Below are 114,709 nucleotides of genomic sequence, written 5' to 3'. Positions count from 1 at the left end.
TTCCTGAGCTTTTTTCAGCTCACGTCGTAGCCCAACGCGAGGAAAACCCAGTGTGTGATTCAAAATTGCCATCGTCATATTCCCCATTTAGCCGTCCAGATGTTTACACATCCATAATCAGCAGGTACTGTATTAACCACAAGCGCAATTTATTCACTGTCAATGTGAAGGACTCTCATGATCGAACTGAAACATTTACGGACGCTGCAGGCCCTGCGCAACAGCGGTTCGCTGGCGGGGGCGGCGGCCCAACTTCACCAGACGCAGTCTGCCCTGTCGCACCAGTTCAGCGATCTTGAGCAACGTCTGGGCTTCAAGCTGTTCGTGCGCAAGAGCCAGCCCTTGCGCTTCACCGCCCAGGGCGAGATCCTGCTGCAGCTGGCGGAGCAGGTCCTCCCGCAGATCCAACAGGCGCTGCAGGCCTGCCACGAGCCGCATCAGACCACGCTGCGCATCGCCATCGAATGCCACAGCTGCATTCAGTGGCTGACGCCGGCGCTGGACAACTTCCGCCAGCGTTTCCCGCAGGTGGTGATGGACTTCACCTCCGGCGTCACTTTCGATCCGCAGCCGGCCCTGCAACAGGGCGAGCTGGATCTGGTGATGACGTCGGATATTCTGCCGCGCAGCGGCCTGCACTATTCGCCGATGTTCGATTTCGAGGTGCGTCTGGTGCTGGCGCCGGATCATCCGCTCGCCGGCAAGCCGCACATCGAGCCGGAAGACTTGAGCGATGAAACACTGTTGATTTACCCGGTGCAGCGCCAACGGCTGGATATCTGGCGGCATTTCCTGCAGCCGGCGGGCGTCAACCCGGCATTGAAGAACGTCGATAACACGCTGCTGCTGATCCAGATGGTATCGGCGCGGATGGGGATTGCGGCGCTGCCGCACTGGGTGGTGGAGAGTTTCGAACGGCAGGGGCTGGTGGTGACCAAAACCCTGGGTGACGGCCTGTGGAGCCGCCTGTACGCCGCCGTGCGCGACGGTGAACAGCGCCAGGCGGTGACCGAAGCCTTTATCCGCTCGGCCCGCCAGCACGCCTGCGATCATCTGCCGTTCGTGCGCGACGCCGCACGCCCTGGCGCGACCGGCGCCAAAGCGTTGGCGGCCGGCGTATAAACTGCCGGCCCCCGTTTAGCCGAGCTGCTTCGGCGCCACCCAGCGTCGATGCACCCACAGTGAAGCGACGATCACCGCCCCGCCGATGATAAAGCTCGGCCAGTGCGGCTGCTGCTGCCAGATGGCCAGATTGACCAGCAGCCCGGCCGGCACATGCATGTTGTTCATGATGCCGAGCGTGCCGGCATCGACCTGCGTCGCGCCATAGTTCCACATGAAGTAACCCAGTCCAGACGCCACCACGCCCAGCCAGATCAGCACGCCCCACTGCAGGTTGGTGGTTGGCAGCTGCTGCGGGTTACCCCACAGGAACCAGGCCACCACCGCCACCACCGCCGCCCCCAGGTAGAACCAGGAAAAGGCGGTGTGCTGCGGCAAGGGGTGCACTTCCATCAGGCGCTTATAGCCGACCATGCCGATGGCGAAGCTGATATTCGCCGCCTGCACCAACAGCAGCCCCCACCAGAAGTGTTCACTCAGTTGGTGATAGCGAATGATCGCCGCGCCCAGCACCGCCAGCAGCGCGCTGAAGACGTAGCCCCAACGCAGGCGTCGGCCGCTCAGCAAGTCGTAGATCAGCGTGATGTACAGCGGCGTCAGCACGGTGAACAGCAGGAATTCCGGCACCGTCAGGTAGAGATAGGCGCGGAAGCTGAACAGGTACATGATGCCCAGTTGGAAGGCCCCCACCAGCATATACAGCAGGATCACCTTGAGTTTGATGTTGCGCCAACGCAGAAACGGCAGAAACACCAGCGCCGCCAGCCCGATGCGCACCAGCGCCGAGAATCCGCTGTCGACGTGGCCCGCCAGGTACTCGCCAATCAGGCTGAAAGAAAATGCCCACAGAATGGTGGTTATAACCAAAAGCAGCACGATGGGTTCACCCTAAAAAGACCGAAAGGGCGATTGTAACGGAAGATGGACGCCTAAGGGGATGAAAGGCAGTTTACATCTGAACAAAAGACAAACTACCGGCAAAATTTCACCGCTGGGTTAGGCTTAATAAAAAGGCGAGGTAACCATCATGAAAACGTCTCACATTCTGTTCGCTCTGCTGTTGCTGCCTGGGTTGGCGGCGGCGGCCAACGGCGTAACCGACCTGCGCTCACAGCAGCAGTTACTCAACCAAAACAACCAGCAAGCGCAGCAACAGCGCTTGTTGAACAACCGGCAGATGGATCAACGCCGCCTGCAGCAGCAGCGACAGTTCGACAATCAGCGGCAACAGCTGATGCAAACCACGCCGAACGGCGGGCAACTGCTGCCTAACGGCAACCAGCCGCGCGATCCGTTCAATCGCACCGCACCGGCGGTGCCGCAGGCGCCGATGCCGGCTACGCCCGCACGCCCATAACGGTGAGGATCAGCGGCGTGGTGATCGCCGCCAGCACGGTGGACATCACCAGGCTGGTGGCGGCCGGGCCGGTGAGCGTATTGAACTGGCGCGACATCAGGTAGACGTTCACCCCCACCGCCATCGATCCAAGTAGCACAACAACGCGGGTTTCCATCGGCGGCAGATCCATCATCCAGGCCAGCAGCCAAATCACTAGCGGCTGCACCAGCAACTTCAGCACGCAGATGGCGCTGCTCAGCTGCCAGCCTTCGCTGATGCGGTACTCGGCAAGCCCCATGCCAAGCACCACCAGCGACAGCGGCGCCGCCACCTGGCCGAGCATGCTGACCGGTCGATCGACGAAGTCCGGCAGCGGCAAGCCGGTCAGGCTAAACAGCGTGCCGGACAAAATGCCGACGATCAGCGGGTTGGTCAGCACGCTGCGCGCGGTTTTAGCGAAACCGCTCAACGTCGGCGAGCCGTTGCGCGCCCATTCGATCGACACCGTCACCAGCGTCCACAGGATCAGGCCGTTGAACACCAGCACCAGCGCTACCGACGGGATCGCCGCCTGCCCCAGCATCACGCTGGCGATAGGTAAACCGAGCATCACGTTATTGGAGAAAATACCGCCCAGCGCAAACACCGAACCAGCGACCCCATCCAACCGGAAGAGGTGCCGGGCGACCAGGCGGCCAAGCACAAATACGATCAGGCAGCTGCCAAAGAACGCGATCAGCAGCCGGGCGTCGACCGCCGGGCGCTGCGAGAAGTCGCACATCATGCGAAACAGCATGGCGGGCAAGGCGAGGGAAAACACGAAGCGCGTCAGGCCATCGGTGATGCTGGAGGGCCATTTCCCCCAGCGAATCAGCCCATAACCCAATGCGATCAGGACGAACAGCGGTAAAGACAGCACGATCTGGTGCCACAGTGACAGGATAAAGCCAGGCATCGCATTCCTTCCGGTGGTGCGGCGGCAAGGCTTGTCGTCGCGGGATTCATCGGCGCCGGATTAAAAAGCCGGGCCAATCAAATCTATCCGGTCGGTGCAAATGCAGTCAACGCCCCAGTCGAGCAGCAGGCGCGCGCGATCCGGTTGGTTGACGGTATACACCAAAATACGCAGCCCGGCGTCTTTCAACGCTTTCACCCGCTCGGCGGTCAGCGCTTTGTGGTCGATATGCAGCGAGACGCAGTCCAAGCGTTCGGTCAGCTCGCGCCAGTTGTCGTCCCAGGCCTCCAGCAGCAAGCCGCGCGGCAAATCCGGCACGGTGCGCTGCGCCGCCGCCAGCGCTTCTACCGAGAAGGAAGAAAGCAGCGGATCGGTCTGCCCTTGCCACAGCAACCGCGCCGCCAGCGCCACCACCCGGCCGGTTTCATCGTCGCTGCCGGTGGTCGGTTTGATCTCGATATTGGCCATCAGGCCGTGTTCCCGGCAGCGTTCCGCCACCTCCGACAGCAGCGGCAACCGCTCGCCCTTGAAGGCCGAGCTGTACCAGTTGCCGGCGTCCAGCTGCACCAGTTTGTCCCACGGCAGCTCGCCCGCCACGCCCCAACCGTTGCTGGTGCGATCCAGCGTGTCGTCGTGCAGCAGGAAAATTTGCCCGTCCTGCGCCAGCTTGGCGTCGAACTCGATCATCTTGTGGCCGTGGCGCGCGCCGACGTCGATCGCCGCCAGGGTGTTTTCCGGCGCCAGAGAACCGCCGCCGCGGTGGGCAACGATATGAGGGTAAGGCCAGGGTCTCGTCATCAATCCATCCGTAATCCGCTATGGGTGTCAAAGAAGTGCAGCGCCTGAGCAGGCAGCTGCAAATATAGCGTACTGCCCGCCGTCGGCAAGGTTTCATGCGACAGCCGCGCGATCACCCCGTGACCGCCCCACTGGCCGTGCGCCAGATTGTCGGCTCCCAGCAGTTCCAGCGTCTGCAGCTGCAGCGGCACGCCCTGGCCTTGCGCCACCAATTGAATATGCTCCGGCCGAATGCCCAGCGTCAACGGCCGCCCCGCCCACTGCGGCTTGGCCGCCGGCAACGGCAGCGTCATGCCGTCCGCCAACAGCAGCTGGCCGCCGTCGGCGCTCAGGGTGCCGGGCAGCAGGTTCATCGCCGGCGAGCCGATAAAGCCGGCGACGAACAGCGAAGCCGGCCGTTGGTACACTTCACTCGGGGTGCCGATCTGCTCCGCCACGCCCTTATTCATCACGATCACCCGCTGCGCCAGCGTCATCGCCTCCACCTGGTCGTGAGTCACGTACAGGCTGGTGGTTTTCAGACGGCGGTGCAGCTGTTGCAGCTCCAGGCGCATCTGCACCCGCAGCTTGGCGTCCAGGTTGGACAGCGGCTCATCGAACAGGAATACCGCCGGTTCGCGCACGATGGCGCGCCCCATCGCCACCCGCTGGCGCTGGCCGCCGGAAAGTTCGCGCGGTTTGCGCTTGAGCAGCGGCTCCAGCTCCAGGATGCGCGCCGCTTCCTCCACCCGCTGGCGGATATGCTCCTTGCCGAAACCGCGGATCTTGAGGCCGTAAGCCATGTTGTCGTACACGCTCATGTGCGGATAGAGCGCGTAGTTCTGGAACACCATCGCGATGCCGCGATCCTTGGGCTCCAGATCGGTCACGCGCCGGGTATCGATATAGATATCGCCGCTGGTAGTGCGCTCCAGCCCGGCCACCATACGCAGCAGCGTAGATTTCCCGCAGCCGGACGGGCCGACCATCACGATGAATTCACCGTCCGCCACGTCGAGGTCGATCTGTTTGATCACCGGCGTTTTACCGTCGTAAGACTTGGTGACCGCCTGTAGTTTTAATCCTGCCATCGTCGTTATTTCTCGCTATCAACCAGACCGCGCACAAACCAGCGCTGCATCAGAAGCACCACCGCCAGCGGTGGCAATAAAGTTAGAATCATCGCCGCCATCACCTGGTTCCACTGGGTCGGCGCGCCGGAGGTGGAGATCATGCTCTTGATGCCCGCCACCGCGGTGCCCATCGAAGCGTCGCTGGTGATCAGGATCGGCCACAGATATTGGTTCCAACCGTAGATAAAGGTGATGACAAACAGCGCCGCCAGATTGGTTTTCGACAGCGGCAGCACGATGTCCCAGAAGAAACGCATCGGCCCGGCGCCGTCGATGCGCGCCGCCTCCAGCAGCTCATCCGGCAGCGTCATGAAGAACTGGCGCAGCAGGAAGGTAGCGGTGGCCGAGGCCATCAGCGGCAGCGTCAGGCCGGTATAGCTGTCCAGCAGGTTGAGGTTAGAGATCACCTCCACCGTCGGGAAAATGCGCACTTCCACCGGCAACATCAGGGTGAGGAAAATCAGCCAGAAAAACAGGCTGCGCAGCGGGAAACGGAAATACACGATGGCGTAAGCCGACAGTACCGACACCGCGATTTTGCCGCAGGTGATCGCCAACGCCATGATCACGCTGTTGAGCAGCAGCAGCGAGAACGGCACCTTGAGGTTGCCCACGCCGCCCTGCCAGATATTGCGAATGTTCTCCCACAGGTGGCCGCCGGGCACCAGCGTCATCGGCACCTGAAACACCTGTTTGTCATCCAGCGTGGCGGCGACAAAGGCCACGTACAGCGGGAACAGCACCACCAGCACGCCGATAACCAGCATCACATGGCTGAAGATGTCCAGCCCGCGTCGATTCTCAATCATTGATAGCGCACCTTACGTTCAACGAAGCGGAACTGGATCACCGTCAGGCCGATCACCAGCAGCATCAGGATCACCGACTGTGCGGCGGAGCTGGAGAGATCCAATCCGGCGAAGCCTTCGCGGTAGATCTTGTAGATCAACGTGGTGGTGGACTGCACCGGCCCGCCGCCGGTGGCAGCGTCGATCACCGGGAAGGTATCGAAGAAGGCGTACACCAGATTGACCACCAGCAGGAAGAAGCTCACCGGCGCGATCAGCGGCAGCACCAGATGGAAGAAGCGCCGCACCGGGCCGGCGCCATCGATGGCTGCCGCTTCCACCAGCGAACGCGGGATAGACTGCAGCGCCGCGAGGAAAAACAGGAAGTTATAGCTTATCTGCTGCCATACCGAGGCCAGCACCACCAGGAACATCGCCTGGCCGCTGTTTTGCGCATGGTTCCAGTTATAGCCCAGCCCGTTGAGGAAATGGGTGATCAACCCCAGGCCGGGGTTGAACAGAAAGATCCACAGCACCGCCGCCACCGCCGGCGCCACCGCGTAGGGCAGGATCATCAGCGTGCGATAGAGGCGGCTGCCGCGCAGCACGTAGTCCACCAGCGCGGCGAAGAACAGCGAAACCGCCAGCCCGATGCCCGCCACCAGGAAGCTGAAGATCAGCGTGGTGTAGAACGAGTCGAGGTAGTAAGGATCCTGGAACAGCTGTTTAAAGTTATCCAGCCCGACAAACTGGCTGGAGAGGCCGAACGGATCGAGGCTCTGCACCGAATACCACAGCGCTTCGCCGGCGGGCCATAAAAAGAAGACGGCGGTAATCAGCAGCTGCGGCAGCACCAACGCATAGGGCAACCAGCTGCAGCCGAAACCGGGACGGGAAGATGACATAGCAGTTAAACCATTGATCGGGTAAGGAAGGATCGGCGTGAAGATGCGAGCCCGGTCTGTCGGGCTCGCGACGCAGGGTTACTTGGTCGATGCTTCGAAGCGGCGCAGCAGCACGTCACCGCGCTGTACGGCGGCGTCCAACGCCTGCTGTGGCGTTTTCTTGCCGGTCCACACGCCTTCCAGCTCCTCATCCACCACGCTGCGGATCTGTGGCATGTTGCCCAGGCGCAGGCCCTTGGTGAACGGCAACGGCGGCTTGTTTAGCATCTGGCGAGTGGCGACGTCGGCACCCGGGTTCTTGTCGTAGAAGCCCTGCTGCTTGGTCAGATCGTAAGCCGCGGTGGTGATCGGCAGATAGCCGGTCTTCTGGTGCCATTCGGCCGCGATTTCCGGCTGCGCCAGGTACTGCAAGAACTCGGCCACGCCCTTGTAGGTGGCGGCGTCTTTGCCGTTCATCACCCACAGACTGGCCCCGCCGATGATGGCGTTCTGCGGCGCGTTTTTCGCGTCGGCGTCGTACGGCATCATGCCGACGCCGTAGTTGAATTTGGCGTAGTGCTTGATGTCCGCCAGCGAACCGGAAGAGGCGGTGGTGATGGCGCAGTCGCCGTTATAGAACTTCTCGGTGGATTCGTCTTTGCGGCCGAAGTAGGTAAAGTCGCCCTTCTTGTTCATCGCCTCCAGCAGCGCGATGTGCTTGACCTGCAGCGGCTTGTTGAACTCCAGCTTGGCGTTGGTGCCGCCGAAACCGTTGTTTTCACTGGCGAACGGCACGCCGTGCCAGGCGCTGAAGTTCTCCAGCTGGATCCAACCCTGCCAGCCGCTGGCGTAGCCGCACTTCATGCCGGCCTCACGCAGCTTGGCGGTATCCGCCGCCAGCTCCTGCCAGGTTTTCGGCGGCTGGTCCGGGTTTAGGCCGGCCTTTTTGAAGGCATCTTTGTTGTAGTACAGCACCGGCGTGGAGCTGTTGAACGGCTGCGACAGCAGATGTCCGCTCTTGTTGTCGGTGTAATAGCCGGCCACCGTCGGCACGAACACCGACTCGTCGAAGTTGATGCCGGCCTCTTTAAACACTTCATAGACCGGTTTGATGGCTTTGCTGGCCATCATGGTGGCGGTGCCCACCTCGTAAACCTGCAGGATCGCCGGCGCCTTGCCGGAGCGGTAAGCAGCGATGCCCGCCGCCAGGCTCTGTTCGTAGTTGCCTTTATAAACCGGCACAATCTTGACGTCGCTGTGCGACTGATTGAAGCGATCCGCCAGGGAATCCACTTCCTTACCCAGTTCACCTTCCATTGAATGCCAGAACGGGATTTCTGTCGCCGCCAGCGCCTGAGTGCTGACCGCCAGGGTCAACGCGACGCACAGCGTGGTTTTGCGAATAGCGTAGGTGAGCATGCCTAACTCCTGAAAAAGCTGGTGTAAAAGCGCGTGAGCGAAAAGAATCAGTTTTTTGTTCGGAAGCTAACATGCCATGCGCGGATGACAGAAAAATAACCGTTATATGACAGCCACATGACGGCAAGGTGAAGTGAAGATGGCGGTTTGATGTCGGCGGCGGGCATGGGCTCCGCCGCCGCGAGGATTACAGCGAACGGCGCAGGCGCGCCACCGCTTCTTGCATCTGCTGCTCGGTGGCGGTGGCGAACGACAGGCGGAAGGTTGAACGATCCGGGTTGTCGGAGAAGAAGTATTCCCCCGGCACGAACACCACACCCTGCTGCAAGGTCGTGTTCAGCCATTCGGTGGCGTTGAACGGCTGGCGGAAGCGCGCCCACAGGAACATGCCGCCCTTCGGCTTATCGAAGGTGATGTAGTCGCCCAGCTCCTGCTCCACCAAACCTGCCAGGATCTCGCCCTTTTGCTTGTAAGCGGCGCGGATCTTGTCGATCTGCGCCGGCAGGCGATCCAGGCCGAGATAGCATTCGACGATGCTCTGCGACAACGCGCTGGCGTGCAGATCCGCCGCCTGTTTGATGATCGCCACTTTGTGCAGCAGGAACGGCGGCAGGATCGCCCAGCCCAAGCGCAGGCCCGGCGCCAGGATCTTGGAGAAGGTCGAGGTATAGATGATGTGGTCAGTGTTGCCCAGCACCTGCTGTGACACCTGATGCAGCGTCGGGTGGCGCTCTTCGGTGAAACGCAATTCGCCGTACGGATCGTCTTCGATGATCAGGAAGTTATGTTCAGCAGCCAGCTTCACCAGCAGTTCACGGCGCGCGGCGCTGAGGGTGATGCCGCTGGGGTTGCCGAAGTTCGGCACCACGTACACGCCCTTGATGCGCTGGGTTTTCAGCAGCTCGGCCAGCTCTTCCACCACCATGCCGTCGCTGTCGGACGAGACCGACATGATGTTGGCCTCCGCCAGCTCCAGCGTTTGCAGCGCCGCCAGGTAGGTCGGGCGCTCCACCACGAACACGTCGCCGGGATTGACGATGGCGCGCATCACCAAATCCAGTGCCTGCTGTGAGCCGGCGGTGACCATTACCTCCTCCGCGCCAGCGGTGACGCCGCGCTCGGCGCACAGCGCGCAAATGCGCTCACGCAGCAGCGGGCTGCCCTCGGTCAGGCCATACTGGAATGCGCTTTTCGGCTGTTCGGTGATCGCCTGCTGGGTGGCGATGCTCAATCCTTCGAAATCGAACAGCGCATCAGAGGGGATGCCGCCCGCCAGCGAAATGACGTGTTCCATCTTGCTGTGCTTAAGCAATTCACGGATGGCCGAACTTTTTACGTTAACGATGCGCTGCGCGAGTAACCCTTCTGTCTTCATTTCTTCTTCTCGTACCTGATTATTTTAATTCGTAGGGGGGCGGATTAACCGCCCAGATACGCCGACCTCACTGCTTCGTTGGCTAACAATGCAGCCCCCGTATCTTCCAACACCACGCGGCCGTTTTCCAGCACATAACCGCGGTCCGCCAATTTCAGCGCCTGATTGGCGTTTTGCTCCACCAGGAAGATGGTCATGCCCTCTTCCCGCAGTTGCTGAATGATGTCGAAAATCTGCTGGATAATGATCGGCGCCAGCCCCAGCGAGGGCTCGTCGAGCAGCAGCAGCTTCGGCTGACTCATCAGCGCGCGGCCGATGGCCAACATCTGCTGTTCGCCGCCGGACATGGTGCCGGCACGCTGGCTTCGGCGCTCCAGCAGGCGTGGGAACAACGTGAACACCCGTTCAATGCGCTGTTGATACTGCTGGCGATCGGCGAAGAAGCCGCCCATCGCCAGGTTTTCTTCCACCGTCATGCGCGAGAAGACGCGCCGCCCTTCCGGCACGATCGCCACCGCTTCGCGCATGATGCGCGAGGTTTGCCACTGGGTGATGTCCTGGTCCTGAAAGACGATGCTGCCTTCGCTGGCGCGCGGTTCGCCGCACAAGGTGCCGAGCAGCGTGGTTTTACCGGCGCCGTTGGCGCCGATTAACGTCACAATTTCGCCCTGACTTATCGTGAGACTGACCTGATGCAGCGCCTGAATTTTGCCGTAATGGGCGGATACCTGATTGAATGACAACATATTATTCTTCGCCCAAATAAGCCCGGATCACGTCCGGGTTGTTGCGGATCTCCGCCGGTGTGCCCTGCGCCAGCGGCGTGCCCTGGTTCACCACGTAAATGCGGTCGGAAATGCCCATCACCAGCTTCATGTCGTGCTCGATCAGCAACACCGAGACCTTATGCCGATCGCGCAGCTCTACGATCAGGTGATCCAGCTCGTCGGTCTCTTTCGGGTTGAGGCCGGCGGCCGGTTCGTCCAGCATCAGCAGCTCCGGCCGGGTCACCATGCAGCGGGCGATCTCCAGCCGCCGCTGCTGCCCGTAGGCCAGGTTGCCCGCCGAACGGTTGGCCATCTCCAGCAGGCCGACGCGCTCCAGCCACTCCGCCGCACGCGCCAGCGCCTCGGCTTCGGCGCGGCGGAAGGCCGGGGTTTTCAGCAGCCCGGCGAACACGCCGCTTTTCAGGTGCTGATGCTGCGCCACCAGCAGGTTCTCAATCACCGTCATTTCACGGAACAGCCGCACATGCTGGAAGGTGCGCACCACGCCCATGCGGGCGATGGCCTGCCCCGCCAACCCTTCCAGGTGGCGATCGCGCAATTTGATGGTGCCGCCGGTCGGGCGGTAAAAACCGGTCAGGCAGTTGAACACCGTGGTCTTACCGGCGCCGTTGGGGCCGATCAGCGACACGATTTCGCCTTCGTTCAGCGTCAGCGCCACATTGTTGACCGCCAGTAGCCCGCCGAAACGCATCGACAGGCCCTCTACCTGCAGTAAAGGTTGAACGCTCATGCCTGTTCCCCCTTGCCCGCGTGAATGTCCGCCGCCTGCAGCTTCAACTGCGGCCGTTTCATCGGCAACAGCCCCTGCGGCCGCCAAATCATCATCAGCACCATCAGCGCACCCAGCAGCAACATGCTGTACTCATTCAGATCGCGCATCAGCTCGCGCGACACCACCAGCAGGATTGCCGCCAGAATGACCGCGAACTGCGAGCCCATGCCCCCCAGTACGACGATCGCCAACACGAAGGCCGACTCGACGAAGGTGAAGGATTCCGGGCTGACGAACCCCTGGCGCGCGGCAAACAGCGTGCCGGCAAACCCGGCGAAAGCGGCGCTGATGGTAAAGGCGGTCAGCTTGATGCGCGTCGGGCTGAGGCCCAACGAGCGGCAGGCGATCTCGTCTTCGCGCAGCGCTTCCCAGGCGCGCCCGAGCGGCATGCGCAGCAGGCGGTTGATGACGAACAGCGTCAGCACCACCAGCAGCAGCGCCACCAGGTACAGGAATACGATGCGATCGCTCGGATCGTATTTCAGGCCGAAGAAGTTATGGAAGGTATCCCAGCCGCCGTCGCGCAGGCTGCGGTTGAACTCCAGGCCGAAGAAGGTCGGTTTCGGGATCTGGCTGATGCCGTTCGGCCCGCCGGTGATCTCGGTATTGTTCAGCAGCAGGATGCGCACGATCTCACCGAAGCCGAGCGTCACGATTGCCAGATAGTCGCCGCGCAGCCGCAGCACCGGGAAACCGAGCAGGAAGCCGAAGGCGGCGGTGACGATACCCGCCAGCGGCAGGCTCTCCCAAAAGCCGAGGCCGTAATAGTGATTCAGCAGCGCATAGGTGTAGGCGCCGATGGCGTAGAAACCGCCGTAGCCGAGCACCAGCAGACCGGACAAGCCCACCACCACGTTGAGGCCGAGGCCCAGCATCACGTAGATCAGCGTCAGGGTGGCGATATCCACCGTGCCGCGCGACACCAGGAACGGCCAGGCGACCGCCGCGACGATGAGCAGAGCCGCCAGCAGCTTTTGCCGCGGCGTGGTGCCGTCGAAGCTCGGCAGCACGAACGCCGGGCCGGAGACTTTTTTCAATCCCTGTTGCAGCAGCGGGCGCAACAGCTGGAAGAAAAAGACGATGACGCAGCCGATGCCAATCCACATCCAGCGCACTTCCGCCGCGCCGTGCACCACCAGCTTGGTGCCGTCCAGGCTGAGCTGCATGCCCATCAGGAACGACGCCATCACGAACAGCACCGCCGTGGCGATCAGCGCATTAAGCAGATTGAGTTTCATACTTTCTCAACCTCCGGACGCCCGAGGATGCCGGTCGGCATGATCAGCAGCACCACGATCAGCAGCGCGAACGACACCACGTCTTTGTATTCGGTGCTCAGGTAGGCAGAGGTCAGCGCTTCCGCCACGCCCAGTACCAGGCCGCCAATCATCGCGCCGGGAATGCTGCCAATGCCGCCCAGAACCGCGGCGGTGAAGGCTTTCATACCGGCCATAAACCCGATGTAAGGGTTGATGACGCCGTAGAACTGGCCGAGCAACACCCCGGCCACCGCCGCCATCACCGCACCGATAACGAAGGTCAGCGAGATCACCCGGTCGGTGTTGATGCCCAGCAGGCTGGCCATCTTCAGATCTTCCGCACAGGCGCGGCAGGCGCGGCCCATGCGTGAATAGCGGATAAACAGCGTCAGCGCCAGCATCGCCAGGAAGGTCACGAGCCAGATGGTCAGCTGCATGGTGCTGATGGTGGCGGCGAAGCCGTTGCTTTCTCCCAGCACCCACTGGCCGGTCACTAGGCTAGGCAGCGCCAGATCGCGTGAGCCCTGCGTCAGGCTGACGTAGTTTTGCAGGAATATCGACATGCCGATGGCCGAGATCAGCGCAATCAGGCGCTTGGAGTTGCGCACCGGCTTGTAGGCCACCCGTTCGATGCTCCAGCCGTAGGCACTGGCGATAACGATCGAGACCAGGAACGCGGCGCCGATCAGCAGCCAACCGACGTCGATGCCGAGCATCATCAGGGCGGCGATAACGATAAAGGAGACATAGCTGCCGATCATGTACACCTCGCCGTGGGCGAAGTTGATCATGCCGATGATGCCGTAAACCATGGTGTAACCGATGGCGATCAATGCATAGGTGCTGCCCAACGTTAAACCGTTGAACATCTGCTGCAGAAAATAGAGGAGTTGCTCTGACATACTCTGAACCCTTGGCTGCGAAACCCGCCGGCGCAGAACCGGCGGGTAAAGGGAGACGGGGCCGGCAAGCCGACCCGCCGGGCGCAGCGGGCTGCGCCCCACCCTAATCATTATGGCTTATTTGATCGGTGTGGACGTGCCGTTGGCATGCCATTCGAACACGCCGAACTCGAAGCCTTTCAGATCGCCCTTGTCATCCCAGGTCAGCGGCCCCATCACGGTCTCCACCGGCTTGCCGGTTTTCAGATCCTTGACGATGTCCGCCGGCTCCTGGCTGCCGCTGCGCTCCATGCCGGTGGTCAGCGACTGCAGCGCAGCATAGGTGGTCCAGACGAACGGGCCAGTCGGATCCAGCTTCTTGGCTTTCAGCGCATCGACGATCGGCTGGTTGGCAGGCACCTGATCGTAGCGTTTCGGCAGCGTCACCAGCATGCCTTCCGAGGCGGCGCCGGCGATGTTGGACAGCGAGGAGTTGCCCACGCCTTCCGGCCCCATGAAGCGAGTGGTCAACCCGGCCTGCTTGGCCTGACGCAGGATCTGCCCCATTTCCGGGTAGTAACCGCCGAAGTACACGAAGTCGATATTTTCTTTCTTCAGGCGCGCCACCAAGGTGGAGAAGTCTTTGTCGCCGGCGGTGATGCCTTCGAACATCGCCACTTCGGTGCCCTGTTTTTTCAGGCTGTCGCGCACCGAGCGCGCCAGGCCTTCGCCGTATTGCTGCTTGTCGTGCACCACGGCGATGCGCTTCGGCTTGATGTCGCTGAGGATGTATTTGGCGGCGGTCGGGCCCTGATCCGAATCCAGGCCGGTGGTGCGCAGGATCATCTTGTAGCCGCGGGTAGTCAGATCCGCGTTGGTGGCCGCCGGGGTAATCATGATCACGCCTTCGTCTTCATAGATATCGGACGCCGGCTGGGTGGATGAGGAGCACAGGTGGCCGATCACGTAGCGAATGCCGTCGTTGATCACCTTGTTGGCGACCGCAACTGCCTGTTTCGGGTCGCAGGCGTCGTCGTATTCCACGCCGACCAGCTTGTCGCCCTTGATGCCGCCCTTGGCGTTAATGTCGGCAATCGCCTGGCGCGCGCCGGTAAACTCCATGTCGCCATACTGCGCGACCGGGCCGGACATTGCCCCGACGATCGCCACCTTGATGTCTTTCGCCATGGCCGCCTGGCTCATGGCCATCGCAATACAACCCGCCAGCAGTGCCTTACCTGTTGTTAATTTCATCCGCAAATCCCCATCTGTCGTTGTGAACGTACCTGTTGTGTTTGCCTGCGCCCGATCGTTATTGACCGCTTTTGTTATAAGTAATAATGATTTAGGCGTTTTGTCGGCATTATTTTCTAATAAGACTTTATTTTTCATGCCATTAAACAGGAATTTTCTTCTGCAAATCAACTTCATCTGGCAGAAACAAGCGGTGTAAACAGGATAAAATTCGAATTAAATCTGCGCTCTTTACCTTTAGGCGTAGTGCGTTGTGCTGGTTAACAATCCGTTTACTAACTATTTACTCGGAAAATGCCCCGTGCAAAAAACATATTGCACAGTAATCGTACAGAAAAACTTACACAACGCTCTGCACAAGATCTATTACACTGTCGACATCATTTAGCTGCGCGGAAATTCTGCATGAAACTGACCATCGAGCGCCTGACCGCGCTGTCCCCGCAAGATCTCATCGACCTCGGTAAAATTTGGCCGCACCAGCAGCCGGAACAGTGGCAAGGCTGGCTGAGCGACGGCAAGGCGCTGTTCGCCGCCCGCTTCAACGAGCGTCTGCTGGGTGCGGTAAAAATTGCGCTGCAGGACGACCGCGCCGAGCTGCAGGACCTGCTGGTGCGCGAAGTGACGCGCCGCCGCGGCGTCGGTCTTTACCTGGTACAGGATGCGCAGCGTCAGCTGCCGCAGGTCGCCCATTGGCAGCTGTCGACCGCCGGTCTGGCGCCGCGCGAACGTGGGGAAGTCGATAACTTCATGCGCGCCTGCGGCTTCGCGCCGCAGGGCGATCTCTGGCAAAAATGAAGCGCCGGCTGGCGGCGCTGGTCTTGATTGCGCTGGGGTTGGCGGCCTGGTTCGCCGGGCGCCAGCAGGCGCAGCGCCTGGCCTCAGGCTGGGATCAGCAGGTTTATGTCTGGCAGCGAGTTTGGACGCCGCAGCACGCCGATGCGCTGGCGAGCAGCCGCGATCTGTTCGCCAAGCTGCGGGTGCTGGCGTTGCAGGTGCATCCGCGTGAAGGCTGGCGGGAAATCCCGGCCGATCTCAGCCTGCTGAAGCAGGACGGCCGCCCACTCTGGCTGGTAGCCCGCCTCGACGGCCAACTGCCGCAGCTGGATCAAGAGGCCATTATCCAGCGCCTGCTGGCGCTCACCCAGCGCTGGCAGGCGGCCGGGCTGCCCGTCACCGGCATCGAGATCGATCATGACGCCGCCACCGCCCGCCTGCCGGACTACCAACGCTTTCTGCAGCGGCTGCGCCAACGGCTGCCCGCCGCTTTGCAACTCGGCATCACCGCCCTGCCGGCCTGGATCGGCTCACCCAACCTGCCCGGCGTACTGCAACAGGCCGACAGTTCCGTCCTGCAGGTGCACGCGGTGCTCTCGCCACAGCAGGGGCTGTTTGACGGCCCGCTGGCGCTGCGCTGGGTGCGGCAGTACGCTGCCGTCACACCGAAGCCGTTTCGCGTCGCGCTGCCGGCCTACGGCATGGCGTTGTTGGGTTTTGATGCGCAAGGCGCGCAGGTGGAGAGCGAATCTTCGCTGCGCGTGGCGGGCAACGGCCGTGAGCTGACGGTCGCGCCGCAGCAGATCGCCGATTTTCTGCAGACGTTGGCGCAGCAAACGCCGCCCCGGCTACGCGGCATTCTCTGGTTCCGCTTGCCGCTGACGGACGATCGGCGCGCCTGGTCGCTCGCCACGCTGCGAGCGGTGATCGAGCGCCGGCCGCTGAACGTCGACTGGCAGGTAAAATTTAGGCCTCAGCCACAGCAAAACGGGCTGTATGACCTGATAATTCATAACAACGGGCCGGTAGATGCCCCGCTGCCGCAAGAGGTGGTCATCCGCGCCGACGACTGCCTGGCGGCGGACGCGGTCGGCCACTACCGGCTGGAATCCGCACCGCAACAGCAACGCTTTATTCGCATCAGCAGCGACCAACTGCGCGCCGGGCAATCCCGGCCGTTGGGTTGGCTGCGCTGCCAACAACTGACGCCAGGAGGCACCCTTGTCACACCTTGATTCGCGCGCGGCACGGAACACCCGCCGCCTTCTTCCGCTGGCCATGCTGATCGGCGCCGCACTGCCGCTGAGCGGCTATGCCTGCGGCCCGGATTTTCCTAACCGGCTGCTGATCGACCGCAACGGTACCCTACTGTATATGCCGGAGGGCAATTTCGCCTTCGAAGCCGGCCGGCTGGTGCCGATGGATAAACAGTTGCCGCACTGGCAAGCTCCGCCGCCGCCGATGCCGCCGAAACCGATGCCGCAATCGCCGGAAACGATCGCGATCGGTAAAATGCGCGCCGCCAAAACGGTGGAAGAGGCTGACGCCGTCAATACGCAGGGGTTGTCCAACGCCGCGCGTCTCTATCAACTGGGCGCCGTCGCTTTCGCCAGCCACGATCCGCGCGCCACAGACTATTTCCAGCAGGTGCTGAAGCTACCGGCCGCCGAGCAGGGCGACTGGGGACTGCGGGCGCAGTATTCGCTTGGCCGCGTCCTGATGGCTGACCACGGTACACCGGTGAATGAATCCGGTGAAGCGGTTCCCGCCGCCGAGCATCCGCCTAAAGCCGAACTTGAACAGGCGCTGACGGCATTCCAGCAGGTGATCGACCGGGTGAAAAGCGGCGCCGCCGATCCCGATCAGTTGGCGCTGAGCAGCCTTGGGCAGCAGGCGCGCATCCACCTGTGGCTGGGTGACGTCGCCCTCGCCGCCCACCTCTATGCGCAACAGGCGGCGCAGGGCGATCCGAGCGGCGGGCAGTCGCTGCAGTACGTCTCCAGCCTCCTGGTCAACCCCGACCATTTGGACACGCTGAAACAGATTATCGGCGATCCGTTGATCCAGCAGTTGGTGACCATTGAGCTGTTCGCGCGCAGCGGCAACCTGCAAATGGCGGATACCGACGGCAACGGCCGCTCCGCCCAGATCATCAGCCAGATCCTGACGCTGCTGGACGGCTCAGTGAAAAGCGGCTTCGCCGGCAGCGATCGGCTGGCGGCGTTGGCTTACCGTTCGGGGCAGTACCCGATGGCGGCGAGCCTGCTGAAAAACGCCGGCGACAGCGGCCTGGCGTGGTGGCTGCGCGCGAAAATGGCGCTGCGCGACGGCGACGTGAAAGCCGCCACTGCCGCCTACGCCAAGGCGGCAAGCGCGTTCCCCACCGACGAAAGCTGGGGTGAACAACGCAACGCCGACTTCGTCGCAGAAACCATCGTGCCCGAGTGCCGGGTGGCCGGCGAACAGGCCATCCTGGCGCTGAACCGCGGCGACTATCTGCAGGCGATGGACCTGCTGTATCGCGGCAAAGCGCTCTACTGGGCCGACGTGGCCGACGTGGCGGAGCGGGTGCTGACCGTCGATGAGTTGAAAGGTTTTGTCGATAAGCACGCCCCGGCGCCGACGACGCCGCTCAAGCCGGTTAATCCGGACGACTACGGCGGCCAGCAGATCACGCCGGAAGTGCAGCTGCGCGAACTGCTGGCGCGGCGGCTGATGCGCGCCGGACGAGCGCCGGAAGCGCTGGCCTATTTCGATATCCCCAACTACCGGCAAGCGGCGCAGCAGTTCGCCGACGAACTGAAGGCCGCCAAGGACAAATCCGCCGCGCCGCTGACGCGCGCGCAGGCTTACTATCGCGCCGCCAACCTGCTGCGCGCCCAGGGGCTGGAGTTTACCGGGTATGAGATGACGCCGGATTACGCCATCTATGGCGCCGGCTATTCCTATCTGGGGGATGCGTTCGATACTCGCGAGCTAAAGCATAAAAGCTGGATCGACAGCGCAGAAGCGGCGCGCGCCAAGGCGGCGCTACCGGAGGAAGACAACCGTTTCCTGCACTATCGCTGGCAGGCGGTGGGGCTGGCGCAACAGGCGGCCGATCTGCTGCCGCCGAAGAGCCAGGCCTATGCCGCCGTGTTGTGTAACGCTGCCAGCTGGGTTATCAAGCGTGATGCCAAAACCGGCCGTGCGCTTTATCAGCGCTATATCAACACCGGCACCCGTTATCCGTGGGCGGCGAAATTCGGCTACGGCTGCCCGGCGCCGGACTTCACCGCCGTGGCGCCATAACGCCGAATTTCAGGCACTAAAAAGCCCGGCTTGCCGGGCTTTTTTTATCGAATCTCGCATCGACTCAGGCTTCGATCGCCATTTTGAGTTTCTTCATGGCGTTCTTTTCCAGCTGACGCACGCGTTCGGCGGAAACGCCGTACTGATCGGCCAGCTCCTGCAGCGTCGATTTGTTGTCATCATCCAGCCAACGGGCGCGGATGATATGCTGGCTGCGCTCGTCCAGACCTTCCAGCGCATAGGCCAGTTTGTCTGCGGCGTTGCTTTCCCAGTTATCTTCCTCGATGCCTTCGGCGAAGTCCGAGCTTTTGTCCTGCAGGTACAGCACCGGCGCCATCGACTGGCCATCGCGGGCCTCGTCGTCCGGAGTCGGATCGAACGTCATGTCCTGCGCCGCCATGCGAGATTCCATCTCGCGCACGTCTTTGCTGGTTACGCCCAGCTCGCGGGCCACCAGTTCCACTTCGTCCTGGTTGAACCAGCCCAAACGCTGTTTGGTTTTGCGCAGGTTAAAGAACAGCTTGCGCTGCGCTTTGGTGGTCGCCACTTTCACGATGCGCCAGTTGCGCAATACGTACTCGTGGATTTCCGCCTTAATCCAATGCACCGCAAAGGAAACCAGACGCACGCCGACTTCAGGGTTGAAGCGGCGAACGGCTTTCATCAGGCCGATGTTGCCTTCCTGAATCAGATCCGCCTGCGGCAGACCATAGCCTGAATAGTTGCGGGCAATATGAGCGACAAAGCGCAGGTGAGACAGGATGAGCTGCTTAGCGGCATCCAGATCGCCCTGATAATGCAGCCGTTCAGCCAGCTCCCGCTCTTCCTCTGCCGTCAGCATCGGATAGGCGTTGGCTGCCCGGATATAGGCTTCCAAGCTACCTTGGGGTACTAAGGCTAAAGTTTGCATTTCTTTGGTCATTCAAACCCTCTCTATGAGAATACAAAATCATGCAGGTGATTATTACAGCGGGGAAATGATTGATTCTACGGCAGTTGCTGAAGCAAAAGCGGTTCCACACGCCGGGCACCTTAACATTTGCTGCAATTTTTGACCGTACTCCGCCCTAAAAGTTCACCCTTTTTTGCAAGCATTGTCGCTGACAATACGTGACGAGGGTGAAGGCCGATAGGGAATTTGTGCGCTAAGAAGAGAGGGGTGGTGCTGACTTCGCTTGAGGTCACTCTTCTCCCGCAACGCGATCAAAAGCAGCAGGAGAAGAGTATACCAAAAAAATCTTACTGTGGTGTAAATCGGCGTAAATGTTGCACCGTCGCCAGCCAGGCGGCGATCCAGCCGATCATCGCGGAGATGATCAGCAGCAACAGCGCCTCATCCCAGCCCAGCCCGTGCAGGGTGAAGGTGGTGCCGAATACCTTGGCGACCCCGACGACCACCGACTCCAGCTGCCACACCAGCGCGCCGGAGAGCACCAGCGACAGCAGCGCACCGGCAAAGCCCAGCATCGCCCCGCCGTTGAGGAACGGCCGCAGAATAAAGCCGTCGGTGGCGCCGATCAGCTTCATCACGTTGATGGTGTCGCGACGGCTGAAGATGCTCAGACGCACGCTGTTGCCGATCACCAGGAACACCGCCACGATCATCAGCACGCCGATGATCGCCGCGATCTGGCCCGCCAGCCCGGTCAGCGCCGCCAGGCGGGCAAACCAGCTGTCATCCATGCGCACTTCTTCCACGCCCTGCACCGCCGCTACGCGATCGCGCAGGGTGTTGAGGGTGTCCGAACTCTGGAAGCTCATCTTCGGCGTGACGATCGCCACCGCCGGCAACGGGTTCTCTTCCAGCATGTCCAGCGCGCCGCCAAAGCCCGACCAGTTACGGAACTCGCCGCGCGCTTCTTCACGCGACAGGTAGTTCACCTTCTCCACGCCGGCTTCCGCCTTGATGGCGTCGAGCACTTTCAGCGCCGCGTCGTCATCGAGCGATTTATCCAGGTAGACCGTCAGTTGCGGCGTCGGATACCACTGGCTGGCCGCGGTGCTGACGTTTTTCCACACGATGTAGCACACGCTCGGCAGCGTCAGGGAAATGGCGATCACCATCACCGTCAGCAGCGTCGCCAACGGCTGGCGCAGCATGTCTTTGATGGCGTTCATCCAGGCATAACGCCACTGTTCGCGCCAGCCGCCGCGCAGCGCCTTGCTCTTGGCGGTTTTTGCGTTATTGGCCATGGTGAGCGCCCCCCTGCATGCGGCCCTGGCTCAGCGTCAGGATGCGGTAATTGCGACGGGCGATAAGCCCGGTGTCGTGCGTCGCCATCAGTACGGTCACGCCGACGCGGTTGAATTCTTCAAACAGGCGCAGAATGCCTTCCGACAGCGCATCATCCAGGTTACCGGTCGGTTCATCCGCCAGCAGCACCGCCGGCTTGTTCACCACCGCACGGGCGATGCCCACGCGCTGCTGCTCACCGCCGGACAGCTGAATCGGGAAGTTTTTCGCTTTATCCAGCAAACCGACTTTGTCCAACGCGGCGGAAACGCGGCGGCGGATATCTTCGGTGCTGGCGCCGGCGATGATAAGCGGCATCGCCACGTTGTCATACACCGTGCGATCCAGCAGCAGGTGGTGATCCTGGAAGATCATGCCGATCTGCCGACGCAGGAACGGCACCTCGCGGTTTTTCAAACGGCTGATGTCGTGCCCGCCAAACCAGATGTGGCCGGCGCTGGGCCGTTCGATACCGCAAATCAGTTTCAGCAGGGTACTTTTCCCCGCGCCGGAATGGCCGGTCAGAAACGCCATTTCCGCCGGGCGCAGATGGAAATCAACCCCCTGCAGCGCTTGCCGTCCGCCCAGATAAGCTTTACTGACCTGTTCAAAGCGAATCATCCGTATTAATCCTCTCGGGCAAAAAGTGCCTCAATAAAATCGTCAGCCTTAAACGGCCGCAAATCTTCGATGCCTTCCCCGACGCCGATATAGCGGATCGGGATACCGAACTGATCGGCGATGGCGAAGATCACCCCGCCCTTGGCGGTACCGTCCAGTTTAGTCAGCGTGATGCCGGTTAAGCCCACGGCCTCATTAAATAATTTCGCCTGACTGACCGCATTCTGGCCGGTGCTGGCATCGAGCGTCAGCATAACCTCATGGGGGGCCTGGTCGTCCAGTTTTTTCATGACGCGGACGATCTTCTTCAGCTCTTCCATCAGGTGCGATTTATTCTGCAGACGGCCGGCGGTATCGGCGATCAACACATCGATGCCGCGCGCCTTGGCGGCCTGCACCGCATCGAAGATCACCGAAGCGGAATCCGCGCCGGTATGCTGCGCCACCACCGGAATGCGGTTGCGTTCGCCCCACACCTGCAGCTGCTCCACCGCGGCGGCGCGGAAGGTATCCCCCGCCGCCAGCATCACCGACTTGCCTTCCGCCTGGAACTGACGCGCCAGCTTGCCGATGGTGGTGGTTTTACCCACGCCGTTCACGCCGACCATCAGGATGACATACGGGGTTTTACCGCTGACATCCAGCGGCTGATCGACCTTGGCCAGAATTTCGGACATTTCCTCCTTCAGCTTGCCGTACAGCGCTTCAGCGTCTTTCAGCTGCTTGCGGCTGGCGTGCTGAGTCAGGGAGGTGATGATCTTGCGCGTGGTCTCCACGCCGACGTCGGCGATCAGTAGCTGTTCTTCCAGCTCGTCGAACAGGTCGTCGTCGATCTTTTTACCGCGGAACAGCCCCATAAAGCCGGAACCGAGGTTTTGCTTAGTCTTCAGCAGGCTGCGTTTCAGGCGAGCGAAGAAGCCTTCTTTGGTCGGGCGTTCCTGCTCTTGCGCAGCGGCCGGCACCACAGGTTCAAGCGGCGCTTCTTCCGGCTCCGGTTCAGGTTCGACGATTGGCTCGGGTTCAACCACCGGCTCGGGCTCAACCACTGGCTCGGGTTCAACGACCGGCTCAGGTTCGACCACCGGCTCGGGTTCAACCACCGGCTCAGGCTCGACCACCGGCTCAGGTTCAACCACCGGTTGCTGCTGCGCCACCACTTGCTCGGTGACGCTGACGATCTCTTCAGCCAACGCTTGCGGCGCCGCCGGATGTTCAGCCGCCGCCGGCAGGTTTTCCGCGATTTGCTCGCCGGCCTGACCGTTATCCCACTCCCCCGGGGTGTCGACGGAGGCGGCAGGTTCAGATTCCTGGGCGGGGAGCTTGTCATCCAGCTTGGCGGCGGCCGGTTCAGCCGGCGTCTCCGCGGCCTGAGGTTCCGCCTGCTCTACCGGCTGCTCAGGTTGCTGTTGCTCTTCTTCCTTTTCCTTCTGGCCAAAGCCCAGCCAGGAGAAAAACCCACGTTTCTTATCTTTTGCCATGTTATGACTCTACTCCGTACCGAAGGCTCGCTTACCCTACATACCTGAAGGATATATGCTGACAATAATCCGCCGAGTCTATCACTTTCCCTCGCGCAGCAACACGCATCCGGCATGCTTTCCGGTGTGAAATCAGACAACAACGTTTTACCGTTCCCCCCGACGCCCGTCACCGGTAGAATAGGGACAACTTTTCGTTAACCTCTGCGGCCCCGCGCCGCAAAAGAAATCAAACAACGCTTATGACAAGACTCTCGCCACGGGCCGCGGCCAAAAAGCCGCCCCAGGCCGCAGCCGGACAGATCCGCATCATCGGCGGCCAATGGCGCGGCCGTAAGCTCCCGGTGCCGAACAGCCCGGGGCTGCGCCCCACCACCGATCGGGTACGCGAAACCCTGTTCAACTGGCTGGCGCCGGTGATTCAGGGCGCGCGCTGCCTGGACTGCTTCGCCGGCAGCGGCGCATTAGGGCTGGAAGCGCTGTCGCGCTATGCCGGCAGCGCCACGCTGTTAGAATTCGAGCGGCCGGTGGCGCAGCAACTGGAAAAAAATCTGGCGCTGCTGCAGGGCAAAGGGGTAGTTATCAACACCAACGCGCTGAGCTGGCTGGCGGGCGACGGTCAACCGTTCGACGTGGTGTTCCTCGATCCGCCGTTTCGCAAAGGCCTGCTGGCGGAGACCGTCTTGTTGCTGGAGCAGCGTGGCTGGCTGGCCGACGAGGCATGGATCTATGTAGAAGCCGAGGCGGAAAGCGCCGCGGCGGACGTGCCTGCCAGCTGGCAGTTGCACCGGGAGAAGGTCGCCGGTCAGGTGGCTTATCGCCTTTATCTTCGTTCGAAAGAGAAAACCGACCATGCTGATTAATCTGGGCCGCCTGCTGATGCTGTGCGTATGGGGCTTCCTGCTCTCTAACCTGTTCCATCCGTTTCCCAAGCCGCTGAAGTATTTCATCGACGTGGCGCTGTTTTTTATGGTGGTGATGCACGGCCTGCAGCTGGTGCTGTTGAAATCCACCCAGCCGAAGGATCAGCCGATCAGCTACTGGCAAGAGGCCAAGATCTTTATCTTTGGCGTGTTTGAGCTGCTGGCCTGGCAAAAGAAACAGCCGCCCATCAAGAAAAAGTGACCGCTACGGCTGAACGGTGAACGAGACGAAGCGCGTGCCCTGCATGTTTAACGTGCCGTGCGCGCCTTTTTCTATCGGGTTGTACTGCCATTGCTTCAGCCGCAGCGTAATGTCTTCACCGCCCTGGTTCGGGCTGAACACCACCTCGTAATACATCGGCTCGTTGACCAACGGCTCGCGCTGCGGCGCACGGGTCTTGGCGACCGAGAAGCTCCGCTTGTCGCTCACCGTCACCTGCAGACTGCGCATCGGCGCACGGTCGTTTTCCGCCTCCTGCTGGCGCTGTTTGAAGTAGCGTTGCGTGGCCAGCACGGCGATCAACGCAATGACGGCGACAAAAAATAACGGTGGCTTACTCATCGGTTTCCCATTTCCTTCACGGCCAAATCGGCGTAAACATAGCATTCTCAAGAAAGCATTGTCGATCGTCGGCAGGCTACCTACACTGAAATAAGAAGTGACATGGGTGACAGTTTGGAGCCGGTGGTTGCGGCTCCCTCCTACATAAGGATGACATCAATGAGTTGGCCGTTCCTTGCCGTATTCTTTTCCGGTTGGCTGTTCGTCGACGCCTCTTACCGCGGGCCGCGCTGGCAGCGTTGGGTGTTCAAACCCGTCACGCTGTTGCTGCTGTTGCTGCTTGCCTGGCAGGCGCCGGTGCTCAGCGCGGCGGGTTATCTGATCGTACTCGGCCTGCTGGCGACGCTGATCGGCGATGCGCTGCTCCTGCTGCCGCGCGAGCGGGTGCTGTACGCCATCGGCGCCTTTTTCCTGTCCCACTTGCTGTACACCCTGAGTTTCGCCAGCCAGATGACGTTCAGTCTGTTCTGGCCGCTGCCGCTGGCGCTGCTGGCGATCGGTGCATTGCTGCTAGCCACCCTTTGGACCCGGCTGGAAGAGATGCGCTGGCCAATCGTCACCTACGTGGCGATGACGCTGCTGATGGTCTGGCTGGCAGGCGAGCAATATTTCCTGCGCAGCACCGATTTCGGCTTCTCGCTGCTGGCCGGCACCTCGCTGCTGCTGCTGGCCAACGTGGTTTGGCTGCTCAACCGTTACCGCTTCACCTTCCGCGCGGCGGACGCCATCGTGGCTTTCTGTTACTTTTCCGGCCACTTCCTGATCGTGCGTTCGCTCTACCTGTAGAGACCTGCCGCGGGTTCGGCGCGCCGAACCCGTTTCTTCATCAAGCCAGCGCTTTCAACGTCAGGGCATCACCCGCACCCAGCTGATTGCGGTACAGATCGCCGTCGCGCGAGAAGAACGCCAGCGTGCTGCCATCCGCCTGCAGCAGGGCGATGCCGTCCGGCGCCGGGCGCCAGCCCACCACCTCGGCCGCAAATACGCTTTGCAGACAACGCTGCCGATCCACCAGCTGGTAGCCGTTGGTCTCGCTTTGTTCATTGGCCAGAAACTCGATTTGGCATTGCCTTTCGCTGTCGGCTACCTGCCATTGCCCCGCCAGCGACTGCGCGGTCGGCAGCGCCAGACTGCCGGCCATCACCGCACTCGTCACCATCATGCCTCCCGCCGCCAGGGCGGCGCGCGTTAAAGTACCTTTCATACCGGCTCCCACATCACGCCCGGCCGAGACTGCGCCGGGCGCTCCGTTGCTGCGTTACACGATAAAGTCAGTGGCGACGTCTACCTGACCGACGATTTTCACCAGGAAGTCCGGCGCCTGATGACCCCCGATGTTCACCGACAAATCGGTCACGTTGTTGGACGCGTTGTAGCTCAGCAGCGCTTCACCGGCCGCGCCGCTGAAGTGATCGACGAAGTGAATGAAGTCGCTGCTCTGCGCCTCTTTGTTGAAGAACGACAGATCAATCTTGTCGATCCCTTTCTGGAAGTCGCGGATCCAGTCTGAAGCGCCCGGTGCGGAATCGCTGGCGGCAGAGAACACGAAGATGTCTTTACCGGCACCGCCCCACAGCTCATCCGCCCCGCCGCCGCCGAACAGTACGTCGTTACCCGCGCCGCCTTTCAGCACGTTATTGGCCGCGTTGCCGACGATCACGTCGTTGCCGGAACCGCCAATGGCGTTCTCAATGGTCACACCGGCGGCGATCGACACGTTGCCCTTCAGGCCGCCCACGTCGGAGAACGACTTCTCGTTCAGGTTGATGCGTTGGTTAGCGGTGTAACCGGAGAAGTCGAAGGTATCGTTGCCGCCCGCATCCCAGGCCGCAAAGATCACTTTTTGCGAGTTGCTGGTGGTGCTGAGGAAGTCACGACCAGTGTTGGAGTTAAAGCCGTACACGGTGTCGCCGGTGCGGGTCGACAGGTTGGCGCCATACAGGTGCTGAATGGCGGCAATGTCATCCAGCAGCGGAGCCGCGGCGTAATGACCGCCGTTGTCGCCACCGGTATTGGTTTCACTCCAGTAGCTCATCAGGCTGAACTGACGAGTATCTTCCGCGTAAGTGACGTCGCGGTAGGTCGGGTTGCCTTCACCGGCGTTGTAATCGCCCGGATGGCTCAGACCCAGTGCATGGCCAATTTCATGGGTGAACGTCTGGCGGCCGTAGTCTTCGGTCGCCGGATGCTTGACGTTGGACTGATTGACGTTGTACCAGGTCTGGCCCCCCAGATCCTGGCCCTGCCAAATGGTGTTCGGCAGGAAGGCGTAGGCCTGGGTGCCGTAATCATAGTGGCCGGGGCGATCCTGGCTGTAGTTGCCGAAGGTGATATTGGCCTTTTGTCCGGCCGCCACTTCGGTGAAGGTGATATTGGCGACGTCGGCCCAGGACTGCAGCGACAGCTTAGCCTGCTGCTGCTGTTCCGCGCTGAACTTGCTCAGCCCGGTGTCGCCGGCGACGTTAGTGGAAGAGAACTTATAATCCGGGAAGGAGAAGGTTAATTTGATCGGCTGGCCAAATACCTTGTAACCGTTCCAGGTTTGGTTCTCGCGGGTAATAAACAGCCCAGCTTGCTCGTTAGAAAATGAATCCTTGCCATTAATCTGAATCCCGTTACCCCGCTCATGATAATGCAGCAGGTCGTCTACAGCATCGTAACCGGTTGTCGCGGCCGCGAGGCTGGATTCAGTAATTTCAATTGCCTTTTTAGTAGATTGCATTGGTTCGATTCCACTCATTACCTGATTGATATCAATCAGACAGATAGACATAACCTCCCCGTAAGCCACGGTTAATGAACCTCAAGCTTGCTGGAAGGGGCTTATGCGCCGTTACCGGCAGTGTGTTAGGTAGAATTAATGCATATATATCAGCAAATAAGATCACCATTAAAAATGGTAATCGATTCCAATTATAGGCAGGACCGTAAAACTGCACATAAAATAATCAACCATTTATTATCGCAACGAAAGTTTGTTATGCTGCTTTTTAGGCTTCTTTACAAAGCAAACGAAACTTGATGAGGATAAGTTGGCACCAAACTTCAATAGCAACGCGGCCTGCAGAGTCAAGCGAATCATGCTGGCTTTACTCAGGGGAAAAGGTAAATTTTGCTAAAGCGTTATAGATTAATAACTCTTTATTATTAGGTCGGGCGATTTTTTAGTTTCTATAGGAATATTATTTTCTTATTTAAACTAACGGCAGCGAGCCTTTTCGCCCAAATAGGGGATAAGAAAAGCCGATATATTTAAATTCGCATTATTCATTATTGAATGAATCCCCCTTTTCTACGCCCGAACGCCGTTAGCAATAATTCTCATCCGGCGCTTGACTCTGGAGTGGACTCCAGGGTGTAGAGTCAGCTGAGCAAACCCGTTTAACAGCCCGAAGGGGGACGTTATGCACAATCAGCAAAACCATAATCATCAGGAACATCACCACGCCGAAGGCGGGTGCGGCTGCAACCACAGCCACAGCAAAACGCAGCATGGCTGCAGCAGCGAGCCGAAAAGCGCAGCCGTACAGGCCGAACACGCCCACCATCATCACGATCATGGCGATAGCGGCTGCTGCGCCACCGCGCCCGACGATCCGGACGAGGAAAGCGACAGGCTGGCCGCCGCTCCCCCTTCCGGCAGCCAACGTTTCAGCTGGAAAGTCACCGGTATGGACTGCCCCAGCTGCGCCAAGAAAATCGAAAATGCCGTCACCGCGCTCCCCGGCGTTGACAGCGCACGCGTATTGTTCGCCACTGAAAAACTGGTGGTCGACGCACAGTCCGATCTCAGCCTGCGGATCCAGGACGCGGTCGCCCAGGCCGGTTTTACCCTGCTCGGCACTCAGACCGCCAAAGATGCCGCGCCAAAAGCCTCGCGCTTCGGCGAATTTGCGCCGCTGCTGTTGTTAACCACCCTGATGGTGGTCAGCTGGGTGCTGGATCGGATTAACCCGGAGCTGGGTCGCATCGCCTTTATCGCCACCACGCTGGTCGGGTTGGCGCCGGTCGCCGTCAAGGCGCTGCGTCTGATTCGCTCCGGCACGCCGTTCGCCATCGAAACACTGATGAGCGTGGCGGCCATCGGCGCGCTGTTTATTGGCGCCACCGCCGAGGCGGCGATGGTGCTGCTGCTGTTTATGGTCGGCGAGCTGCTGGAATCCTACGCCGCCAACCGTGCGCGTCGCGGGGTGAAGGCGCTGATGGAGCTGGTGCCGGAAGATGCGCTGCTGCTGCAAGGCACGGAACGCAAACGCGTGCCGGTCGCCAGCCTGCGCCCTGGCGATGTGATTGAAATCGCGCCCGGCGGGCGCCTGCCGGCCGACGCCGAGCTGCTCAATCCGTTCGCCAGCTTTGACGAAAGCGCCCTGACCGGCGAATCGGTGCCGGTCGAGCGTCAACAAGGGGAAAAAGTGGCCGCCGGCAGCCTGTCCGTCGATCAGGCGGCACAGATGAAGGTGATTTCCGAGCCCGGCAAAAATGCCATCGACCGCATTTTGCAGCTTATTGAAGAGGCCGAAGAACGCCGCGCGCCGATCGAACGCTTCCTCGATCGCTTCAGCCGCTATTACACCCCAGCCATCATGCTGCTGGCCGTCGCGGTGATCCTGGTACCGCCACTGCTGTTCTCGCAGCCGTGGGAGACCTGGATCTATCGCGGCCTGACGCTGCTGCTGATCGGCTGTCCATGCGCGCTGGTGATCTCGACGCCGGCGGCCATCACATCCGGGCTGGCGGCCGCCACGCGGCGCGGCGCGCTGATTAAAGGCGGCGCGGCGCTGGAGCAACTGGGCCAGATTCAAACCATCGCCTTCGATAAAACCGGCACCCTGACCGAAGGCAAGCCGACGGTCACCGACGTGCTGCCCATCGGCGCGCTGACCGAACAACGGCTGTTGCAGCTTGCCGCCGCGGTAGAGGCCGGTTCACATCACCCGCTGGCGCAAGCGATCATCAACCGCGCCGCCGCAAGCGGGGCTGAGCTGCCGCTGGCGCAGGCGCGCCGCGCGCTGGCCGGCGTCGGTGTGGAAGGGATCGTGGACGGCAAGACCGTGCTGATCAGTGCGCCGGGCAAGCTGGCGCCGGGCCTGCTCGCCACACAATGGCAGAGCCAGGTAGACAAGCTGGAAAACGCCGGTAAAACGGCGGTGGTGGTGCTGGAAGACGGCGCGCCCATCGGCTTGCTGGCGCTGCGTGATACGCTACGCAGCGACGCCAAACAGGCGATAGCCGAACTGAACGCGCTGGGTATTCGCGGCGTGATGCTGACCGGGGATAACCCGCGCGCCGCCGCGGCGATCGCCGGCGAGCTGGGCCTCGACTATCGTGCCGGTCTGTTGCCGGAAGATAAGGTCAGCGCGGTCACCGAACTGAGCGAACTGCGCCCGACGGCGATGATCGGCGACGGCATCAACGACGCCCCGGCGATGAAGGCCTCCAACATCGGCATCGCCATGGGCAGCGGCACCGACGTGGCGCTGGAGACCGCCGACGCCGCCCTGACCCACAACCGACTGGTGGGCGTCGCGGAAATGATCCGCATCTCGCGCGCCACCCACGCCAATATCCGGCAAAACATCACCATCGCGCTGGGGTTGAAAGGGGTCTTCCTGATCACCAGCCTGCTGGGGTTAACCGGGCTGTGGCTGGCGGTGCTGGCCGACTCCGGCGCCACCGCGCTGGTCACCGCCAACGCGCTGCGGCTGTTGAGAAAGCGCAGCTAAGCTCTGAAACAAACACGGGCGCGGCATACCGCGCCCGTTGTCATTTGGGGGAAGGAACTTTTAACTCGGCCGCGCCGCCGTTATACGCCTTTACGCAGCAGATAACGGTATGGCGCCTGCTCGGTCTCCTGCGCCACCAGCGTATGCTCCATAAAGCGGCAGAACCCCGGGATATCGCGGGTGGTAGCCGGATCGTCGGCAATAATCAGCAGCGTTTCGCCGTTGTCCATATGGCGCACGGTTTTACGCACCATCATCACCGGTTCTGGGCAACGCAGCCCCAGCGCGTCGAGCGTCTGGTCTGCCTGGGCAAATAAGTCAGTCATGCAATTTTTCTCGTTCAAAACGATCGGCGAACGCTCGCCGCATCTCATTAGCGCCTAGTTTACGCCGGTAGTTTTTCTGCGCAAGATGCGTTAACGTTTGCGTTAAATTTAACCATTGCATTGGTTGCGCAAACGCGTATCATGCCGCCGCGCAGCGTTTTTTGCTGTTTTGACAAGACACACTGGGTTCCCTCACCCCACTGCTAAAAAGGCTACAACATGTATTCGTTTACCGCACAGCAGCGCTTCACGGCGTTGGTCTGGCTTTCGCTGTTTCATATCGCCATCATTACCTCCAGCAACTACCTGGTGCAGCTGCCGATCACCGTTTTAGGCTTCCATACCACCTGGGGCGCCTTTACCTTCCCGTTTATCTTCCTGGCGACCGATCTGACCGTGCGCATCTTCGGCGCGCCGCTGGCGCGACGTATTATCCTGGCGGTGATGGTGCCGGCGCTGTTCATCTCTTATGTGATCTCCACCGTCACCTATCAGGGAGAATGGCAGGGCTTCGCGGCGCTGAGCAGTTTTAACCTGTTCGTGGCGCGCATCGCCGTGGCCAGCTTTATGGCCTATGTGCTCGGCCAGATCCTCGACGTACACGTCTTTAACCGTCTGCGCCAACGCAGCGCCTGGTGGGTGGCGCCGGCGGCGGCGATGTTCCTCGGCAACATCAGCGATACGCTGGCGTTCTTCTTCATCGCCTTCTATAAGAGCAGCGATCCCTTCATGGCCAACAACTGGGTGGAGATCGCGCTGGTGGATTACAGCTTCAAGGTGATGATCTGCCTGCTGTTCTTCTTGCCGATGTACGGCGTGTTGCTGAACATGCTGCTCAAACGCATCGCGGCGCGCAGCGGCAGCCTGCAGCTGAGCTGAGTCATGCTATTCTGGGCGGCCTTATCCTTGGAGGCCGCTCATGACCCCAATCGTCCGCACCGCCACGCTCGAAGAAATCCACCGCCTTTATCAACGCATCCCCGAATTCGGTGGCCTGCATAGCCTGGCCGATCTGCAGCAGCGTATCGGCACCGCCCCCGCCAGCCTGTTGATCGCCGAGATAGACGGGCAGCCGGCCGGTTTCAAACTCGGTTATCAACGGCAGGAAACGGTGTTTTACAGCTGGCTGGGTGGCGTGCTGCCGGCATTCCGTCGCCACGGCGTGGCGCAGGTCTTGTTAGCCGAACAGGAACGCTGGGCGCGGGCGCAGGGCTATCGCCAACTGACGGTCAAAACCCGTAACCGGTTCCGCGCCATGCTGACGATGCTGCTCACCCACCACTATCAGATTGTTCAGCTGGAAAAGAAAGGCGAAGTGGCTGATTATCGGCTATTACTGGAAAAAAACTTGTGACAACATCTGCCTTGCATTTCAACCTGGAATAGGTTGCGATACGACAGTGAATCCCTACCGGAAAGGAAGAAGGAAGCCCGATGCGTAAAGTAGCGAAATTGATGGGTATCAGCCTGCTGGCGCTTGGCCTCGCGGCCTGCGACGGCAACACCAAAGACACCAAGGCAGCGCCAGACGGCGCGGCAGCCAGCGCGCCGGCCGGGCAGCAGGTGAGCCTGCTGGACGGTAAACTGGCGTTCACCCTGCCGGTCGGCATGGCGGATCAGAGCGGCAAGCTGGGCAACCAGGCCAACAACATGCATGTTTACGCAGACAGCACCGGCCAGCGCGCGGTGATCGTCATCTTGGGCGACAAGACCGCCGACAGCCTGGAGACCCTGGCCAAGCGCCTGGAGAATACCCAGCGCGCGCGTGACGCCAACCTGCAGGTGATCACCAACAAGGCGCTCGACGTCAACGGCGTGCCGCTGCGTCAGCTGGACAGCATCATCACCAGCGGCGGTGAAAAGGCTTATTCTTCCGTCCTGATCGGTTCGCTGAACAACAACATGCTGACCATCCAGGTAACGCTGCCGGCGGACAATCAGCAGCAGGCGCAGACCGAAGCCGAAGGCATCATCTCCACCCTGAAGCTGAAGCAGTAATCCCACAGAGGGCCGGTTTGCCGGCCCTTTCGTTTTTATACCAGCGCCTGCGCCAGCAGGGTGATCGGATGTTCGCAGCGCTTGCTGGTGGACATTTCTATCTGCCATTTGCAGGTTTCGCAGTCGGTCACCACCAGATCCACCTCGCTCTCTTCTATCTGCCGGAACAGCGGCGCGCCAATGCCTTGCGACGTGGCGTAGTTCTCCGATTTGAACCCGTAGGTGCCGGCGATGCCGCAGCACTGCGAATCCAGTACCACCAGCTCCAGCCCCGGTATCTGCCGCAGCAGCTCCAGGGTGTAGGCGGTCCAGCCCATCTTCTCCATATGGCAAGGCGTGTGATAAGCCACCCGCAGCGGCGTGCGCTTGAGCGGCAGGCTGCGCCCCTGATTGATCAGGCGATAGAGATAGCGCGTCGCCAGCTCCACCCGATCGCGCACCGCAGTGGTGTCTACGTCCAGCAGATGAGGGTATTCGTCACGCAGGGTGAAGGTGCAGCTCGATGAGGTCGCCACCACCGGAATGCCGCGCTCCAGCACCGTTTCCTGCAGCGATTCGGCATTGACCCTGGCCTGCTTTTTAGCCTGCTCGATAAACCCGTTGGCGATCAGCGGCACGCCGCAGCATTTCTCGCGTTTCAGCAGCTGCACGCCGATATCCAGCGCGTTGAACACCCGGACCAAATCCTTGCCCAGCTGCGGGTGGTTATAGTTGACGAAGCAACCGTGGAAGAATGCCACCTGCTCAGCGTAACGCTGCTGAGCCTGCGCCTGTTGCCGGTACCAGCGGCGGAAGGTGCCGAAGGAATATTTCGGCAGCTCACGACGGTGATCAATCTTCAGCGCCTTGTCCAGCAGCTTGCGCACCGGTTTCAACCCGGTGGCGGCGTTGACGATCGGCGCAAACGGCGTCGACAGCGATCCCATGATATCGGTATGGCTGAGTACGGCATCGCGCAGCGTCGGCTTGCTCTGGGCGAAGTCGGCGCGGGCGCGTTGAATAATGTCGCCGATTTTGACGTCGGACGGGCAGGCCACTTCACAACGTTTGCAGTTGGTGCAGTATTTCAGCGCTTCGTCGTACAGCGCCGGGTCTTTCAGCCGCAGCCGCTCGCCGTCCGGCCCCGCCTGTTTCGGCCCCGGGTAGAGCGGGTTCACTTTGGCGACCGGGCAGTAAGTGGTGCAGACGGTGCATTTGATGCAGCTTTCAAAGCTGTGGTCCCGATGCAGGCTCATACGTTCTCCTCCGCGGCGATCTGCTGCGCGACGTGCAGCGCGCCGATCAATGACACGCCGGCGCCGCAGCCCTGCTGCAGCGGATCGTAGCCACCGGCGACCGCGCCGATGGCGTACAGGTTGTCGAACGGCACTCCCTGCTTCATCGCCCGCAGCCTGCCGTCGGTACGCACGCCGAACTGCAGGTAAGGCTGCGGCGCGAACAGCTCGCGTCGGCTCCAGTCGGCGCGATCCGCCCGGCTGTGTACGTCCAGCCCAAAGATCGGCTCACGCACCCGGTCGAAATCGGCCACCAGCCCATTGCTGAAGAAGCTGCCGCTGGCCAGTACCACCTGCTGCGCTCGCAGCGGAATATCGCCGTGGTTGCGGGTGTACAAACCGGTGATGCGGCCGGCCTCGCTCTCGGCGCGCAGCACGCTGTCGCCGGGCATGAAAATGCCGCCCAGCTGCTGAAAACGCCGCCGCAGCGCCTGATGCAAGCGCATGCCGGGCACCGAAGGCGGCAACGTCGGCAGCAGTCGGATCGGTTTGCCGACCGCATCCTGCAACACCGCCAGCGACGCATCGTCCTCCAGGCCCAGACAGGCCGGCAGGAAGAGCGCCTCGGCCTCGCCCGCCAGCCGCCGCAGCTCTTCGGCCATCGGCGGCAGGCTTTCCATCAAATCCAGTACCCGGGCGATGTTCACCGCGCGGAACTCACTGGGGTTATTGCGCAATCTGTCCAGCGCCGGCATGTGCAGATAGGCCACGTCCGTCTGCACGCCGAGCTCGCGGCTCAGGGAATCGGCGGCCATCTGCGGCTGGAAGTCGAGGAACCCTTCGATGCCGATCACCGCGATGCGCCGCCACGGCAGTTGGCCGGTCAGCGGCAGCGTCGGGATCGCCTGCGGGCTGAGCCAGGTGGCGCGGCGCGTGCCCAGCGGCGTAATGCGCAGATGGTTATTGGTTCCCTCCCCCTGCAGGTTCAACCCGCAGCGCTCCAGCAGCCGCTGTGCGGCAGCGGACAGCGCCGCCACCCGGCCGGGCCCGATCAGGGCATACGGATGCTGCGGCGCCTGCTGCGCCAGCTGCGGCAACGCCGCCAGCGGCATCTCGACCGGCGTGCCGTCCGGCAATCTCGCCAACAGGTCGAGCGAGCCGGAGGAGAAGTAGAGCGCGCTCTGGCCAGAACTGACCACCGCGCAGCGCTTGCCCTGTTCGGCCACGGCAATGGCGCAGCTCAGGCCCGCCAGACCGCCGCCAATCACCACGACGTCAAATCGCATCATCTGCCTCCTGCTCCTGGCCGGCCTGGGCTTCAAGCCCGCATAATCCCTGGTAAACCCAGCTGGTAAATTCGCTCTCGCGCAGCGCATCGCCCCAGGCGATCGGCCGTACGCCTTTCCAGCGTTCGTTGAGGAACTGCGACAGCTGCGCGATGGATTGCTGCGGCGTGCTGACGTTAAAGCGCGTCAGCAGCCCGGCGGCGCGGCAGGCGCAGAGTTCGCCCTGGCAGGTGCCCATGCCGACGCGGGTGCGGCGGCGCAGATCCACCAGGTTATTGACGGTCAGCGAATTGACCGCATAACGCACTTCCCCGGCGGTCACCGCCTCGCATTCGCACACCAGGCTGGTGTCGAGCCGATCGGCCGCCGGCACCTGGCTGGCGCGATCGCCGTGGCGGTAAATCGCCGAACCACGGATGCTGGCGGGCAGTGAAACCACGCTGCGCACCGTTTCCTCCACCGACTGGCGGGATCCGGGCAACGCGTCCTGCGCGGTGGTGCACGGACGGTTTACGCCAAGCTTTTCGCACACCTTGTCGGTGGCCCACTCCGCCATCAGGCGGTAGGTCATCAGCTTGCCGCCGGTGATGGTGATAAACCCTTCCAGCCCGTCGCGGGCGGCGTGATCGAGCAGCACGATGCCGCGGCTGACGTTGCGCCCGCTGGGATCGTCGTCGCTGGCGACCAGCGGCCGCACCCCGGCATAGGCGCGCAGAATACGGGTCTGCGCCAGGGTGGGCGCCAACAGCGCCCCCTCGCGGATCAGAATGTCCACCTCCTGCGGGGTCACCAGCATGTTGTCAATTTGGTCGTAGTCGATATGGGTCGAGGTGGTGCCGATCAGCGAGATGGTGTCGCCCGGCACCAGGATGTCGGCGTCCGCCGGTTTGCGGCAGCGGTTGATCACCATGTTGTTGATGCGATGGCCGAGGATCAGCAGCGCTCCCTTGGCCGGGAACATGCGAATGCGTAAATCGGCATATTCGGCAATCTGCTGGCCCCAGATACCGGCGGCGTTGACCACCACCGACGCGTGCAGTTCATAGCGCCGCTGATTCTGATGGTCGTAAACGCGCACGCCCGTTACCCGATCGCCGCTGCGCAACAATCCCACCACCTGGTGGTAGGTCAGGATCTGCGCACCGTGCTCGCGCGCGTCCAACATGTTGGCGGCGGTCAGCCGGAAGGGATCGATGGTGCCGTCAGGTACGCGCACCGCGCCGATCAGCGCCGGGTTAGCCGCCGGCTCCAACCGCAGCGCCAGCTGCGGGTCGATCGCTTCGGCGTCGATGTCGGCCTGGCGACAGGCCGCGATAAACTGCTGCTGATAGTCCAGCGAGTCTTGCGGCAAGGTGATGAACAGCCCGTCGGTGCGCTCGATACAGTGATGCGCGATGCGTTTCAGGATGCGGTTTTCTTCGATGCACTCGCGCGCCGACTCGCCGTCGGTCACCGCATAGCGCGCGCCGCTGTGCAATAAACCGTGGTTGCGGCCGGTGGCGCCGGTAGCGATGTCGTGGCGCTCCAGCAAAATGCATCGCAGGCCGCGCCGCGCACAGTCGCGGGCAATGCCTGCGCCGGTGGCGCCGCCGCCGATGATGATCACATCCGTTTCGCCGCCGTCAAAATAGCTGCTCATGTCGCTCCCTCAGGATCGGTAGTTATGAGCCTATTGAGCCACGGTTATTGGGGTCTTTGTTTGATAAGGAACAATAACGAACATAAAACGAAATAAAAATGACCACAAAAAACCATCAATGTGATCATAATCACGATTTTTGGACGTTTTTCTATTTCATAACGTTAACGAATCGCTCAAAATCCGCCGTGGTTTCATGAAAGTGTAACAATTGCGCCATTCGTCACAGCGACACCAGGCGTATTTGATGACAATGGCGCTCGTTATGGAACACAAAAACACCACATTCGATATCCGCTCAATCATCAAATGAACGTAAAAGGTCATATTGATGTGATAACAGATAAAGCCATCGGAGGCGCTCATGTTGAGTATTTTTAAGCCAGCCGCACACATCGCCCGTGTGCCGAGCGATAAGGTAGATCCGCTCTACCGTAAGCTGCGCTGGCAAATTTTCCTGGGGATCTTCTTCGGTTACGCCGCCTACTATCTGGTGCGTAAGAACTTCACCCTGGCCATGCCTTACCTGATCGAACAAGGCTTCAGCCGCGGCGACCTCGGCTTCGCGCTGTCGGGCATCTCTATCGCCTACGGCTTCTCCAAATTCATCATGGGTTCGGTTTCCGACCGTTCCAACCCGCGAGTATTCCTGCCTGCCGGCCTGATCCTGGCGGCGGCGGTGATGTTGTTCATGGGCTTCGTACCGTGGGCAACTTCCAGCATCGCGGTGATGTTCGTTCTGCTGTTCCTGTGCGGCTGGTTCCAGGGCATGGGTTGGCCGCCGTGCGGCCGCACCATGGTGCACTGGTGGTCGCAGAAAGAACGCGGCGGCATCGTCTCCATCTGGAACTGCGCCCACAACGTGGGTGGCGGCCTGCCGCCGCTGCTGTTCCTGCTGGGCATGGCCTGGTTCAACGACTGGCACGCGGCGCTGTACATGCCGGCCTTCGGCGCCATCCTGGTGGCCCTGATCGCCTTCGCCCTGATGCGCGATACCCCGCAATCCTGCGGCCTGCCGCCGATTGAAGAGTACAAAAACGACTACCCGGACGACTACAGCGAAAAAGACGAAGAAGAGCTGACCGCCAAGCAGATCTTCATGCAGTACATCCTGCCGAACAAGCTGTTGTGGTACATCGCGGTCGCCAACGTGTTCGTCTACCTGCTGCGTTACGGCATTCTGGACTGGTCACCGACCTACCTGAAAGAAGTGAAGCACTTCGCGCTGGACAAGTCTTCCTGGGCCTACTTCCTGTATGAATACGCCGGTATCCCGGGCACCCTGCTGTGCGGCTGGATGTCGGACAAAGTGTTCAAAGGCAACCGCGGCGCCACCGGCGTGTTCTTCATGACGCTGGTGACCATCGCCACCGTGGTGTTCTGGATGAACCCGGCCGGTAACCCGACCGTGGACATGATCTGTATGCTGGTCATCGGCTTCCTGATCTACGGCCCGGTGATGCTGATCGGCCTGCACGCGCTGGAGCTGGCGCCGAAGAAAGCCGCCGGCACCGCCGCGGGCTTCACCGGCCTGTTCGGCTACCTGGGCGGCTCGGTTGCGGCCAGCGCCATCGTCGGTTACACCGTAGACTTCTTCGGTTGGGACGGCGGCTTCATGGTGATGATCGGCGGCGGCGTGCTGGCGGTTATCCTGCTGCTGCTGACCATGCTGAACGAGAAGAAACACCACGCGGAAATCGCTGCCGGCAAGCGCGGCTAACCGTCACACGACTTTTGCATGATTTAAAGGCCGCCCTGCGGCCTTTTTACTACCCTGCCCCCAACAACACGGAGAAAACGGAATGCGGACTCAAGTCAAAGCCCTGCTGACAGGGATCATTCTCGCCACCTCAATGGTCAGCACCGCCCAGGCGGCGGACAAAGTGGTGATCGCCCACCGCGGCGCCAGCGGCTACCTGCCGGAACACACTCTGCCGGCGAAGGCAATGGCCTACGCGCAGGGCGCCGATTACCTCGAACAAGATCTGGTGATGACCAAGGACAACGAGCTGGTGGTGCTGCACGACCATTACCTCGATCGCGTCACCGACGTCGCCGAACGTTTCCCGAACCGCGCACGCAAAGACGGCCGTTATTACGCCATCGACTTTACGCTGGCGGAGATCAAATCGCTGAAGTTCACCGAAGGCTTTGACATCGAAAACGGCAAGAAGGTACAGGGCTACCCTGGCCGCTTCCCGATGGGCAAATCCGACTTCCGCGTCCACACCTTCCAGGAAGAGATCGAGTTCGTACAGGGTCTGAACCATTCGACCGGCAAAAACATCGGCATCTATCCTGAAATCAAAGCGCCTTGGTTCCACAAGCAGGAAGGCAAAGACATCTCCAGCAAAGTGCTGGCGGTGCTCAAGCAGTACGGTTACACCGGCAAGAACGACAACGTCTACCTGCAGTGCTTCGACGCCAACGAACTCAAACGCATCAAGAACGAGCTGGAGCCGAAGCTGGGCATGGATCTGAAGCTGGTTCAGCTGATCGCCTACAACGACTGGCAGGAAACCTACGAGCAGAAAGCCGACGGCAAGTGGGTGGAATACGACTATGACTGGATGTTCAAACCGGGCGCGATGAAGAAAATCGCTCAGTATGCCGACGGCATCGGGCCGGACTACCACATGCTGGTGGTGGCGGATAAATCCAAGCCGGGCCACATCGTGCTGACCGACATGGTGAAAGAAGCGCACGCCAGCAAGCTGGCGGTGCATCCGTTCACCATCCGCGCCGATGCGCTGCCGAAGTACGTGACCGACGTGAACCAACTGTATGACGTGATTTACAACCAGGCCGGCGTCGACGGCGTGTTCACCGACTTCCCGGACAAGGGCGTGCAGTTCCTGCAGAAGCAGGGCCAGCACAAGTAATGCCAAGGGCGCCGCAAGGCGCCCTTGTTATTTCAGAGAAACGGCCTGGTTATTTCAGAGGAACATCTTGCGCAGGTAGTGCGGCACCGCGTTATCGACATTGGAGCCGATCACTTCCAGCTCCGGCAGCATATCCTTCAGGCGCTGATGCGCGTCGCGCATGATGCAGCCCTTGCCGGCCATCGACAGCATCTCCAGATCGTTCATACCGTCGCCGAAGGCGATGCACTCTTGCAGCGTATAGCCGATGATCTTGGCCACTTCTTCCAGCGCATGCCCTTTCGACACGCCGCCCGCCATCACTTCCAGACAGGTCGGGAACGAGAAGCTGACGTTGACCCGATCGCCCCAGCGCGCGTTGATGGCGTCTTCCACCTGCAGCAACCGCTCATGATCTTCACAGGTAAAGTAAACCTTGCAGACGCCGTCGGTTTCCAGCAGGCCCGGCTCAAACAGCTGATATTTGAATACCGACTCCTGGAAGAACTCTTCCTGCTCCGGGCTTTCGCGGTTGATGAACCAGTCATCGTTACGGTAGACGTTGGTGGTTATCTCCGGATCGTCGTGCAGCATGCCGTACAGATCGCGGGCGATATCCTCGTCCAGGTTGTGGCTGAAGATCAGCTCGCCGGCCGTGTTGTGCACCCGCGCGCCGTTGGAGGTGATCATAAAGGCGCTGATCTCCAGACTGTCGCGGATCTGCGCCACGTCGATGTGGTGGCGGCCGGTGGCGAACACGAAATGCACGCCGCGCTGGGTCAGCAACTTCAGCGTTTCTTTGGCGTACGGCGACAGGGTATGGTCGGGAGACAGCAGCGTGCCATCTAAATCGGAAGCGACGACGTGATACATAGCGTTATGTTCTAACCTCTGATGGAGTTGTCGGCGGCAGCGCGCCACCTAAGTGTTGAGCAAAGAAGCGCAGGATTGCGTTCAGTGCTTCGGCGCGCATCGCGTCCCGCTCGAACAGGATCTCATGGCGTGCGCCGTTGATAACCCACGGAAGCCCCCCTTCGCAAGGGCGCCCCGCGTCTGACAGAGCCTGACAAAAAGCCTGGTGCGAACGGTTGTCAACCACCCGTTCCTCACCGGCTTGCAAAAGCAACAGCGGCGTTGTTATCTCCCCGGCCTGCGCGATAATCTGCCGGCCGGCGCGGATGCTCTCCCGCACCCAATGGTAGGTCGGTCCGCCCACCTGCAGCTCGGGGTAATCGGCGTAATAGCGCAGGCTACGCCGGTAGCGTTCGCGGCTGTGGGTCAACACGTTGACCACATAAGGCAGCGGCCGCCACTGGCCGGTGCCCACCGCGTAGTAGTCGCGGATCGCCGGACGGGTCTCCGCCCAGTCGAGGATGCGGTCGGCCAGCCAGCCCGGCATCGGCAACTGGATGCCGAACATCGGCGCGCAAAACGCCGCCGCATCGAACGCCTGCGGCCGGCGTTGCAGGAACTGCGCCAGGATCGCGCCGCCCATCGAATGCGCCAGCGCGAAGCGCTGCCGGTAACCGCGCGACTCGACTTCGCGCTGCCAAAGCTGCTCGAAATCGTCCACGTAGTCGGCGAAGTTTACCACATGACCACGGTGCGTATCCGCCAGTAAACGCCCGGAACGCCCTTGGCCGCGATGATCGACGATCACCACGTCGTAACCGCAGTGGAACAGATCGTAGGCCACCTCGGGGTATTTCACGTAGCTTTCGATGCGGCCGGGGCTGACCACCACCACGCGCTGATGCCGCGCGGAACTGAAACGCACAAAGCGGATCGGCACGCCGTCCACGCCGCTGAACTCGCCTTCTTCGCGCTGCCGCCAGAAATCCAGCAGCGGCCCGGTGGCGAAGGCAGCGAACTGCGTTTCACGCGTTAACCAGTCATCGGAGCTGAGAGTGAACGAGGTCATCGAGAGCGTTTTCCCTGTGGGGCCGGCGGAAAAATGTGACCGCTGGCACAAGAAATCATACTAGCGTATTGTGATTCAATTCTGACAAAAAACGGCGCCGCCTCGGCGCATTGTGGCACAAAACGACACTTTCAGGGAGCCGAGAACCATGACCTTGGACTGGTGGTTAACCTACCTGCTGACCACGCTTATCCTTAGCCTGTCCCCTGGATCCGGCGCCATCAATACCATGAGCACCGGCATCAGCCACGGCTATCGCGGCGCCGCCGCGTCAATCGCCGGGCTGCAGGTCGGGTTGAGCGCGCACATCGTGCTGGTGGGCATCGGTCTCGGCGCGCTGATTTCTCAATCATTGCTGGCGTTCGAACTGCTGAAATGGTTGGGCGCCGCCTACCTGGTGTGGCTCGGCATCCAGCAATGGCGCGCCGCCGGCGCGCTGGATCTGCATGCGCTGGCGGGCAGCATGCCGCGCCGCCGTCTGTTCCGCCGCGCGGTGCTGGTCAACCTGACCAACCCGAAAAGCATCGTGTTCCTCGCCGCGCTGTTCCCGCAGTTCATCTTGCCCAATCAACCGCAGGCCGAGCAGTACCTGGTGCTCGGCGTCACCACCGTGGTGGTGGATATTCTGGTGATGATCGGTTACGCCACCCTGGCGACGCGCATCGCCGGCTGGCTGAAAACGCCGCGCCAGATGCAGCTGCTTAACCGGGTGTTCGGTTCACTGTTCATTCTGGTGGCGGGGCTGCTGGCGACCGCCCGCAAAGCCTGACAAAAAAGGCCGGGCATCGCTGCTCGGCCTTGGGCATCTCACCGCCGGTCAGCGGGTAAAGATCAGGTGTAACCCGAAGCCGGTGAACAGCACGCCCGCCACCCCGTCGATCCACTTGGCCAACCGCTGATAGCCGCGGCGCATCGCCGGCAGCGCGAACACCACCGCCACCAGGCTGAACCAGACGAAGGTCTCGGCGACGATCAGCAAGAACAGCCCCCAGCGCGCGCCGGCGCCGACGCTGTCACCGACGAACAGCGAGAACACGCTGCCGAAATAGATCACCGCTTTCGGGTTGGACAGGTTGGTCAGGAAGCCGCGAATAAAGCTGCGCCCGGCCTTCGGCAACGCCACCTGGGCCTCCGCCGCCGGAGCAGCTTGCTGCGCCCGCGCGGAACGCAGCAGTTGCCACCCCATCCAGCACAGGTAAATGCCGCCGCCGACCATGATGACCTGATGCAGCCAGGCCATCTTCTGCAGGATCAGATGCAGCCCCATCAACGCCACGCCGGCCCAAACCACGATGCCGAGCGAAATGCCGACCACGCCCATCATCGCCTCACGGCGCGAACGGCTGGCGGCGGTTTGCGACACGAAAAAGAAGTCCGGCCCCGGGCTCATCAGCGCAATCAGATGCACCAGCGCCACGGTGAGAAACAGCATCAGCATGATTTATCGCCCTCAGTCTTCATCATTGTCGAGATGGTCGCGGATCATCGCCATAAAGGGCGCGCCGAAACGCTCTAGTTTGCGCTGGCCGACGCCGTTGACGCTCAGCAGATCGCCGGCCTTGATCGGCATCTGTTCGGCCATTTCCAGCAGCGTGGCGTCGTTGAACACCACGTAAGGCGGGATGTTTTCTTCGTCGGCGATCGATTTGCGCAGTTTGCGCAGCTTGGCGAACAGCTTGCGATCGTAATTGCCGCCGTAGGATTTCTGGTTGGCGCTGCTGCGCGACTTCAGGCTCTGAATACGCGGCACCGCCAGCTGCAGCGCCACCTCGCCGCGCAACACCGGACGCGCCGCCTCGGTCAATTGTAGCGCCGAGTGCATGGCGATGTTTTGGGTGATAAAGCCCAGATGGATCAGCTGACGCAGCACGCTGGTCCAGTGCTCCGTGGTTTGATCGCGGCCGATGCCGTACACCGGCAGCTTGTCGTGACCGTATTCACGAATGCGTTGGTTGTTGGAGCCGCGCAGCACTTCCACGATGTACCCGAGGCCAAAGCGCTGGCCGACGCGGTACACGCAGGACAGCGCCTTGCGCGCGTCCTCCAGCCCGTCGTAGCGCTTGGGCGGATCGAGGCAGATGTCGCAGTTGCCGCAGTTCTCGTGCTTGCCTTCGCCGAAGTAGTTGAGCAACACCAGGCGGCGGCAGGTTTGCGCCTCGGCGAACGCGCCCATGGCGTTCAGCTTGTGGCGTTCGATGTCCAGCTGCTGCCCGGCGGGTTTCTCCTCCAGGCAGCGGCGCAGCCAGGCCATGTCGGCCGGATCGTACAGCAGGATGGCTTCGGCCGGCAGGCCGTCACGCCCGGCTCGGCCGGTCTCCTGATAATAGGATTCGATATTGCGCGGGATGTCGAAATGCACCACGAAGCGCACGTTGGGTTTGTTGATGCCCATGCCGAAGGCGACGGTAGCCACCACCACCTGCAGATCGTCGCGCTGGAACGCTTCCTGCACCTGGGCGCGACGATCGTTGTCCAGCCCGGCGTGGTAGGCACCGACGCTCAGCCCGCGGCTTTGCAAGCGCGCAGCGGTGTCTTCCACCTTGGCGCGGCTGTTGCAATAGATAATGCCGCTCTTGCCGCGCTGATCCTGCACGAAGCGCCACAGCTGGTCGAGCGGTTTGAATTTTTCCACCAGCGTGTAACGGATGTTCGGCCGGTCGAAGCTGCTGACCTGCACCAGCGGATCCTGCAGCGACAGCAGGCGCACGATATCGCCGCGGGTGGACTCGTCGGCGGTGGCGGTCAACGCGATCACCGGCATCGACGGGAAGCGCTGTTTCAGTTGGCCCAGCGCGCGATATTCCGGCCGGAAGTCATGGCCCCACTGCGAGATGCAGTGCGCCTCATCCACCGCCAGCATTGCCGGCGGGCAGTGGTCGAGCAGGTTGAGGAAGCTTTCCATCATCAGCCGTTCCGGCGCGATGTACAGCATCTTGATGTTACCATTGCGGCAACCGGCCATGACGTCCAGCTGCTCCTCGCGGGTTTGCGTCGAGTTATAGCAGGCGGCGGAAACGCCGTAGGCCAACAGTTGGTCGACCTGGTCCTTCATCAGCGAGATCAGAGGGGAAACGACCAGCGTCAGGCCGTCCATCACCAGCGCCGGGATTTGGTAGCACAACGACTTGCCGCCGCCGGTCGGCATCACCACCAGGCAATCCTGCCCGCCGATCGCGGCGTTGATAATCGTTTGCTGCCCCGGACGGAATTGCTGGTAGCCAAAGGTATCGCGCAATACCTGCTCGGCCAGCAACTCTCTGTTAATCACTGCTGCGGTTGACACACACTTCCCCATTTTTTCATCGGTACACACCCAGCGGGTATGATTACATAATATCGTTCAGCATGACACCAACGCCCACCCGTGTCTGCCGGAAGTTATAGTCGATCAGCGATTCGCCGTAGCCGCTGAATACCTGGGTATAGAAACGCACGTTGCGGGTGATCGGATAGCTCCAGCCCAGCTCCGCGCCGCCGTAGCCGCTGTTCCAGTTATAGTGGCTGTCGACGCTGAACACGCTGTCGCCCCAAGCGTAACCGACCTTCAACCGGTAGTATCCCATGTATTTGGTGATGTCCGGGTTGTCGTCGTTGCTCGAGCTTTCCGAGAAGCGGAACCAGGGCTTGAGATCCACCTGCCAGTTGCCGTTTTGCGCCATCAGCCGCGCATAGCCGCGATTCCAGCTGCGCGACGTCGGATCCGAGCGGCCGTTAGACTGATGGTTAACGCCGATTTCAACATCGCGCAGCGTCCAACCGGCAAAACGGTAATCGGTCGCCCACCCCACGAACAGCTGCGGCTCATAGTTGGTTTCGCGGAACGGTGAAGACTCACCGCGGTTGGACAATTGCCACCAGGAGCGCTGAGTATAAGACGCGCCGAGCACCGAGTTGTCGCCGGCAATGCCTCGCCACAGTGGAAACGCCAGGCTAAGTTGGTATTTCACCTCGTCCTTGCGCGCCTTGTCGGCCCAGTTGTACGTCTTGATGGCTTCTTTGTTGATATCGCTGGTGTCGGTGTACAGCAGGTAATTGGGATCGTAAGGATACAGGGTGAACGGATTATCGTGCTCCTGCAGCAGGTTGGCGATAATGCTGCCCCGCACCGCCGGCTTATCGTGAATCTGCTGCTCTTTGGCTTCCTCAGCCAATGCCAGCGCCGGCATCAGCAGCGTGGCGGAAACGATCCCTGACAAAATGCGCATAACCTCTCCTCACTCCAACGAAAAAGGGCAAGCCCGGAAAAAATCAGGCCATTTTACACACAAAGGGCGTTTTACCGCAGCGCAGGCCGGTTTTATTGGAATAGTCTGGAAAGCAACAAAGGTTAAGCATAAAATCAACATTCCATTAACCTGGACTGACCAGTTAGCTCCCTTAAAACGCAAAAGAAAAACGGAAACCCGCTATGTCGACCACACCATTGACCCTGGAAACCGCCCGCCGCAAGATCGGCGAAATCTTTGTCTACCACATGCCGTTCAACCGCGAGCTTGGCCTGGAGCTGCGCCGCTTCGACGATGACTACGTCGAGCTGAGCTTCACCAATCAGCGCAAGCTGGTGGGCAACGCCGCACAGGAAATTCTGCACGGCGGCGTGATCGCCGCGGTGCTTGACGTCGCCGCCGGATTGGCCTGCGCCGGCGGCGTGCTGACGCGCCTGGAGCCGCTGATCGAAGAAGAGATCGCCGCCAAACTGTCGCGCATGGGCACCATCGACCTGCGCGTCGACTACCTGCGCCCCGGCCGCGGCGAGCACTTCGTCGCCTCCGCCAGCGTGCTGCGCAGCGGCAACAAGGTCGCCGTGGCGCGCGTAGAACTGCATAACCACGACGGCCTGCATATCGCGACCGCCACCGCCACCTATCTGGTCGGCTGATGATTGTGTGCGGTGAGCGTCTTCAGTACACTCACCGCATCTTAAGTTCCCCACCAGAGTGACGTCATGGACGCAAAGCAAACGCGTCAGGGCATTTTCTTCGCCCTGGCCGCCTATTTTATGTGGGGCATTGCCCCGGCCTATTTCAAACTGATCCAGCAAGTGTCCGCGGACGAGATCCTCACCCACCGGATCATCTGGTCGTTTTTCTTCATGCTGGCGCTGATCACGCTGGGCCGCAACTGGCCTAAAGTGCGCGCCGCCTGCCAAAACCGCAAACGACTGCTGCTGCTGGCGGTCACCGCGCTGTTGATCGGCGGCAACTGGCTGCTGTTCATCTGGGCGGTGAACAATCACCATATGCTGGAAGCCAGCCTGGGCTACTTCATCAACCCGCTGGTTAACGTGCTGCTGGGGATGCTGTTTCTCGGCGAGCGCTTTCGTCGCATGCAGTGGGTGGCGGTGGCGCTAGCATTCACCGGGGTACTGGTGCAGCTCTGGCAGTTCGGCTCGTTGCCGATCATCGGTCTGGGGCTGGCGTTCAGCTTCGCTTTCTACGGCCTGCTGCGCAAGAAAATCGCCATCGACGCCCAGACCGGCATGCTGATTGAGACGCTATGGCTGCTGCCGGTGGCGGCCGCCTATCTGTTCCTGTTCGCCGACAGCCCCACCAGCCACCTGAGCGCCAACCCGTGGTCGCTGAACCTGCTGCTGGTCGCCGCCGGCATCGTCACCACCGTACCGCTGCTGTGCTTCACCGCGGCGGCTACCCGGCTGCGCCTGTCGACGCTCGGTTTCTTCCAGTATCTCGGCCCGACGCTGATGTTCCTGCTGGCGGTCACCTTCTACGGTGAGACCATCGGCCAGGACAAGCTGGTGACCTTCGGCTTTATCTGGGCGGCGCTGATCCTGTTCACCCTCGACGCGCTCTACACCCAACGCAAGCTGCGCTAAGCCCGGCGCCGCCGGGTTACAGCCAGTTTTTGCGCTTGAAGTACAGGTAAGGGGCCAGGCCGGCCAGGATCATCAGCGTGATGGCGCCCGGGTAGCCGAACGACCATTTCAGTTCCGGCATGAATTCGAAGTTCATGCCGTAGCTGGAGGCCACCAGCGTAGGCGGCAGGAATACCACCGACACCACCGAGAAGATCTTGATGATGCGGTTCTGTTCGATATTGATGAAGCCCATCGCCGCCTGCATCAGGAAGTTCACCTTCTGGAACAGCGATTCGTTGTGCGGCAGCAGGGATTCGATGTCGCGCAGCACTTCACGCGCCTGCTCCAGCTGGCCGGTCGGCAAACGCGCCTTGCGCACCAGGAAGTTGAGCGCGCGCTGGGTATCCATCAGACACAAACGCACCTTCCAGCCGATATCTTCCAGCTCCGCCAGCGTCGACAGCGCGGCGTCGTATTCGTCGCCCTGATGCCCTTCCATGATCACCCGGCTGAGCTGTTCCAGATCGCTGTAGATGTTCTCTATCTCGTCCGCCAGCTGTTCAATCTTGGTTTCGAACAAATCTAGCAGCAGTTCGTAGGCGTTGCCTTCGAGCATGGTCTGGTTGCGGGCGCGCATGCGGTACAGGCGGAACGCCGGCAGTTCACGCTCGCGCAGGGTATACAGGCGGCCGTCGCGAATGGTGAACGCCACCGTGGAGTTGCCGGCGTGATCTTCCGCATCTTCGAAGTAGAAGAAGGAGTGGATATGCAGACCGTCTTCGTCTTCGAAGAAACGGGCGGAGGCTTCGATATCGTCCAGTTCGGGACGCGTCGCCAGGCTTTGTCCCAGCTCATTCTGCACGCGCTCACGCTCGCCCTCTTCCGGCTCGACCAGATCAACCCACAGCGATGACGTGAGATCATCCGAGTCGTCCAGTTCCAGACGGGACAAGCGGCGGTTATCTAATTTAAAAGCGCTCAGCATGTGCCAAAACTCCGTGAAGGTAACGGGTGCGGACAACGCGTTGAAGCACAGAAACAGAGGGGATGCGTATCACCGATTGTTTCAGACCATGAAGAGATCTGACTCATAGCGACGCTTTGCGGGGTCGCCGACAACCACGAAGGCTATCAGCAAAAACGGAGAGCCTTAGAAGTTATACCTGCGGCGCAGGTCAGTGAGCCAGTATCTACTGGGTGTGTCCAAGGCGTCTGTCCTCAATGATAATAGTGCGCGCATGTTACGCCGAGAGGAAAAAGCCTGTCAACACGTTAGGCGGGATAATTGCGCAACAAATCATCACGATGATCAATGGTAAAAATGGCGCTTAAACCGTGCTGAAAAAGTCGCGGCGATCGCTTACCGCCACCAAGAATGTTGTTAAGATGACGTCACCCTAATGGTACGACAAGCATGCGGATTTAAATGATGAAACAGATTACCGCCCATGAACTGACCGCGATGAGCGAACAGGCCGCCAGCGTGGCCCGCCTGCGCGCGCACCGCACCTTACACGAAGAGTTGAGCGACCCGGTGCAACGCCTGGCGATCGCCATGGAGCCCGGCACCTATATCCGCCCGCATCGCCACCCGCAAACCTGGGAGCTGCTGACGCCGCTGCGCGGTCGTTTTGTGGTGCTGCAGTTCAACGATGACGGCGTCGTCACGCAGCGCACCCTGCTCGGCGAAGAAACCAAAGTGCTGGAGATGCCGGCATTTACCTGGCATGCGGTGCTGTCGGTCGATGCCGGCGGCGTGGTGTTCGAAGTGAAGCAGGGCCCGTATCAGGCGCTGACCGAAGAGGACTGCATGCCGTGGGCGCCGCAGGAAGGCGGCGAAGGCACCGAAGCGGTGATGCGCTGGTATGCCACCGCGCAGGTCGGCGATCGCTACCCTCACTGATGATGAACGATTGCAGGGGCCTGCCCCTGCAACTTCCCCCTCGCTTTATACCGTTTCCAGGCGAGCGTATGCCGCCACCAACCACTTGATGCCCTCGCCCGGGAAAGCGATCTGCAACCGGCTGTGCTCGCCGCTGCCTTCCAGATTGACGATGGTGCCTTCGCCAAACTTGGGATGGCGCACGCGCTGGCCCAGCTTGTAGCCGGTATCGTTCTCGCTGATCGGCGTGCCCATGCGGCGGTGATTGACCGGGCGCGATACGCTGGCGCGCAGGCGCACTTCTTCCACGCACTCTTCCGGCAGCTCGCCGATAAAGCGCGACGGCCGATGGTAAACCTCTTTGCCGTACAGACGGCGCGTTTCGGCGTAGGTCAACGTCAGCTTCTGCATGGCGCGCGTTACGCCCACATAGGCCAGACGACGCTCCTCCTCCAGACGGCCGCCTTCATCCAGCGACATCTGGCTCGGGAACATGCCTTCTTCCATGCCGACGATAAACACCAGCGGGAACTCCAGGCCCTTGGCCGAGTGCAGGGTCATCAGCTGCACCGCATCCTGGTAAGCGTCGGCCTGGCCTTCGCCCGCTTCCAGTGCCGCATGAGACAGGAATGCCTGCAGCGGCATCAGATCCTGATCTTCTTCCTGATAACTGAACTGGCGCGTCGCCGTCACCAGCTCCTCAAGGTTTTCGATACGCGCCTGCCCCTTCTCGCCCTTTTCCTGCTCATACATGATGAACAGTCCAGAATCGCGGATCACGCGGTCGGTCTGCACGTGCAGCGGCATGTCGGCGGTTTCATGCGCCAGCGACTCCACCAGTTCGATGAAGCGCTGCAGCGCCGACGCGGCGCGGCCGGCCAACACTTTGTCCTGCATCAGCTCGCGCGTCGCCTGCCACAGCGTCAGCTGGCGATCGCGCGCCGCCTGGCGCACCACGTCGAGGGTGCGATCGCCGATGCCGCGCGTCGGGGTGTTGACCACGCGCTCGAAGGCCGCATCGTCGTTGCGGTTGGAGATAAGGCGCAGGTAAGCCAGCGCATCCTTGATTTCCTGGCGTTCGAAGAAGCGCTGGCCACCGTAGATGCGGTACGGCATCGCCGTCTGCAACAGCGCCTCTTCCAGCACGCGCGACTGGGCGTTGCTGCGGTACAGGATAGCGCAGTCGTTCAGCGCGCCGCCGTTGTCTTGCCAGGTCTTGATGCGGTTAACCACGAAGCGCGCTTCGTCGAGTTCGTTGAAGGCGCAGTAGAGGGAAATCGGTTCACCTTCGCCGCCTTCGGTCCACAGGTTTTTGCCCATGCGCCCGTCGTTGTTGGCGATCAGGGTGTTGGCCGCTTTCAGGATGTTGCTGGTGGAACGGTAGTTCTGCTCCAGGCGGATGGTTTCCGCGCCGGGGAAATCTTTCAGGAAGCGCTGAATGTTTTCCACCTGCGCGCCGCGCCAGCCGTAGATCGACTGGTCATCGTCGCCGACGATCATCACGTTGCTGTTGCCGCCCGCCAGCAGACGGATCCAGGCGTACTGGATGCTGTTGGTATCCTGGAATTCGTCCACCAGCACGTTGGTGAAACGTTCGCGGTAGTGGTTGAGGATATGCGGCTTGTTCAGCCACAGCTCGTGCGCGCGCAGCAGCAGCTCGGCGAAATCCACCAGCCCGGCGCGATCGCAGGCTTCCTGATAGGCCTGATAGATGCGCAGCCAGGTGGCCTCTACCGGGTTGTTGTAGGTCTCGACGTGCTGCGGGCGCAGGCCCTCGTCTTTCTTGCCGTTGATGTACCACATCGCCTGACGCGGCGGCCACTGCTTCTCGTCGACGTTCAGCGCCTTGATGATGCGCTTGAGCAGCCGCAGCTGGTCGTCGCTGTCGAGGATCTGGAAATCCTGCGGCAGGTTGGCTTCCAGGTGGTGGGCGCGCAGCAGACGATGCGCCAGGCCGTGGAAGGTGCCGATCCACATGCCGCCCTGGCTGGTGCCGATCAGATGTTCGATACGGTGGCGCATTTCCGCCGCCGCCTTGTTGGTGAAGGTCACCGCCATGATCGAATACGGCGAACAGTTCTCCACCGACAGCAGCCAGGCGATGCGATGCACCAGTACCCGCGTCTTGCCGCTGCCCGCCCCGGCCAGAACCAACAGGTTGCTGCGCGGCGCCGCCACGGCTTCACGTTGTTTTTCATTCAGGCTGTCGAGCAGATCGGAGACGTCCATAGGCACCACTAATGGTTAAGGGAAAACCCGCCGGTGACGGGTTTTTCACTGGAAATTTATACAGAGTTCTGGCAGGGATTATAACAATGCTGTCAGCGATGCCAACTGCGAAATCTCAATATGCGGCAGCAAGCGGCTGTCGGCAGCCTGCATCAGGCAGCGTTGCCGATCGTTGATCCAACAGGCCTGCAGCCCCGCGCGCAGCGCGCCGGCGACGTCGGTAGTCAGATCGTCGCCCACGTGCAGGATCTGCTCGGGCGCCACGCCCAGCCGCTCAACGGCCAGGTGGTACATGTCCTGGTACGGCTTGGCGCGCCCGTCCGGCCCGGAGCGCAACACGAACTGGAAATAACCGTCCAGGCCGCATAGCGACGGATCGACGTTGCCGTTGGTGATCGCCACCAGCGGGTAGCGCGCGGCCAACGCCTTCAGCGTGGCGTGGGTCGCTTCCGGCACCTCGATGCGGCTGCGCCACAGCGCGAAGTTCTGCATCGCCGCATCGGCCCCGATCGCCGCTTCGGCGTCGCGCAGCCCCTGCCGGCTCAGCGCCAGATGAATGGCGCGCCAGCGCCACTGGGTGACGTCATGGTAGATCTCCGGCTCCTGCTCGCGCAGCTCCTGACGCAGGCGATGAAAATCCGCCGACTGAAAGCTGCTCAGGCCGGGGTGATAACTCTGCAGGAAGGCCACCGATTGTTGTTCGGTTTGCCGGATCACCGGACGGTTATCATACAGCGTGTCGTCCAGATCGAAAGTCAGCGCCGCCAGCGGGCGCAGCGGGCGATAAAAATGCATCAGGATTTCCCCCGTTTGGCACGCGGATGCGCGGCATCGTACACGTTCGCCAGATGTTGAAAGTCGAGGTGGGTATAAATTTGCGTGGTGGTCAGGTTGGCGTGGCCGAGCAGTTCCTGCACCGCGCGCAGATCGCCGCTGGACTCCAGCATGTGGGTGGCGAAGGAGTGGCGCAGCTTGTGCGGGTGAATATGGCTGTTGACGCCCTGTTTCACGCCCCACTCGGCGAAGCGCTTTTGCACGTTGCGCGTCGAGATGCGTCGCCCCTGATTGGACAGGAACATCGCGTCATCTTCCGGCCCGAACAGATCGCGCATCGCCAGCCAGTGTTCCAGCCAGGTGACGGCGGTGCGCCCGATCGGCAATTTGCGCTCTTTGCTGCCTTTCCCCATCACCCACACCTCGCCGGCGGCCATATCGACATGACGGCAATCCAGCCCCACCAGCTCGGAGAGGCGCAGGCCGGCGCCGTACATCACCTCCAGCATGGCGCGATCGCGCACCGCCAGCGGATCGTTGAGATCGATCTCCAGCAGCTGGTTCATTTCATCGACGTCGATGTTTTTCGGCAGATGGCGGCCGCTGCGCGGCGTGCGGATGCCCTTGGCGGGATTGGCGTGCAATACGCCCTGGCTGACCAGCCAGTCGAGGAAACTGCGCAGCGAAGAAAGCCGCAGCGCCAGGCTGGCGGACTGCAGGCCGGCGCGTTTGCTGCGCGCCGCCAGCATGCGCACCCGGGCGGCATCCAGCGCCACCCAGTCGGTGACGCCGATCTCCTGCGCCAGGCGCATCAGCGCCGCCAGCTGGCGTGAATAGCTGAGCTGCGTCAGCGGGCTGAGTTGGCGTTCTACCTTGAGATAACGCAGAAACGCGTCCACCGGCTGCTGCAGGCTGGGCGCAATCGGCGTCATGCGCGTTCGACCCAGCGTTCCAGCAGTTCCGGCAGCATGCGCGCCAGTTGATTGAGCATCACCGTGCCCATGCCCTGCTGATAGTGTTGCGTATCGCGGCTGCTGAAGATCACCATGCCCAGTTCACCGTCGTCGCCCAGCATCGACAGCGCCACCGAGCCAATCTGGCCAATCTGTTTGGCCTGCGGCAACAGCAGCAGCAGTTCGGGGCCGTTCAGACCACCGAGGTAATGTTGTTCGCTGCCCAGCCGCTGAATGCGGAACGGCTCGAACGCCGAACGCGTCAGCGCCAGGTGGGTGAAGTCGGAAGGTGCGCCGATCTTCCAGCGATCGGCGAACAGGCGCACCGTGGCGCCGGCTAAACCGAAGCCGCGCGCCCAGCGCTGCAGCCGATTGAGCATGTCCTGCAGGCTGTCGGCGGTGGCCAAATCGGCCTGCAGGTGCAGCAGCCGGGCGAACAGCCCTTCGTTGGCGCTGGCCTGTTCCATCAACAGCGTGATCTCTTCTTCCAGCCGTTCGATGTGATTGCGCTGGCGGGCCAGATGCCATTCCACCAGCGAAACGGTGCCGCGTACCGGGTGCGGCACGCGCATCTGCTCAACCTGGCGTGCGTTGCGAATAAAGAAATCCGGGTTCTGCAGCAGATACTGCATCACGGTGTCGTCATCCAGCGCCAGGCCGGCGACGCTCTGTTCTTCTACGCTTTTCATAGATGAATAAATCCGTCATAGACATGGGTTGCCGGACCGGTCATAAACAGCGGGTTGCCCGGCCCTTTCCAGCGAATATGCAGGCTGCCGCCCGGCAGTTCTACATGCACCTCTTCTGACAGCAATTCCTGTTGGATCCCTACCGCCACCGCCGCACAGGCGCCGCTGCCGCAGGCCTGCGTTTCACCAGCGCCGCGTTCATAAACGCGCAGCTTGATGTGATCGCGGCTCACCACCTGCATAAAGCCGATGTTGGCCCGTTCCGGGAAGCGTTCATGCCCTTCCAGCACCGGCCCAAGCAGCTCCACCTTGGCAGTTGTGACATCGTCCACCTGCAAAACACAATGCGGGTTACCCATCGACACCACGCCGCACAGCACGGTATGTTCCGCCGCGCGCATGATGTAGGTCTTTTCAGCCTTAGTGGCGCGGAACGGCACCGCCTGCGGGTCGAAATTCGGTTCGCCCATGTTGACGCACACCAGATCGTCGTCGGTGACGCTGAGCACCATGCGCCCGGTTTGGGTGCTGACACGGATGTCGCGTTTGTTGGTCAGCCCTTTCAGCCGCACGAAACGCGCGAAGCAACGCGCGCCGTTGCCGCACTGCGCCACTTCGCTGCCGTCGGCGTTAAAAATTCGGTAGTGAAAATCCAGTTCGGGATCGTAAGGCGGTTCTACCACCAGCATCTGGTCAAAGCCGACGCCCAGGTGCCGATCGGCCAACCGGCGGATCAGCTCAGGTGAAAAATAGACATTCTGTGTAACGGCATCGACCACCATAAAGTCGTTGCCCAGACCGTGCATTTTGGAGAACTGCATATCATACTCCGCTATCTGGACGCGCTATCCGTCTTGATGTTGCGGTGGCGCTCGCTACCGCAAACCGGGGTTTACTGGTCAACCATCGACGGTTTTTGCTGAGAGCCAGACTGCTCCTGCTGGTTCTTTTGCACCTGATCGCCCGTTTGCACCGGCGGCTTGGCCGGTTTCTGGCTGGCGGGATCGGCAGGCGGGAAGTAAAGCGGGCCTTTCAGACCGCAGCCGGCGAGGCCGGTAACCAGAACTGCCATCAGCGCATAGCGTAGTTGTTTTTTCATTTGCATTAATGCCTGTAATTCATGCGTCCAAGGTCTCTATAATCGCAGGTGGATCATGAAAAGCAATAGGAATTGAATATGAACGACAGTGAGTTTCACCAGTTGGCCGACCAGCTGATGCTGAATATTGAAGAGACACTGGACGATTTTGACGGCGATGCGGATATCGATTACGAAACCAATGGCGGCGTAATGACGCTGAGCTTCGAAAACGGCACCAAAATCGTCATCAACCGCCAGGAGCCGCTGCACCAGGTGTGGCTCGCCACCAAGGCCGGCGGTTATCACTTCAACTACCGCGACGGCGTTTGGCTATGCGATCGCAGCGGGCAGCCGTTTTATCAGCTGCTCAGCGAAGCGGCCAGCGCGCAGGCCGGCGAGGAACTGCATTTTTCCTGAGGCTAAGCAGGGCTCGGCAACCGAGCCCTTGCGGCGTCAATGCAGCTGGAACTGCTGTTTCAGCGGCTGAGCGGCGCCGTCGGCCACCGTCACGCACAGGCTGGACAGCACGTTGCTGCGGAACGGGATCACCTGCGTGCGCCCGTCGAGTTGCACGATCTGATAGAACTGCGGCAGATTGAAGTTGATGAAGCTGGAGCCGTAGGTGAAGCGATCGTGCGACGAGGAGTAGAAGCGGCTGACGTCGCGCACCAGCTCCTCTTTACTGCCCTCGCAGTGGTGATATACCTCAACCCGATTCGACTCATCCAGAATATAGATGTTGAAGCCCTTGTCGTCTGAGGTATCTTCGAAGAAGAACTGGATGATCCCCTCGCTGGCGAAGCCGTCCACCACCGGCGGCAGATGCACCTGATCGGTTTCCACCTTGATAGACAGGCCGTGCAGCTTGTTGTTGGAGATGGCGCCGTAAAACTCCACCGCATTCTCCAGCTTTTGCACCGACACGCTCAGGCGCTCGAAGAACAGCCCCCAAGTCTGCCCGGCAACGCGCACCGCCTTGAAGCGGCCGGGTTCCAGCCGGGTACTGGACAGGCGCAGCTCGATGCACTCCGACACCAGCTGCTGGATACGGGTGCGGATCAGGCCGCGCAGGTGCTGGCTGTAGCAGAACACTTCCACCGACTCCGGCGGCGCGGCGTCCTGGTGCATTTTGCCGAGAATGGTCTTCAGCGCTTCCAGCACCGACTGCTCGCCGCTGAAATGCAGGGTACGCACTTCGTTCCAGGAGTTGCGATACAGCAGATCGATACTGCCCACCAAACACTGCTGCTGCTGGCCGAAGCTGAACACGTCCAGTTTGCGGAAATCGAAGTGCACCACCTGATTGCGGAAGGCGGCGGTCGGATCGTTTTCCAGATTGACGATGATGGCCAGATGGCGAATTTCGCACGGGCTGTACAGCGCTTTCGGCGTCGGCGCCGGCAGGCGCAGCGGGAAGTGATGAGAAACGTCGGCCACCAGCTCCTGCAGCTTGGCGGTGTCGCACAGGTTGCCGCTCTTGATGTGCAGGCGGGTCTGCGGCGTTAGCAGGCCGTTGAAATAGGCCCAGGCCACCAGCTTGTTCAGGTAGCGGTTATATTCCAGCGGCTGATGGCTGACGATCGAATCCATAGCCGGTGCCTGATTATACAGGTACCAGCCGGTGCGGTTGGCGCGGCCAACCGGCACGTGAATAAAGGTTAAATCGTTTTCCGACAGGTCCGGTGAGATCTGCGGGTTCACCAGCGTCACCTTGCCGGGCAGCGCTTCGAACGCCGCGTACAGTTTGCGGGTCAGCACGCCGATATCCTGCGGGCTGGCGCTGACGCTGAGGTTGTTGCGGCGAGCGAAACGGATCAGGTTGCGGTAGCTTTGCATCATCGCATCGAGCAGTTCGTTATGCGCTTCGCGCACCCGCTCGATTTTCCAGTTGGCGCGGTTATCCAGCATCGCCAGACGCTCTTCGCTCCAGCCCCACTCGCTGACCAATTGGCTGAGGATCTCGCGTCGCCAGCCGACGCAGGCCTTGGCCAGCGACAGCTTTTCACATACTTTCAGGTAAAAACAGCGGCGGGCCAGATCGAGGCGGGTGGTGTCGTTGATGTCGGTCAGGTAGCGGGTCACGCGCTCAAGCATCATGCAGTAGGCATCAAGCCCGAAGCTGACGATCTCACCCTGATGCAGCCGGTGTTTGATATCCGTCGCCAGCAGTTGGGTATTGGGGTATTCCCAGGAATAGGCTTCCAGCAGCAAGGTCTTCAGCACCGCCTTGTAAGGCGAATCGATGCTCTTGTACAGCTGCCACAGGCTGGCGCCGAAGTACTCTTCCGCCGACAGCGAACTCAGGCCACCGAGATCCAGCCACTCGTTCGGCGTCAGCGCACCCTGCGCGTACAGCGACAGCACGTATTCATCGTAGTGCGCTTCTTCTTCGCCCGGTACCATGTTCCACAGGATGCGTTTGCCAGCCAGGCGCACAGCGGTGCGATAGAATTCATCGAGCAACAGGATGTGCTGCGTCGAGCCGCAGTCTTCGCCACCCAGGCTGCCGCTTTCATTATGGCGGAAGCGGTTTTCGTCGATCAGGAAGAAGCTGACCTCCACCCCCATCGAGGCGGCCCACTTCTCAAGCAGGCTGCATTTTTGCTGCAAACGGGTGCGTTCTTCGTTGTCCAGCCAGGACTGGTGGCAGACCCAGATGTCGAGATCCGAGCTGCAGCTTTGGCCGATAGACGAGGTGCTGCCCATCGAGTAGACGCCGGTGATCGGCAGCTCGCCGCTGGCCGGCTTGTCAAACGGGCTGCCCCATTTGTCTTCTAAATCGTTCAGGTAATCTTGTTGAGTTTCATCAGGCGTGTAGAGGCAAATGCCATGGGGAACGTTACCGTTCAGGTAACCCGGCATCAGCGGGTGGTGGTGGTGCAGTAAGGTGGGCAGCAGACTGTATACCCGTTGAAACGCGGGCTTCATAGCCGCTAGGGCGCGATCGACGCGTAGCTGATTGATCGCATCCAGTCTCTGCTTCAATGTCTCGATGTAGAGGTACAAGACGTCTCGCCTGATTATCCCGGTGTTTAGAAAAAAACCCGTATTCCATAAGCGCCGTTAGTGTAAGAAGAATATTTGGCGACTTATTGCTGGAAACGTGATCAATTTAACACCTTGCTGATTGACCGTAAAGGAGGTAACGCTTCACAATTATTGTAGCGCTTCCCTAAACGATTTACCCGCAGTGTTAACTGCCCCAAAGCACATCACACGTCCCTTTGATTCCGTTGTCCTTTTTCCGCCTCCGGCTTCTTGCACTGACAGTATTGGCTCTCAGTGGTAGGATGGATGGCGAAATATAAAAACGGTAACAAGCATGTTAGACAAAATTATTCGAATTGCCACCCGACAAAGCCCGCTTGCACTCTGGCAAGCACATTATGTGCAGCAACGTCTGATGGCCAGCCATCCCGGCCTGCAGGTCGAGTTGGTGCCGATGGTGACGCGCGGCGACGTTATTCTGGATACGCCGCTGGCGAAAGTCGGCGGTAAAGGCCTGTTTGTTAAAGAACTCGAGCTCGCGCTGCTGGAAGGCCGCGCCGACATCGCCGTGCACTCGATGAAAGACGTGCCGGTCGATTTCCCTGCCGGCCTCGGTTTGACCACCATTTGCGAACGCGAAGATCCGCGCGACGCTTTTGTTTCCAATCGTTTCGCCTCGCTCGATCAGCTGCCGCAGGGCAGCGTGGTCGGCACCTCCAGCCTGCGCCGCCAGTGCCAACTGCGCGAACGCCGCCCGGACCTGATCGTACGCGACCTGCGCGGCAACGTCGGCACTCGCTTGGCCAAGCTGGACAACGGCGACTACGACGCGATTATTCTGGCGGTGGCCGGCCTGAAGCGCCTGGGGCTGGAGCAACGCATCCGCAGCCCGCTGAGCGCCGAAGAGTGCCTGCCGGCGGTCGGCCAGGGTGCAGTCGGCATTGAATGCCGTCTCGACGACAGCGTCACCCGCGCGCTGCTGGCGCCGCTGAACCATGCGGCTACCGAAACCCGCGTGCGCGCCGAGCGGGCGATGAACACCCGCCTGGAAGGCGGTTGCCAGGTGCCGATCGGCAGCTATGCCGAACTGGATGGCGACAGCCTGTGGCTGCGCGCCCTGGTCGGCGCGCCGGACGGCAGCCAGATGGTGCGCGGCGAACGCCGCGGCCCGGCCGCCGAGGCTGAACGGATGGGCGTTGAGCTGGCGGAAGAGTTGCTGGCGCGCGGCGCGCGCGAGATCCTGCGCGAGGTTTATCAGGGAAATCCGCCGGCATGACGATCCTGGTAACCCGCCCATCGCCTTCGGGAGAGCGGTTAGTGAGCCGGCTGCGCGCACTCGGCCGGGTTGCCTATCATGCACCGCTGATCGACTTCGCCCCCGGCAGCGATCTGCCGCAGCTGCCGCAGGCGTTGCAGCAGTTGAACGCCGGCGATCTGGTATTCGTGCTGTCGCAGCATTCGGTGAACTATGCCGATTCGGTCATCGGCCGCGCCGGACTGAGCTGGCCCGCTCACCTGGCCTATTACGCCATTGGCCGTACCACCGGGCTGGCGCTGCACCGCATCAGCAGTTTGCCGGTGGAATACCCGCGCGAGCGCGAGATCAGCGAAACGCTGCTGCTGCTGCCGGCGCTGCAGAAACTGGCGGGCAAACGCGCGCTGATTTTACGCGGCAACGGCGGCCGCGAGTTGCTGGGCACAACGCTGAGCGAGCGCGGCGCCGACGTCAGCTATTATGAATGCTATCAACGCAGCCCGGTGCACTACGACGGCAGCGAGCAAAGCGCCCACTGGCAGCGTGCCGGTGTGGATACGCTGGTGGTGACCAGCGGTGAAATGTTACAACAGCTCTATACTTTAGTTCCTGATTACTATCGTTCTTCATGGCTGCTGCGTTGCCGCCTGGTAGTAGTGAGCGAACGCCTGGCTACCCTCGCCCGGGATTTGGGCTGGCGTACGATTCGGGTAGCTGACAACGCCGATAATGACGCGCTGATCCGCGCGCTACAATAATCTGACTATGGGATGTGCCACTATGACGGAACAAAATACCCCAGCCGCCCCGGTTGAAGAGCCAACCACCGCGGTTGAGAGCTCCCAGCAGCCAGCCGCTGCCAGCCGCAAAGGCAAGAACACCGGCCCGGTGCTCGGCGCGATCGCTATCGTGCTGGTCATCGCCCTCGGTGCGGGCGGCTATTACCACACGCACAAGCAGGCGCAACAGCTGATCGCCGCCAATCAGGCGCTGCAGCAGCAGCTTGAAGGCGTGAAGCAGAGCCAACAGCAGGAAAGAAATGCGCTGGAAGGCCTGCTGCAGCAGCAGGGTAAAACCCTGGACGCCGCCGATCGCGAGCAGGCGAATCTGGCGCGTCAACTGAGCGAGCTGCAGGAAAAAGTGGCGACCATCTCCGGCAGCGACGCCAAAACCTGGCTGCTGGCGCAGGCCGATTTCCTGGTGAAAATGGCCGGCCGCAAGCTGTGGAGCGATCAAGACGTGACCAGCGCCGCCGCGTTGCTGAAAAGCGCCGACGCCAGCCTGGCGGACATGAACGATCCTAGCCTGCTCGACGTGCGCCGCGCCATTACCGAAGACATCAGCACGCTTTCTACGCTGACCCAGGTCGATTACGACGGCATCATCCTCAAGGTCAATCAGCTGTCCAACCAGGTGGATAACCTGCGCCTGGCCGATAACGACACCGACGAAGCGCCGATGGATCAAAACAGCAGCGAGCTCTCCGGCTCGATCGGCGAATGGCGGCAGAACCTGGCCAAGAGCTGGCGCAATTTCATGGCCGACTTCATCACCATCCGCCGTCGCGATACCAGCGCCGAACCGCTGCTGGCGCCGAACCAGGACATCTACCTGCGCGAAAATATCCGTTCGCGCCTGCTGGTGGCCGCACAGGCCATCCCACGCCACCAGAACGAGACCTACAAGCAATCGCTGGAAACCGTCTCCACCTGGGTGCGCGCCTATTTCGACACCACCGATCCGGCGACCAAGGCTTTCCTGGAAGAGCTGGATAACCTGAGCCAACAGTCGATCTCGATGGACGTGCCGGATCAGCTGAAAAGCCAGCCGCTGCTCGAAAAAGTGATGCAGACCCGGGTGCGCAACCTGATGACCCAGTCCCCTGCCGCTCACCAGGAGGGTTAAGCCATGTTACGCGTGCTATTTCTGTTCCTGGTGGTGATCGCCAGCGTGGTGCTCGGGCCGATGTTGGCCGGGCATCAGGGCTACGTGCTGATCCAGACCGATAACTACAATATCGAAACCAGCGTCACCGGCCTGGTGATCATGTTGGTGCTGCTGTTCGTGGTGCTGCTGGCGATCGAGTGGATCCTGCGCCGCATCTTCCGTACCGGCGCCCGCACGCGCGGTTGGTTTATCGGCCGCAAGCGCACCCGCGCGCGCCAGCAAACCAAAGCCGCGCTGATCAAACTGGCGGAAGGCGACTATAAGCAGGTTGAGAAGCTGATGACGCGCAACGCCGATCACGCTGAACAGCCGGTGGTGAACTACCTGCTGGCCGCCGAGGCCGCGCAGCAACGCGGCGATGACTTCCGTACCAATCAATATCTGGAACGCGCCGCCGAAGCCGCCGACACCGATCAGCTGCCGGTGGATATCACCCGGGTTCGCATCCAGCTGGCGCAGGGCGAGAACCACGCCGCACGCCACGGCGTCGATCGCCTGCTGAACCAGGCGCCGCGCCATCCGGAAGTGCTGCGCCTGGCGGAACAAGCCTATCTGCGCACCGGCGCCTACGCGTCGCTGCTGGAAGTGCTGCCGTCGATGCGTAAAATCGAACTCCACAGTGAAGAGCAGCTGCAGGCGTTGCAGCAGCAGGCTTACATCGGTCTGATGAATCAGGCGATGGCGGACGAAGGCAGTGAAGGCCTGAAGCGCTGGTGGAAAGATCAGAGCCGCAAGACGCGTCACGAGGTGCCGCTGCAAATCGCGATGGTGGAACACCTGATCGAATGCAACGACCACGAGCTGGCACAGGAGATTGTGCTCGACAGCCTGAAGCGCCAATACGACGAGCGCCTGGTGCTGTTGCTGCCGCGGCTGAAGTCCGGCAACCCCGAGCAGCTTGAGAAAGCGCTGCGTCAGCAGATGAAACAACACGGCGCGACGCCGCTGTTAAACAGCACGCTGGGGCAACTGCTGATGAAGCACGGCGAGTGGCAGCAAGCGGCCGACGCCTTCCGCGAAGCGCTGAAACAGCGTCCGGACGCCTACGATTACGCCTGGCTGGCCGATACGCTGGAGAAACTGCATCGTTCGGATGAAGCGGCGCAGATGCGGCGTGAGGGGCTGATGTTGACGCTGAAACAGAACGGCGGCGAATAACGCCCTGCCCGAGAGAGAAGAGCGCGGCCCCGATGCCGCGCTTTTTTTTTGCTCAGGGTTTTTCTGTGGCGCAAAAAAAAAACACTTGCCGTATGGCAAGTGTATAAAGAAGCAATCAGGTCTAGGACAACAGGGGCGGTGCCTCACTCAACGTTCTGCCCTGAGCGTGATGACGGGTTAGTCATCGTTCTCGTGGGCGATAGGCACCCTAAATCGGCTCTGCGTCATTCCCAGGGTTTATGAGGCCTAAGGCGAACATAAGAGGTGGAATGAGCATCTACGCAATAGATAGTGCACTTGGCGTGCCAACTTTTAAATTGAGGCTCTCACATAGAAAGACAGATAGTAATGCATTGAAATTATTGATTTTTTATTTAACTCTGCCTTTCCCGTCACAAATCACTCTCTGGCGTTCTTTGCCGGCGGTCTTTATCAGGTTGTCGCCTCGAAACGACGACTTAAGTCAAAGCCCGTTTTATCGTTTTAAATCAATGAATTATTTGTCTCAACCTGACGACAGCGCCGGATGGTATTGTCGCTGAAAACCAACACGTTTGCAGGCAGGCACCCGATGCTCCCCCCAGAGAGGCAAAAAAACCCGCGCAGTGCTGCACGGGCTTGCCGATATTCGTTTCACGAGGCTCGAACCGCCTGCGGAGGTAGTCATCCTCATAAACTGCAGGCGTAAAAAAACCAACTTGCGTCGGTTTCTTTGAATGTGGTCGGCGAGAGAGGATTACGCGCATCTTTGATGCGCTCCCTGCGGGCCGTTGCTAAAGCAACGTTGCCTCGCTTCGCGAGGCTCGAACCTCCTGCGGAGGTGCTCATCCTCATAAACGACAGACGAAAAAAAACCTGCTTTAAAAAGCAGGTTTTTCGAATGTGGTCGGCGAGAGAGGATTCGAACCTCCGACCCACTGGTCCCAAACCAGTTGCGCTACCAAGCTGCGCTACTCGCCGATTTGTGTTGCTCATACTACCCGATTTATCAGACCGTTGTCCATATAAATCTTATATTTATCAGATATTTTGCGTGGTGCGAAGAGAGGGACTTGAACCCTCACGTCCGTAAGAACACTAACACCTGAAGCTAGCGCGTCTACCAATTCCGCCACCTTCGCACTGTCACAAAATACTGCTAAATCTTCACTTCGTTAGGAAGTGGGGTGGCTAATGGGACTCGAACCCACGACAACTGGAATCACAATCCAGGGCTCTACCAACTGAGCTATAGCCACCATTACTACTTCTTCTTACTCACGCGGTAATATTACCACCGCAGCTCCTGCGCACAAACTTAATGGCGCGCCCGACAGGATTCGAACCTGAGACCTCTGCCTCCGGAGGGCAGCGCTCTATCCAGCTGAGCTACGGGCGCGTAGCGCCGTTGCGGGAGGGGATACTACGGATTTACGCCAATCCTGTCTAGTGCTTTTTCGCAGAAATGTTGCGTTTGATTACGCTTTGCTCACTCCTGCGCAGGAAAGCGCACTCCGTAGCCCCTTTTCACCGTTTATTGCCGCGTTTCTACCCGATTTTCAGCCGGATGATGTTTCTTATGCATACCGAAAGCGAAGTAGCACAGGCTGACGCCGGCTAAGAAAATCGCCCCGACCAGCAGGGAAATTCGCGTATCTGGGTTGATTCCCATGCCGACCAACACGCAAACCAGAAAAGCGATGGTCAGATAGTTCACATACGGGAACATGATCGACTTAAAGCTGTGGGTTTTGATCGCTTCCTTATGGGCACGGCGGAAATAGAGCTGGCTTATCAGCACCACGAACCACGGCACCATGCCCGGCAGCACGCTGGCGCTGTAGACATACACGAACACCTGCTCCGGATTCGGGATGATGTAGTTCAGCGCGGACCCCACCAACAGACAGGCGATGGTGACGGCGATGCAGTTCACCGGCACACCGCTGGCGGAAAGCTTGGTCAACGCCGCCGGCAGTTGGCGGTTCTTGGCCAGGGCGTACAGCATGCGGCCGCCGCTGTACATGCCGCTGTTGCAACCGGAGAGCGCGGCGGTCAGCACCACAAAGTTGATAATGCCGGCGGCGGCGACGATGCCGATCTTGGCGAAGGTCAGCACAAACGGGCTGCCGGTGGTGCCGATGCCGTTCCACGGGAAGATGGTCACGATGACGAAGATTGCGCCGACATAGAAGATCAGGATGCGCCACAGGATATTGTTGATCGCGCGTTTCAGCGTCACCTGCGGGTTCTTGGCTTCCCCGGCGGTGATGCCTACCAGCTCAACCCCCTGATAGGACGCCACCACGATGCACAGCGCAAACAGGAAGCCTTTCCAGCCACCGGCAAAGAAACCGCCGTGCGCCGTCAGATTGGCGAAACCGATAGGCTCACCGCCGTTGCCGAAACCGAAGAAGATCACCCCCAGCCCCACCAGAATCATCACGATGATGGTGGTGACCTTGATCATGGCGAACCAGAACTCCAGCTCACCGTACAGGCGCACCGCCGCCAGGTTGGCCAGCGCCACCATCGCCACGGCGATCAGCGCCGGCACCCACTGCGGTATTTCCGGGAACCAGAACTGCACATACACCCCGATGGCGGTGATCTCAGAAATGCCGACGGCAATCCACATAAACCAGTAGCCCCAGGCGGTCAGGTAACCGAAATAGGGATTCATGTATTTATGCGCGTAAACGGCAAACGACCCGGCGACCGGCTCGAGGAACAGCATCTCCCCCATCGAACGCATAATAAAGAACACGAACAGCCCGGCGATGATGTAGGCCAGCAGTACCGACGGCCCCGCCCATTTCAGCGTACTGGCCGAACCCATAAACAGGCCGACGCCGATGGTGCCCCCCAGAGCGATAAGCTCGATGTGCCGGGCCTCAAGGCCCCGGTGTAGCCCTTGCGGTTTCTCTTTGTGTGCCATAAATCCTCAATAATTTTTCTCGGGTTGTGTTTGCCTGCCGGCCGCTGCCGGTCGTTATTGTCATTATTAAAAGAATAAATCATCCCCTGCCGTTCGGGTTGGCATCAACGGGTAGTCGGAGCGAAGTTACCGTGAGAAGAACATCGTTCAGCGCTGTCGCATCAGGCTTCAGCGGCCGGGGATAATTTCCGGGCGGTATCGTTTCGCATTTCGCCGCTATAAGCAAACCGCAATTTAAAACTTTATGGAATAAATGCGGCTGCGTTTAGGGCTGGGGGTTATAGATATGCGGGAGAAACGTGCAAAAGCAGATTATTGGTACAGCAGACCGGAGCGGAACAGCACTTTCCGCCCCGGATGTAGAGGTTACATCTTGCCGCTGTAGTAGTAGCCGACAAACTTCAACAGCTTCAACTGCCGGCCGATGCGGCTGGGCTGGCTGAGCAGGCGGTAGAGCCACTCCAGACCGAGGTTCTGCCACACCTTGGGCGCACGCTTCACGTGGCCGGTAAAGACGTCGTAGGTGCCGCCCACGCCCATGTACAGCGCCTGCGGATGCACCTTGCGGCAGTCGCGCATCAGGATCTCCTGCTTCGGCGATCCCATCGCCACCGTCACGATAGCGGCACCGCTGGCGCGAATACGCTCGAACAGCGCCTCACGTTGCTCCGGTTTGAAATAGCCATCCTGGCTACCCACCAGGTTGACATTCCACTGGCTGCGCAGCTTTTGCTCGGTTTCCGCCAGCACCTCCGGCTTGCCGCCGACCAGGAAGACCGGCGTGCCTTCACGACCGGCGCGCTGCATCAAGGCTTCCCACAGATCGGCGCCCGCAACGCGCGAAACGTCCGCCGCCGGGTATTTGCGGCGAATCGAGCGCACCATGCTGATGCCGTCGGCGTACTTGTACTCCGCCTCATCCAGCAACGCATGCAGCGCCGGGTCCTCTTCCGCCTTCAGGATCTTTTCCGCGTTCATGGCCACCAGCGTGCCCTGTTTGACCCGGCCGCCGTCGAACAGAAAGTCCATGCAGTGCGCCATATCGCGAAAGCCCCACAGGCTGAAACCGCGCAGCTCATACTGCGGCACCGAAATCTTTGTTTCCATCGTTCTCATTACCCTTACAAAAGACCGTCCGCCCGTGGGGGAGAGGCCAGCGCGCGGGCGCGCGTCACTCTGGCCTTGATCAGCCCGGCGGTATCGAACAGCCAATACAGCAACTTCGCCAGCACCAGACAGGCGCCGAAAATAATGCAGAAGAACACCACGCGCGACACGAATGAATCCACCCCTTCGCGCGCCAACACAATCATGTTGAACACCGCGCCGAAGCAGAATCCTTGCAGGATAGCCGCCTTATAGCGGTTCGGCTCGGTTTTGCCCAACTCATACAGCCAGTCGAACCACTTGATGATCATGCCCACCAGAATCGCGCCGAGCGGGATAAACAGCGCGCCGCCCATCACCACCAGCGAACCGATCAGCGTCGGGGATATCGCCAGCCCGGAGTGGTTGTTCAGCACTTCCCAGGTGAAATAGTTGGCCGAGTTCAGCACCACGTCCGGCCGGCCCGGCCATAGCCAGGTTGGGATAAAGACGTAGAAATCACGCAGGATCGGCGCCAGGCCCTGGAAATCGATCTTGTCGTAATTTTGCAGCAGCAGCGCCAGATTTTCCCACGGCGAGAAAGTATCGCGGGTCAGATAAAGGAAGGTATAAAACGCTTCCGCGCCGCTGACGTCCAGGCTGTAGCGCTTCAACGCCAGCCAGAACATGCCGACCACACCGAATATGCCCGCCGCCGCCAGCATCCACAGCGTGATCCAGCCGCGCACGATGCCGATAAACAGGAACAGCGCGAAGGCGATGATGATATTGGCGCGGGTGCCGCCGACGATGACGTAGGTCAGAATGCCGAACGCCACCGTCGCCACCAGGAACAAGAACCAGGCGCGCAGATCCTGCCGCAGGAAATAGACCACCAGCATCGCCGGAATGAAGAAGTAGAAGAACCGTTTGAGCGCCACGCCGGACACGTCGCTGGAGAAGATCTGGCTGTAGGAATTGAGCTTGAACAGCAGGAAGCCGTTCTGCATGAAGAAGATACCCACGGTCCCGATCGCCACCAGGGCCAGAAGCACCCAGGTCATATGGGTTTCCACCCGGTTCATGGTGAACAGCGCCGCACGCGGCTGAGAGCGGCGCTTGCGCAGCCGGGTCTTGTAGGTGACGTAATAGATGGCGTAAAACGCCGTCGCCGACAGCAAGGCGTACAGCAGAAACTCCACCGGTACCACCTCGACGTCAAACTGAAACACCAGCAGACAGGTCAGCGGGAAGCCGAAATAAAACGTCAGCAAATACAGCAGCGAGAAGAAGACGTTGAAGTTAAAGCGCACACGCCGAAACTCCTGGTAGGTCAGCGTCAGAATAAACGTCAGGCTGACCAGGTAGACGACGAACAGGCCGCCGAATTGCGCCAACGTCATGAGAGCTCTCCCGCCGCCAGCGCCAGGGCTTGCTGCCAGCCGTCGACATAGTTCGGATTGAAGAAGGCGATCGTTTGCTTGTCCACCGCCGCCAGCTGACGCTGCGCTTCGCGCACCACCGCCTCGTCGAGCGAGTCACCGTAGAACAGCACCGGCAGGTGCTGTTCCGCCAAATCCTGCCAGAACGGGTTCTGCCGGCTGAGCACGAAAGGCACGCCAAACTGAATCAGCAGGCACAGGGTGCCTATCCCCTGCTGGCGATTGAAAATGAAATAGCCGAGATCGCAGGCGCGCAGAATATTGAGGTAGTCTTCAAATGCCACCTGCTGCGTGAGCAGCTGCAGGTTTTTTTCGCCGAACAGCGGCAATCCGGCGGCACGCACCTGCTCGATGTAAGCGTCGTTATTGGCCGGATAGCCCATCGGCAGGATCACGCGCACGTCGGCGCCGAACTGCTGATGGATCGCCTGCAGTGCTTCGATATGCCGATTGCTGCGATCGCCGGAGTTGCCCACCAGAATCGTCATCGGCCCGGCCAGATTTTTCTCGACGTGAACGTCGGTCAGCGCCGGATCCATGCGGGTCGGGAAGTACAGCAGCGAAGCCGGTACCCGCGCATGGCGCTGCTGGTAGTGAATCACGTCGCCGCGGGTAGCAAATACATTCCCCACCCGCCCCTGGGCAATGCGGCGCAGCAGATAAAACAGCCTGAATTTCCAGCTGGTGGCGTCTTCGTACAGATCGGCGCCCCAAATATGCCAACTGACCTGACGTGCCTTGATCTTGCCGCTCAGCAGCGCCAGCCACAGCCCCGGATTAAACTGGCCGTGTAGGAAGAAGCGCGCAGCGCGATCGGCCTGGGCGCGGGCGATCACCGCCGCCGCCAGGCTTTTCTTATCGGCGTAAGGCTCAATATTCAGGGCGGGGAAATCCCCCAGTGCCGCCACATCCTTGGCCGCCACCATAAAATGCCGCGTCTGCTCAGCCGGCAAACGCGGCACCAGCACGTCGTTGAAGAAGCGCAGCACCGTCTGGTTATGATGCGGGATATCGGATCCCAGAACGTGAATCAGTGTGGTCATACTCGTCTACGATAAATAAGAAACACGCAGCTACAGAGCGCGAAATACACGATGTAGGTTGCCATATAGGCCTGAGCCGCACCCAGCGCGCCGTGCTGCGGGATCAGCCAGTGCGAGAACAGCGTCAGCAGCAGAAACTGGCTGACTTCCGTCAGGATATAAAAGCGCAGCGACGCTTTAGCGATCACCAGATAGCCGAACACATAAGCCCCGACTTTCAGCACGTCGCCCACCAGTTGCCAGGCAAACAGATCGCGCATGGCGACGAATTTATCCGAGAACAGCAACCAGATAGCGAAATCGCGCAGCACCCAGACCGTAAAGCTCGCTGCCGCTACCGCCGGCAGCACGAATTTCAGCGAGCGCACAATCTCCCGCGAGATGGCGCCCTTGTCCGTCAGCCGCGACAGCGTCGGCAGCAGATAGACGGTAAACGAGGCGGTGATAAACTGCAGATAGGCATCGGAAATGCTGCTGACGCCTTGCCAGATCCCCACCTCATCCCAGCCGTAATGCGCGGCCAGCAGGTTTCGCATCATGACGTAGGCCACCGGCAGCGTCACCGAGGTGATCAACGCCATGACGGTGAATTTGCCGAGGTTACCGGCCACCCGTTTGTCCCAGCGCAGCGCCAAATAGCGCAGCGGCAGCGTTTTGCGCCGCCACAACATCAGCCCGGCCGGCAGCACCACCAACGCCGGCACCAGCGCCAGCCCCGCCAGCGCGCCTTCATAGCCACCCAGCTTGAAGCACAGGTAATATGCCACCACGCCGATCAGGCTGCCGCCGATCACCGCCAGCGCATTGCCCATCGCGTCGCGATAGCCTTTCAGCACCGCCATGAACAGGTTGGCGTAGGCGATGCCCATCTGAATGAAAGCGACGGCGCGCACCACGCCGACGTAATCGGCATGCCCGAACAGCCCGATGCTGATCGGTTCGGCGGCGAACAGAAACACCAGCGCCAGCAAGGTCGAAAAGCCCAGCACGATGCTCGACGCGGTACCGACCGCCAGGCGCAAACGCTGCGGATCCTGATGGTACTCCGCAACGTATTTGGTTATACCGTTAAAAATACCCGCGCCGGACAGCACGCCCAGCACGGTGATCAACTGGCGAAAGTTACCCGCCTGCCCCACGCCGCTGGGGCCAAACGCTACCGCCAGCAGTTTCACCACCAAGAGCCCCACGCCAATTTTGATCAGCGTGGAGCCGGCGGTCCATATCGATGCTTTTGCCAACGACATATCAGGCAAAGAAGCTCAGGATGGTATTGATTACCGTACGCTGATTGACATCAGACATATTGTAGAACAGCGGCAAGCGCACCAGACGCGCACTTTCCTGCGTGGTGTAACGATCTTCGCCGGCAAAGCGGCCAAAGCGTTCACCGGCCGGGCAGTCATGCAGCGGGATATAGTGGAACACGGCCATGATTTCGGCTTCCTTCAGGTAGTCGATAAAGGCCGTGCGCTCTTCGATATCACGCAGCTTGATATAGAACATGTGCGCGTTATGCACGCAGTCGGCTGGGATGCTCGGCAGTTCGATGCGGCCGGCCTTCGCCAACGGCAGGAAGCTGTCGTAGTACTTCTGCCACAGTGCCAAACGGCGCTGGTTGATGCGTTCCGCCACTTCCAGCTGGCCCCACAGGTAAGCGGCCTGCAGGTCAGACATCAAATAGCTGGAACCGATGTCGCGCCAGGTATATTTATCGACCTGGCCACGGAAGAACTGGCTGCGGTTGGTGCCTTTCTCGCGGATGACTTCCGCCCGATCGATCAGGGCCGGATCGTTCACCAGCGTCGCGCCGCCTTCGCCGCCGGCGGTGTAGTTTTTGGTTTCATGGAAGCTGAAGCAGCCGATATGGCCAATGGTGCCCAATGCCTTGCCTTTGTAGGTCGACATCACACCCTGCGCGGCGTCTTCCACCACGAACAGGTTATATTTCTTCGCCAGCGCCATGATGGTATCCATCTCGCAGGCAACGCCGGCATAGTGCACTGGCACAATCGCGCGGGTTTTATCGGTGATCGCCGCTTCGATTTTGGTTTCGTCGATGTTCATGGTGTCCGGCCGCAGGTCGACGAACACCACTTTGGCACCGCGCAGCACAAAGGCGTTGGCGGTTGAAACGAAGGTAAAACTCGGCATGATCACTTCATCACCCGGCTGGATATCCAGCAGGATGGCGGCCATTTCCAACGACGCGGTGCAGGAAGGCGTCAGCAACACTTTCGCGCTGCCGAAACGCTGTTCCATCCACTGCTGGCAGCGGCGGGTAAAACCGCCGTCGCCGCACAACTTACCGCTGCCCATAGCAGCCTGCATATATTCCAGTTCAGTGCCAACAACCGGTGGAGCGTTAAATGGAATCATGTCTACCTCTGTATAACCAGTACGCGGTGCTTTCAATCACGGCACCCTGTCGTTGATAGAGTCGTAATGCGGCGATATTGCTTATCTGGGTCGCGACCCGCAGGCGCTGCATACCTTGACGCCGACATTCGGCGATCGCCGCTGCCATCAGCCTGGAGCCAATGCCCCGGCCAGATGCGCCAGGGAAAGCCGCCAGCAGGCCGATACGCATTTCCTGGCCGCCAATGTCACGCAGGCTGACAAATCCCTCTGGCCGCCCCTGTTCGTCCAGCGCCAACAGGCACTGATGATCGAAGGTGCCCAGAACGGCCTTTTCGATCCACAAAGCATAAAACCGGCCGCTGTCATCAGGTTGATACCAGGGGGTACGAAAGCGGCTGACGGTGAACGCCTGAGCCGCCGCGGTGCGCAATGCCGGGATATCGGCTTCTGCCGCCAGGCGGGACGTCTGGGCGACGAAACCCGGTTCAACCACGTGATCATGCTCAAGAGCCAGAACCAGATCGACCTCGCCCTCAACCAGGCGAAATCCCAAATCAGCCAGACCGTCCGCCAACGCAAGGTGCTGAGCGGGGACTTTGGCCTGCACCAAGGCATAAGCCGCCAGATCGGCTTCGGCAAGCGCCGGAGCCGAGGAGGAGAAGCTGAGTTTCGCGCTGTCTAGCGCGAAAAACTCGCTTTCCCACGCCAAAGGCTCAATAGTGGCGTGGACGCACATGCAGCAGATCCAACAGGTACTTACCGTAACCGGTTTTCGACAAGGCGTTGGCGGCACGTTTGAGTCCCTTGTCATCCAGCCAACCGTTGCGCCAGGCAATTTCCTCTAGACAGGCGATTTTAAAGCCCTGGCGTTTTTCTACCGTCTGCACGAAGCTGCTGGCTTCCAGCAGACTGTCGTGAGTCCCGGTGTCCAACCAGGCGAAACCGCGTCCCAACAGCTCGACGGTCAGTTCACCGCGCTCCAGATACATCTGGTTGATGCTGGTGATTTCCAGCTCGCCGCGCTCAGAAGGCTTCACCTGCTTGGCAAACTCCACCACTTGGCTATCGTAGAAGTACAGACCGGTCACCGCCCAATCGGATTTCGGTTTCTTCGGTTTCTCTTCGATCGACAGCGCACGGAAGTTGCCGTCAAACTCCACGACGCCAAAGCGTTCAGGATCCATGACCTGATAACCGAACACGGTGGCCCCTTCGGTGCGGGCCGCGACGGTTTTTAATTTCGGGCTGAAAGATTGGCCGAAGAAGATGTTATCGCCCAACACCAGGCAGCAAGAATCGCCGTTGATAAACTCCTCGCCGATCAGAAACGCCTGCGCCAGGCCTTCAGGCTTAGGCTGCGCAGCGTAGCTGAGATTGACGCCGAACTGTTCGCCGTTACCCAACAAACGTTCGAAGGACGGCAGATCTTCCGGGGTCGAGATGATCAAAATATCGCGGATCCCCGCCAGCATCAGTACCGACATCGGGTAATAGATCATCGGCTTGTCATAAATCGGCAGCAGTTGCTTGGACACGCCACGAGTGATCGGATGCAGACGCGTACCGGAACCGCCAGCCAGAATAATACCTTTCATACTTACTCCAAAAACCGCCGCGCCGCCGCAGAGCGACGCGGCGTTAAATTAATCTGACAACCCTAAACGCTCGCCGGCATAAGAACCGTCTTGCACCCGGCGCCACCAGGTTTCGTTAGCCAGGTACCAGGCTACCGTCTTGCGAATGCCGCTTTCGAAGGTTTCCTGCGGCCGCCAGCCCAACTCACGATCGATTTTGCTAGCGTCGATGGCATAACGCATGTCGTGGCCCGGGCGATCCTTCACGTAAATGATGAGATCGCGGTAGTTCGCCACGCCTTCTGGTTTGTTTGGCGCCAGTTCCTCCAGCAGATCGCAAATGGTCTGTACCACTTCGATATTCTTGCGCTCGTTGTGGCCACCAATATTGTAAGTTTCGCCCACCACGCCTTCGGTCACGACCTGATAGAGCGCACGCGCGTGATCCTCGACATACAACCAGTCACGCACCTGCGCGCCGTTGCCGTATACCGGCAGCGGTTTGCCGGCTACCGCATTCAGGATCACCAACGGAATTAACTTCTCCGGGAAGTGATAAGGACCGTAGTTATTCGAACAGTTAGTCACAAGGGTCGGCAAACCGTAGGTGCGTAACCAGGCACGCACCAGATGATCGCTCGACGCCTTGGAGGCGGAATACGGACTGCTCGGCGCATAGGGCGTGGTTTCGGTGAACAGATCGTCGGTGCCGTGCAGGTCGCCGTACACTTCGTCGGTGGAGATATGATGGAAACGGAAAGCCAGCTTCTTCTCCGCCGCCAACGGCTGCCAGTAATGGCGCGCCGCTTCCAGCATCGTGTAAGTGCCAACCACGTTAGTCTCGATAAAGGCCGCCGGGCCGTCGATAGAACGATCGACGTGGCTTTCCGCCGCCAGGTGCATCACTACATCCGGTTGATACTGGGCAAATACCCGATCCAACCCGGCGCGATCGCAGATGTCGACCTGCTCAAAAGCATAGCGCTCGCTCTCGGCCACCACCGCCAGCGACTCGAGGTTACCGGCATAGGTCAGCTTATCCACCACCACCACGCTGTCGCCGGTGGCCTCGATGATGTGCCGCACAACTGCGGAGCCAATGAAACCGGCACCACCGGTAACTAAAATACGTTTCAACGCCATACTCCTTTGGTATCAACAACCCATGTTTGTTTTACATCTTCCGGCCGGATGGCCCTGAACTGTTGGTGATCGACCAACATCACGATCACATCGGCCTGCTGCAACGCCTCGGCAATCGGCGTCAACGTCACATGGCCCGCCAGCGACTTCGGCAACTGTTCGACGTTCGGTTCCACCGCCAGCGTTTCGCCGACGTGCCATTCGGCGATCAGGTGCGCCACCTCTACCGCCGGGCTTTCACGCAAATCGTCGATATTCGGCTTGAAGGCCAGGCCGAAACAGGCAATTTTCACCTCGGACGCGCGCTTGTCGGTGGCGGCCAGGCAATCGGCCACCGCCGCTTTCACACGGTCGACCACCCACAGCGGTTTGCCGTCGTTCACCAGGCGTGCGGTGTGGATCAGGCGCGCCTGCTGCGGATTCTGCGCCACGATAAACCACGGATCGACGGCAATGCAGTGACCGCCGACGCCCGGCCCCGGCTGCAGAATATTCACCCGCGGATGGCGGTTTGCCAGGCGGATAAGCTCCCAGACGTTAATCCCCTGCTCGGCGCAAATCAGCGACAGTTCGTTGGCAAAGGCGATATTCACGTCGCGGAAGCTGTTTTCCGTCAGCTTACACATCTCGGCGGTGCGCGAATTGGTGATCACGCATTCGCCCTCGAGGAAAATCTTGTACAGCGCGCTGGCGCGCTCCGAGCACTTCGGCGTCATGCCGCCGATCACGCGGTCGTTTTGAATCAGCTCCACCATCACCTGCCCCGGCAACACGCGCTCCGGGCAGTAGGCGATATTCACGTCCGCCGCTTCACCCGCGTGCTGCGGGAAGCTGAGATCGCTGCGCGCCTGCGCCAGCCATTCTGCCATTTGTTCGGTGGCGCCCACCGGCGAGGTGGACTCCAGGATCACCAGATCGCCTTTTTTCAGCACCGGCGCCAGCGATTTCGCCGCCGCTTCGACATAGGCCAGATCCGGCTCGTGATCGCCTTTGAACGGCGTAGGCACTGCGATCAGGAACGCATCGGCCGCCCGTGGTTTGGTCACCGCCTGCAGGAACCCGCCGTCGACGGCGTCCTTGACCACTTTATCCAGATCCGGCTCGACGATGTGGATCGCGCCGCGGTTAATGGTATCTACCGCATGTTGGTTAACATCTACACCCACCACTTTTTTCTTGCGGGAGGCAAACGCCGCCGCCGTTGGCAAGCCGATATAACCCAGGCCGATAACCGAAATAGTGTCAAAACTCATAGTTTCACCTGATGATTCTTTAAAGCTTCGAGGATACGCTGACAGGCATGCCCGTCACCGTACGGGTTGTGCGCCCGACTCATCGCGTGATATTCGCTTTCGTCCGTCAACAGCCGGGTCACCGCTTCAACAATTTTGGCCACGTCGGTGCCGACCAGACGCACCGTGCCCGCATCTACCGCCTCCGGGCGTTCGGTGGTGTCGCGCATCACCAGCACCGGTTTGCCTAACGATGGCGCCTCTTCCTGAATGCCACCGGAATCGGTCAGGATCATGTAAGCCTGGGTCATCAAATAGACAAACGGCAGATAATCCTGCGGTTCGATCAGCATGACGTTGTCGATGCCTTTCAAAATGCGATTCACCGGCTCACTGACGTTTGGATTGAGATGCACCGGATACACCACCTGCACTTCCGGGTGATTGCTGGCGATCTCCGCCAGCGCGCTGCAAATCCGCTCAAAGCCGCCGCCAAAGCTTTCGCGACGATGGCCGGTGACCAAGATCAGTTTCTTGTCGGCGTCGAGGAATGGGTAACGCTGTGCCAGGCCCGCGCGCAGCGCAGCATCACTCATCACGCGGTCGCGCACCCAGAACAGCGCGTCGATTACCGTATTGCCGGTCACGAAAATGCGGTTGTCCGGCAGCAGCTCGCGCAACAGATTCTGGCGCGAGTTCTCGGTTGGCGCGAAATGGTACATCGCCAGATGGCCGGTCAGTTTGCGGTTGGCCTCTTCCGGCCAGGGAGAATACAGATTGCCGGTACGCAGCCCGGCCTCGACATGCCCAACGGGGATGCGTTGATAGAACGCCGCCAGGCTGGTCGCCAGCGTGGTGGTGGTATCGCCGTGCACCAGCACCACGTCCGGTTTGAAGTCTTCCAGCACCCCTTTCAACCCTTCCAGGATGCGACAGGTGATTTCCGTTAGCCCCTGGCCGGGTTTCATGATGTTCAGGTCGTAATCCGGCGTGATCTCAAACAACCGCAATACCTGATCCAACATCTCACGATGCTGTGCCGTTACGCAGACTCTTGCGTCAAAGGCCTCATCCTGGGCCAGTGCATGTACCAGCGGCGCCATTTTAATGGCTTCAGGTCTGGTGCCGAAAACAGTCAACACTTTCACAGCGAATCTCTTTTGGTCGGTTAATCGCAGGCACCGCCTGCGAATGGGGAGCTCACGCGCCCTGCATCAGATTATTATATTATTTTTTAACTACGCGGCCGACGCGCCAAGGCAACACCCGCGCCAACCAAAGCGCCCATCGCGCCCCACAGAATCAGCCAGAATACCCGGCGTGGGCTGTCACGTTTTACCGGCTCTTCCGGCGTGCGCAAATAACGATAGGTCTGGAACTTCTCATCCAACGTCGGGCCAACGTTCAGCGTCGCCAGCATCGCGCGGTTCTGATCGTAATCCAGATCGTAGGTCGGGCCGGAGGCCTGCAGGCCTTCCAGACGTGCCTGCAGCATTGGCCGGCCCAGCAGGAACAGATCCGAATCCGGCAGTTGCTCGGCCGGAGTGTCGGTTTGCGTGCGGCTAATCCCCTGGCTTTCAGCGATTTTCAGCGCCTGCTGCGTGGTATTCAGCTCGCGCTTGTAAACCGACTCTGCCACCGCTTCCTGACGCTTGACCTGCGCCTTCATCGAGGTAGTGCGAGCGGCCCATGCCCCTTGGATCTCTTCGTTCAGGTGCAGAGCAGCACGGTGGCTGGCGAAAGCCACGTATTGACGCAGCAGGCGGTTGGCGTCCGCGGCGGTTTCCGCCGTCAGCTTCACGCCGTCGTTCGGGACTTTTTTGTCGTCACGCGGCGTGAACAGGATGTTGTTGATCAGCTCGTCGAGCAGCGCCGCATCGGCGCGGGCATCCCCTTCCTGACGTTGCTTGTAATAATCACTCTGCAGCCAGAAATCGCGACGCGTATCGTAAGCCGCCAGTTGCATGATGAACTCATTGTACGCTTCATCCGCGATGCTCGGCTGATCGCCCGCCGTCGCCGGCAACGTGCGCACATCCAGATTGCGCAGGAACTGTTGCTGGGAGTAGTAACCGCCCAGCGCATTCACCGTGGGTTTGTCGGTGATTGCGGTCGCGCTCCATTCTTGCTTAACCAGATAAGAGACGATCAGCGCGACCGCCGCGAACAGCACCGCAATGCCGATTATCCACGGTTTGCCGCGCCACAGGGTGCAGCACAGGCCGCGGATATCGAGTTCGTTATCCACCGCCGGGGTATGCTTGTCAGACGTTGTTTCTGGATTCATCACAGCCAAAAAGCCTCTGGTCTCTGGTTAAGGTACTTGCTTGTTATCGCCCGAACGCCGCAGCCGGCGCTTGATACGCTTAATGTACCGCGCAACCCGCCAGGCGCGCTTGATGCAGTAACCGTACAGGAAGAATGCAAGCAAGAATAATGCCAACATAACCCACTCAGGGATAAAAGTCAGGCGTTCGCCGATCACGCCCACCGCCGCCAGCAATGCGGCCGCCAGGGTGATCAATACGAAAGCCTGCCGTGGCGTAAAGCCGGCGCGCATGATCAGGTGGTGAATATGTTGACGATCGGGAGAGAAGGGGCTCATCCCCTTGCGTAAACGACGATACATGATTGCTATCATGTCCATCAGCGGAATAGCGATGATCCACAGCGCAGTCACCGGGTTAATCGAGTGTGCCTTGCCCTGCGAGCTTTGCAACAGCAGCCAAATGGCGGTAAAGCCGATCAGGGTACTGCCGGCATCCCCCATGAACACCTTATAACGGCGGCCGAGGATGCCGAGGTTGAGCAAAATATAGGGAACGATGGTGGCGATCATCGCAAAGCACCAGAACGCCATCTCATGGTGACCGCTCAGGTACAGCAACAGACCCAGCGCGCCGAAGGAAACGCATGACAGCCCACCCAGCAGGCCATCAATGCCATCGACCATGTTGAAGGCGTTGATCGCCGCCCATACCGCGAACAGCGTCACCAAATAGCCGAACGGCCCCAGCAACATCTCCCAGTCGCCCAGCACATGGCCGAAGCTGCGCAGATACAGACCGGCGAACACCATCATGGCGATGCCGACCAACGCCTGCACCAGGGCGCGGATCTTAACGCTGATGTCAAAACGATCGTCGAGCGCGCCCACAAACACCAGAATGCCGGCGCAGGTGAGGTAAAGCTTGGCGTGCGCGATAGGCAGTTCGGAGATCCAAAATGCGAAGCACAATCCGGCATAAACGGAAATACCGCCGACCAGAGGAATCAGCCCCTGATGGCGTTTGCGATAATTGGGTTTATCTACCAGACCAATACGTTTTGCCGCCTTGCGGGCAACAAAGAGAAAAGCCAAAGAAAACAGGAAAACAAATAGAATTTCAGTACTCATAGTGAGTAAGTTCACAGTTAACAGATCTCTGTAGAAGATAAGGCAGCTTACCACGGGCAATAGCTTGTGCCATCGGCCCCCGCCACCTTTCGGTCATTTCCTATGACAACGGTGATTCATGCCTATTTTCTTCGCATCGGCTGACAAAACGACAGCAGCAAAGCCGACCGACGCAACGCCGACCGACAAACAAGATGAATTCTCAATAAGTCGAGGAAACAACTTACTTTTCCATTACTGCTACTTATCGTATCCGCCAAAAGCGAAAAACGCCACGACTAGGCGTGGCGTTCAGCGAATTTTTTAACGAATTATGAGCGTTTCATCATATCGAAGAATTCATCGTTGGTTTTAGTCATCGCCAACTTATTAATGAGGAACTCCATCGCGTCAATCTCACCCATCGGGTGAATGATTTTGCGCAGGATCCACATTTTTTGCAGCTCTTCGGAGGTGGTGAGCAGCTCTTCTTTACGGGTACCGGAGCGGTTGTAATCGATCGCCGGGAATACGCGTTTCTCGGCGATTTTACGCGCCAAGTGCAATTCCATGTTGCCGGTACCTTTAAATTCTTCGTAGATCACTTCGTCCATCTTCGAACCGGTATCAACCAGCGCGGTCGCGATGATGGTCAGGCTGCCGCCCTCTTCCACGTTACGTGCCGCACCGAAGAAACGCTTCGGACGATGCAGGGCGTTGGCGTCCACACCACCGGTCAGCACCTTACCGGAAGCCGGTACCACGGTGTTGTAGGCACGCGCCAGACGGGTGATAGAGTCAAGCAGAATGATCACGTCTTTCTTGTGCTCAACCAGGCGTTTGGCCTTCTCGATTACCATTTCGGCCACTTGTACGTGGCGCGAAGCCGGTTCGTCGAAGGTCGATGCGATCACTTCACCTTTCACCAGGCGCTGCATCTCGGTCACTTCTTCCGGACGTTCGTCGATCAGCAGCACCATCAGCACGCAGTCTGGGTGATTGTAAGCGATACTCTGCGCAATGTTCTGCAGCAGCATGGTTTTACCGGCTTTCGGCGGTGCCACGATCAGGCCACGCTGGCCGCGGCCAATCGGTGCCGCCAGGTCCAGTACGCGCGCCGTCAGGTCTTCGGTCGAGCCGTTGCCGCGCTCCATCCGCAGACGGGAATTGGCGTGCAGCGGCGTCAAGTTCTCGAACAGGATCTTGCTGCGGGCGTTTTCCGGCTTGTCGTAGTTGACTTCGTTGACTTTCAACAGGGCAAAATAGCGCTCGCCTTCTTTTGGCGGACGAATCTTACCGGAAATGGTGTCACCTGTGCGGAGGTTGAAGCGGCGGATTTGGCTAGGGGATACATAGATGTCGTCGGGACCGGCGAGGTAGGAACTGTCTCCAGAGCGGAGGAAACCGAATCCATCCTGCAATATCTCGAGCACGCCGTCGCCGAAGATATCTTCTCCGCTTTTCGCATGTTGCTTCAGAATGGAGAAGATAATGTCCTGCTTGCGCATGCGGGCAAGGTTTTCCAGCCCCATATTTTCGCCGAGAGTAATCAGCTCAGAAACCGGCGTATTCTTTAATTCGGTAAGATTCATAGTGGTGGGTTCTTAAACTCGGGGTATGTCTCGAACTTGTATCGTGAATGGTATGGCAGCGAGATGCGTGCCTGTTTACTGGACGTTCGATCACCGGGCGCAGAGCCGTCGCGGTAAGAAATGGCTTACATCGGGCGCACGCATTGACGGTTGAAGATCGAAGGTACCTTAAAAATGATTTTTGCAAAACCGTTTGATTGCCAAAACACGGGCTGAGTTCAGTTTACTTTCAACGCCAGTGGTTCGACACAGAGTATAGCTTTAGATTCAAACTCTTTAGATTTAAAACTTCGGGCAAGTTCTATATGCAGTGTGGTTAAACTTAACACGCTTCTTGGCAGGCGTCTAGCGGTGAATTGAACATCACCGCCAGGCACCTGATACTGGGCTTCCCGCCCGATTACAGATTCGCGTTCAGGAAATCTTTGAGCTGACCTTTAGACAACGCGCCAACCTTGGTCGCGGCCACTTCACCGTTCTTGAACAGCAACAGCGTAGGGATGCCACGGATACCGTACTTAGGCGCGGTAGCCGGGTTCTGATCGATATTCAGCTTGGTGATGGTCAGTTTGCCTTCGAACTCTTCGGCAATCTCATCCAGAATCGGAGCAATCATCTTGCACGGCCCACACCATTCAGCCCAGAAATCGACCAGGATCGGCCCTTCCGCATTCAGCACATCGGCTTCGAAGCTGCTGTCAGTCAGGTGAATAATTTTATCGCTCATGTTCTACTCCACAGGATTATGTCTACCTTGTTGGTGTAGCATTAACCAACTCAAGGTGATTTTATTGCACCGCGTTTATTTCAACGGATGTGCTTTCGTAAAGCAATAGTTAGCTGATATTCTACCACACTATGAGCAAAACACACTTGACCGAACAGAAGTTTTCCGACTTCGCCCTGCACCCGTTAGTCCTTGAAGCCCTTGAGAAAAAAGGGTTTCACAATTGCACGCCTATCCAGGCGTTAGCATTGCCGCTCACGCTCTCCGGGCGTGACGTTGCAGGTCAGGCGCAAACCGGTACCGGAAAGACGCTGGCGTTTTTGGCGTCTACTTTTCACTATTTGCTGACTCACCCGGCGAAACAGGATCGCCAGACCAATCAGCCGCGCGCCTTGATCATGGCGCCTACGCGTGAACTGGCGGTGCAAATCCACTCCGATGCTGAAGCGCTCTCCCAGAGCACCGGCCTCAAACTGGGCCTGGCCTACGGCGGCGACGGCTACGACAAACAGCTGAAAGTGCTGGAAAGCGGCGTGGACATTCTGATTGGCACCACCGGCCGTTTAATCGATTACACCAAGCAGAACTATGTCGATCTCGGCGCGATGCAGGTTGTCGTGCTGGATGAAGCCGATCGCATGTACGATCTTGGCTTTATCAAAGACATCCGTTGGCTGTTCCGCCGTATGCCTACGGCCGATCAACGCCTGAACATGCTGTTCTCCGCTACCCTGTCCTATCGCGTACGCGAACTGGCCTTCGAGCAGATGAACAACGCCGAATATGTTGAAGTGGAACCGGAACAGAAAACCGGCCACCGCATTAAAGAAGAGCTGTTCTACCCGTCCAACGAAGAAAAAATGCGTCTGCTGCAGACGCTGATCGAAGAAGAGTGGCCGGATCGCGCCATCATCTTCGCCAACACCAAGCACCGCTGCGAAGACATCTGGGGCCATCTGGCCGCCGACGGTCACCGCGTCGGCCTGCTGACCGGTGACGTGGCGCAAAAAAAACGCCTGCGCATCCTCGATGATTTCACCAAGGGCAACCTGGATATCCTGGTCGCCACCGACGTCGCCGCGCGCGGTCTGCACATTCCCGCCGTCACGCACGTCTTCAACTACGATCTGCCTGACGACTGCGAAGACTACGTGCACCGCATCGGCCGTACCGGCCGAGCAGGCGCCAGCGGCCACTCCATCAGCCTGGCGTGTGAAGAGTACGCGCTCAACCTGCCGGCGATCGAGACCTATATCGACCACAGCATTCCGGTGAGCAAGTACAACAGCGATGCGCTGCTGACCGATCTGCCGGCGCCGAAGCGCCTGTCGCGTCCGCGCGGCGGCAACGGCCCACGTCGCAACTCCGCGCCTCGTCGCGGCGGCGCGCCGCGCAGCAACCGTAAACGCCCGAGCTGATCGCCATGCTCAGCTCCAGCACGCTTTATGCTGCCATCGACCTCGGCTCCAACAGCTTCCACATGTTGGTGGTGCGCGAGGTAGCCGGCAGCATTCAGACTCTGGCGCGGATCAAGCGCAAGGTGCGCCTGGCGGCCGGGCTGGATCAGCACAATCACCTGTCGCATGAGGCCATGCAGCGCGGCTGGCAGTGTCTGCGGCTGTTCTCTGAACGCCTGCAGGACATTCCGCGCGAGCAGATCCGCGTCGTCGCCACCGCCACGCTGCGCCTGGCGTCCAACGCCGATGAATTCCTGCAGGTCGCCGAGCAAATCCTCGGCTGCCCGGTGCAGGTGATCAGCGGCGAAGAAGAGGCACGGCTGATTTATCACGGCGTCGCGCACACCACCGGCGGGCCGGATCAGCGGCTGGTCGTCGACATCGGCGGCGGCAGCACCGAACTGGTCACCGGCACCGGCGCACAGGCATCGCAGCTGTATAGCCTGTCGATGGGCTGCGTTACCTGGCTGGAGCGCTACTTCAGCGACCGCAACCTCGGGCAAGAAAACTTCGAGCGCGCCGAACAGGCCGCGCGCGAAATGGTGCGGCCGATCGCACCGCAGCTGCGCCAGCAAGGTTGGCAGATCTGCGTCGGCGCTTCCGGCACCGTGCAAGCGCTGCAGGAGATCATGGTGGCGCAAGGCATGGATGAACGCATCACCCTGCCCAAGCTGCGCCAGTTGAAACAGCGTGCCATTCAGTGCGGCAAGCTGGAAGAGCTGGAGATCGAAGGGTTGACGCTGGAGCGCGCGCTGGTCTTCCCGAGCGGCCTGTCCATTCTGCTGGCCATTTTCCAGGAGCTCGGCATCGAGAGCATGATGCTGGCCGGCGGAGCGCTGCGTGAAGGCCTGGTTTACGGCATGCTGCATCTGCCGGTGGAGCAGGATATTCGCATCCGCACCATCCGCAACCTGCAGCGCCGTTACCTGATCGATACCGAGCAGGCCGAACGCGTGAGCCAGCTCGCCGCCAATTTCTCGCAGCAGGTCGCCAACGAATGGCAGTTGGACGCACGATGTCGCGAGCTATTGCACAGCGCCAGCCTGATCCACGAACTCGGCCTCAGCGTCGATTTCAAGCAGGCGCCGCAACACGCCGCCTACCTGATCCGCCATCTGGACTTACCCGGCTTTACCCCGGCGCAGAAAAAACTGCTGGCCACCCTGCTGCAAAACCAGAGCAACCCTCTCGACCTGTCGCTGTTGAACCAGCAAAACGCCCTGCCGCCGCGCACCGCGCAGCGTCTGTGCCGCATTTTGCGCCTGGCGATCATCTTCGCCAGCCGCCGCCGCGACGACACGCTGCCGGCGGTGCGTTTACGCGCCAATCAGGACGATGAACTGACGGTGATTTTGCCGCCGGGGTGGCTGGAACAGCATCCGCTGCGCGCCGAGGCGCTGGAGCAGGAAAGCCACTGGCAGAGCTACGTCCACTGGACGCTGCGGTTGGAAGAACAACGTTGAAATGACCAGGGCGCGATGAGCGCCCTGTCTTTTTAATTCCCGCCTTTGGCCTTGGCCAGCTGGGCGCGGATATTGGCCAGATGGCTCTGCCCTTTCTGCATCCGCTCCTGCGGGCTCACCACTTTGCGCTCGGTTTCCCACGCCAAATCGTCCTGCGGCAACTCCAGCAGGAAGCGGCTCGGCTCCGGCCGCACCAGCTCACCGTACTGACGGCGCTCGCGGCACAGGGTGAAGATCAGCTCTTTTTGCGCGCGGGTGATCCCCACATAGGCCAGACGCCGCTCTTCGTCGACATTGTCTTCGTCAATGCTGCTCTGGTGCGGCAGCAGGCCCTCTTCCATGCCCACCAGGAACACGTAAGGGAACTCCAGCCCCTTGGAGGCGTGCAGCGTCATCAGCTGTACCTGATCCAGTTCTTCTTCGCTTTCGCCGCGCTCCATCATGTCGCGCAGGGTGAAGCGCGTCACCACCTGGGTCAGCGTCATCGGCTCGTCCAAATCGTTGCCTTCCAGCATCTCCGTCATCCAACCGAACAGCGTGTTGACGTTCTTCATCCGCATTTCGGCGGCCTTCGGGCTGGTCGAGGTTTCAAACAGCCAGCTTTCATAATCCACGCCGCGGATCAGATCGCGCACCGCCGCCACCGGCTCACGCTCCGCCTGTTGAGCGATGCCGCCCAGCCAATGGGTGAAGCGCTGCAACGATTCCAGCCCGCGCCCGGTCAAGTGCTGGCTCAGCCCCAGATCGAAACTGGCGTGGAATAAACTCTTGTTGCGCTGGTTGGCCCATTCGCCGAGCTTCTGCAGCGTCGCCGGGCCGATCTCGCGCTTGGGGGTATTGACGATGCGCAGGAAGGCGCTGTCGTCCTCCGGGTTGGTCAGCACGCGCAGGTAGGCCAGCAGATCCTTGATCTCGGGGCGCGAGAAGAACGAGGTGCCGCCGGAAATCTTGTACGGAATGCGGTTCTGCATCAGCATCTTTTCAAACACCCGCGACTGGTGGTTGCCGCGGTACAGGATCGCATAGTCGCCGTAGTTGGTCTTTTTCACGAAGTGGTGGGCGATCAGCTCCCCCACCACCCGCTCGGCTTCGTGCTCCTCGTTGTTGGCGGTCACCACTTTCAGCTCTTCGCCATACCCCAGCTCGGAAAACAGCCGTTTTTCAAACACGTGCGGGTTATTGGCGATCAGGATATTGGCCGCCTTCAGAATGCGCTCGCTGGAACGGTAGTTTTGCTCCAGTTTGATCACCTGCAGCGCCGGGAAATCCTCCTTCAGCAGCACCAGGTTCTGCGGCCGCGCGCCGCGCCAGGAGTAGATCGACTGGTCATCATCACCCACCACGGTAAAGCGCGCGCGGTTGCCCACTAACAGCTTCACCAGCTCGTACTGGCTGGTGTTGGTATCCTGGTATTCATCCACCAGCAGGTAGCGGATGCGCTGCTGCCAGCGTTCGCGCACCTCTTCGTTGCGTTGCAACAGCAGCGTTGGCAACAGGATCAGGTCGTCGAAGTCCAGCACGTTGCACGCCCGCATATGGGCGTGGTACAGGCCGTAGCAGTGGGCGAACAGCTTGTCGCGCTCCGAGCGCGCCAGCTCCGCCGCCCGCTGGGGATCGATCAGGTCGTTTTTCCAGTTGGAGATGGTCGAAATCAGCTGCGCCACCAGCGTTTTATCGCTTTCCAGCCACTTTTCGGTCAGCTCTTTCAACAGCGCCAGCTGATCTTGGTCGTCGAACAGCGAGAAGTTGGATTTCATCCCCAACGCCACGTATTCCCGCTTGATGATCTCCAGCCCCAGGGTATGGAAGGTGGAAATCATCAGCCCGCGCGCCTCTTTGCGCCCCAGGGTTTGCGACACGCGCTCTTTCATCTCGCGCGCGGCCTTGTTGGTAAAGGTCACGGCGGCGATGTGCCGCGCCTGGTAGCCGCAGTGGTGGATCAGGTGGGCTATCTTGTTGGTGATAACGCGCGTCTTGCCGGAACCGGCACCGGCCAACACCAGGCAGGGCCCGGTAACGAATTCGACGGCTTGTTGTTGGCTGGGGTTTAATCGCATGGTGCTGGCTTGCTCGGCTGTAAAACGTGGAAGGGAATTGTAGCAGAAAGCGCCGACGAGATTTAGCGGGTATAATCAGCGCAATTTTCGCATCGACAAAGGCAATACCATGGCAAAAACGGCGTGCGCCCTGCACATTCTGGTAGACAATGAAAAGCTGGCCAACGAGCTGCTGGCCAAGCTGAAGCGCGGCGTCAGCTTCGACACGCTGGCGCGCAAATACTCGAGCTGCCCGTCAAAACGTAACGGCGGCTCGCTGGGCGAGTTCAACAAAGGCGCGATGGTGCCGGCGTTCGATAAAGCGGTATTCAGCATCCCGCTGCTCAAACCTTACGGCCCGGTCAAAACCCAGTTCGGTTACCACATCATCAAGGTGCTGTACCGCAACTGAGGGGGCCTGAGCCCCCCTGCGGCGAATTACTGCGCGCTGGCGTCCGTCGCCGGCGCTGCCACCGCGGCGTCGGCCGGCTTGGCTTCTTCCGTCACCACCGCCGGCGCCGGCATCATGATGCCGTCATAGGTTTCCTGCAGCTGCTTCATGCTCATTTCCGGCTCGCCCTTCGGCTGCATCAGCACTAGCGTCGCCTCCTGAGAAAGCTGCAGCTTCAGCGCCTGATTCAGCGTCTCCAGCGTCAGGCTGGACAGGAACTCCTGGCGCAGCTTCTGATACAGCTCCGGCGCGATATCCACCACCCCGCTCTGTTGCGAGCGCAGACGCTGGCTCATCAGCACATCGGTGTCGGTACGGGCGTAGGTCGCGAACAGCTTGCTCAGCTGATCGTTTTTCTGCGCCAGCAGCGCATCGAATTCTTCTTTCGACAGGCCGTTGTCACGCACGTTGGCCAGCTCGCGGGCAATAAAGCCCAGGCTGCCGTTCAGATTGTTGTTCGGCGTATCCAGATGAATGGCGCACTGCCCTCGTTGATACTGCACGCGGCAGTCAAAGCCCAGATGCAGGCTCTTTTGTTCGCTTTTTTCCAGCGTCTGCTGGAGATGCCAGAACAGCGCCTCGCGGGCGAGATCGCCACGCCAGTAACGAAGCAGGCTCTGCGAATCGCGAATCGGGTGCCACGGCGAATCCCACATGATCGACAGCGTATCCTGTTTCACCTGCTCGCTGATCAGACTCACCGGCTGCTGCGGCAGGGGTGTCAGCGTCGGCATCGGGGCCGGGGTTTCACGTTTGCCTTGCAGCGGCGAGAACGCCTTGTTGATCTGCTCGCCCAGGCTGCGGCTGTCAACCTTGCCGACCACGAACAGCGTCATGGCATCCGGGGTATACCACTGTTGGTAGAATTTCTTCAGCTGCTCGAGGTTGACCGGCCGTTTTGCCGGCTGCGCCGGATCGTGCGCCAGCAGCGTCGAGCCTTTCAGGCGGTAACGCCACCAGACGTCTTGGGTATTAGGCGGGAAAGTGCCGACCGGATTGATGCTGGAATTCATCACCGCATGCACCGTATGCTCGTCGATCGCCAATTTGCCGGTGGTATCCGCCAGCCAGGCCAGCGCTTCTTTCAGCAGGTCGGGCCGGTTGTTCGGCAGGCTGAGGTTATACATGGTGAAATCATACGAGATGATAGCCGGCGGCAGCGGCCGCTCGTTGTCCACGCTCTGCTGCCACAGGGCGCGCAGCTGCGGGGCCGTGAAGCTTTCGCTACGCGCCAACGCCAGCCGCGGCAGCAGATGAGCAAAGCCGGTCTGCTGCGAAGACTCCACCAAAGAGCCGGTATTGACGATCAACCGCAGTTCAACGCGGTCACTCGGCCGCTGCGGCGTATCGAGAATCTGCCATGAAAACCCGTTGGCCAACGCCCCCTGCTGCCAGGCAGGGTCGGGTTGTAGTGCTTCAGCCTGCACGCTGCTACTGGCTGCAGCCAATAGCAACCCACCAACTATAAGATGAATTCTGGTGCCCTGCATGTGAACCCCTACTTAATGACTATCCAATTTCTTATGCAAATGCGTGTATTCCATTCAATGGAATCATAAAAATACGCCCTGAGTTTCACGGTGGGGCGGAAAGCAGAAAGTGTACCACCGTGTTAGACCGCGCGCCTTTGCGGATGTCACTCATTAGAGTGAAAAATAATGGATTGCGGGGTTTTTAATGCAAAAAATCGTTACGAGGCAGGGGGAAGAACCTCACCGGCCGCGGATGCGGCCGGTGATTTACCGCCGATATCAGGCGGAAGGCAGCGTTTTGTCCGCGCCGGTGTTTTTGTTGTTCAGCGTGTCTTTCAGCTGTTTTTCATCCAGCTGGTTACACCATTTTGCCACCACCACGGTCGCCACGCCGTTGCCCACCAAGTTGGTCAACGCACGGGCTTCCGACATGAAGCGGTCGATGCCGAGGATCAGCGCCAGGCCGGCCAGCGGCAGGTGGCCGACGGCGGAGATGGTGGCGGCCAACACGATAAAGCCGCTGCCGGTGACACCCGCCGCCCCTTTGGAGGAGAGCAGCAGCACCACCAGCAGGGTAATCTGATGCATGATGTCCATGTGGGTATTGGTCGCCTGCGCGATAAACACCGCGGCCATGGTCAGGTAGATAGAGGTGCCGTCCAGGTTGAAGGAGTACCCGGTCGGAATAACCAGACCCACCACTGATTTCTTGCAGCCCAGCTTCTCCATTTTATCCAGCATGCGCGGCAGCGCGGATTCGGACGACGAGGTCCCCAGCACGATCAGCAGCTCTTCTTTGATGTAGTTGACGAATTTGAAGATGCTGAAGCCGTTGGCGCGGGCGATGCTGCCCAACACCACCACCACGAACAGGATGCAGGTGATATAGAAGCACACGATCAGCTGGCCGAGTTGCACCAGGGTGCCGACACCGTATTTACCGATGGTAAACGCCATAGCGCCGAAGGCCCCCAGCGGCGCCAGGCGCATGATCATGTTGATGATGCCGAAAATCACCCGCGAGAAGCTGTCGATCACGTTGTAGATCAGCTGCCCTTTGTCGCCCAGACGATGCAGGGCGAAGCCGAACAGTACCGCGAACAGCAGCACCTGAAGAATGTTGCCACTGGCGAACGCGCCGATCACGCTGCCGGGGATGATGTCCAGCAGGAACGGAATGATGCCCTGCTGCTGTGCCTGCTCGGCGTAGACCGCCACCGCCTTGGCGTCCAGCGTGCCGGGATCGACGTTCATGCCGGCGCCCGGTTGCACCAGGTTGACGATCACCAGACCGATAATCAGCGCGATGGTGCTGACGATTTCAAAATACAGCAGCGCGATGGCGCCGGTGCGCCCCACCGCCTTCATGCTTTCCATGCCGGCGATGCCGGTCACCACGGTGCAGAAGATCACCGGTGCGATGATCATCTTGATCAGTTTGACGAAGCCATCGCCCAGAGGTTTCATCTCGGCGCCGAGATCAGGGTAGAAATGGCCAAGCAGGATACCCAGCGTGATCGCCGTCAGTACCTGAAAATAGAGGCTCTTAAAGATCGTTGTTTTCATATGAACATCCTATGGGGGGAAGACACGCACCAGGCAGCAGTCTAAAAATCCAGCCTGTTCATTGCTTGCGCGGAAAATAACACCCACTTAACAACATGGAAATAATTTGTTGCACCCGCCCCTGCGGGTTGATGTGAATTTAAGAGCTGAAACGCGTCAGTCGAGGTGCAAAGCTGAAAATTGCGTAAGCCTTTGTTTGCACTAACGCAAAAGAGGTAGATGAAGAATGGCGATTTTCGGACGGGGAAAAGTACCTGAAAGGTCACGCGGCGCTCACGGCGCCGCGCGGCAAAACTCGGCTTCGAACGCTTCGCGCGGCAGCGGCCGGGCGAACAGGAATCCTTGCCCGCTGCGAATGCCGTGCTGCAGCAGCCAGTCGCGCTGCCCGGCGTTTTCCACGCCTTCGGCCATCACCGGTAACGCCAGCACTTCGGAGATCGAACTGACGATACGCGCCATCGCATCGTCGGCCGGCAGCCCCTGAATGAAGCTGCGGTCGATTTTGATCAAATCTATCGGCAGGGATTTCAACCGGTTCAGGTACTCCAGGCTGGAGTAGCCCATGCCGAAGTCATCTAGCGCGATAGACAATCCCAGATCGTGCAGCTCACGCAGCAGCGCCAGCGCGTGGTCGAGATCGTCGATGCGTACCGTCTCGGTGATCTCCAGCAGCAGCTTGCGCGGATCGATCCGATACTGCGCCAGCAGGTTTTTCAGATGCGGAACAAACGCCTCATGTTGCATCTGAATCCCGGAAACGTTGACCGCCAGCGGCAGCGCAATGCCGCGTTGCTGCCAGTCTGCCAGGATGCGGCAGGACTCTTCCAACACCCAGTTGCCGAGAGGCACGATCACACCCAGCTCTTCCGCCAGCGGGATAACGTCGGCCGGCAGGGTATAGCTGCCGTCATACTGCTGCCAACGCAGCAGCGCTTCGGCGCCGATCACCTCGTTGGACTGCATGTCGATCTGCGGCTGCAGGAACAGCGTGAAATGCCGCTGCTCGATGCCGTGCAAGATCTCGCTCTCCTGGGTCAACCGCTTCTGCGTGCGTTCCGTCAGGCTGGGCTCGAAGAACAGGATCTGATTTTTTCCTTCGCGGTGCGCGGACATCATCGCCGAGGTGGCGCTGCGCAGCAGCTGTTCCGCACTCTCCCCCTGATTGAGGTAGTGCGCGATGCCGATACTGGCGTTGGGCCGCAGCGCCAAACCTTCCAGCGTCAACGGCGCGTTGATCTCCGCCATGATACGCCGCGCCAGCTGCATGGCGTGGAACGGCCGCTCGATGCCCTTGGCCAGAATGGCGAATTCGGTATTGCTCAGCTGTGCCAGCACGCCGTTTTCGTCGATGCAGCCGCGCAGCTTCTTCGCCAACGCCAGCAGCAACGCTTCACGCATCGCCGGGCTCATCACGCCAGACGCTTCATGCAGCGTCTCGATGCCGATCACCAACAGGTTAAAACGCTCGGGGCGCAGGCTGGAGGCGATATGCTGTTCCAGCAACGCGTTCAGCAACGCCGGATTTGGCAATTCGGTCACCGGGTGGCGGGTGCTCAGGCGGCTCATGTCGGCATGCGCCTTGGCCAACGTCTGTTGATTGCGGTTGTAGTTGCGCACCAGCAGGCCGAGCTCGTCGTCCTGGTGCAGCGCCGGCAGCATCAGTTGGTGATAGGGCGCTTCGTCCTGCGAGATGTTCTCCAGCTCTTTGGCCATCGCGCGCAGCGGGTGCACCATCAACCGGTTCATGCACCAGGTGATGGCCACCGACAGGATCAGCGCCAGCAGCAGGTAGGTCGACAGCATGGTCGACAAAATGCTGAGGATAAACTGGTACATGCGGAACGAATCGGCCTGCAGCACCAGATAGGCCAGCGGCTGCTGGTTGGCCGGCACCCGTTCCAGCGAATAGAGCGGCACGGAAATTTGGATAGGCAGTTCAAACAGCCGGGCGATCAGCGTCGGCACCGGCCGCTCCGGCGGGAAATTGGCGTGCAGCGCCTGAAACTCGTTCGGCAAGACGATATCCGCCCGGCTGAGAATGCCGACCGGCAACAGGGTGTTCAGCACCCTTTTGGCTTCCGGCACGTCCATCCGCAGCACCGCTTCCGCCAGCGGCTGGCGCACGGAGTGAGCGATATTCTCCAGTTGCTGGGCGTAGTCATCCCTGCGCTGCTGCACAAAGTGGAATAACTGGATCACGATAAAGATGCAGATCGTGACCAGCGCCACGCCGGACACTGTCGCCATCTGCTTAATCGTTAACGAACGCCTGACCCGCAAACCTGCTCTCCGTGAAATCGGGCTAAAACAAAAAGGGGGCTGACTCTCACCCGCCCCCTCGAACCGGGCTGAGTATACTCGATCATCGGCTGTTTTTATCTGGCTATGCCGCAGGCAAAACCAAGAAAATCGCGGGTTTCAGTCTTTTCCTAAAGCGAACAAACACGACCCGGACACAGGGTAACAAAACTCCCCGGCGTCCGACACTCCGAATCTTTCCTCTTCCGACTACTTAAAGTCGGCGTAAGGCGTCAGCGGCTGCGGCGGCAAATCGAGATCCCCCTGCCAGCCGGCCAGGGAATAGCGCAGATAAATCAACGCGTGGCTCGGCGTATAGTCCTTCGCCTGTTGAATGTCGATGCCGGCGCCGAGCGTCCAGTGCGAACTGAGACGGCGTTCGACGATTGCCCGCAGGGTATAACCGACGCCGCTTGAGGAGCTGCCGTCCTCGATGGCGAACTTATCGGGCAACGAATCCGGGATCAGCCCCTGCAGTGGATAACGGCGCTGGCTGTCGGTTTTGGAATGGGACAGCGAAACCGAACCGCCCAGCTCCCACGACCAGTTCGCGGTGCGCTGACGGTAGTTGACCGGCAGCGACAGAGACAGATATTGCTGCGGGCTGTAATAGCCGCCCTGCCCCAGCGAATAACCACTCAAATCCTTCTGGTAATGCCACAGCATGGTATTGAGCCCGACGCTCAGGCGGCGATTGTCTTCGTTGATCAGCTTGTAGTAGTAACCGGCCATCAACCGCTGCCGCTGGTTGTCCGCCACATTCTTGCCGGTAATCTGGTGCGCGCTGAGATCGGCCCACACGCCGTTCGCCTCGCCGCGATCGTAGCTGGCGCTCAGGCTGACGCCGGTGGCGCGCACGCCGCCCCAGGTGGTACCGGTGTTCGGATCTTTGGCACCGCCGAACGCCAGCAGCGAGCTGGAGATCGGCCGCCGCGAGGCCGCCAGCGTCCAACCGATGTGGTTCCAGTCGCCGCTGTAGGCCAGGCCGCCGGTCCAGTCGACCACCTCAAAGCCCATCGGCGTCGTGCCGATATCGGCGGCCCAGCGATCGTTTTTCCAGCCGGCCGCCACGCTGGTGCCGGTGGTTTTCTGGTGTTCATCGCCGCGGCACCCTTGCGTGTTGCAGGTGCCGAAGGTTTCGTAGTATTTGCCGCTGCCGTCGGTCGAGAAGCGGCCGGCATCCAGCTGCACGGTGTCAGTGCGCAAGAAGGCGCGCCCGTCATACAGCGGCATGTCCACCTGCAGCATGGTGTCGTGCGCGTTGAAATCGGAAATGCCGCCGGTGCCGCTCGAGCGCCAGTAATCGTGATCGAGCGTGACGTTCACGTCTTGCTGTCGATACAGATCCGCGGCGTCGGAGCGGATGCCGCGTTTCAGCCAGTCGTCGCCCGCGTTATTGCGCGTCAAATAAGTGTAGCTGTCATTATCCTGCGGCAGCGTCGGCGTGATGCCGCCGGCCACCATCGCCTGCCGGAAATCCTGCTGCGCCCGCTCAGGCTGTTGCTGAGCCCGCTCCAGACGGGCGGCGTCACGGTAGATCAGCGCCTTGGTCTGCCCGACGGGTTCTGAAGCCGCCGCCGTTTTCAGCCGGCCGAAGAGCGCGTCGGCCTGCTGCGCATCGCCGACCGCACTCCAGGCGTTGGCAACCCGCCGTTGGCTGTTGAGCGAAGCGTCTTGCGGCTGCGGTTCGGTTTTCAGCCGCTGGCGCGCCGCGTCAAGATCTCCCTGCGCCACATAGGCTTCGATCTCGCCCAGCTGCGCATCCGGATTGTTCGGTTCACGGCGTTTCACCCGCTGATAGTCGTCCAGCGCCGCCGCATACTCCCCGCGCGCCAGCGCCCAGTCGGCGAGCAGCAAATCGATGCGGGTGTCCGCCGGCTGCCGGCGCAGATAGGCTTCCGCCGCCGGTTCGTCACCGGCCGCCCGCAGCCGTTCGGCCTGTTCGATTATCGCCTGCATTTTCAGCCGCTGCGCCAGTTCGCGCATATCGTCGTTCCACTGCGCCGCCGGCAGCGTATTGAGCTGCGCCAGCGCCTGCCTGTCGCGATCGCTGCCGGAAAGATAGAGCGCATAGGCGTAGGTCAGCTGCGGATTGGCGTGCTGGCGCTGCGCCAGCTGCCGGAACAGAGCGTCCGCCTGCTGCGGCTGCCCAGCCTGACGCAGCGCCTGCGCGTAGCGATAGGTCAGCCAGACATCGTCGGGATCCATCGCCTGGGCGCGGCGATAAATTTCCACCGCCTGTTGCCACTGTTGCTGCTGCGCCAGCGTCTCCGCCTGCTGTTTCAACATGTCGAGCCGCAGCCCGTCGAAGGTGCTGCGCAGCTTGGCCTGTTGGCTGCGCGGCAGGCCGCTGAGGTAGGCCAGCGCGTTTTCCGGCGACTGCCGTTGATAGATATTCACCAGGCCGCGCAGCGCGCTGCCGTTGCCGGGATCGCGTCGCAGCGCCTGCTGATAAAACCCTTCCGCCGCGGCGTCATCCTTGCTCGCCACCGCCACATCGCCCAGGCCGATAAACGCATCGCCGTCGCTGTCGTCGAGCTGGCGCGCCTGCTGATATTTCTGCCGTGCCAGCGCGAGATTGCCGGCCTTGAGCGCTTTGTCGCCCTCGTCGATCGCCAGCCAGTAGCCGGTGCTCTTGATCAGGCTCTGCCATTTGCCGCTGCCGTAGCCATTCTTGTCGGCCGCCAGCGCCTGGCGAAACAGCTTCAGCGCCTGCGGGCGGTCACCGGCGCGTGAATAGGCCTGGCCGAGCGCGCCCAGCACCTCGGCGTCGTTCGGCGTCGCCGCCAACGCCTTTTGCAACTCAGGAATGGCCGCCCGGCTGCCGCCTTTATCCACCTGTGCCAGGCCGCGCACCCGCGCCTGATAAGCCGGATCGGCCAACAGTTTCTGCTGTCTGGCCAGCTCTTCACGGGCGCGGGTCGCCTGATCGCCGGTGTCGAACACGCCGAGGAAACGGTTGAGCGCCGCCACGCTTTGCGCGCTGACCGGCATCGCTTTGACCTTGTCCAGCCACAGATCGGCGGCATCGCCGCGCCCGGCCGGATCGGCGGCGATCTTCTGCAGCAGTTCATAGGCCTGCGCGTCCTGATTCTGACTGAACAGCATGCGCGCCAGCGACATGCGCAGCGCCACGTTGCCGGAATATTGCTGGTCCAGCGCCTGCAACTGCTTTAACGCCTTCGCCTCCTGCCCCGGCAAACGCGCCACCAGCCGCCAATACTCCACCGCCAGATCGAGCGTCGGCGGCTCGCCGTGGAACAGCGCATCGTACTGCGCCTTGGCCTCCGGCAGCCGGCCAGCGGTCGCCATCAGGCGGGCCTGCTGCAGCTTTTGCCGGGTTTCCGGCTGGGTCAGCAGCATGTTCATTTGCGCCTGGCGATAGGCGCTGGACTGCGGCGCGAGAGTTTTCAGCTTGTCCAACTGCTGTTGCGCCAGCGCCATGTTGCCCTGCCGCAGCGCCAAACGCATGCGCGCGGCGATCACGTCCGGGTTATTCGGATCCATCAGCTCGAGCCGGTACAGCGACTGGCGCACCAGATCGTCCTTGTTGCCGGCCTCGCCAATGCGCACCTGCTCCAGCAGCCACTGCTCCGGGGCCACGGCCTCCGCGGCGCGCGCCTGCGGCAGCATCGCCAGGCTCAGCGGAATCAAATTCAGCCAGTTTATTTTGAAGTTGTGCATTGGCCGTCCCACGAGGGTTGCAATTCACCCTGACGATTAAAGCGATAACGTTGTTGATCCCACCCCTGACCGAACAGCGTCAGCGAGGCGCTGAAATAAGCGTCGTCACCCGGCGGATGTTCGCTGATGCGTTGCCGCTGTGTCGCCAGCGCCTCGGCCTGCGTCGCCAACATCGGCAGCATTGAGGCGGAAAAGCCGACCGGGCCGTCACCGGTGGTTTTGCCGCTGGCGGTATCGGTTTTCTCCGGCGGCACACCCTGTTTGGCGGTGAGCTGCGCCATCGGCTGGAAGCGTGCGAGCAGCGCCGCCTTATGCTCATCGTCGTCCGCCAGCATGCCGGCCCACAGATAGACCCGAATCGCGTCGTAGCTGCCGACGTTCGGCTTGACGGTATCCGGCTGCCAGCCGGTGCCGACTCGCCACACCACCCAGTCCGGTGAGAAGCCGTGCGGCGCGGTGTCCAGCCACAGCCGCTGATTGACCTGGCGCATCGCGCGCCACGGGCCGTTCAGCGCCGCAAAACGCGCCAGCAGCTGCGGCGGCAGGTAGCTGGGGTTCAGCCGCCAGCGATCTTCCGCCACAAACCCGACTTTGCCCGGCAGCAACATCAGGCCCAGGCCGGGGATGTCGGCCACTTCCTCGCGGCCGATGCGTTGCAGCAGCAGCGTTCCCAGGGTTTGATAACGCCGGCTTTTCCACAGGCGGCCGGCTTCGAGCAGGTTATAAGCGATCCACAGATCGGCATCTGACGCCGAGTTGGCGTCCAGCACCTTCCACTGCTTGTCGTCGCTCTCGCCCCACAGCCAGGCGGGCAAACGGGCGCTGAGATCGCCCGCCGCCAGGTTGTTCTCCGTCCAGGCCAACAGCCGATCGAAGGTCGGCCGGTCGTTGGCCACCAGAGCGAAGAACAGGCCGTAACTCTGTCCCTCGGAGGTGGTGATCTTGTTCGGACTGCTCGGATCGATCACCCGCCCCTGCGGGCTGATGTAGAATTGCTTGTACTGTTGCCAGCCCGGCCACTCGCAGACCGCCGCCGCGCTGAACGCACACAGCAGCAGCATGCCGAGCGACAGGCGTTGCAGCATCGCGCTCACCGCCGTCAATCCCGATCTTCAGGCGCCAGACGACGCCGGCTGAAGGCCTTCAGGCCGCGCCACAGCATCAGCCCCAGGATCACCACCAGCACCACCGCGATCACCGCCAGCAGGACCGGATGGGTGGAGAGGGCATACCACAGCCGCTCCCACCACGGCAGGTGGCCGACATAGTAAATATCGCCGACGCGCAGGCTGTTGACCCCTGATTCGCGGATCACCGCCACCGAACCAAACACCGCGGCGCGCTTGCCGCTGTCCAGCAGGGCATTGTTGAGCAGCTCATAGCCGCGCGGGCTGTCCGCCAACAGCGCCACGATGCTGCGCTGGTCGTTGAACGGCGACTGTACGCCGATGATCGCCGACATTGCGCCCTCGGAGCTGACGGTGGTCTTGCTGTCCGGCTTGGTGTCCTCTGCCAGCACTTCCGCACTCGGCAGCGGCGGCTGCCGCGTCGGCTGTTTCACCCAGCTTTGGGTCGCGTCCACCAGCAGACTGATTTTCTTGTCGTCGCGCAGCTCCGGCGGAATGGTGCCGACCATCAGGATGTCGTCGTCGCGATCCTTGGCCTGCGACCAGTCGTCGCTCAGCGTGAAGGCCAGCGCCGGATAACCGGTTTGCGCGCCGATCACGCCCAGCGCGTTCAGCAGCGCGCTGACCTGCGCCGGCTGCGGTTTCTGGTTCACCAACACCAGCGTTTGCGACAGATCCGCCAGACGGCTGAACGGGAAGCCGGCGTTGGCGAAAGCGCGCAGGTCCGGCATCGCCATAAAGTGGCGGTAGCCGGAGAAATCGATGGTAGACGCGCCGTCGATCACCGCGTGGTTTTGCGTGAAGGAGTAGGTTTCGCAGCGCCCTTCCGCGCCGCTGGCCAGCAGCGTGGTGTAATCGAAGTCAAAGCGCAGCTGGTTGGTGGCCCCGAGCCGCAGCGCCGGAATGCTGACGTTTTTGTCGGAATCGAGCAGCCCCTGCGTCAACGGCAGGCGCAGCAGCTGCGCGCCCTGCTCGTGTTCCGGCACCAGCGAGTAAGCCTGCACGAACTGGTTGTTCAGACTGACGCTCAGCCGCGAACCGTCCTGAATGCGCGGCGCGGTATAACGGTATTTCAGGTGCATGTCGATGCCGGTGCTGCGGATCAGGAACAGATCCGGCGGCAGGTTCATGGTCAGCGAGATCGGGCCGGGCTCGATGCCGCTGGTTTGCAGCTGTTCGGCGTATTGCTGCAGCTCGGCGAAGGTCATCGGCCGATCGGTACGCACCCAGTTCGGCGCGTCGTAAGGCTGGCGCGGCGCGAGCTGCTCCACCTTGTCCACCGTCACGTTCTGGCCACGGAACAGGATGTTGCCCTGCGCGATGCCCTTCACCGCGGTGATCAAATCGTTGTCGTCACGCCCCTGAATCAGCAGCAGTTTGACGTACGGATTGTCGGGGTGGCTGATCATCTCCACCGTCGGGCCGTTGACCGCCGGATAATCGCGCAGGAAATCCGGGCGCTGCGAGTTGGTGGCGAACACCACCGCGTGCTGCGTCGGCAGCGCGTTGTACAGCGTCGGGAAGGATTGCCCGCGCCACTGCGCCTTGCTGCCGAACCAGGAGGCCAGAATACCCGCCGCGCGCTGCTGGGTGAGGTCAGGCTGGCCGGCGAACACCATCGGCAGAGTCAGCGGCCGATTGTCACGGCTGTCGAAGAACGGCTCAGGGAAGTGCGACAGCTCATTTTTCACCGGCAGCGTCTGGAAACGCAGCTTCAGCGCGCTGGATTTGCTGACATCGAGCCACAGCGAGGTGCTGGCCGGGTTTTCGCAGATGTTCTGATAATGGCCGACGAACACCAGCCTGACGCGGTTAAAATCGGTGATATAGCGCGGATCGATCGCCATCTGGATGCGATTGGGCTTACCCAACTGCTCCTTGGCGATCGTGGTCACCCCCATCAGCTCGTCGTTCAGGTAGACCTTGACGTGCGACTCCACCGGGATCAGCGCCGGCGACGGTGTGAACTCCATATCGAGCATCGCCTGCGAGACCACCTCATCGCTGCGCACGCCGAATTCGATCTGCCCGTCGGGCCGGGTGCCGCGCAGAACAAAGGTGCCCGGCGGCGGCGCTATCTGCGCAAACGGCAGCGACACGTCGCGCACCGGCGCATTCGGATCCTGCGGCGCGGCGGCCGGCGGTGGCGCGGTCGCCGTATCGGCCGCCGCGGCGATCGGCGGCTGGGCCGCCACGGTCGGCGCAGTGGCGGTTTCGGCCTGCGACAGGGTGCTGATGCCTAAGGCCAGAGCAGTTAACCAGGTTATTTTTCTCGTCATCGTATCATCATCAATGTTGGAGCCTGTTCACCGGGCGAGTGAGCGGGCGGTTGAACTCGCAGCTAACCCACTGTTTCTTTTTGACCCAAGGTCGGATCCCTGCCGACGCCGCGTGGAATAAACGACACTACCCAGGCGGTCAGCGACGTGACCCCGACCAGCAGACCGCGCACCAGCGGCGGCGCGTAATCCGCCATGCGCACATAGCCCCGGAAGCCCAGCGCCAGCACGTCGCGCAGGCTTTCGATCGGCCGGTCTTCAGGGAACCCGTCCTGCCACAGCGCCCAGGTATCGGCGCGGGCGAAGGTGCACTGAATGAAATCGATGTGTTCACGGGTGGTGAGATTGACCAGACGCACCCCCACCTTGTTGCCGAAGGCGCGCGTCACCACGCAGGGGAAGCTGTACTCCTGCTGGCCACGCTTGAGCAGCAGCGAGGCTTTGTCGCCGTCTTTCAACGCGTTTTCCACTCGCATCTCAATGCCCACGCCGCCGTCGGAGTAATCGCGCAGCGTGCAGGGGTAGAGGTGGCCGTCGGCACGCGCGATCGCCGCCGGCATGGCGATCTCCACGCGGTGCGCCTGACGCACCTGCTTGGCCTCTACCGCCACCGCCACCGCGCCGCCGAGAATGGTCATGTTGTACAGCACCCACACCAGGCTGATGATCACCGTCATCACCTCGTCCGTCGGGCCATAGGCCAGCCGCCAGGCGCCGAACGCCAGCCCGGCCAGGTTAAGGATCACCAGGAACATATAAGGTCGGGTGATCACCCAGTCTACGTGCTCCTCCTCCACCAGCCCGCCCTTGGCAGTGACGTTGAATTTGCCCTTGTGCGGATTGAACAGCGCCACCGTGGTCGGCCGCGCGATATACCAGGCCAGCACCGTTTCATAGATTTCGCTCCAGAACGAATGGCGGTATTTCCCCTGGATACGCGAGTTGGTCAGGCTGGCGTGGATCATGTGTGGCAGCACATAAAGCGCGATCGCCAGCGCCGGCGCGAAGATGATGTAGGCATGCAGCAGCAAAAACGCCAGCGGTGCGGTGAGGAAGATCAGCCGCGGAATGCCCGACAGGAAGTGCAGCATGGCGTTGGCGTAGCACAGGCGCTGCGCCAGTTTCAGCCCCTTGCCCAGCAGCGGGTTGTCGAGCCGGAAGATCTGCACCATGCCGCGCGCCCAGCGAATGCGCTGGCCGATGTGCGCCGACAGGCTTTCGGTCGCCAGCCCGGCAGCCTGCGGAATGCGGATATAAGCCGAGGTATGCCCGCGCCGGTGCAAACGCAGCGAGGTGTGGGCGTCTTCGGTGACGGTTTCCACCGCGATGCCGCCGATCTCGTCCAGCGCGCTGCGGCGCAAGATGGCACAAGAGCCGCAGAAGAAGGTGGCGTCCCACATGTCGTTGCCGTCCTGCACCAGCCCGTAGAACAAGGTGCCCTCGTTGGGCGTCTGGCGGAAACGCCCCAGGTTGCGCTCGAACGGATCCGGCGAGAAGAAGTGGTGCGGGGTCTGCAGCATCGCCAGCTTTTTGTCTTTGAAGAACCAGCCCATGGTCAGCTGCAGGAAAGAGCGCGTCGGCACGTGGTCGCAGTCGAAAATCGCCACGAACTCGCCGGTGGCCTGCTTCAACGCGTTGTTGATGTTGCCGGCCTTGGCATGTTCGTGGGTCGGCCTGGCGATGTATTTCACCCCCACTTCGGCGGCGAACGCACGGAATTCGGGGCGATTACCGTCATCAAGGATATAGATATTCACCTTTTCCTTCGGCCAGTCGATGCCCAGCGCCGCATAGACGGTCGGCTTCACCACCCCGAGGTCCTCATTGTAAGTCGGCACCATCAAATCGATGGTTGGCCAGGTCGCGCTGTCAGCGGGCAACGGCACCGGCTGGCGATTAAGCGGCCAGATAGTCTGGAAATAGCCCAGCACCAGCACCACCCAGGCGTAGGTTTCCGCCACCAACAGCAACAGGCCGCACACCAGGCTAAGTGGATCGTCCCAGTTCAGCGTGGCGGTATAGCGCCACCACAGGTAACGGCAGGAGACGGTCAGCGACAGCACGATCAGCATCAGCGCAGGCAAGCGCCCCGGCACCCGGCGCACCACCATCGCGATCCCCCACAGCAGCACGACGAACACGAATTGCGCCGACAGATCGAACGGTTGCGAGATGCACAGCATGGCGAGGATCGCCGCCAGCACGCCGACCAGAATAAACAGCGCGCGTCGCATGCCGCGGTTCATGCGGCCGAGGCGCTCTACCGAACGCTGTTCCACGCCGGCGTTTTTCAGCCGCTGCGGCAGGCCCTGCAGCCAATCGGCGTAGCGCTGCTGCAGCCGACGCCACCCAGCGAAATAGTCACGCTGCACTGGCGCGCGGCCGCTGCGGAACAGCAGTAGCCACAGGCCCTGCAGCAGATAGCGCAGCGCATCCGCCGGGCGTGGGCGTTCGGCGGACAGGTGCGGGAACCAGTAAGCGCGGCCGGTACGCACACGCTGCCAGGCCGGTGATTCAAAGCGCAGCAGCATCCACCCCAGCGCCACCAGCAACGTGGCAAAAAACGCGGTCAACGCCGACGCGCCGTTGCGGCGATAGCCGCGGTAGCGCGCCTGCACCGCCTGACGCACCGGCGGCACCAGCAGCAGGCTCAGCACCCGGCTCATGGCGCAACACCCCGTTTGAGGTTGATCAGGCACCAGTTGGCCAGCGTCAGCACTTCATCCGCCGCCAGACTCTCGGGGCGGTACTCGCCCAGCGGCTGTTTGACCGCCAGCGCTTCCGCCAGCGCTTCATCGCGGTGGATCACCACCGGCAACAGACCGCTCAGGGTTTGCAGCCACAGCTGATGCAAATCCTGCTGCAGCTGGCTGGCGGAGGAGTAGTGATTGACCAGGAACCGGCAGTCGTTCGGCAGCGTCTGCTGATGGAGCCGCACTTGGCAGTTGGCGTCGGGGTTCAACAGCATGAACACGCTGTCGGCTAGCTGCAGCGCCTGCTGCGCCAGAGCGCCGTCCCCGATCGGAACATCCAATAGGATCCAGCGCTGCGGATCGCCGGCGCTCAGTTGGCGCAGGTTGTCGCGCCAGCGTTCGGGCAGCTGCTGACACTGACGCTGCACTTCCAGCCGTTCCGCCGCATTCAGGCGGCCAAACGGCAGAAAATCGAGGTTTTCACAATAACGCAGCGCGCCTTCCTGCCAACCGCCGCCGTCCTGCTCCGCGCGGGCCCAGCCGCGTGCCAGTTCGAACGGCGTGTTGAAATGCAAGCGCAGCAGATTATCCGGCGTGAAATCGATCGCCAACACCGACTCACCCAGCTGCTGCAACGCCCAGGCGAGCGCCGCCGTGACCGACGTCGTCCCCATCCCACCCCGCAGCCCTTGCAGCGCGATCACCGGCATAGATCAATGGCTCCCCGCAGTCTGCGCCAATTCGGCCAACAGTGACCAGCGCGTCATCATGTGCGTTAGCCGCTCCTGCCGCGAAATATCGACATAGCTTAATTTCGGCAATGAAAAAGCCTGGCTGAGCGCCTGCAGGTCATCCTGGCTCTCCCCAGGCGCCGCTGCACGAAAATGGGTAGGTGCGTTATTCATTCTTCCGCCTTGGCGAAAATAGGCTATGTTAATTAACTATAGCAACGATACAAAAAGAGACAGGCAATAAGATGATTCTCAACAAATATTGCCGAATAGCGTCGGATATTTGTTATTGCCAGAGTAAAAATGGCTATCTTTAAATATAAACGCCTTTAGTCGGCTTTCAACGAAAGTAGAACACATCCTATGGCGCACTCTTTTTCTCTAGGCATTCGGCAGATTTGGGAAGAGCTCTCGGTGATGCAGGCTCCGGGACTCTATTGGATCAATATCGACAGGCAAAGCGACGCCGCGTTGCTGTGTCGCCAGGTGATCGCCGCCCAGCCGGCCACCCACAAAGTCGCCCTGATCTGCAGCGGCGACAAACCCGAAAGCCTGCTGGCCGAGCTGGCTTCGCCCGCTTTGCAAAAGCTGCCGCTGTATCAATTACCGGAGAAAAAAGCCGCGCTGACGCAGCTGAGCGACGATCTGATGCGCGCCCTGCGGCCGCAGAATCGCTTGCTTATCCTGCTGGCCCACGCCAGCCTGTGGCAAACCTTCACCACCGAAGAGCTGCGCGAGTGGACACGTACCCTCGCCGCCTGGCTGCGGCGGCAGGGCTGCACGCTGTTGATCCTCAGCCACGGCGGCGGCATCAATAAGCTTAAAGGGCAGCTCAGCGCACAGCATCGTATCCTGAACGGCCTATCCAGCCTGCAATGGCAGCAGGACAGCGCGCAATATCTGGTGAACTGGTGGAGCACCGAAAACGGCATCAACGCCAATCAACTGCTGACGTTGTACGCCGCGCAAGGCGGCTGGCAGGGCGAGGATGAAAATAGTCAACCCTCCCCCACCGCCTTGCGCAGCGACGAAGGTCAGTATCTGGCCGAACGCAGCATTCTGGAGGGCGCGCCACCGCTGTCCGCCAACTGGCAGCTGTTGGAGAGCAACGACGAACTGGCGCAGCACGGCATGCTGAGACTCTCGGCAACGTTGATTTTCGCGTTGTATCAAAGCGACCAAATCGATCACCTGGCGCACCAGATCCACACCCTGCGACGCAGCCGCGGCAGCGGCCTGAAAATCGCGGTGCGCGAGATGAGCGCCAGCCTGCGCTACAGTGACGAACGGCTGCTGCTGGCCTGCGGCGCCAATCTGATCGTGCCGCACGTCGCGCCGCTGTCGCGTTTTCTCACCATGCTCGAGGGCATCCAGGGGCAGCGTTTCTCACGCCATGTGCCCGCCGACATCGATGCGTTGCTGGCCGGTTTGCGCCCGCTGCAGCTCAAAGGCTATATGCGGCCGGAAGCGTTCAGCCAGGCGGTGCTTTCGCTGATGGGTAACACGCTGCTGCCTGAGGATGGCAAAGGCGTAATGGTGGCGCTGCGCCCGGCCATCGGTCTGCGCGCGGAACAGGCGATGACCCTGTGCCACCTGCGGCGGTTCGGCGACGTGATGACCGTGGTGCAGGGGCGGCTGGTGCTGTTCCTGTCCACCTGCCGCATCAACGATCTGGATACCGCGCTGAAGTTCATCTTCCGGCTGCCGGTGGATGAAGCCTTCAGCAACCGGGTGGTGTGGCACCAGGACGTCGATATCGTTTCGGAAATCAAACGCATGGCCCAGGGGCACTGGCAGATTTCGGCTACCGGTACCGCCGGCGCCGCGCCGCGCCCCAGCGTGGCGGTGGCCGAGGAACCCGTGGAACGGCGGCAGCCGGTCGCCTTCACGCTGTCGCTTGACCCGCAGGAGGAACCGCATGCTGAACCTTAACGATATCGTGCAACTGATCCTGCTGTGCGCGCTGATCTTCATTCCGCTGGGTTACGCCTTTCACCGGCGTTTTCCGCATTTGCGTCAATACTGGCAAAACCTGTTGTTATCGCCGCGCTATTTGAAATCCGCCGGTTTGTGGGTGCGCACTGGCTCCTCATCTCAGATTAAACGTAAGAAGCAGCCATGAATCGAAACTCGAATACGCAATCCGATAACGCTCTGTGGCGCTACTGGCGTGGGCTGGGTGGCTGGAACCTTTATTTTCTGGCTAAATTCGCCCTGCTGTGGTTCGGCTACCTGAATTTCCACGCGCTGCCGAACCTGGTGTTCATGGCGTTTCTGCTGATGCCGATCCCTTCGCAACGCCTGCATCGCTGGCGCCACTACCTCGCCATCCCGATCGGCATCGCCTTGTTCTACCACGACACCTGGCTGCCGGGCATCAACAGCATTCTCAGCCAGGGGTCGCAGCTGGCCGGCTTCAGCGCCCAGTATCTGCTGGAACTGGTCAACCGCTTTATCAACTGGCAGATGATCGGCGCGGCCTTCGTACTGTTTATCGCCTACCTGTTCGTCGCGCAATGGGTGCGCGTCACCGTATTCACCGTGGCGGCGCTGGTGTGGCTCAATATCGTCAACATTGCCGGGCCGGCGGTCTCACTGCTGCCCGCGACCTCCACAGCCTCGGCCGGCAGCGCCAATACGCCGGCCACGGCCGCGCCGGCGGCGGGGGACGCTGCGCCGGCGGACAGCCTGCCGCCGACCAGCGCCAACCTGACGGCCTACCTGAACCAGTTCTACGACCGGGAAAAAGGCCGCGCCACCGCGTTCCCGACCACCTTGCCCGCCGACGCCCAGCCGTTCGATCTGCTGGTGATCAACATCTGTTCGCTGGCCTGGGCCGATATGGACGCGGTCAACCTGCAGAATCATCCGCTGTGGTCGAAGATGGATATCATGTTCGACAGCTTCAATTCGGCCACCGCCTACAGCGGCCCGGCCTCGATACGGTTGCTGCGCGCCAGCTGCGGCCAGCTTTCGCATCATGATTTGTACCAGCCGGTGAACCAGCAGTGTTACCTGTTCGACAACCTGACAAAACTCGGCTTCAAGGAACAGCTGATGCTCGATCACTCCGGGGTATTCGGCAACTACCTGAAAGAGCTGCGTGAACAGGGCGACATGCAGGCGCCGTTAATGTCGCAGGCCGGCATCGGCAACGAGCTGACGTCGTTCGACGGTGAGCCGATTTATAACGATCTCGAATTGCTGACCCGCTGGCTGGATCAGCAGCAAAAAGGCGGCGACGGCCGCACCGCTACCTTCTTCAACGTCATCCCGCTGCACGACGGCAACCGCTTCGTCGGCGCCAACAAGAGCGCCGACTATCAGCCACGCGCGCAGAAGCTGTTCGATCAGCTGAACACCTTCCTCGATCAGCTGGAAAAATCCGGCCGCAAAGTGGTGGTGGTGATCGTGCCGGAACACGGGGCGGCGTTAGTGGGTGACAAGATGCAGATGTCCGGCCTGCGCGATATCCCCAGCCCGAACATCACCCATACGCCGGTCGGCATCAAACTGGTGGGCATGAAGGCGCCGCATCAGGGCAGTCCACTGCAGATCAAAACGCCGAGCAGCTATCTGGCGCTGTCTGAACTGGTGTCGCGCCTGGTGGACGGCAAAGTGTTCAGCGAATCCAGCGTCGATTGGCAGACACTGACGCAGGCGCTGCCGCAGACCCCGGTCATCTCCGAAAACGACAACGCTATCGTGATGCAATATCAGGGCAAGCCTTACATTCGCCTGAACGGCGGCGACTGGGTGCCTTATCCGCAATAAGCGCGATCTCATCAACCTAAAGCACGCCGCCGGCGTGCTTTTTTTTAGAGTTTTTATAATAAAAAACGGCGGCGCTTATCGGGCAAAAAAACGTTATTAATAACAAATCGTTAAATTCTATTATTCGACAATTATAAATATACGAAGATTCTTAAAAAATAACATTTACTAAACCTGGCGAGGACATTCATTAAAATAGCGGCTTATGACGACTGCCTATTGATCAACACTTTGATTGAATAATAAAAAACGCCGGCATTATGCCGGCGTGAGTTTACGCAATGCCATCCGATGCCTTATGCCCCCGGATGTTCGTCCTGATCGACCGCGAAGCAGGCCACCATCTGCTCACCGTACTGCTTCAGCTGCGGCTGCAGCTGCACGCAGGTGCCGAAAGCGCGGCGGCAGCGGGCGTTGAACGCACAGCCCGGCGGCGGGTTCATCGGGCTGGGCAGTTCGCCGGTCAGCTTGATGCGCTCGCGGCGCATATCCGGGTTCAACCGCGGCGTCGCCGACAGCAGCGCCTGAGTGTACGGATGACGCGGGTTGTTGAAGATCGCCTCTTTGCTGCCCTTTTCCACGCAGCGACCGAGGTACATCACCATCACCTCGTCGGCGATGTGTTCCACCACCGACAGATCGTGCGAGATAAACACATAGGACAGCCCCAGCTCCTGCTGCAGATCCATCATCAGGTTCAGCACCTGCGCGCGCACCGACACGTCCAATGCCGACACCGGTTCATCGGCGATCACCACGTCCGGATTCAGCATCAGCCCGCGGGCAATGGCGATACGCTGGCGCTGGCCGCCGGAGAACATGTGCGGGTAGCGGTCATAATGTTCGGTCTTCAGGCCGACCTTCGCCATCATCTCCAGCGCTTTTTCCCGCCGTTCGGCGGCGCTGAGCGACGTGTTGATCAACAGCGGCTCCTCGAGGATCTGCCCGACCTTCTTGCGCGGGTTGAGCGATCCGTAAGGATTCTGGAACACGATTTGGATCTTCTGGCGTCGCAGTTTCTCGGCCGAGACGTCCGGCTTCAGCAGATCCTGCCCCTGGTAGTACAGCTCGCCGCCGGTCGGCACTTCGATCATCGTCAGCAGGCGGCCGAGCGTCGATTTGCCGCAGCCCGATTCGCCGACCACCGCCAGCGTTTTGCCGCGCTCCAGGGTGAAGGACACACCGTCGAGCGCCTTGACCAGCCGCTCCGGCGCGAACAGGCCCTTTTTCACCGGGTAATGCTTCTTCAGGTCAATCGCCTGCAGTAAAGGTTGATTCTGGCTCATACGGTCGGCCTCCCCGCATCATCCAGCGGTGTGTGACATTTAACCTGACGGCCGGGAATGCTGCGCAGTTCCGGCTCCTCGTTACGGCAGCGCTCGTTGGCGTACGGACAACGCGGATTGAGCAGGCAGCCGGTCGGGCGATCGTATTTGCCCGGCACCACGCCCGGCAGCGAAGCCAACCGCGCCTTGTCGGCGGCAAACTCCGGCAGCGCGCGCAGCAGTGCCTGGGTGTACGGGTGGCGCGGCGCGCGGAAAATCTCCGCCGCCTTGCCGGATTCCACCACCTGGCCGGCGTACATCACGATGATGTGATGCGCGGCTTCCGCCACCAGCGCCAGATCGTGGGTGATCAGCAGCAGCGCCATGTTTTCGCGCTGCTGCAGGTCCAGCAACAGCTCGATGATCTGCGCCTGGATGGTCACGTCGAGCGCGGTCGTCGGCTCATCGGCGATCAGCAGCTTCGGCCGACAGGCGATGGCCATGGCGATCATTACGCGCTGGCTCATGCCGCCGGAAAGCTGGTGCGGGTATACGTCCAGCCGCGAAGCCGGATCCGGAATGCCCACCTGGGTCAGCAGGTCGATAGCACGCTGGCGGCGAGTGCGGCGATTGCCGCCCTGATGCACCTTCAGCGCCTCCATGATCTGATAACCGACGGTATAGCACGGGTTCAGGCTGGTCATCGGATCCTGGAAGATCATCGCCACTTCGGAGCCCACCAGCTGGCGGCGCTCTTTTTCGGAGATCTTGCGCAGATCCTGGCCGTTGAACTCCAGCTTGTCGGCCATCACCTTGCCAGGGAAATCGATCAGGCCCATGATCGCCAGCGAACTGACGGATTTGCCGGAGCCGGATTCACCGACGATGCCGACCACCTGACCTTGCTCCACGCTGTAACTGATGCGGTCTACCGCACGGAACGGGGTGCCTTCGTCACCGAAGTGCACCGAAAGCTTGTCTACATTCAATAACGCCATCTCTCTCGTCCTCTGTTACTGCTTGAGTTTGGGGTCGAGAGCGTCACGCAAACCGTCCCCCATCAGGTTGAATGCCAGCACCGTCAGCAGGATCGCCACGCCGGGGAAGGTCACCACCCACCAGGCACTTTGCGCGAACTGCAGCACGTCGGAGAGCATGGTGCCCCACTCCGGCGTCGGCGGCTGCGCGCCCATGCCCAGAAAGCCGAGCGCGGCCATGTCCAGAATGGCGTTCGAGAAACCGAGAGAAGCCTGCACGATCAAAGGCGCCAGGCAGTTAGGCAGAATATTGACGAACATCTGGCGCAGTGCGCCGGCGCCCGCCACCCGCGATGCGGTGACGTAGTCGCGGTTGACCTCCACCAGCACCGCCGCGCGCGTCAAACGTACATAGTGCGGCAGGGCGACGAAGGTCAGCGCCAGCGAAGCGTTAACGATCGACGGCCCGAATACCGCCACCAGTACCAGTGCCAGCAGCAGGCTCGGCAGAGCCAGCATGATGTCGACGACGCGCATGATAATCGCGTCTACCACACCGCCGAAGTAACCGGCCAGCAGGCCGAATATCACGCCCATGATCAGCGACAGCACTACCACCAGGCAGCCGACCAACAGCGACAGCCGTGCACCGTACATCAGGCGCGACAGGACGTCGCGGCCCACGTCGTCGGTGCCGAGGATATATTGCCAGCTGCCGCCCTCTTGCCACACCGGCGGCTTGAGCAGAGCATCGCGGAACTGGTCCGCCGGCGCATGCGGCGCCAGCACGCCGGCGCCGAGCGCGATCACCAGCATCAGAACGATATACACCAGGCCGACCACGGCCCCTTTATTGCGCTTGAAATAGTGCCAGAACTCCTGAAACGGGGTCATTGGCTTCGGCGCACCTTTAACTGCAGACTCAGTGATTTGAGACATGAGAGCGCCCCTTATTTCTTGTGGCGAATACGCGGGTTGACCACGCCGTAGAGCACGTCTACCAGCAGGTTAACCAGAATGATCATACAGGCGACCAGCAACACCCCGCCCTGCACCACCGGGTAATCGCGGCGCTGCAGCGCGTCGATCAGCCAGCGGCCCAGCCCCGGCCAGGAGAAGATGGTTTCGGTCAGAATGGCGCCGGCCAGCATGGTGCCGACCTGCAGCCCGATCACCGTCACCACCGGCAGCAGCGCGTTGCGCAGCGCGTGGACGACGATCACCCGCATACGGCTCACGCCCTTGGCGCGGGCGGTGCGAATGTAGTCTTCACCCAACACCTCCAGCATCGAGGAACGGGTCATGCGCACGATCACCGCCAGCGGGATGGTGCCCAGCACGATGGCCGGCAGGATCATGTGCATCACCGCGTCGATAAAGTCGCCCGGCTCGCCCCAGATCAGGGTGTCTATCAGCATAAAGCCGGTCAGCGGCTGGCTGTCGTCAAGGAATACCGTGTCGCTGATGCGCCCCGACACCGGCGTCAGGTTAAGCTGCACCGACACCAGCATGATCAGCATCATGCCCCACCAGAAAATCGGCATCGAATAGCCGGTCAGCGAGATGCCCACCGCGGTATGATCGAAGACCGAGCCACGTTTGACCGCCGCCAGCACCCCGACCGGGATGCCTACCAGCACCGCGAAAAGCATCGCGCAGAAGCCCAGCTCCAGCGTGGCCTGAAAGCGCGGAACGAACTCGCTCCAGACGGAGATGCGGCTTTTGAGTGAGGTGCCCAGATCGCCGTGCAGCACGTTGGACACGTAGGAGAAATATTGTTGATAAAGCGGCTTGTCCAGCCCCATTTCCGCCATCAGCTGCGCGTGGCGCTCGGCGGAGATACCGCGTTCCCCGGCCATGATGGTCACCGGGTCGCCGGGGATCATATGGACGAATGCAAAAGTCAGCAATGTAATGCCGATAAACGTTGGGATAACTAACCCCAAACGTCGGAGTATGAACTGCAACATATCCCGAACTCTCTGTATCAATGCCCGGCAGCTCATCGTCCGCCAGGCTTATTAACGCTCACATGCCTTTGAACGATTCGACGGCCATACGCCGGAGACTGGTCAGCAGGGGCGCAAACCTGTTGCGCCCCTGCAAGTCCATTCGTGCGTCTCCGGTAAAGCGGTCGAAATCAGTCTACAGAGACATTCTCGAAGTGATGCTTACCGAGCGGATCCACGACGTAGCCTTTCACTTCCTTACGCACAGGCTCGTACACGGTGGAGTGTGCGACAATCAGCGCCGGAGCCTGATCGTGCATCACCACCTGCGCCTGTTTGTACAGTTCGATGCGCTTGTCGTGGTTGGATTCGGCGCGCGCCGGTTGAATCAGATCTTCAAACGGCTTGTAGCACCAGCGGGAGTAGTTGGAGCCGTCTTTCGCCGCCGCGCAGCTGAACAGCGTGGCGAAGAAGTTATCCGGATCCCCGTTGTCGCCGGTCCAGCCCATCATCACCGTCTGGTGCTCGCCCGCTTTGGCGCGCTTGAGGTATTCACCCCACTCATAGGTCACGATTTTGGCTTTCACGCCGATCTTGGCCCAGTCGGCCTGGATCATTTCCGCCATGCGGCGTGCGTTCGGGTTGTAAGGACGCTGTACCGGCATCGCCCACAGGTCGATGCTGAAACCGTCGGCCATGCCCGCTTCTTTCAGCAACTCTTTCGCCTTGGCCGGATCGTAAGCGTAATCCTGCACCGCGTCGTTATAGCCCCACATGGTTGGCGGGATCAGATTCTTGGCCGCCTGGCCCGCGCCCTGATAAACCGCGTCGATGATCGCCTGCTTGTTGACCGCCATGGTCAACGCCTGGCGCACCTTCAGGTTATCCAGCGGCTTTTTCTCGACGTTGAACGACAGGTAACCCACGTTCAGGCCCGGCTGTTCCATCAGGTTGATGGACTTGTCTTGCTTCATGCGGGCGATATCGGCCGGGTTCGGGTACGGCATCACCTGACATTCGTTTTTCTGCAGTTTGGCGTAGCGCACGGAGGCGTCAGGCGTGATGGAGAACACCAGGCGATCGATCTTCGGCTTGGTGCCCCAGAAACCGTCGAATGCCTTGTACAGGATCTTGGAGTCTTTCTGGTATTGCAGCAGTTGGAACGGACCGGTGCCGATCGGATTCAGGTCGACTTTCTCCGGCGTGCCGGCTTTCATCATCACGTCGGCGTATTCGGCGGACAGGATGGACGCGAAGTCCATGCCCAGGTCAGCCAGGAACGGCGCCTCCGGGCGGTTCAGCACGAAGCGCACGGTGTTGTCGTCCACTTTTTCAATCTTGGCGATCAGCTTAGGCATGTCCATGCCTTCAAAGTATTCGTAGCTGCCGCCGGACACTTTGTGGTAGGCGTTGTTCGCATCCAACTGGCGCTCAAAGGAGAACACCACGTCGTCGGCGTTGAAATCGCGCGTCGGTTTGAAGTCTTTGTTGCTCTGCCACTTCACGCCTTTGCGCAGGTGGAAGGTGTAGGTTTTGCCGTCTTCGCTGACGTCCCACTTCTCAGCCAGGCCCGGCTGCAGTTCGGTGGTGCCGATTTTGAATTCGACCAGGCGGTTGTAGATCGGTACCGAGCTGGCGTCGTAGGTGGTGCCGGAGGTAAACAGCTGCGGGTTGAACCCTTCCGGGGAACCTTCAGAACAGTAAACCAACGTCTTGGCCTGTACGCTGGCCGCCACGGTCAGCGCGATCAGCCCAATACCGAATTTCAGAATCCCCGATTTACCCAAGGAACGTGTCATCGTTAGTGCTCCATTGTGTGATGTGATGTGTGTAATTGCCGCCAGACCTGTATTTTTTATTGCGTGGCCTGTGCGATCGGCGCCCGAAGGCAGAAGGCGTACGAGGAGAGAATGCCGGATGGAACGCATCGCGGCGGGGACGTCTGAGCGCGTGGAATTCACTCAAACAACTCTCGCTCTTACCCCTGAGGCTATCAAGTTGCCAACTGTTTGGGGTGTCGTCAATATAACCAGTGGGGATTTACGCAGACTGTGAGAAACAGCAAACAAACATAAAAAAAACCTTTTGTTAACAGTTCCAGCATGAAAATTTATGCTAAGCGGCCATTTTTAGCGCATTGGTCTGACCCTAACAAAGTTACTGGTTTTTAACTCCGTTAAAAAACGCCAAAACTTTGTTGCTGAATGATGAATATCTGAACGGTTATTTTTGTGATCGCCGTTAAAGACAGGAGGAAATGCTGAAGGATTACCCAAAAGGGTGAGTCCGATGAGCGCGTTTTGCACCGGGCAGGCCCACAATCTGTGCGGCGTAAAAAAACTTTCGGCTGCGAAAAAGCCGGGGGCGAAAGGATATCCCCCGGCAACGCACTGCAACCGATTATTGAACGCCGGCGCTGTTGCCCAGGCTGGCGTTCATGCTGTTGAGAATATCGCCGTTGTCCGCGTCGATCTCCCAGGAGAACAGGCCGCCCAACTGCTTATCCAACACGTACTGGCCTTTGGCCTGCACCGAGCGGGCATCGTCGAAGGTGATCAGATCGCCGGTGGAAGGCTTGAACACGTAAGGCGCTTCCGCCGTGGCGTCGTAGGTGTACTGCCACTCGCCGCTCATGAACTGGCTGGCGATTTGGCGGTAGTCCACGATGCCGTTCTCCCAGGTGCCTTTAACCGGCCCGGTGGCGGTACCGGTGAACGGAATATTGTTCTGGTAGCCGTTCACCCCGGTCCAGCCGCGGCCATACATGGCGGTGCCGACCACGATCTTGCCCGGCTTGACGCCCTGCGCCAGCAGCGCATTGACGCCGTTCACCGTCGTATAGGCAGTGTCCGGTTTCCAGGCCGGCGCATTCAGCGCGGTCTGATGCCCCAGGTTCTTCAGATCGAAGGCGCCGTAGAAGTCGTAGCTCATCAGGAAGATGTGATCCATCGAGTTCTGTGCGACGTTGTAAGCCACCTTGTCGATCTTGTCCTTGCCAGCGCTGATGGCGGAGGTCAGCTCATACTTGCGGCCGGTTTCCGCCGACAGCTGATCCAGCATCGCCCGCAGCTCCTTCATCAGCAGCACATAGGTTTCCCCGTCTTGCGGGCTGCCCAGGTTAGGGTTGGCGCCTTTGCCGCCCGGGAACTCCCAGTCGATATCCACGCCGTCGAAGAACTTCCAGGTTTGCAGGAACTCTTTTACCGAACCGACGAAGCGATCGCGCTTCACCTTGTCGCCCATGAAGAAGAACGGGTCGGACAGCGTCCAGCCGCCGATCGACGGCAGAATTTTCAGGTCAGGATGCGCCTGCTTCAGCGCCATCAGCTGGCCGAAGTTGCCCTTGTAAGGGTCATCCCAGGCGGTCACGCCCTTCTGCGCTTTTTGCAGCGCGGCGAACGGATCGTGGATCGAGACTTTGAAGTCCTCGCGGCCCTGACAGGAGCGCTGCAAGGCCTGGAAACTGCCTTCGATCTCTTTCAGGCTGTCGTTGATGCCATTGCCGCCGCAGATCGGGATAAAGCCGTACAGCAGGTGGGTCAGGTTTTGCGCCGGGATCTTGTCGACGGTGAAATTGCGCCCGTAAACGCCCCACTCGACGAAATAAGAACCGACCACTTTGCCGGAGTTCTGTTTATACGGTTTATTCTTTTCCAGCAGCGGCTCTTTCAACGGCGCCAAATGGCTGCCGTCGGTGTCGGCCACCACAATTTCGGTGGCGTCGCTGGCGGTGCAGCCGTCGGCATTGCACAATGCCACCTGCATTTGATAACGGCCGCCTTTATTCACTTTAAAATTCGCCGTACCGGAAGAACCGGTTGAAGGGCCGCTCCACGCCTCTTTGCCATTTAATAAAATTTTTGCCGTCGTGCCGGTGTCGCCATTCCATAAATTCCAGGAGACAGAAACGTCGGCGGCATTTTTTACCTTCACCAGATTATTATAAGCGGTGGCCGCCTGATCGACTTCGACGATAGCGAACTTGGTGTTGCCCCAGGCAATGGTCGGCTTGCCCGGCGCGGCGGCCTGCGCCGCGGAACACAACGTGCTGCCGATCAACAGCGCCAACAGCGGTTTATTAAATTTGCGCATAACTGATTCCTTTATTCCGAGAGGATAAACATAAAAGAGTTAATCGTCGCTACGCATTGCCGAAGCGAAAAATTCCGCAATAACCCACGAAGATTAACGTTAATAAATAATCACGGTATTTCCCACGCGACGGGAATAAGAGTTCCCGCGTTGTCCATTTAGACTATAGGTAAAAAAAACGTGAAAACAAGAGCGCTATCAATCGGGTTTTATTTGGCAAGCATGAATTTATTTAAACATGAAAATAAGAACCTAATGGGAATAAGGAATGTGAATTAATTAAGCGTAAAGGATAAATATATTTCACGAGGACGGCAGATTGAGGCACGCCATAAAGCGAAGCCGGTCGTAGCGAGGAGGTACTCAGCCTCATAAACGACAGGCGAAAAAAAACCTGCTTTAAAAAGCAGGTTTTTCGAATGGTGGTCGGCGAGAGAGGATTACGCGCATCTTTGATGCGCGCCCTGCGGGCCGTTGCTAAAGCAACGTTGTCTCGCTTCGCGAGGCTCGAACCTCCTGCGGAGGTACTCAT

At 60.5% G+C, this 114,709-nt stretch carries 98 protein-coding genes, 4 tRNA genes and 2 other RNA genes (2 of these 104 only partly in view); 29 read left to right on the top strand and 75 right to left on the bottom strand.

Going from position 1 to position 114,709, the window contains the following annotated elements; all coding sequences use genetic code 11:
- Window positions 1–87, bottom strand: partial view of a 5-methyltetrahydropteroyltriglutamate--homocysteine S-methyltransferase gene (gene metE, locus QMZ29_RS12865; protein ID WP_261426213.1) — the start only. The gene continues 2,202 nt to the left of window position 1, outside the view; the window shows 87 of its 2,289 coding nt (coding positions 1–87); its start codon is at window positions 85–87; the stop codon falls past the left edge of the window.
- A 90-nt stretch (window positions 88–177) separates the two neighbouring features.
- On the opposite strand from metE, the gene metR reads away from it, so the two are divergent.
- Window positions 178–1,122, top strand: a complete 945-nt coding sequence (gene metR / locus QMZ29_RS12860) for an HTH-type transcriptional regulator MetR (RefSeq protein WP_016929455.1) — start codon at window positions 178–180, stop codon at window positions 1,120–1,122.
- Window positions 1,123–1,137: 15 nt separating this feature from the next.
- On the opposite strand, the gene QMZ29_RS12855 is transcribed toward metR, so the two are convergent.
- Complete coding sequence (locus QMZ29_RS12855) at window positions 1,138–1,998, bottom strand: carboxylate/amino acid/amine transporter (RefSeq protein ID WP_025304913.1); 861 nt, start codon at window positions 1,996–1,998, stop codon at window positions 1,138–1,140.
- Between the two features lie 151 nt (window positions 1,999–2,149).
- Here QMZ29_RS12855 and QMZ29_RS12850 point away from each other — a divergent pair, with 151 nt between their 5' ends.
- Window positions 2,150–2,479: a hypothetical protein gene (locus QMZ29_RS12850; RefSeq protein WP_025304912.1), complete on the top strand. Its 330-nt coding sequence runs from the start codon at window positions 2,150–2,152 to the stop codon at window positions 2,477–2,479.
- Here the strand turns inward: QMZ29_RS12850 and QMZ29_RS12845 are convergent.
- The 12 genes from QMZ29_RS12845 to QMZ29_RS12790 form a co-directional block, all read right to left on the bottom strand.
- Window positions 2,460–3,416, bottom strand: a complete 957-nt coding sequence (locus QMZ29_RS12845) for an AEC family transporter (RefSeq protein ID WP_025304911.1) — start codon at window positions 3,414–3,416, stop codon at window positions 2,460–2,462. The genes QMZ29_RS12850 and QMZ29_RS12845 overlap by 20 nt on opposite strands.
- 60 nt (window positions 3,417–3,476) lie before the next feature.
- Window positions 3,477–4,214 carry a glycerophosphodiester phosphodiesterase gene (gene ugpQ / locus QMZ29_RS12840; RefSeq protein ID WP_025304910.1) on the bottom strand — a complete coding sequence of 246 codons (738 nt, stop codon included), beginning with the start codon at window positions 4,212–4,214 and terminating at the stop codon, window positions 3,477–3,479.
- A complete protein-coding gene (locus tag QMZ29_RS12835) occupies window positions 4,214–5,284 on the bottom strand; it encodes a sn-glycerol-3-phosphate import ATP-binding protein UgpC (protein ID WP_043137521.1) in 1,071 nt (356 codons plus the stop codon). The genes ugpQ and QMZ29_RS12835 overlap by 1 nt, the downstream gene beginning before the upstream one ends.
- Window positions 5,285–5,289: 5 nt before the next feature.
- Window positions 5,290–6,135: a sn-glycerol-3-phosphate ABC transporter permease UgpE gene (gene ugpE / locus QMZ29_RS12830; protein WP_025304908.1), complete on the bottom strand. Its 846-nt coding sequence runs from the start codon at window positions 6,133–6,135 to the stop codon at window positions 5,290–5,292.
- Window positions 6,132–7,019, bottom strand: a complete 888-nt coding sequence (ugpA, locus tag QMZ29_RS12825; RefSeq protein ID WP_015376293.1) for a sn-glycerol-3-phosphate ABC transporter permease UgpA — start codon at window positions 7,017–7,019, stop codon at window positions 6,132–6,134. Before ugpA ends, ugpE begins: the two co-directional genes overlap by 4 nt.
- 78 nt (window positions 7,020–7,097) lie before the next feature.
- Window positions 7,098–8,417 carry a sn-glycerol-3-phosphate ABC transporter substrate-binding protein UgpB gene (gene ugpB, locus QMZ29_RS12820; protein WP_033636688.1) on the bottom strand — a complete coding sequence of 440 codons (1,320 nt, stop codon included), beginning with the start codon at window positions 8,415–8,417 and terminating at the stop codon, window positions 7,098–7,100.
- A gap of 187 nt (window positions 8,418–8,604) precedes the next feature.
- A complete protein-coding gene (locus QMZ29_RS12815) occupies window positions 8,605–9,792 on the bottom strand; it encodes an aminotransferase-like domain-containing protein (protein ID WP_025304906.1) in 1,188 nt (395 codons plus the stop codon).
- Window positions 9,793–9,836: 44 nt separating this feature from the next.
- Window positions 9,837–10,538, bottom strand: a complete 702-nt coding sequence (gene livF / locus QMZ29_RS12810) for a high-affinity branched-chain amino acid ABC transporter ATP-binding protein LivF (RefSeq protein WP_025304905.1) — start codon at window positions 10,536–10,538, stop codon at window positions 9,837–9,839.
- A gap of 1 nt (window position 10,539) precedes the next feature.
- Complete coding sequence (gene livG, locus QMZ29_RS12805; RefSeq protein ID WP_025304904.1) at window positions 10,540–11,310, bottom strand: high-affinity branched-chain amino acid ABC transporter ATP-binding protein LivG; 771 nt, start codon at window positions 11,308–11,310, stop codon at window positions 10,540–10,542.
- Window positions 11,307–12,590: a high-affinity branched-chain amino acid ABC transporter permease LivM gene (locus tag QMZ29_RS12800; protein WP_025304903.1), complete on the bottom strand. Its 1,284-nt coding sequence runs from the start codon at window positions 12,588–12,590 to the stop codon at window positions 11,307–11,309. The genes livG and QMZ29_RS12800 overlap by 4 nt, the downstream gene beginning before the upstream one ends.
- Window positions 12,587–13,513, bottom strand: coding sequence for a high-affinity branched-chain amino acid ABC transporter permease LivH (livH, locus tag QMZ29_RS12795; protein ID WP_015376290.1), 927 nt, complete (start codon window positions 13,511–13,513; stop codon window positions 12,587–12,589). The genes QMZ29_RS12800 and livH overlap by 4 nt, the downstream gene beginning before the upstream one ends.
- Window positions 13,514–13,630: 117 nt before the next feature.
- Window positions 13,631–14,746 carry a branched-chain amino acid ABC transporter substrate-binding protein gene (locus QMZ29_RS12790; protein WP_025304902.1) on the bottom strand — a complete coding sequence of 372 codons (1,116 nt, stop codon included), beginning with the start codon at window positions 14,744–14,746 and terminating at the stop codon, window positions 13,631–13,633.
- Window positions 14,747–15,151: 405 nt separating this feature from the next.
- On the opposite strand from QMZ29_RS12790, the gene panM reads away from it, so the two are divergent.
- The 3 genes from panM to QMZ29_RS12775 are packed head-to-tail and all read left to right on the top strand — an operon-like array spanning window position 15,152 to window position 18,814.
- A complete protein-coding gene (gene panM, locus QMZ29_RS12785; protein ID WP_049209366.1) occupies window positions 15,152–15,544 on the top strand; it encodes an aspartate 1-decarboxylase autocleavage activator PanM in 393 nt (130 codons plus the stop codon).
- Entirely contained in the window at window positions 15,541–16,758 is a 1,218-nt protein-coding gene (locus tag QMZ29_RS12780; RefSeq protein WP_261426214.1) for a DUF3142 domain-containing protein, read from the top strand. The genes panM and QMZ29_RS12780 overlap by 4 nt, the downstream gene beginning before the upstream one ends.
- 43 nt (window positions 16,759–16,801) lie before the next feature.
- Window positions 16,802–18,814, top strand: a complete 2,013-nt coding sequence (locus QMZ29_RS12775; protein WP_392396794.1) for a hypothetical protein — start codon at window positions 16,802–16,804, stop codon at window positions 18,812–18,814.
- Between the two features lie 64 nt (window positions 18,815–18,878).
- On the opposite strand, the gene rpoH is transcribed toward QMZ29_RS12775, so the two are convergent.
- The 4 genes from rpoH to ftsY form a co-directional block, all read right to left on the bottom strand.
- Window positions 18,879–19,736 carry an RNA polymerase sigma factor RpoH gene (gene rpoH, locus QMZ29_RS12770; protein WP_004934345.1) on the bottom strand — a complete coding sequence of 286 codons (858 nt, stop codon included), beginning with the start codon at window positions 19,734–19,736 and terminating at the stop codon, window positions 18,879–18,881.
- A 317-nt stretch (window positions 19,737–20,053) separates the two neighbouring features.
- Window positions 20,054–21,007, bottom strand: coding sequence for a permease-like cell division protein FtsX (ftsX, locus tag QMZ29_RS12765; protein WP_025304898.1), 954 nt, complete (start codon window positions 21,005–21,007; stop codon window positions 20,054–20,056).
- On the bottom strand, window positions 20,997–21,668 hold the full coding sequence (gene ftsE, locus QMZ29_RS12760) for a cell division ATP-binding protein FtsE (RefSeq protein ID WP_004934337.1): 672 nt from the start codon (window positions 21,666–21,668) through the stop codon (window positions 20,997–20,999). The genes ftsX and ftsE overlap by 11 nt, the downstream gene beginning before the upstream one ends.
- Window positions 21,669–21,673: 5 nt before the next feature.
- Entirely contained in the window at window positions 21,674–23,146 is a 1,473-nt protein-coding gene (gene ftsY / locus QMZ29_RS12755) for a signal recognition particle-docking protein FtsY (protein WP_164100128.1), read from the bottom strand.
- 242 nt (window positions 23,147–23,388) lie between these two features.
- Between ftsY and rsmD the strand changes: the two genes are divergently transcribed.
- Window positions 23,389–24,009: a 16S rRNA (guanine(966)-N(2))-methyltransferase gene (rsmD, locus tag QMZ29_RS12750; RefSeq protein ID WP_025304896.1), complete on the top strand. Its 621-nt coding sequence runs from the start codon at window positions 23,389–23,391 to the stop codon at window positions 24,007–24,009.
- The gene (locus tag QMZ29_RS12745) at window positions 23,999–24,271 is read left to right on the top strand and encodes a DUF1145 family protein (RefSeq protein WP_004934327.1); all 273 of its coding nucleotides are present in this window, start codon (window positions 23,999–24,001) and stop codon (window positions 24,269–24,271) included. Before rsmD ends, QMZ29_RS12745 begins: the two co-directional genes overlap by 11 nt.
- A gap of 3 nt (window positions 24,272–24,274) precedes the next feature.
- Here QMZ29_RS12745 and QMZ29_RS12740 read toward each other — a convergent pair whose 3' ends face one another.
- Window positions 24,275–24,631 carry a DUF2500 domain-containing protein gene (locus QMZ29_RS12740; RefSeq protein WP_197769470.1) on the bottom strand — a complete coding sequence of 119 codons (357 nt, stop codon included), beginning with the start codon at window positions 24,629–24,631 and terminating at the stop codon, window positions 24,275–24,277.
- A gap of 159 nt (window positions 24,632–24,790) precedes the next feature.
- Here QMZ29_RS12740 and QMZ29_RS12735 point away from each other — a divergent pair, with 159 nt between their 5' ends.
- The gene (locus QMZ29_RS12735) at window positions 24,791–25,417 is read left to right on the top strand and encodes a lysoplasmalogenase (protein WP_025304894.1); all 627 of its coding nucleotides are present in this window, start codon (window positions 24,791–24,793) and stop codon (window positions 25,415–25,417) included.
- 40 nt (window positions 25,418–25,457) lie between these two features.
- Here the strand turns inward: QMZ29_RS12735 and QMZ29_RS12730 are convergent, their stop codons facing one another.
- Both QMZ29_RS12730 and QMZ29_RS12725 read right to left on the bottom strand, forming a co-directional pair.
- Entirely contained in the window at window positions 25,458–25,835 is a 378-nt protein-coding gene (locus QMZ29_RS12730) for an AprI/Inh family metalloprotease inhibitor (RefSeq protein ID WP_025304893.1), read from the bottom strand.
- Between the two features lie 54 nt (window positions 25,836–25,889).
- On the bottom strand, window positions 25,890–27,353 hold the full coding sequence (locus QMZ29_RS12725) for a serralysin family metalloprotease (RefSeq protein ID WP_025304892.1): 1,464 nt from the start codon (window positions 27,351–27,353) through the stop codon (window positions 25,890–25,892).
- Window positions 27,354–28,035: 682 nt separating this feature from the next.
- Between QMZ29_RS12725 and QMZ29_RS12720 the strand changes: the two genes are divergently transcribed.
- A complete protein-coding gene (locus QMZ29_RS12720; RefSeq protein ID WP_089196410.1) occupies window positions 28,036–30,354 on the top strand; it encodes a zinc/cadmium/mercury/lead-transporting ATPase in 2,319 nt (772 codons plus the stop codon).
- Window positions 30,355–30,434: 80 nt separating this feature from the next.
- Here the strand turns inward: QMZ29_RS12720 and tusA are convergent, their stop codons facing one another.
- Window positions 30,435–30,680 (bottom strand): sulfurtransferase TusA, encoded by a 246-nt coding sequence (gene tusA / locus QMZ29_RS12715; protein ID WP_025304890.1) that lies wholly within the window; start codon window positions 30,678–30,680, stop codon window positions 30,435–30,437.
- A 219-nt stretch (window positions 30,681–30,899) separates the two neighbouring features.
- Here tusA and QMZ29_RS12710 point away from each other — a divergent pair, with 219 nt between their 5' ends.
- The 3 genes from QMZ29_RS12710 to QMZ29_RS12700 all read left to right on the top strand — a co-directional run bounded on the left by QMZ29_RS12710 (window position 30,900) and on the right by QMZ29_RS12700 (window position 32,678).
- Window positions 30,900–31,559 carry a 7-cyano-7-deazaguanine/7-aminomethyl-7-deazaguanine transporter gene (locus QMZ29_RS12710; RefSeq protein WP_043142197.1) on the top strand — a complete coding sequence of 220 codons (660 nt, stop codon included), beginning with the start codon at window positions 30,900–30,902 and terminating at the stop codon, window positions 31,557–31,559.
- A gap of 40 nt (window positions 31,560–31,599) precedes the next feature.
- Window positions 31,600–32,034 carry a GNAT family N-acetyltransferase gene (locus QMZ29_RS12705; RefSeq protein WP_141971670.1) on the top strand — a complete coding sequence of 145 codons (435 nt, stop codon included), beginning with the start codon at window positions 31,600–31,602 and terminating at the stop codon, window positions 32,032–32,034.
- 80 nt (window positions 32,035–32,114) lie between these two features.
- Window positions 32,115–32,678, top strand: coding sequence for a DcrB family lipoprotein (locus QMZ29_RS12700; RefSeq protein WP_025304887.1), 564 nt, complete (start codon window positions 32,115–32,117; stop codon window positions 32,676–32,678).
- 35 nt (window positions 32,679–32,713) lie between these two features.
- Here QMZ29_RS12700 and glpC read toward each other — a convergent pair whose 3' ends face one another.
- Genes glpC through glpA form a run of 3 tightly spaced genes read right to left on the bottom strand, consistent with a single transcriptional unit; the run spans window position 32,714 to window position 36,817 of the window.
- Window positions 32,714–33,913: an anaerobic glycerol-3-phosphate dehydrogenase subunit GlpC gene (glpC, locus tag QMZ29_RS12695; protein WP_261426216.1), complete on the bottom strand. Its 1,200-nt coding sequence runs from the start codon at window positions 33,911–33,913 to the stop codon at window positions 32,714–32,716.
- Entirely contained in the window at window positions 33,910–35,178 is a 1,269-nt protein-coding gene (gene glpB, locus QMZ29_RS12690) for a glycerol-3-phosphate dehydrogenase subunit GlpB (protein ID WP_060434789.1), read from the bottom strand. The genes glpC and glpB overlap by 4 nt, the downstream gene beginning before the upstream one ends.
- Entirely contained in the window at window positions 35,168–36,817 is a 1,650-nt protein-coding gene (gene glpA / locus QMZ29_RS12685) for an anaerobic glycerol-3-phosphate dehydrogenase subunit A (protein WP_261426217.1), read from the bottom strand. The genes glpB and glpA overlap by 11 nt, the downstream gene beginning before the upstream one ends.
- Window positions 36,818–37,181: 364 nt before the next feature.
- Here glpA and glpT point away from each other — a divergent pair, with 364 nt between their 5' ends.
- A complete protein-coding gene (glpT, locus tag QMZ29_RS12680) occupies window positions 37,182–38,537 on the top strand; it encodes a glycerol-3-phosphate transporter (protein WP_025304883.1) in 1,356 nt (451 codons plus the stop codon).
- Between the two features lie 82 nt (window positions 38,538–38,619).
- Window positions 38,620–39,699: a glycerophosphodiester phosphodiesterase gene (glpQ, locus tag QMZ29_RS12675; protein ID WP_261426218.1), complete on the top strand. Its 1,080-nt coding sequence runs from the start codon at window positions 38,620–38,622 to the stop codon at window positions 39,697–39,699.
- 54 nt (window positions 39,700–39,753) lie between these two features.
- Here the strand turns inward: glpQ and yigL are convergent, their stop codons facing one another.
- Complete coding sequence (gene yigL, locus QMZ29_RS12670; RefSeq protein WP_025304881.1) at window positions 39,754–40,551, bottom strand: sugar/pyridoxal phosphate phosphatase YigL; 798 nt, start codon at window positions 40,549–40,551, stop codon at window positions 39,754–39,756.
- 4 nt (window positions 40,552–40,555) lie between these two features.
- The gene (pldB, locus tag QMZ29_RS12665; RefSeq protein ID WP_043142212.1) at window positions 40,556–41,599 is read right to left on the bottom strand and encodes a lysophospholipase L2; all 1,044 of its coding nucleotides are present in this window, start codon (window positions 41,597–41,599) and stop codon (window positions 40,556–40,558) included.
- A gap of 148 nt (window positions 41,600–41,747) precedes the next feature.
- Between pldB and rhtB the strand changes: the two genes are divergently transcribed.
- Window positions 41,748–42,368: a homoserine/homoserine lactone efflux protein gene (gene rhtB / locus QMZ29_RS12660; protein ID WP_060434791.1), complete on the top strand. Its 621-nt coding sequence runs from the start codon at window positions 41,748–41,750 to the stop codon at window positions 42,366–42,368.
- Between the two features lie 48 nt (window positions 42,369–42,416).
- Here the strand turns inward: rhtB and rhtC are convergent, their stop codons facing one another.
- From rhtC to pldA, 3 genes are read right to left on the bottom strand one after another with little or no spacing between them, the layout of a single operon-like run.
- Complete coding sequence (gene rhtC, locus QMZ29_RS12655; protein ID WP_049203601.1) at window positions 42,417–43,037, bottom strand: threonine export protein RhtC; 621 nt, start codon at window positions 43,035–43,037, stop codon at window positions 42,417–42,419.
- Between the two features lie 12 nt (window positions 43,038–43,049).
- Window positions 43,050–44,882: an ATP-dependent DNA helicase RecQ gene (gene recQ, locus QMZ29_RS12650; RefSeq protein ID WP_025304878.1), complete on the bottom strand. Its 1,833-nt coding sequence runs from the start codon at window positions 44,880–44,882 to the stop codon at window positions 43,050–43,052.
- Between the two features lie 43 nt (window positions 44,883–44,925).
- On the bottom strand, window positions 44,926–45,804 hold the full coding sequence (gene pldA / locus QMZ29_RS12645) for a phospholipase A (RefSeq protein ID WP_004934270.1): 879 nt from the start codon (window positions 45,802–45,804) through the stop codon (window positions 44,926–44,928).
- 203 nt (window positions 45,805–46,007) lie between these two features.
- On the opposite strand from pldA, the gene QMZ29_RS12640 reads away from it, so the two are divergent.
- Together QMZ29_RS12640 and rarD are read left to right on the top strand one after the other, a co-directional pair.
- Window positions 46,008–46,478 (top strand): thioesterase family protein, encoded by a 471-nt coding sequence (locus tag QMZ29_RS12640; RefSeq protein WP_141971678.1) that lies wholly within the window; start codon window positions 46,008–46,010, stop codon window positions 46,476–46,478.
- Between the two features lie 66 nt (window positions 46,479–46,544).
- Entirely contained in the window at window positions 46,545–47,432 is an 888-nt protein-coding gene (rarD, locus tag QMZ29_RS12635; protein WP_025304876.1) for an EamA family transporter RarD, read from the top strand.
- 16 nt (window positions 47,433–47,448) lie between these two features.
- On the opposite strand, the gene corA is transcribed toward rarD, so the two are convergent.
- Complete coding sequence (corA, locus tag QMZ29_RS12630) at window positions 47,449–48,399, bottom strand: magnesium/cobalt transporter CorA (protein ID WP_004934262.1); 951 nt, start codon at window positions 48,397–48,399, stop codon at window positions 47,449–47,451.
- 444 nt (window positions 48,400–48,843) lie between these two features.
- Here corA and QMZ29_RS12625 point away from each other — a divergent pair, with 444 nt between their 5' ends.
- Entirely contained in the window at window positions 48,844–49,317 is a 474-nt protein-coding gene (locus QMZ29_RS12625; protein ID WP_004934257.1) for a WbuC family cupin fold metalloprotein, read from the top strand.
- A 45-nt stretch (window positions 49,318–49,362) separates the two neighbouring features.
- Here QMZ29_RS12625 and uvrD read toward each other — a convergent pair whose 3' ends face one another.
- The 6 genes from uvrD to lptM form a co-directional block, all read right to left on the bottom strand.
- Window positions 49,363–51,525, bottom strand: a complete 2,163-nt coding sequence (uvrD, locus tag QMZ29_RS12620; protein WP_025304874.1) for a DNA helicase II — start codon at window positions 51,523–51,525, stop codon at window positions 49,363–49,365.
- 78 nt (window positions 51,526–51,603) lie between these two features.
- The gene (gene yigB / locus QMZ29_RS12615) at window positions 51,604–52,320 is read right to left on the bottom strand and encodes a 5-amino-6-(5-phospho-D-ribitylamino)uracil phosphatase YigB (RefSeq protein WP_025304873.1); all 717 of its coding nucleotides are present in this window, start codon (window positions 52,318–52,320) and stop codon (window positions 51,604–51,606) included.
- Window positions 52,320–53,231, bottom strand: a complete 912-nt coding sequence (gene xerC, locus QMZ29_RS12610; RefSeq protein ID WP_060434799.1) for a tyrosine recombinase XerC — start codon at window positions 53,229–53,231, stop codon at window positions 52,320–52,322. Before xerC ends, yigB begins: the two co-directional genes overlap by 1 nt.
- On the bottom strand, window positions 53,228–53,941 hold the full coding sequence (locus tag QMZ29_RS12605; protein ID WP_060434800.1) for a DUF484 domain-containing protein: 714 nt from the start codon (window positions 53,939–53,941) through the stop codon (window positions 53,228–53,230). The genes xerC and QMZ29_RS12605 overlap by 4 nt, the downstream gene beginning before the upstream one ends.
- The gene (gene dapF, locus QMZ29_RS12600) at window positions 53,938–54,762 is read right to left on the bottom strand and encodes a diaminopimelate epimerase (RefSeq protein ID WP_025304871.1); all 825 of its coding nucleotides are present in this window, start codon (window positions 54,760–54,762) and stop codon (window positions 53,938–53,940) included. The genes QMZ29_RS12605 and dapF overlap by 4 nt, the downstream gene beginning before the upstream one ends.
- 71 nt (window positions 54,763–54,833) lie before the next feature.
- Window positions 54,834–55,040, bottom strand: coding sequence for an LPS translocon maturation chaperone LptM (lptM, locus tag QMZ29_RS12595; protein ID WP_004934241.1), 207 nt, complete (start codon window positions 55,038–55,040; stop codon window positions 54,834–54,836).
- Window positions 55,041–55,118: 78 nt separating this feature from the next.
- Between lptM and cyaY the strand changes: the two genes are divergently transcribed.
- On the top strand, window positions 55,119–55,439 hold the full coding sequence (gene cyaY / locus QMZ29_RS12590) for an iron donor protein CyaY (protein ID WP_004934237.1): 321 nt from the start codon (window positions 55,119–55,121) through the stop codon (window positions 55,437–55,439).
- 36 nt (window positions 55,440–55,475) lie between these two features.
- Here cyaY and QMZ29_RS12585 read toward each other — a convergent pair whose 3' ends face one another.
- Window positions 55,476–58,028 (bottom strand): class I adenylate cyclase, encoded by a 2,553-nt coding sequence (locus QMZ29_RS12585; protein WP_019452546.1) that lies wholly within the window; start codon window positions 58,026–58,028, stop codon window positions 55,476–55,478.
- Window positions 58,029–58,344: 316 nt separating this feature from the next.
- Between QMZ29_RS12585 and hemC the strand changes: the two genes are divergently transcribed.
- From hemC to hemY, 4 genes are read left to right on the top strand one after another with little or no spacing between them, the layout of a single operon-like run.
- A complete protein-coding gene (hemC, locus tag QMZ29_RS12580; RefSeq protein WP_041037210.1) occupies window positions 58,345–59,286 on the top strand; it encodes a hydroxymethylbilane synthase in 942 nt (313 codons plus the stop codon).
- The gene (hemD, locus tag QMZ29_RS12575) at window positions 59,283–60,023 is read left to right on the top strand and encodes a uroporphyrinogen-III synthase (protein ID WP_025304868.1); all 741 of its coding nucleotides are present in this window, start codon (window positions 59,283–59,285) and stop codon (window positions 60,021–60,023) included. The genes hemC and hemD overlap by 4 nt, the downstream gene beginning before the upstream one ends.
- Before the next feature lie 22 nt (window positions 60,024–60,045).
- The gene (gene hemX, locus QMZ29_RS12570; RefSeq protein WP_016929498.1) at window positions 60,046–61,170 is read left to right on the top strand and encodes a uroporphyrinogen-III C-methyltransferase; all 1,125 of its coding nucleotides are present in this window, start codon (window positions 60,046–60,048) and stop codon (window positions 61,168–61,170) included.
- A gap of 3 nt (window positions 61,171–61,173) precedes the next feature.
- Window positions 61,174–62,370: a protoheme IX biogenesis protein HemY gene (hemY, locus tag QMZ29_RS12565; RefSeq protein ID WP_004934228.1), complete on the top strand. Its 1,197-nt coding sequence runs from the start codon at window positions 61,174–61,176 to the stop codon at window positions 62,368–62,370.
- Window positions 62,371–63,089: 719 nt separating this feature from the next.
- Here hemY and QMZ29_RS12560 read toward each other — a convergent pair.
- The 20 genes from QMZ29_RS12560 to trxA all read right to left on the bottom strand — a co-directional run bounded on the left by QMZ29_RS12560 (window position 63,090) and on the right by trxA (window position 80,863).
- Window positions 63,090–63,218, bottom strand: a non-coding RNA gene (locus QMZ29_RS12560) — RtT sRNA.
- A 35-nt stretch (window positions 63,219–63,253) separates the two neighbouring features.
- A tRNA-Pro gene (locus QMZ29_RS12555) sits at window positions 63,254–63,330 on the bottom strand.
- A 74-nt stretch (window positions 63,331–63,404) separates the two neighbouring features.
- Window positions 63,405–63,491, bottom strand: a tRNA-Leu gene (locus tag QMZ29_RS12550).
- 41 nt (window positions 63,492–63,532) lie between these two features.
- A tRNA-His gene (locus QMZ29_RS12545) sits at window positions 63,533–63,608 on the bottom strand.
- A 63-nt stretch (window positions 63,609–63,671) separates the two neighbouring features.
- Window positions 63,672–63,748: transfer RNA gene (locus QMZ29_RS12540), tRNA-Arg, on the bottom strand.
- 135 nt (window positions 63,749–63,883) lie between these two features.
- Window positions 63,884–65,287: a bifunctional threonine/serine APC transporter ThrP gene (gene thrP, locus QMZ29_RS12535; protein ID WP_025304867.1), complete on the bottom strand. Its 1,404-nt coding sequence runs from the start codon at window positions 65,285–65,287 to the stop codon at window positions 63,884–63,886.
- A gap of 366 nt (window positions 65,288–65,653) precedes the next feature.
- Window positions 65,654–66,394 (bottom strand): lipopolysaccharide N-acetylmannosaminouronosyltransferase, encoded by a 741-nt coding sequence (wecG, locus tag QMZ29_RS12530; RefSeq protein WP_025304866.1) that lies wholly within the window; start codon window positions 66,392–66,394, stop codon window positions 65,654–65,656.
- A 14-nt stretch (window positions 66,395–66,408) separates the two neighbouring features.
- The gene (gene wzyE, locus QMZ29_RS12525) at window positions 66,409–67,776 is read right to left on the bottom strand and encodes an ECA oligosaccharide polymerase (RefSeq protein WP_033631481.1); all 1,368 of its coding nucleotides are present in this window, start codon (window positions 67,774–67,776) and stop codon (window positions 66,409–66,411) included.
- Window positions 67,773–68,858 (bottom strand): TDP-N-acetylfucosamine:lipid II N-acetylfucosaminyltransferase, encoded by a 1,086-nt coding sequence (locus tag QMZ29_RS12520; protein ID WP_197813055.1) that lies wholly within the window; start codon window positions 68,856–68,858, stop codon window positions 67,773–67,775. Before QMZ29_RS12520 ends, wzyE begins: the two co-directional genes overlap by 4 nt.
- Window positions 68,855–70,105, bottom strand: coding sequence for a lipid III flippase WzxE (gene wzxE / locus QMZ29_RS12515; RefSeq protein WP_025304863.1), 1,251 nt, complete (start codon window positions 70,103–70,105; stop codon window positions 68,855–68,857). The genes QMZ29_RS12520 and wzxE overlap by 4 nt, the downstream gene beginning before the upstream one ends.
- A gap of 1 nt (window position 70,106) precedes the next feature.
- Window positions 70,107–71,237, bottom strand: coding sequence for a dTDP-4-amino-4,6-dideoxygalactose transaminase (gene rffA / locus QMZ29_RS12510; RefSeq protein WP_060434811.1), 1,131 nt, complete (start codon window positions 71,235–71,237; stop codon window positions 70,107–70,109).
- Complete coding sequence (rffC, locus tag QMZ29_RS12505) at window positions 71,224–71,955, bottom strand: dTDP-4-amino-4,6-dideoxy-D-galactose acyltransferase (protein WP_261426221.1); 732 nt, start codon at window positions 71,953–71,955, stop codon at window positions 71,224–71,226. Before rffC ends, rffA begins: the two co-directional genes overlap by 14 nt.
- Window positions 71,933–72,814 carry a glucose-1-phosphate thymidylyltransferase RfbA gene (gene rfbA / locus QMZ29_RS12500; protein WP_043142249.1) on the bottom strand — a complete coding sequence of 294 codons (882 nt, stop codon included), beginning with the start codon at window positions 72,812–72,814 and terminating at the stop codon, window positions 71,933–71,935. The genes rffC and rfbA overlap by 23 nt, the downstream gene beginning before the upstream one ends.
- 48 nt (window positions 72,815–72,862) lie before the next feature.
- Window positions 72,863–73,936, bottom strand: coding sequence for a dTDP-glucose 4,6-dehydratase (rffG, locus tag QMZ29_RS12495; protein ID WP_193389589.1), 1,074 nt, complete (start codon window positions 73,934–73,936; stop codon window positions 72,863–72,865).
- Window positions 73,927–75,189, bottom strand: a complete 1,263-nt coding sequence (gene wecC / locus QMZ29_RS12490) for a UDP-N-acetyl-D-mannosamine dehydrogenase (protein ID WP_049203647.1) — start codon at window positions 75,187–75,189, stop codon at window positions 73,927–73,929. The genes rffG and wecC overlap by 10 nt, the downstream gene beginning before the upstream one ends.
- Window positions 75,186–76,316, bottom strand: coding sequence for a non-hydrolyzing UDP-N-acetylglucosamine 2-epimerase (wecB, locus tag QMZ29_RS12485; protein WP_043142254.1), 1,131 nt, complete (start codon window positions 76,314–76,316; stop codon window positions 75,186–75,188). The genes wecC and wecB overlap by 4 nt, the downstream gene beginning before the upstream one ends.
- An 86-nt stretch (window positions 76,317–76,402) precedes the next feature.
- Entirely contained in the window at window positions 76,403–77,455 is a 1,053-nt protein-coding gene (gene wzzE / locus QMZ29_RS12480; protein ID WP_033631474.1) for an ECA polysaccharide chain length modulation protein, read from the bottom strand.
- Between the two features lie 27 nt (window positions 77,456–77,482).
- A complete protein-coding gene (gene wecA / locus QMZ29_RS12475) occupies window positions 77,483–78,580 on the bottom strand; it encodes a UDP-N-acetylglucosamine--undecaprenyl-phosphate N-acetylglucosaminephosphotransferase (RefSeq protein ID WP_127146898.1) in 1,098 nt (365 codons plus the stop codon).
- 296 nt (window positions 78,581–78,876) lie between these two features.
- The gene (gene rho, locus QMZ29_RS12470) at window positions 78,877–80,136 is read right to left on the bottom strand and encodes a transcription termination factor Rho (protein WP_004934188.1); all 1,260 of its coding nucleotides are present in this window, start codon (window positions 80,134–80,136) and stop codon (window positions 78,877–78,879) included.
- Window positions 80,137–80,536: 400 nt separating this feature from the next.
- The gene (gene trxA, locus QMZ29_RS12465; RefSeq protein WP_025304854.1) at window positions 80,537–80,863 is read right to left on the bottom strand and encodes a thioredoxin TrxA; all 327 of its coding nucleotides are present in this window, start codon (window positions 80,861–80,863) and stop codon (window positions 80,537–80,539) included.
- A 131-nt stretch (window positions 80,864–80,994) separates the two neighbouring features.
- Between trxA and rhlB the strand changes: the two genes are divergently transcribed.
- Together rhlB and ppx are read left to right on the top strand one after the other, a co-directional pair.
- Window positions 80,995–82,281, top strand: coding sequence for an ATP-dependent RNA helicase RhlB (gene rhlB / locus QMZ29_RS12460; RefSeq protein WP_025304853.1), 1,287 nt, complete (start codon window positions 80,995–80,997; stop codon window positions 82,279–82,281).
- 5 nt (window positions 82,282–82,286) lie between these two features.
- Window positions 82,287–83,783 carry an exopolyphosphatase gene (gene ppx, locus QMZ29_RS12455; protein WP_043142260.1) on the top strand — a complete coding sequence of 499 codons (1,497 nt, stop codon included), beginning with the start codon at window positions 82,287–82,289 and terminating at the stop codon, window positions 83,781–83,783.
- 32 nt (window positions 83,784–83,815) lie between these two features.
- Here ppx and rep read toward each other — a convergent pair whose 3' ends face one another.
- Window positions 83,816–85,840: a DNA helicase Rep gene (gene rep / locus QMZ29_RS12450; RefSeq protein WP_043142264.1), complete on the bottom strand. Its 2,025-nt coding sequence runs from the start codon at window positions 85,838–85,840 to the stop codon at window positions 83,816–83,818.
- A gap of 109 nt (window positions 85,841–85,949) precedes the next feature.
- On the opposite strand from rep, the gene ppiC reads away from it, so the two are divergent.
- Window positions 85,950–86,231 carry a peptidylprolyl isomerase PpiC gene (gene ppiC / locus QMZ29_RS12445; RefSeq protein WP_004934175.1) on the top strand — a complete coding sequence of 94 codons (282 nt, stop codon included), beginning with the start codon at window positions 85,950–85,952 and terminating at the stop codon, window positions 86,229–86,231.
- 26 nt (window positions 86,232–86,257) lie between these two features.
- Here ppiC and QMZ29_RS12440 read toward each other — a convergent pair whose 3' ends face one another.
- The 9 genes from QMZ29_RS12440 to bcsR form a co-directional block, all read right to left on the bottom strand.
- Window positions 86,258–87,760 (bottom strand): M16 family metallopeptidase, encoded by a 1,503-nt coding sequence (locus QMZ29_RS12440; protein WP_025304850.1) that lies wholly within the window; start codon window positions 87,758–87,760, stop codon window positions 86,258–86,260.
- A 261-nt stretch (window positions 87,761–88,021) separates the two neighbouring features.
- Entirely contained in the window at window positions 88,022–89,308 is a 1,287-nt protein-coding gene (locus QMZ29_RS12435) for a dicarboxylate/amino acid:cation symporter (protein WP_016929514.1), read from the bottom strand.
- A gap of 273 nt (window positions 89,309–89,581) precedes the next feature.
- Window positions 89,582–91,588, bottom strand: a complete 2,007-nt coding sequence (hmsP, locus tag QMZ29_RS12430; protein WP_025304849.1) for a biofilm formation regulator HmsP — start codon at window positions 91,586–91,588, stop codon at window positions 89,582–89,584.
- A gap of 228 nt (window positions 91,589–91,816) precedes the next feature.
- Complete coding sequence (gene bcsC / locus QMZ29_RS12425; protein ID WP_261426252.1) at window positions 91,817–95,290, bottom strand: cellulose synthase complex outer membrane protein BcsC; 3,474 nt, start codon at window positions 95,288–95,290, stop codon at window positions 91,817–91,819.
- Window positions 95,272–96,384, bottom strand: a complete 1,113-nt coding sequence (bcsZ, locus tag QMZ29_RS12420) for a cellulose synthase complex periplasmic endoglucanase BcsZ (RefSeq protein WP_049203660.1) — start codon at window positions 96,382–96,384, stop codon at window positions 95,272–95,274. Before bcsZ ends, bcsC begins: the two co-directional genes overlap by 19 nt.
- 5 nt (window positions 96,385–96,389) lie before the next feature.
- Window positions 96,390–98,696, bottom strand: a complete 2,307-nt coding sequence (bcsB, locus tag QMZ29_RS12415; RefSeq protein WP_261426260.1) for a cellulose biosynthesis cyclic di-GMP-binding regulatory protein BcsB — start codon at window positions 98,694–98,696, stop codon at window positions 96,390–96,392.
- Between the two features lie 62 nt (window positions 98,697–98,758).
- Window positions 98,759–101,362, bottom strand: a complete 2,604-nt coding sequence (gene bcsA, locus QMZ29_RS12410; protein WP_261426262.1) for a UDP-forming cellulose synthase catalytic subunit — start codon at window positions 101,360–101,362, stop codon at window positions 98,759–98,761.
- On the bottom strand, window positions 101,359–102,099 hold the full coding sequence (bcsQ, locus tag QMZ29_RS12405; protein WP_025304844.1) for a cellulose biosynthesis protein BcsQ: 741 nt from the start codon (window positions 102,097–102,099) through the stop codon (window positions 101,359–101,361). The genes bcsA and bcsQ overlap by 4 nt, the downstream gene beginning before the upstream one ends.
- 3 nt (window positions 102,100–102,102) lie before the next feature.
- Window positions 102,103–102,294, bottom strand: coding sequence for a cellulose biosynthesis protein BcsR (bcsR, locus tag QMZ29_RS12400; RefSeq protein ID WP_025304843.1), 192 nt, complete (start codon window positions 102,292–102,294; stop codon window positions 102,103–102,105).
- A 189-nt stretch (window positions 102,295–102,483) separates the two neighbouring features.
- On the opposite strand from bcsR, the gene bcsE reads away from it, so the two are divergent.
- Genes bcsE through bcsG form a run of 3 tightly spaced genes read left to right on the top strand, consistent with a single transcriptional unit; the run spans window position 102,484 to window position 105,894 of the window.
- Window positions 102,484–104,052 carry a cellulose biosynthesis protein BcsE gene (gene bcsE, locus QMZ29_RS12395; protein ID WP_060434823.1) on the top strand — a complete coding sequence of 523 codons (1,569 nt, stop codon included), beginning with the start codon at window positions 102,484–102,486 and terminating at the stop codon, window positions 104,050–104,052.
- Entirely contained in the window at window positions 104,039–104,242 is a 204-nt protein-coding gene (bcsF, locus tag QMZ29_RS12390; RefSeq protein ID WP_004934139.1) for a cellulose biosynthesis protein BcsF, read from the top strand. Before bcsE ends, bcsF begins: the two co-directional genes overlap by 14 nt.
- Window positions 104,239–105,894 (top strand): cellulose biosynthesis protein BcsG, encoded by a 1,656-nt coding sequence (bcsG, locus tag QMZ29_RS12385; RefSeq protein WP_043142279.1) that lies wholly within the window; start codon window positions 104,239–104,241, stop codon window positions 105,892–105,894. The genes bcsF and bcsG overlap by 4 nt, the downstream gene beginning before the upstream one ends.
- Before the next feature lie 296 nt (window positions 105,895–106,190).
- On the opposite strand, the gene dppF is transcribed toward bcsG, so the two are convergent.
- The 7 genes from dppF to QMZ29_RS12350 form a co-directional block, all read right to left on the bottom strand.
- Window positions 106,191–107,180, bottom strand: coding sequence for a dipeptide ABC transporter ATP-binding subunit DppF (dppF, locus tag QMZ29_RS12380; protein ID WP_015376237.1), 990 nt, complete (start codon window positions 107,178–107,180; stop codon window positions 106,191–106,193).
- Complete coding sequence (gene dppD, locus QMZ29_RS12375; protein WP_004934132.1) at window positions 107,177–108,157, bottom strand: dipeptide ABC transporter ATP-binding protein; 981 nt, start codon at window positions 108,155–108,157, stop codon at window positions 107,177–107,179. Before dppD ends, dppF begins: the two co-directional genes overlap by 4 nt.
- A gap of 15 nt (window positions 108,158–108,172) precedes the next feature.
- The gene (gene dppC, locus QMZ29_RS12370) at window positions 108,173–109,075 is read right to left on the bottom strand and encodes a dipeptide ABC transporter permease DppC (RefSeq protein WP_025304838.1); all 903 of its coding nucleotides are present in this window, start codon (window positions 109,073–109,075) and stop codon (window positions 108,173–108,175) included.
- Window positions 109,076–109,086: 11 nt separating this feature from the next.
- Window positions 109,087–110,106: a dipeptide ABC transporter permease DppB gene (gene dppB, locus QMZ29_RS12365; protein WP_038630050.1), complete on the bottom strand. Its 1,020-nt coding sequence runs from the start codon at window positions 110,104–110,106 to the stop codon at window positions 109,087–109,089.
- Window positions 110,107–110,276: 170 nt separating this feature from the next.
- Window positions 110,277–111,884 (bottom strand): dipeptide ABC transporter periplasmic-binding protein DppA, encoded by a 1,608-nt coding sequence (gene dppA / locus QMZ29_RS12360; protein ID WP_025304836.1) that lies wholly within the window; start codon window positions 111,882–111,884, stop codon window positions 110,277–110,279.
- A 601-nt stretch (window positions 111,885–112,485) separates the two neighbouring features.
- Complete coding sequence (gene chiA / locus QMZ29_RS12355) at window positions 112,486–114,177, bottom strand: chitinase ChiA (RefSeq protein ID WP_197811675.1); 1,692 nt, start codon at window positions 114,175–114,177, stop codon at window positions 112,486–112,488.
- Window positions 114,178–114,600: 423 nt separating this feature from the next.
- Window positions 114,601–114,709, bottom strand: a non-coding RNA gene (locus tag QMZ29_RS12350) — RtT sRNA; it runs 21 nt beyond the window's last position.

This window comes from Serratia sp. PF-27 (assembly GCF_030053255.1).
Classification (GTDB): domain Bacteria; phylum Pseudomonadota; class Gammaproteobacteria; order Enterobacterales; family Enterobacteriaceae; genus Serratia; species Serratia bockelmannii.
Note: the sequence above shows the minus strand (reverse complement) of the source record. Positions and strands in the feature narration are given on the sequence as shown.

Excerpts from the sequence above, each read along its gene's own strand:
- bcsG (WP_043142279.1), top strand. The coding sequence starts at position 104,239 with ATGAATCGAAACTCGAATACGCAATCCGATAACGCTCTGTGGCGCTAC.
- bcsC (WP_261426252.1), bottom strand. The coding sequence starts at position 95,290 with ATGCACAACTTCAAAATAAACTGGCTGAATTTGATTCCGCTGAGCCTG.
- rep (WP_043142264.1), bottom strand. The coding sequence starts at position 85,840 with ATGCGATTAAACCCCAGCCAACAACAAGCCGTCGAATTCGTTACCGGG.
- ugpQ (WP_025304910.1), bottom strand. The coding sequence starts at position 4,214 with ATGACGAGACCCTGGCCTTACCCTCATATCGTTGCCCACCGCGGCGGC.
- tusA (WP_025304890.1), bottom strand. The coding sequence starts at position 30,680 with ATGACTGACTTATTTGCCCAGGCAGACCAGACGCTCGACGCGCTGGGG.
- rsmD (WP_025304896.1), top strand. The coding sequence starts at position 23,389 with ATGACAAGACTCTCGCCACGGGCCGCGGCCAAAAAGCCGCCCCAGGCC.
- bcsQ (WP_025304844.1), bottom strand. The coding sequence starts at position 102,099 with ATGCCGGTGATCGCGCTGCAAGGGCTGCGGGGTGGGATGGGGACGACG.
- QMZ29_RS12735 (WP_025304894.1), top strand. The coding sequence starts at position 24,791 with ATGAGTTGGCCGTTCCTTGCCGTATTCTTTTCCGGTTGGCTGTTCGTC.
- rhlB (WP_025304853.1), top strand. The coding sequence starts at position 80,995 with ATGAGCAAAACACACTTGACCGAACAGAAGTTTTCCGACTTCGCCCTG.
- rffC (WP_261426221.1), bottom strand. The coding sequence starts at position 71,955 with ATGTGCGTCCACGCCACTATTGAGCCTTTGGCGTGGGAAAGCGAGTTT.
- wzxE (WP_025304863.1), bottom strand. The coding sequence starts at position 70,105 with ATGTCGTTGGCAAAAGCATCGATATGGACCGCCGGCTCCACGCTGATC.
- glpB (WP_060434789.1), bottom strand. The coding sequence starts at position 35,178 with ATGCGATTTGACGTCGTGGTGATTGGCGGCGGTCTGGCGGGCCTGAGC.
- bcsE (WP_060434823.1), top strand. The coding sequence starts at position 102,484 with ATGGCGCACTCTTTTTCTCTAGGCATTCGGCAGATTTGGGAAGAGCTC.
- wecG (WP_025304866.1), bottom strand. The coding sequence starts at position 66,394 with ATGGAAACAAAGATTTCGGTGCCGCAGTATGAGCTGCGCGGTTTCAGC.
- pldB (WP_043142212.1), bottom strand. The coding sequence starts at position 41,599 with ATGACCTCGTTCACTCTCAGCTCCGATGACTGGTTAACGCGTGAAACG.
- QMZ29_RS12845 (WP_025304911.1), bottom strand. The coding sequence starts at position 3,416 with ATGCCTGGCTTTATCCTGTCACTGTGGCACCAGATCGTGCTGTCTTTA.
- QMZ29_RS12710 (WP_043142197.1), top strand. The coding sequence starts at position 30,900 with ATGTATTCGTTTACCGCACAGCAGCGCTTCACGGCGTTGGTCTGGCTT.
- rffG (WP_193389589.1), bottom strand. The coding sequence starts at position 73,936 with ATGGCGTTGAAACGTATTTTAGTTACCGGTGGTGCCGGTTTCATTGGC.
- ugpA (WP_015376293.1), bottom strand. The coding sequence starts at position 7,019 with ATGTCATCTTCCCGTCCCGGTTTCGGCTGCAGCTGGTTGCCCTATGCG.
- glpA (WP_261426217.1), bottom strand. The coding sequence starts at position 36,817 with ATGAGCAGCTATTTTGACGGCGGCGAAACGGATGTGATCATCATCGGC.
- livH (WP_015376290.1), bottom strand. The coding sequence starts at position 13,513 with ATGTCAGAGCAACTCCTCTATTTTCTGCAGCAGATGTTCAACGGTTTA.
- rhtC (WP_049203601.1), bottom strand. The coding sequence starts at position 43,037 with ATGCTGATGCTGTTTCTCACCGTGGCGCTGGTGCATCTGATTGCGCTG.
- QMZ29_RS12850 (WP_025304912.1), top strand. The coding sequence starts at position 2,150 with ATGAAAACGTCTCACATTCTGTTCGCTCTGCTGTTGCTGCCTGGGTTG.
- QMZ29_RS12720 (WP_089196410.1), top strand. The coding sequence starts at position 28,036 with ATGCACAATCAGCAAAACCATAATCATCAGGAACATCACCACGCCGAA.
- glpC (WP_261426216.1), bottom strand. The coding sequence starts at position 33,913 with ATGAGCCTGCATCGGGACCACAGCTTTGAAAGCTGCATCAAATGCACC.
- ugpB (WP_033636688.1), bottom strand. The coding sequence starts at position 8,417 with ATGCTCACCTACGCTATTCGCAAAACCACGCTGTGCGTCGCGTTGACC.
- bcsA (WP_261426262.1), bottom strand. The coding sequence starts at position 101,362 with ATGAGCCGGGTGCTGAGCCTGCTGCTGGTGCCGCCGGTGCGTCAGGCG.
- QMZ29_RS12780 (WP_261426214.1), top strand. The coding sequence starts at position 15,541 with ATGAAGCGCCGGCTGGCGGCGCTGGTCTTGATTGCGCTGGGGTTGGCG.
- dppB (WP_038630050.1), bottom strand. The coding sequence starts at position 110,106 with ATGTTGCAGTTCATACTCCGACGTTTGGGGTTAGTTATCCCAACGTTT.
- wecC (WP_049203647.1), bottom strand. The coding sequence starts at position 75,189 with ATGAGTTTTGACACTATTTCGGTTATCGGCCTGGGTTATATCGGCTTG.
- QMZ29_RS12640 (WP_141971678.1), top strand. The coding sequence starts at position 46,008 with ATGTCGACCACACCATTGACCCTGGAAACCGCCCGCCGCAAGATCGGC.
- livF (WP_025304905.1), bottom strand. The coding sequence starts at position 10,538 with ATGTTGTCATTCAATCAGGTATCCGCCCATTACGGCAAAATTCAGGCG.
- QMZ29_RS12435 (WP_016929514.1), bottom strand. The coding sequence starts at position 89,308 with ATGAAAACAACGATCTTTAAGAGCCTCTATTTTCAGGTACTGACGGCG.
- thrP (WP_025304867.1), bottom strand. The coding sequence starts at position 65,287 with ATGGCACACAAAGAGAAACCGCAAGGGCTACACCGGGGCCTTGAGGCC.
- lptM (WP_004934241.1), bottom strand. The coding sequence starts at position 55,040 with ATGAAAAAACAACTACGCTATGCGCTGATGGCAGTTCTGGTTACCGGC.
- ftsY (WP_164100128.1), bottom strand. The coding sequence starts at position 23,146 with ATGGCAAAAGATAAGAAACGTGGGTTTTTCTCCTGGCTGGGCTTTGGC.
- ftsE (WP_004934337.1), bottom strand. The coding sequence starts at position 21,668 with ATGATTCGCTTTGAACAGGTCAGTAAAGCTTATCTGGGCGGACGGCAA.
- rpoH (WP_004934345.1), bottom strand. The coding sequence starts at position 19,736 with ATGACCAAAGAAATGCAAACTTTAGCCTTAGTACCCCAAGGTAGCTTG.
- bcsF (WP_004934139.1), top strand. The coding sequence starts at position 104,039 with ATGCTGAACCTTAACGATATCGTGCAACTGATCCTGCTGTGCGCGCTG.
- QMZ29_RS12815 (WP_025304906.1), bottom strand. The coding sequence starts at position 9,792 with ATGAAGACAGAAGGGTTACTCGCGCAGCGCATCGTTAACGTAAAAAGT.
- QMZ29_RS12700 (WP_025304887.1), top strand. The coding sequence starts at position 32,115 with ATGCGTAAAGTAGCGAAATTGATGGGTATCAGCCTGCTGGCGCTTGGC.
- QMZ29_RS12835 (WP_043137521.1), bottom strand. The coding sequence starts at position 5,284 with ATGGCAGGATTAAAACTACAGGCGGTCACCAAGTCTTACGACGGTAAA.
- QMZ29_RS12745 (WP_004934327.1), top strand. The coding sequence starts at position 23,999 with ATGCTGATTAATCTGGGCCGCCTGCTGATGCTGTGCGTATGGGGCTTC.
- ppiC (WP_004934175.1), top strand. The coding sequence starts at position 85,950 with ATGGCAAAAACGGCGTGCGCCCTGCACATTCTGGTAGACAATGAAAAG.
- dppA (WP_025304836.1), bottom strand. The coding sequence starts at position 111,884 with ATGACACGTTCCTTGGGTAAATCGGGGATTCTGAAATTCGGTATTGGG.
- wzyE (WP_033631481.1), bottom strand. The coding sequence starts at position 67,776 with ATGACGTTGGCGCAATTCGGCGGCCTGTTCGTCGTCTACCTGGTCAGC.
- bcsR (WP_025304843.1), bottom strand. The coding sequence starts at position 102,294 with ATGAATAACGCACCTACCCATTTTCGTGCAGCGGCGCCTGGGGAGAGC.
- panM (WP_049209366.1), top strand. The coding sequence starts at position 15,152 with ATGAAACTGACCATCGAGCGCCTGACCGCGCTGTCCCCGCAAGATCTC.
- glpT (WP_025304883.1), top strand. The coding sequence starts at position 37,182 with ATGTTGAGTATTTTTAAGCCAGCCGCACACATCGCCCGTGTGCCGAGC.
- QMZ29_RS12800 (WP_025304903.1), bottom strand. The coding sequence starts at position 12,590 with ATGAAACTCAATCTGCTTAATGCGCTGATCGCCACGGCGGTGCTGTTC.
- QMZ29_RS12725 (WP_025304892.1), bottom strand. The coding sequence starts at position 27,353 with ATGCAATCTACTAAAAAGGCAATTGAAATTACTGAATCCAGCCTCGCG.
- rhtB (WP_060434791.1), top strand. The coding sequence starts at position 41,748 with ATGACCTTGGACTGGTGGTTAACCTACCTGCTGACCACGCTTATCCTT.
- ppx (WP_043142260.1), top strand. The coding sequence starts at position 82,287 with ATGCTCAGCTCCAGCACGCTTTATGCTGCCATCGACCTCGGCTCCAAC.
- metR (WP_016929455.1), top strand. The coding sequence starts at position 178 with ATGATCGAACTGAAACATTTACGGACGCTGCAGGCCCTGCGCAACAGC.
- corA (WP_004934262.1), bottom strand. The coding sequence starts at position 48,399 with ATGCTGAGCGCTTTTAAATTAGATAACCGCCGCTTGTCCCGTCTGGAA.
- rfbA (WP_043142249.1), bottom strand. The coding sequence starts at position 72,814 with ATGAAAGGTATTATTCTGGCTGGCGGTTCCGGTACGCGTCTGCATCCG.
- ugpE (WP_025304908.1), bottom strand. The coding sequence starts at position 6,135 with ATGATTGAGAATCGACGCGGGCTGGACATCTTCAGCCATGTGATGCTG.
- rarD (WP_025304876.1), top strand. The coding sequence starts at position 46,545 with ATGGACGCAAAGCAAACGCGTCAGGGCATTTTCTTCGCCCTGGCCGCC.
- glpQ (WP_261426218.1), top strand. The coding sequence starts at position 38,620 with ATGCGGACTCAAGTCAAAGCCCTGCTGACAGGGATCATTCTCGCCACC.
- QMZ29_RS12520 (WP_197813055.1), bottom strand. The coding sequence starts at position 68,858 with ATGACCACACTGATTCACGTTCTGGGATCCGATATCCCGCATCATAAC.
- QMZ29_RS12790 (WP_025304902.1), bottom strand. The coding sequence starts at position 14,746 with ATGAAATTAACAACAGGTAAGGCACTGCTGGCGGGTTGTATTGCGATG.
- uvrD (WP_025304874.1), bottom strand. The coding sequence starts at position 51,525 with ATGGACGTCTCCGATCTGCTCGACAGCCTGAATGAAAAACAACGTGAA.
- dppD (WP_004934132.1), bottom strand. The coding sequence starts at position 108,157 with ATGGCGTTATTGAATGTAGACAAGCTTTCGGTGCACTTCGGTGACGAA.
- bcsB (WP_261426260.1), bottom strand. The coding sequence starts at position 98,696 with ATGACGAGAAAAATAACCTGGTTAACTGCTCTGGCCTTAGGCATCAGC.
- livG (WP_025304904.1), bottom strand. The coding sequence starts at position 11,310 with ATGAGCGTTCAACCTTTACTGCAGGTAGAGGGCCTGTCGATGCGTTTC.
- QMZ29_RS12740 (WP_197769470.1), bottom strand. The coding sequence starts at position 24,631 with ATGAGTAAGCCACCGTTATTTTTTGTCGCCGTCATTGCGTTGATCGCC.
- QMZ29_RS12705 (WP_141971670.1), top strand. The coding sequence starts at position 31,600 with ATGACCCCAATCGTCCGCACCGCCACGCTCGAAGAAATCCACCGCCTT.
- yigB (WP_025304873.1), bottom strand. The coding sequence starts at position 52,320 with ATGCATTTTTATCGCCCGCTGCGCCCGCTGGCGGCGCTGACTTTCGAT.
- chiA (WP_197811675.1), bottom strand. The coding sequence starts at position 114,177 with ATGCGCAAATTTAATAAACCGCTGTTGGCGCTGTTGATCGGCAGCACG.
- xerC (WP_060434799.1), bottom strand. The coding sequence starts at position 53,231 with ATGACGCCGATTGCGCCCAGCCTGCAGCAGCCGGTGGACGCGTTTCTG.
- rho (WP_004934188.1), bottom strand. The coding sequence starts at position 80,136 with ATGAATCTTACCGAATTAAAGAATACGCCGGTTTCTGAGCTGATTACT.
- ftsX (WP_025304898.1), bottom strand. The coding sequence starts at position 21,007 with ATGGCCAATAACGCAAAAACCGCCAAGAGCAAGGCGCTGCGCGGCGGC.
- QMZ29_RS12625 (WP_004934257.1), top strand. The coding sequence starts at position 48,844 with ATGAAACAGATTACCGCCCATGAACTGACCGCGATGAGCGAACAGGCC.
- yigL (WP_025304881.1), bottom strand. The coding sequence starts at position 40,551 with ATGTATCACGTCGTCGCTTCCGATTTAGATGGCACGCTGCTGTCTCCC.
- dppF (WP_015376237.1), bottom strand. The coding sequence starts at position 107,180 with ATGAGCCAGAATCAACCTTTACTGCAGGCGATTGACCTGAAGAAGCAT.
- QMZ29_RS12775 (WP_392396794.1), top strand. The coding sequence starts at position 16,802 with ATGCTGATCGGCGCCGCACTGCCGCTGAGCGGCTATGCCTGCGGCCCG.
- hemD (WP_025304868.1), top strand. The coding sequence starts at position 59,283 with ATGACGATCCTGGTAACCCGCCCATCGCCTTCGGGAGAGCGGTTAGTG.
- cyaY (WP_004934237.1), top strand. The coding sequence starts at position 55,119 with ATGAACGACAGTGAGTTTCACCAGTTGGCCGACCAGCTGATGCTGAAT.
- wzzE (WP_033631474.1), bottom strand. The coding sequence starts at position 77,455 with ATGAATCCAGAAACAACGTCTGACAAGCATACCCCGGCGGTGGATAAC.
- dppC (WP_025304838.1), bottom strand. The coding sequence starts at position 109,075 with ATGTCTCAAATCACTGAGTCTGCAGTTAAAGGTGCGCCGAAGCCAATG.
- QMZ29_RS12440 (WP_025304850.1), bottom strand. The coding sequence starts at position 87,760 with ATGCAGGGCACCAGAATTCATCTTATAGTTGGTGGGTTGCTATTGGCT.
- dapF (WP_025304871.1), bottom strand. The coding sequence starts at position 54,762 with ATGCAGTTCTCCAAAATGCACGGTCTGGGCAACGACTTTATGGTGGTC.
- QMZ29_RS12605 (WP_060434800.1), bottom strand. The coding sequence starts at position 53,941 with ATGAAAAGCGTAGAAGAACAGAGCGTCGCCGGCCTGGCGCTGGATGAC.
- hemX (WP_016929498.1), top strand. The coding sequence starts at position 60,046 with ATGACGGAACAAAATACCCCAGCCGCCCCGGTTGAAGAGCCAACCACC.
- rffA (WP_060434811.1), bottom strand. The coding sequence starts at position 71,237 with ATGATTCCATTTAACGCTCCACCGGTTGTTGGCACTGAACTGGAATAT.
- QMZ29_RS12730 (WP_025304893.1), bottom strand. The coding sequence starts at position 25,835 with ATGAAAGGTACTTTAACGCGCGCCGCCCTGGCGGCGGGAGGCATGATG.
- hemC (WP_041037210.1), top strand. The coding sequence starts at position 58,345 with ATGTTAGACAAAATTATTCGAATTGCCACCCGACAAAGCCCGCTTGCA.
- trxA (WP_025304854.1), bottom strand. The coding sequence starts at position 80,863 with ATGAGCGATAAAATTATTCACCTGACTGACAGCAGCTTCGAAGCCGAT.
- hemY (WP_004934228.1), top strand. The coding sequence starts at position 61,174 with ATGTTACGCGTGCTATTTCTGTTCCTGGTGGTGATCGCCAGCGTGGTG.
- pldA (WP_004934270.1), bottom strand. The coding sequence starts at position 45,804 with ATGCGCATTTTGTCAGGGATCGTTTCCGCCACGCTGCTGATGCCGGCG.